The organism is Pseudoalteromonas sp. DL2-H2.2 (genome assembly GCF_021532535.1).
GTDB classification, from domain to species: Bacteria; Pseudomonadota; Gammaproteobacteria; order Enterobacterales; family Alteromonadaceae; genus Pseudoalteromonas; species Pseudoalteromonas rubra_A.
This window is the reverse complement of record NZ_JAKGBD010000007.1, coordinates 1-115,343: the sequence shown is the minus strand read 5'-3', so window position 1 is coordinate 115,343 and position 115,343 is coordinate 1. Positions and strand designations below refer to the sequence as shown.

96 protein-coding genes and 6 tRNA genes (1 of these 102 running past the window's edge) are annotated in these 115,343 nt (G+C 47.4%); 39 read left to right on the top strand and 63 right to left on the bottom strand.

Annotated features, from left to right (window positions below; all coding sequences use genetic code 11):
- The 8 genes from L1285_RS13590 to L1285_RS13555 form a co-directional block, all read right to left on the bottom strand.
- On the bottom strand, positions 1–1,437 hold the 5' portion of the coding sequence (locus L1285_RS13590; protein ID WP_235412764.1) for a M9 family metallopeptidase. Its footprint begins 1,200 nt before the window's first position; the window shows 1,437 of its 2,637 coding nt (coding positions 1–1,437); the start codon lies at positions 1,435–1,437; its stop codon lies beyond the left edge, outside the window.
- 117 nt (positions 1,438–1,554) lie between these two features.
- Positions 1,555–5,196: a PKD domain-containing protein gene (locus L1285_RS13585; protein WP_235412763.1), complete on the bottom strand. Its 3,642-nt coding sequence runs from the start codon at positions 5,194–5,196 to the stop codon at positions 1,555–1,557.
- A 181-nt stretch (positions 5,197–5,377) separates the two neighbouring features.
- On the bottom strand, positions 5,378–6,277 hold the full coding sequence (locus L1285_RS13580; protein ID WP_235412762.1) for a sugar phosphate isomerase/epimerase family protein: 900 nt from the start codon (positions 6,275–6,277) through the stop codon (positions 5,378–5,380).
- Between the two features lie 18 nt (positions 6,278–6,295).
- Complete coding sequence (locus L1285_RS13575) at positions 6,296–8,008, bottom strand: GMC oxidoreductase (RefSeq protein WP_235412761.1); 1,713 nt, start codon at positions 8,006–8,008, stop codon at positions 6,296–6,298.
- Between the two features lie 9 nt (positions 8,009–8,017).
- Positions 8,018–8,626 carry a gluconate 2-dehydrogenase subunit 3 family protein gene (locus L1285_RS13570; RefSeq protein ID WP_235412760.1) on the bottom strand — a complete coding sequence of 203 codons (609 nt, stop codon included), beginning with the start codon at positions 8,624–8,626 and terminating at the stop codon, positions 8,018–8,020.
- The gene (locus L1285_RS13565; protein WP_235412759.1) at positions 8,616–9,821 is read right to left on the bottom strand and encodes an MFS transporter; all 1,206 of its coding nucleotides are present in this window, start codon (positions 9,819–9,821) and stop codon (positions 8,616–8,618) included. The genes L1285_RS13570 and L1285_RS13565 overlap by 11 nt, the downstream gene beginning before the upstream one ends.
- On the bottom strand, positions 9,818–10,885 hold the full coding sequence (locus tag L1285_RS13560; RefSeq protein WP_235412758.1) for a sugar phosphate isomerase/epimerase family protein: 1,068 nt from the start codon (positions 10,883–10,885) through the stop codon (positions 9,818–9,820). Before L1285_RS13560 ends, L1285_RS13565 begins: the two co-directional genes overlap by 4 nt.
- On the bottom strand, positions 10,878–12,044 hold the full coding sequence (locus L1285_RS13555) for a Gfo/Idh/MocA family protein (protein WP_235412757.1): 1,167 nt from the start codon (positions 12,042–12,044) through the stop codon (positions 10,878–10,880). Before L1285_RS13555 ends, L1285_RS13560 begins: the two co-directional genes overlap by 8 nt.
- 215 nt (positions 12,045–12,259) lie before the next feature.
- On the opposite strand from L1285_RS13555, the gene L1285_RS13550 reads away from it, so the two are divergent.
- Entirely contained in the window at positions 12,260–13,003 is a 744-nt protein-coding gene (locus L1285_RS13550) for an AraC family transcriptional regulator (RefSeq protein WP_235412756.1), read from the top strand.
- A gap of 7 nt (positions 13,004–13,010) precedes the next feature.
- Here L1285_RS13550 and L1285_RS13545 read toward each other — a convergent pair whose 3' ends face one another.
- Complete coding sequence (locus L1285_RS13545; protein WP_235412755.1) at positions 13,011–13,550, bottom strand: GNAT family N-acetyltransferase; 540 nt, start codon at positions 13,548–13,550, stop codon at positions 13,011–13,013.
- Positions 13,551–13,813: 263 nt separating this feature from the next.
- On the opposite strand from L1285_RS13545, the gene L1285_RS13540 reads away from it, so the two are divergent.
- The gene (locus L1285_RS13540) at positions 13,814–14,017 is read left to right on the top strand and encodes a hypothetical protein (protein ID WP_046004397.1); all 204 of its coding nucleotides are present in this window, start codon (positions 13,814–13,816) and stop codon (positions 14,015–14,017) included.
- Positions 14,018–14,199: 182 nt separating this feature from the next.
- Here the strand turns inward: L1285_RS13540 and L1285_RS13535 are convergent, their stop codons facing one another.
- The 6 genes from L1285_RS13535 to bioB all read right to left on the bottom strand — a co-directional run bounded on the left by L1285_RS13535 (position 14,200) and on the right by bioB (position 20,364).
- A complete protein-coding gene (locus tag L1285_RS13535; protein WP_235412754.1) occupies positions 14,200–16,188 on the bottom strand; it encodes a methyl-accepting chemotaxis protein in 1,989 nt (662 codons plus the stop codon).
- A 209-nt stretch (positions 16,189–16,397) separates the two neighbouring features.
- Positions 16,398–16,643 carry a Rho-binding antiterminator gene (locus L1285_RS13530; RefSeq protein ID WP_235412753.1) on the bottom strand — a complete coding sequence of 82 codons (246 nt, stop codon included), beginning with the start codon at positions 16,641–16,643 and terminating at the stop codon, positions 16,398–16,400.
- A 99-nt stretch (positions 16,644–16,742) separates the two neighbouring features.
- The gene (gene bioD, locus L1285_RS13525) at positions 16,743–17,438 is read right to left on the bottom strand and encodes a dethiobiotin synthase (RefSeq protein ID WP_235412752.1); all 696 of its coding nucleotides are present in this window, start codon (positions 17,436–17,438) and stop codon (positions 16,743–16,745) included.
- Positions 17,435–18,190, bottom strand: coding sequence for a methyltransferase domain-containing protein (locus L1285_RS13520; protein ID WP_235412751.1), 756 nt, complete (start codon positions 18,188–18,190; stop codon positions 17,435–17,437). The genes bioD and L1285_RS13520 overlap by 4 nt, the downstream gene beginning before the upstream one ends.
- A complete protein-coding gene (locus tag L1285_RS13515) occupies positions 18,187–19,320 on the bottom strand; it encodes an aminotransferase class I/II-fold pyridoxal phosphate-dependent enzyme (RefSeq protein ID WP_235412750.1) in 1,134 nt (377 codons plus the stop codon). Before L1285_RS13515 ends, L1285_RS13520 begins: the two co-directional genes overlap by 4 nt.
- Positions 19,321–20,364, bottom strand: coding sequence for a biotin synthase BioB (gene bioB, locus L1285_RS13510; RefSeq protein ID WP_046004389.1), 1,044 nt, complete (start codon positions 20,362–20,364; stop codon positions 19,321–19,323).
- A 114-nt stretch (positions 20,365–20,478) separates the two neighbouring features.
- Here bioB and bioA point away from each other — a divergent pair, with 114 nt between their 5' ends.
- Together bioA and L1285_RS13500 are read left to right on the top strand one after the other, a co-directional pair.
- Positions 20,479–21,768 carry an adenosylmethionine--8-amino-7-oxononanoate transaminase gene (gene bioA, locus L1285_RS13505; RefSeq protein ID WP_235412749.1) on the top strand — a complete coding sequence of 430 codons (1,290 nt, stop codon included), beginning with the start codon at positions 20,479–20,481 and terminating at the stop codon, positions 21,766–21,768.
- Positions 21,769–21,942: 174 nt separating this feature from the next.
- The gene (locus L1285_RS13500; protein ID WP_125717577.1) at positions 21,943–23,280 is read left to right on the top strand and encodes a KamA family radical SAM protein; all 1,338 of its coding nucleotides are present in this window, start codon (positions 21,943–21,945) and stop codon (positions 23,278–23,280) included.
- Positions 23,281–23,347: 67 nt separating this feature from the next.
- Here the strand turns inward: L1285_RS13500 and L1285_RS13495 are convergent, their stop codons facing one another.
- A complete protein-coding gene (locus L1285_RS13495; RefSeq protein ID WP_046004386.1) occupies positions 23,348–23,782 on the bottom strand; it encodes an AAA family ATPase in 435 nt (144 codons plus the stop codon).
- Positions 23,783–24,143: 361 nt separating this feature from the next.
- On the opposite strand from L1285_RS13495, the gene asnS reads away from it, so the two are divergent.
- Entirely contained in the window at positions 24,144–25,541 is a 1,398-nt protein-coding gene (gene asnS / locus L1285_RS13490) for an asparagine--tRNA ligase (protein WP_054015032.1), read from the top strand.
- 58 nt (positions 25,542–25,599) lie between these two features.
- Here the strand turns inward: asnS and L1285_RS13485 are convergent, their stop codons facing one another.
- The 4 genes from L1285_RS13485 to L1285_RS13470 all read right to left on the bottom strand — a co-directional run bounded on the left by L1285_RS13485 (position 25,600) and on the right by L1285_RS13470 (position 29,168).
- Complete coding sequence (locus L1285_RS13485; RefSeq protein WP_235412748.1) at positions 25,600–26,817, bottom strand: glycoside hydrolase family 18 protein; 1,218 nt, start codon at positions 26,815–26,817, stop codon at positions 25,600–25,602.
- A 147-nt stretch (positions 26,818–26,964) separates the two neighbouring features.
- A complete protein-coding gene (locus L1285_RS13480; protein ID WP_235412747.1) occupies positions 26,965–27,546 on the bottom strand; it encodes a cytochrome P460 family protein in 582 nt (193 codons plus the stop codon).
- 10 nt (positions 27,547–27,556) lie between these two features.
- Positions 27,557–28,162, bottom strand: a complete 606-nt coding sequence (locus tag L1285_RS13475; protein ID WP_235412746.1) for a cupredoxin domain-containing protein — start codon at positions 28,160–28,162, stop codon at positions 27,557–27,559.
- Positions 28,163–28,175: 13 nt separating this feature from the next.
- Positions 28,176–29,168: a cytochrome-c peroxidase gene (locus L1285_RS13470; protein ID WP_235412745.1), complete on the bottom strand. Its 993-nt coding sequence runs from the start codon at positions 29,166–29,168 to the stop codon at positions 28,176–28,178.
- A 169-nt stretch (positions 29,169–29,337) separates the two neighbouring features.
- Between L1285_RS13470 and L1285_RS13465 the strand changes: the two genes are divergently transcribed.
- The gene (locus tag L1285_RS13465; protein WP_235412744.1) at positions 29,338–31,758 is read left to right on the top strand and encodes a methyl-accepting chemotaxis protein; all 2,421 of its coding nucleotides are present in this window, start codon (positions 29,338–29,340) and stop codon (positions 31,756–31,758) included.
- A 65-nt stretch (positions 31,759–31,823) separates the two neighbouring features.
- Here L1285_RS13465 and L1285_RS13460 read toward each other — a convergent pair whose 3' ends face one another.
- The 15 genes from L1285_RS13460 to gyrA all read right to left on the bottom strand — a co-directional run bounded on the left by L1285_RS13460 (position 31,824) and on the right by gyrA (position 45,541).
- Positions 31,824–32,441, bottom strand: coding sequence for an FKBP-type peptidyl-prolyl cis-trans isomerase (locus L1285_RS13460; protein WP_046004379.1), 618 nt, complete (start codon positions 32,439–32,441; stop codon positions 31,824–31,826).
- Positions 32,442–32,595: 154 nt separating this feature from the next.
- On the bottom strand, positions 32,596–32,964 hold the full coding sequence (locus tag L1285_RS13455; protein WP_235412743.1) for a hypothetical protein: 369 nt from the start codon (positions 32,962–32,964) through the stop codon (positions 32,596–32,598).
- A gap of 51 nt (positions 32,965–33,015) precedes the next feature.
- Positions 33,016–33,106: transfer RNA gene (locus L1285_RS13450), tRNA-Ser, on the bottom strand.
- A gap of 123 nt (positions 33,107–33,229) precedes the next feature.
- Complete coding sequence (locus tag L1285_RS13445; protein ID WP_235412742.1) at positions 33,230–33,601, bottom strand: hypothetical protein; 372 nt, start codon at positions 33,599–33,601, stop codon at positions 33,230–33,232.
- 201 nt (positions 33,602–33,802) lie between these two features.
- Positions 33,803–34,240, bottom strand: a complete 438-nt coding sequence (locus L1285_RS13440) for a nucleoside deaminase (protein WP_235412741.1) — start codon at positions 34,238–34,240, stop codon at positions 33,803–33,805.
- Positions 34,241–34,378: 138 nt separating this feature from the next.
- A complete protein-coding gene (locus tag L1285_RS13435; RefSeq protein ID WP_235412740.1) occupies positions 34,379–34,792 on the bottom strand; it encodes a hypothetical protein in 414 nt (137 codons plus the stop codon).
- A gap of 357 nt (positions 34,793–35,149) precedes the next feature.
- Positions 35,150–35,860 (bottom strand): orotidine-5'-phosphate decarboxylase, encoded by a 711-nt coding sequence (pyrF, locus tag L1285_RS13430; RefSeq protein ID WP_235412739.1) that lies wholly within the window; start codon positions 35,858–35,860, stop codon positions 35,150–35,152.
- 35 nt (positions 35,861–35,895) lie between these two features.
- Positions 35,896–37,059 (bottom strand): lipopolysaccharide assembly protein LapB, encoded by a 1,164-nt coding sequence (gene lapB / locus L1285_RS13425; protein WP_046004373.1) that lies wholly within the window; start codon positions 37,057–37,059, stop codon positions 35,896–35,898.
- A complete protein-coding gene (locus tag L1285_RS13420) occupies positions 37,052–37,318 on the bottom strand; it encodes a lipopolysaccharide assembly protein LapA domain-containing protein (protein WP_046004372.1) in 267 nt (88 codons plus the stop codon). Before L1285_RS13420 ends, lapB begins: the two co-directional genes overlap by 8 nt.
- A 15-nt stretch (positions 37,319–37,333) precedes the next feature.
- The gene (gene ihfB, locus L1285_RS13415) at positions 37,334–37,624 is read right to left on the bottom strand and encodes an integration host factor subunit beta (RefSeq protein ID WP_046004371.1); all 291 of its coding nucleotides are present in this window, start codon (positions 37,622–37,624) and stop codon (positions 37,334–37,336) included.
- Between the two features lie 58 nt (positions 37,625–37,682).
- Positions 37,683–39,350, bottom strand: coding sequence for a 30S ribosomal protein S1 (gene rpsA / locus L1285_RS13410; protein WP_125717586.1), 1,668 nt, complete (start codon positions 39,348–39,350; stop codon positions 37,683–37,685).
- 96 nt (positions 39,351–39,446) lie between these two features.
- Entirely contained in the window at positions 39,447–40,154 is a 708-nt protein-coding gene (gene cmk, locus L1285_RS13405) for a (d)CMP kinase (RefSeq protein WP_235412738.1), read from the bottom strand.
- A 217-nt stretch (positions 40,155–40,371) separates the two neighbouring features.
- Positions 40,372–41,649 carry a 3-phosphoshikimate 1-carboxyvinyltransferase gene (gene aroA / locus L1285_RS13400; protein ID WP_235412737.1) on the bottom strand — a complete coding sequence of 426 codons (1,278 nt, stop codon included), beginning with the start codon at positions 41,647–41,649 and terminating at the stop codon, positions 40,372–40,374.
- Entirely contained in the window at positions 41,649–42,731 is a 1,083-nt protein-coding gene (serC, locus tag L1285_RS13395) for a 3-phosphoserine/phosphohydroxythreonine transaminase (RefSeq protein WP_235412736.1), read from the bottom strand. The genes aroA and serC overlap by 1 nt, the downstream gene beginning before the upstream one ends.
- Before the next feature lie 146 nt (positions 42,732–42,877).
- The gene (gyrA, locus tag L1285_RS13390; RefSeq protein ID WP_235412735.1) at positions 42,878–45,541 is read right to left on the bottom strand and encodes a DNA topoisomerase (ATP-hydrolyzing) subunit A; all 2,664 of its coding nucleotides are present in this window, start codon (positions 45,539–45,541) and stop codon (positions 42,878–42,880) included.
- 182 nt (positions 45,542–45,723) lie between these two features.
- On the opposite strand from gyrA, the gene ubiG reads away from it, so the two are divergent.
- The 5 genes from ubiG to yfaE all read left to right on the top strand — a co-directional run bounded on the left by ubiG (position 45,724) and on the right by yfaE (position 51,184).
- Positions 45,724–46,434 (top strand): bifunctional 2-polyprenyl-6-hydroxyphenol methylase/3-demethylubiquinol 3-O-methyltransferase UbiG, encoded by a 711-nt coding sequence (ubiG, locus tag L1285_RS13385; RefSeq protein ID WP_235412734.1) that lies wholly within the window; start codon positions 45,724–45,726, stop codon positions 46,432–46,434.
- On the top strand, positions 46,431–47,078 hold the full coding sequence (locus L1285_RS13380) for an HAD family hydrolase (RefSeq protein WP_235412733.1): 648 nt from the start codon (positions 46,431–46,433) through the stop codon (positions 47,076–47,078). The genes ubiG and L1285_RS13380 overlap by 4 nt, the downstream gene beginning before the upstream one ends.
- 366 nt (positions 47,079–47,444) lie before the next feature.
- On the top strand, positions 47,445–49,730 hold the full coding sequence (nrdA, locus tag L1285_RS13375) for a class 1a ribonucleoside-diphosphate reductase subunit alpha (RefSeq protein ID WP_235412732.1): 2,286 nt from the start codon (positions 47,445–47,447) through the stop codon (positions 49,728–49,730).
- Between the two features lie 51 nt (positions 49,731–49,781).
- Positions 49,782–50,912 carry a class Ia ribonucleoside-diphosphate reductase subunit beta gene (nrdB, locus tag L1285_RS13370; RefSeq protein ID WP_046004363.1) on the top strand — a complete coding sequence of 377 codons (1,131 nt, stop codon included), beginning with the start codon at positions 49,782–49,784 and terminating at the stop codon, positions 50,910–50,912.
- On the top strand, positions 50,912–51,184 hold the full coding sequence (yfaE, locus tag L1285_RS13365) for a class I ribonucleotide reductase maintenance protein YfaE (RefSeq protein ID WP_046004362.1): 273 nt from the start codon (positions 50,912–50,914) through the stop codon (positions 51,182–51,184). Before nrdB ends, yfaE begins: the two co-directional genes overlap by 1 nt.
- Here yfaE and L1285_RS13360 read toward each other — a convergent pair.
- A complete protein-coding gene (locus L1285_RS13360; RefSeq protein ID WP_125779992.1) occupies positions 51,176–51,700 on the bottom strand; it encodes a YaeQ family protein in 525 nt (174 codons plus the stop codon). The two genes, yfaE and L1285_RS13360, sit on opposite strands and share 9 nt — an antisense overlap.
- Positions 51,701–51,841: 141 nt before the next feature.
- Here L1285_RS13360 and L1285_RS13355 point away from each other — a divergent pair, with 141 nt between their 5' ends.
- The gene (locus L1285_RS13355) at positions 51,842–54,409 is read left to right on the top strand and encodes a TonB-dependent receptor (protein ID WP_235412731.1); all 2,568 of its coding nucleotides are present in this window, start codon (positions 51,842–51,844) and stop codon (positions 54,407–54,409) included.
- 114 nt (positions 54,410–54,523) lie between these two features.
- On the opposite strand, the gene L1285_RS13350 is transcribed toward L1285_RS13355, so the two are convergent.
- The 3 genes from L1285_RS13350 to L1285_RS13340 form a co-directional block, all read right to left on the bottom strand.
- Positions 54,524–55,072, bottom strand: coding sequence for an NAD(P)H nitroreductase (locus L1285_RS13350; RefSeq protein ID WP_235412730.1), 549 nt, complete (start codon positions 55,070–55,072; stop codon positions 54,524–54,526).
- Between the two features lie 82 nt (positions 55,073–55,154).
- The gene (locus L1285_RS13345) at positions 55,155–55,856 is read right to left on the bottom strand and encodes an HvfX family Cu-binding RiPP maturation protein (protein WP_235412729.1); all 702 of its coding nucleotides are present in this window, start codon (positions 55,854–55,856) and stop codon (positions 55,155–55,157) included.
- Positions 55,857–55,998: 142 nt separating this feature from the next.
- Positions 55,999–57,960 (bottom strand): FAD-dependent oxidoreductase, encoded by a 1,962-nt coding sequence (locus tag L1285_RS13340; RefSeq protein WP_235412728.1) that lies wholly within the window; start codon positions 57,958–57,960, stop codon positions 55,999–56,001.
- 241 nt (positions 57,961–58,201) lie between these two features.
- Between L1285_RS13340 and sppA the strand changes: the two genes are divergently transcribed.
- Positions 58,202–60,073: a signal peptide peptidase SppA gene (sppA, locus tag L1285_RS13335; protein ID WP_235412891.1), complete on the top strand. Its 1,872-nt coding sequence runs from the start codon at positions 58,202–58,204 to the stop codon at positions 60,071–60,073.
- Positions 60,074–60,157: 84 nt separating this feature from the next.
- Complete coding sequence (gene ansA / locus L1285_RS13330) at positions 60,158–61,168, top strand: asparaginase (RefSeq protein ID WP_046004356.1); 1,011 nt, start codon at positions 60,158–60,160, stop codon at positions 61,166–61,168.
- A 63-nt stretch (positions 61,169–61,231) separates the two neighbouring features.
- On the opposite strand, the gene gndA is transcribed toward ansA, so the two are convergent.
- Complete coding sequence (gndA, locus tag L1285_RS13325) at positions 61,232–62,605, bottom strand: NADP-dependent phosphogluconate dehydrogenase (protein WP_235412727.1); 1,374 nt, start codon at positions 62,603–62,605, stop codon at positions 61,232–61,234.
- 317 nt (positions 62,606–62,922) lie between these two features.
- Between gndA and pyk the strand changes: the two genes are divergently transcribed.
- A complete protein-coding gene (gene pyk, locus L1285_RS13320) occupies positions 62,923–64,356 on the top strand; it encodes a pyruvate kinase (protein WP_235412726.1) in 1,434 nt (477 codons plus the stop codon).
- Positions 64,357–64,425: 69 nt separating this feature from the next.
- On the opposite strand, the gene L1285_RS13315 is transcribed toward pyk, so the two are convergent.
- The 4 genes from L1285_RS13315 to L1285_RS13300 form a co-directional block, all read right to left on the bottom strand.
- Positions 64,426–65,250: a LytR/AlgR family response regulator transcription factor gene (locus L1285_RS13315; RefSeq protein WP_046004352.1), complete on the bottom strand. Its 825-nt coding sequence runs from the start codon at positions 65,248–65,250 to the stop codon at positions 64,426–64,428.
- 4 nt (positions 65,251–65,254) lie between these two features.
- Positions 65,255–66,325, bottom strand: coding sequence for a sensor histidine kinase (locus L1285_RS13310; protein WP_235412725.1), 1,071 nt, complete (start codon positions 66,323–66,325; stop codon positions 65,255–65,257).
- A 163-nt stretch (positions 66,326–66,488) separates the two neighbouring features.
- Positions 66,489–67,733, bottom strand: a complete 1,245-nt coding sequence (locus L1285_RS13305; protein WP_235412724.1) for an amidohydrolase family protein — start codon at positions 67,731–67,733, stop codon at positions 66,489–66,491.
- A gap of 10 nt (positions 67,734–67,743) precedes the next feature.
- Positions 67,744–69,126 carry an amidohydrolase gene (locus L1285_RS13300; protein ID WP_046004349.1) on the bottom strand — a complete coding sequence of 461 codons (1,383 nt, stop codon included), beginning with the start codon at positions 69,124–69,126 and terminating at the stop codon, positions 67,744–67,746.
- A gap of 590 nt (positions 69,127–69,716) precedes the next feature.
- On the opposite strand from L1285_RS13300, the gene L1285_RS13295 reads away from it, so the two are divergent.
- Entirely contained in the window at positions 69,717–70,076 is a 360-nt protein-coding gene (locus L1285_RS13295) for a DUF3718 domain-containing protein (RefSeq protein WP_235412723.1), read from the top strand.
- 76 nt (positions 70,077–70,152) lie between these two features.
- Here the strand turns inward: L1285_RS13295 and L1285_RS13290 are convergent, their stop codons facing one another.
- On the bottom strand, positions 70,153–70,845 hold the full coding sequence (locus L1285_RS13290; RefSeq protein WP_235412722.1) for a DUF445 domain-containing protein: 693 nt from the start codon (positions 70,843–70,845) through the stop codon (positions 70,153–70,155).
- A gap of 134 nt (positions 70,846–70,979) precedes the next feature.
- On the opposite strand from L1285_RS13290, the gene L1285_RS13285 reads away from it, so the two are divergent.
- Both L1285_RS13285 and L1285_RS13280 read left to right on the top strand, forming a co-directional pair.
- Positions 70,980–71,834 (top strand): fructosamine kinase family protein, encoded by an 855-nt coding sequence (locus tag L1285_RS13285; protein WP_235412721.1) that lies wholly within the window; start codon positions 70,980–70,982, stop codon positions 71,832–71,834.
- Positions 71,835–71,912: 78 nt separating this feature from the next.
- A complete protein-coding gene (locus tag L1285_RS13280) occupies positions 71,913–72,116 on the top strand; it encodes a CPXCG motif-containing cysteine-rich protein (RefSeq protein ID WP_046004345.1) in 204 nt (67 codons plus the stop codon).
- A gap of 21 nt (positions 72,117–72,137) precedes the next feature.
- Here L1285_RS13280 and L1285_RS13275 read toward each other — a convergent pair whose 3' ends face one another.
- Entirely contained in the window at positions 72,138–72,779 is a 642-nt protein-coding gene (locus L1285_RS13275) for a riboflavin synthase subunit alpha (protein WP_235412720.1), read from the bottom strand.
- A gap of 138 nt (positions 72,780–72,917) precedes the next feature.
- Between L1285_RS13275 and L1285_RS13270 the strand changes: the two genes are divergently transcribed.
- The 10 genes from L1285_RS13270 (at position 72,918) to L1285_RS13225 (ending at position 80,767) form a co-directional block, all read left to right on the top strand.
- The gene (locus L1285_RS13270; RefSeq protein WP_235412719.1) at positions 72,918–74,273 is read left to right on the top strand and encodes an MATE family efflux transporter; all 1,356 of its coding nucleotides are present in this window, start codon (positions 72,918–72,920) and stop codon (positions 74,271–74,273) included.
- Positions 74,245–75,231 (top strand): DUF3080 family protein, encoded by a 987-nt coding sequence (locus tag L1285_RS13265; protein ID WP_235412718.1) that lies wholly within the window; start codon positions 74,245–74,247, stop codon positions 75,229–75,231. Before L1285_RS13270 ends, L1285_RS13265 begins: the two co-directional genes overlap by 29 nt.
- Positions 75,232–75,357: 126 nt before the next feature.
- Positions 75,358–75,434 (top strand) — tRNA-Val (locus L1285_RS13260).
- A gap of 33 nt (positions 75,435–75,467) precedes the next feature.
- Positions 75,468–75,544: transfer RNA gene (locus tag L1285_RS13255), tRNA-Val, on the top strand.
- A 33-nt stretch (positions 75,545–75,577) separates the two neighbouring features.
- Positions 75,578–75,654 (top strand) — tRNA-Val (locus L1285_RS13250).
- 390 nt (positions 75,655–76,044) lie between these two features.
- Positions 76,045–76,130: transfer RNA gene (locus L1285_RS13245), tRNA-OTHER, on the top strand.
- 33 nt (positions 76,131–76,163) lie between these two features.
- Positions 76,164–76,249: transfer RNA gene (locus L1285_RS13240), tRNA-OTHER, on the top strand.
- A gap of 429 nt (positions 76,250–76,678) precedes the next feature.
- The gene (locus tag L1285_RS13235; protein WP_235412717.1) at positions 76,679–77,881 is read left to right on the top strand and encodes a sugar ABC transporter substrate-binding protein; all 1,203 of its coding nucleotides are present in this window, start codon (positions 76,679–76,681) and stop codon (positions 77,879–77,881) included.
- On the top strand, positions 77,853–80,069 hold the full coding sequence (locus L1285_RS13230; RefSeq protein WP_235412716.1) for an ATP-binding protein: 2,217 nt from the start codon (positions 77,853–77,855) through the stop codon (positions 80,067–80,069). The genes L1285_RS13235 and L1285_RS13230 overlap by 29 nt, the downstream gene beginning before the upstream one ends.
- 122 nt (positions 80,070–80,191) lie before the next feature.
- Positions 80,192–80,767, top strand: a complete 576-nt coding sequence (locus tag L1285_RS13225) for a GNAT family N-acetyltransferase (RefSeq protein WP_235412715.1) — start codon at positions 80,192–80,194, stop codon at positions 80,765–80,767.
- Between the two features lie 134 nt (positions 80,768–80,901).
- Here the strand turns inward: L1285_RS13225 and L1285_RS13220 are convergent, their stop codons facing one another.
- The 4 genes from L1285_RS13220 to L1285_RS13205 form a co-directional block, all read right to left on the bottom strand.
- Positions 80,902–82,458 carry a SulP family inorganic anion transporter gene (locus L1285_RS13220; RefSeq protein WP_235412714.1) on the bottom strand — a complete coding sequence of 519 codons (1,557 nt, stop codon included), beginning with the start codon at positions 82,456–82,458 and terminating at the stop codon, positions 80,902–80,904.
- Positions 82,459–82,570: 112 nt separating this feature from the next.
- Positions 82,571–83,029 (bottom strand): Lrp/AsnC family transcriptional regulator, encoded by a 459-nt coding sequence (locus tag L1285_RS13215; RefSeq protein ID WP_046004338.1) that lies wholly within the window; start codon positions 83,027–83,029, stop codon positions 82,571–82,573.
- Between the two features lie 54 nt (positions 83,030–83,083).
- Positions 83,084–83,725, bottom strand: a complete 642-nt coding sequence (locus L1285_RS13210; RefSeq protein WP_235412713.1) for an MBL fold metallo-hydrolase — start codon at positions 83,723–83,725, stop codon at positions 83,084–83,086.
- Positions 83,726–85,516 (bottom strand): M14 family metallopeptidase, encoded by a 1,791-nt coding sequence (locus L1285_RS13205; protein WP_235412712.1) that lies wholly within the window; start codon positions 85,514–85,516, stop codon positions 83,726–83,728.
- Between the two features lie 141 nt (positions 85,517–85,657).
- Between L1285_RS13205 and L1285_RS13200 the strand changes: the two genes are divergently transcribed.
- Positions 85,658–86,488, top strand: coding sequence for an SDR family oxidoreductase (locus tag L1285_RS13200; protein WP_235412711.1), 831 nt, complete (start codon positions 85,658–85,660; stop codon positions 86,486–86,488).
- Between the two features lie 80 nt (positions 86,489–86,568).
- On the opposite strand, the gene rplT is transcribed toward L1285_RS13200, so the two are convergent.
- The 4 genes from rplT to thrS all read right to left on the bottom strand — a co-directional run bounded on the left by rplT (position 86,569) and on the right by thrS (position 89,893).
- Positions 86,569–86,928 (bottom strand): 50S ribosomal protein L20, encoded by a 360-nt coding sequence (gene rplT / locus L1285_RS13195; protein WP_010387194.1) that lies wholly within the window; start codon positions 86,926–86,928, stop codon positions 86,569–86,571.
- Between the two features lie 15 nt (positions 86,929–86,943).
- Entirely contained in the window at positions 86,944–87,144 is a 201-nt protein-coding gene (rpmI, locus tag L1285_RS13190) for a 50S ribosomal protein L35 (RefSeq protein WP_010387195.1), read from the bottom strand.
- Between the two features lie 204 nt (positions 87,145–87,348).
- Positions 87,349–87,912: a translation initiation factor IF-3 gene (gene infC, locus L1285_RS13185; RefSeq protein WP_082078869.1), complete on the bottom strand. Its 564-nt coding sequence runs from the start codon at positions 87,910–87,912 to the stop codon at positions 87,349–87,351.
- Positions 87,913–87,982: 70 nt separating this feature from the next.
- On the bottom strand, positions 87,983–89,893 hold the full coding sequence (gene thrS / locus L1285_RS13180; RefSeq protein WP_209051928.1) for a threonine--tRNA ligase: 1,911 nt from the start codon (positions 89,891–89,893) through the stop codon (positions 87,983–87,985).
- Between the two features lie 235 nt (positions 89,894–90,128).
- Here thrS and L1285_RS13175 point away from each other — a divergent pair, with 235 nt between their 5' ends.
- The 3 genes from L1285_RS13175 to L1285_RS13165 all read left to right on the top strand — a co-directional run bounded on the left by L1285_RS13175 (position 90,129) and on the right by L1285_RS13165 (position 93,727).
- Positions 90,129–91,133, top strand: a complete 1,005-nt coding sequence (locus L1285_RS13175; protein WP_235412710.1) for an endonuclease/exonuclease/phosphatase family protein — start codon at positions 90,129–90,131, stop codon at positions 91,131–91,133.
- 75 nt (positions 91,134–91,208) lie between these two features.
- Positions 91,209–91,670, top strand: coding sequence for a DUF3010 family protein (locus tag L1285_RS13170; protein WP_235412709.1), 462 nt, complete (start codon positions 91,209–91,211; stop codon positions 91,668–91,670).
- Between the two features lie 212 nt (positions 91,671–91,882).
- Positions 91,883–93,727 (top strand): ABC transporter ATP-binding protein, encoded by a 1,845-nt coding sequence (locus L1285_RS13165; protein ID WP_235412708.1) that lies wholly within the window; start codon positions 91,883–91,885, stop codon positions 93,725–93,727.
- Positions 93,728–94,186: 459 nt separating this feature from the next.
- On the opposite strand, the gene L1285_RS13160 is transcribed toward L1285_RS13165, so the two are convergent.
- Complete coding sequence (locus L1285_RS13160; protein ID WP_235412707.1) at positions 94,187–94,789, bottom strand: TetR/AcrR family transcriptional regulator; 603 nt, start codon at positions 94,787–94,789, stop codon at positions 94,187–94,189.
- 460 nt (positions 94,790–95,249) lie between these two features.
- Here L1285_RS13160 and L1285_RS13155 point away from each other — a divergent pair, with 460 nt between their 5' ends.
- The 4 genes from L1285_RS13155 (at position 95,250) to L1285_RS13140 (ending at position 106,181) form a co-directional block, all read left to right on the top strand.
- Positions 95,250–96,425 carry an efflux RND transporter periplasmic adaptor subunit gene (locus L1285_RS13155; RefSeq protein ID WP_235412706.1) on the top strand — a complete coding sequence of 392 codons (1,176 nt, stop codon included), beginning with the start codon at positions 95,250–95,252 and terminating at the stop codon, positions 96,423–96,425.
- A gap of 4 nt (positions 96,426–96,429) precedes the next feature.
- A complete protein-coding gene (locus L1285_RS13150; protein ID WP_235412705.1) occupies positions 96,430–99,603 on the top strand; it encodes an efflux RND transporter permease subunit in 3,174 nt (1,057 codons plus the stop codon).
- A gap of 496 nt (positions 99,604–100,099) precedes the next feature.
- Entirely contained in the window at positions 100,100–101,803 is a 1,704-nt protein-coding gene (locus L1285_RS13145) for an AMP-binding protein (RefSeq protein WP_235412704.1), read from the top strand.
- Between the two features lie 235 nt (positions 101,804–102,038).
- Positions 102,039–106,181: a hybrid sensor histidine kinase/response regulator gene (locus L1285_RS13140; protein ID WP_235412703.1), complete on the top strand. Its 4,143-nt coding sequence runs from the start codon at positions 102,039–102,041 to the stop codon at positions 106,179–106,181.
- Between the two features lie 42 nt (positions 106,182–106,223).
- Here L1285_RS13140 and L1285_RS13135 read toward each other — a convergent pair whose 3' ends face one another.
- The 5 genes from L1285_RS13135 to L1285_RS13115 all read right to left on the bottom strand — a co-directional run bounded on the left by L1285_RS13135 (position 106,224) and on the right by L1285_RS13115 (position 108,708).
- Positions 106,224–106,667, bottom strand: coding sequence for a GNAT family N-acetyltransferase (locus L1285_RS13135; RefSeq protein ID WP_235412702.1), 444 nt, complete (start codon positions 106,665–106,667; stop codon positions 106,224–106,226).
- An 84-nt stretch (positions 106,668–106,751) separates the two neighbouring features.
- Complete coding sequence (locus tag L1285_RS13130; RefSeq protein ID WP_235412701.1) at positions 106,752–107,072, bottom strand: hypothetical protein; 321 nt, start codon at positions 107,070–107,072, stop codon at positions 106,752–106,754.
- Positions 107,073–107,194: 122 nt separating this feature from the next.
- Positions 107,195–107,485, bottom strand: coding sequence for a TonB family protein (locus L1285_RS13125; RefSeq protein WP_235412890.1), 291 nt, complete (start codon positions 107,483–107,485; stop codon positions 107,195–107,197).
- 454 nt (positions 107,486–107,939) lie between these two features.
- Positions 107,940–108,347, bottom strand: coding sequence for a hypothetical protein (locus L1285_RS13120; RefSeq protein ID WP_235412700.1), 408 nt, complete (start codon positions 108,345–108,347; stop codon positions 107,940–107,942).
- Between the two features lie 91 nt (positions 108,348–108,438).
- On the bottom strand, positions 108,439–108,708 hold the full coding sequence (locus tag L1285_RS13115; RefSeq protein ID WP_268836067.1) for a GNAT family N-acetyltransferase: 270 nt from the start codon (positions 108,706–108,708) through the stop codon (positions 108,439–108,441).
- A 144-nt stretch (positions 108,709–108,852) separates the two neighbouring features.
- Between L1285_RS13115 and L1285_RS13110 the strand changes: the two genes are divergently transcribed.
- The 3 genes from L1285_RS13110 (at position 108,853) to L1285_RS13100 (ending at position 111,634) form a co-directional block, all read left to right on the top strand.
- Entirely contained in the window at positions 108,853–109,032 is a 180-nt protein-coding gene (locus L1285_RS13110) for a hypothetical protein (RefSeq protein WP_235412699.1), read from the top strand.
- A gap of 516 nt (positions 109,033–109,548) precedes the next feature.
- A complete protein-coding gene (locus L1285_RS13105) occupies positions 109,549–110,253 on the top strand; it encodes a response regulator transcription factor (protein WP_235412698.1) in 705 nt (234 codons plus the stop codon).
- On the top strand, positions 110,237–111,634 hold the full coding sequence (locus tag L1285_RS13100; RefSeq protein WP_235412697.1) for a sensor histidine kinase: 1,398 nt from the start codon (positions 110,237–110,239) through the stop codon (positions 111,632–111,634). Before L1285_RS13105 ends, L1285_RS13100 begins: the two co-directional genes overlap by 17 nt.
- A gap of 34 nt (positions 111,635–111,668) precedes the next feature.
- On the opposite strand, the gene L1285_RS13095 is transcribed toward L1285_RS13100, so the two are convergent.
- The 3 genes from L1285_RS13095 to L1285_RS13085 all read right to left on the bottom strand — a co-directional run.
- Positions 111,669–113,426 carry a hypothetical protein gene (locus tag L1285_RS13095; RefSeq protein WP_235412696.1) on the bottom strand — a complete coding sequence of 586 codons (1,758 nt, stop codon included), beginning with the start codon at positions 113,424–113,426 and terminating at the stop codon, positions 111,669–111,671.
- 193 nt (positions 113,427–113,619) lie between these two features.
- Positions 113,620–114,321 (bottom strand): DUF6058 family natural product biosynthesis protein, encoded by a 702-nt coding sequence (locus tag L1285_RS13090; RefSeq protein ID WP_235412695.1) that lies wholly within the window; start codon positions 114,319–114,321, stop codon positions 113,620–113,622.
- Between the two features lie 321 nt (positions 114,322–114,642).
- The coding region (locus L1285_RS13085) for an IS30 family transposase (protein ID WP_235412694.1) at positions 114,643–115,343 on the bottom strand (701 nt) is incomplete at its 5' end.

Genomic DNA, 115,343 nt, shown 5'->3' with positions numbered 1-115,343 from the left:
ATGTTCATAGGCGTAAAACGTGGCCTGATCGCCCAGCTTGGACGGGTCTCCCTCTCGATAGGTCCCTCCATTGCTGGTGCTGACATTGAACAGCACTCCACCGTATGTAACCCACTCTTTTTTATCATTGAATATCACCATTCTGAGCGAATCATTATCATCCGGTGTAACCGGGACCCGATCAGTGCGCAACAGTTGATGAAAGTGGTCTTCATGGACCTTGAGCGAATTACAGGTCCATGCCAGCTGCGCCGCAGTCATATCCTGGGCCCAGATGAACAGGTTACCTGAGGGGCACGTTAGGCGATTACCAAGTACCTGGGTAATGATTTCCTGTGGCTTGTCACACACTGAGTAAGTATCACACTGACGGTTATAATTGACCGATTCGAGTACAGCCAGATAAAGAGTCCGTTCACGGTCCGTTTTGAGCGGTCCGTAACTGTTCAGTATGCGTGTGATCTCAGTTCGTAATTTGGATTCTAACTGGGCAAAGTGAGGTTCTTGTTCCCCACGATAAAAATTAACCAGTTGATACCCTAGGTTGAACAAATGGTAATCATTGGCTGACTTACTCAGCCAATTCAGGTTGTCATTAATGAAACCCGTAATTGCATCTATCAAAGCATCTGTATGCTGCTGAGAGCGACAGCTTGTATCACGTGCGCAGTCATTCAGAACCTGCCAGAACAAAGGGGTTGCTGAGCGACCCCAGTCATTAATATGCTCGTAGGATTCATCATACCTGGCTAACAAACCAAGCGTCAGTGGCACTAAAAACTGACCTATTTGTGCATTTTTAATGATGCCCGTCGCACTGCGGATCAGCTGAGCATTGGTTTCAGTTTTTTCAAAGAAGTGCTCATTGGCGTAGAGAGTATTGATAGCGCTAACCATAGCTTGCTGTGTCGTCGGGTTCACAAAACGTCTGAAGTCATAATACGCATAGGCTTTTAGCCAGTAAAACAAATCGCTAAGGTAGGTAACATCAGTCTGACCATCGTAGTTAACCAAGCGGTTATTCAGTTCATTGATAACGGTAGCAAAGTTAGCATCTGTGTAGGCCCCCAGAATCAGGGTTTCAGGCCTGTCATTAAATAAGGTATCGATACAGACCTTGCCATGATTTCTTATCGCCTCCAGAAAAACTGAACCACTGAGATGGCTGAAGACCTCATCGGGGCAGCTGGTTGAAGTCGAAAGTACATTACTGAAAGACATAAAGGCACGGCTTGCAAAAGACAGTTCTGATTTCGGTGTGATTTGCCTGTTACTGTGCATTGCGTCCGCTTTATACTCAGTACCGGCATGGATATGCGCAACGTCGGCATCGTTAAAGTCATTTATGGATGTGGCGGTTTCTCTGTCACCATGCGCCCAGCCAGGGGCTGAGCTTAGCGCGATGACCAGAGGTGTCATCTTGATTACTTTATACATGTTGTTGTCTCATTTAGTTGTGTTGTTATATTGCGGGCACAGTTAACCCTCAAGACTGTGCCCGATAGGTGTAACAATAAATAAGCCACACAGGGTGTGGCTTATGGTCTTCAGGGATTAGTGTGGGCGACAGCCTGCAACGTCATAATCAACGACTATGGTGGCGCCGACCGGGTTACCTGACATCACCAGATAGCCCCAGTAACGAGATTGGTCTGTGATTTCATAAAACAGGCACTGCTGATCAGCGTCTGTCACTGACACCGCGTCATGATCGCTGCCATCTGCTTTGGGCCAGTGACCATCACCAAAGTAAATACGGGTATCGGCGGGCGCATTAATCAATGTAACAGCAACTGTTTTTGGACCGCGATCCATTTCTGCAAATGAATAGCCTCTGGTGCTGTTGATGCAGTGCGGTTGACTTGGAGTCAGACGTCTCACCGCTGAACCATCTGAGCTCTCGCAAGCGTTTGTCAGGGGCGGATGGTCAACGACTACTGTGACAACTGCGCTGGCTGTCATATTGTCATCGTCGGTGACCGTTAAAGTTGCCTGATATACGCCTGCTTGTGCGTAACTGTGATTTGGGTTAGCAAAGTCACTTTGTGTGCCATCGCCAAAGTCCCAGTGGAAAGCTGTGATCTGACCGTACTCATCATCGGAACCCGCACTGCTGAACGCCACGGACTGGCCGATTTGAATGTCGCTTGTTAACACACTGGCCTGTGCAAGCGGAGGCTGAGGAGGCGGTGGAATGTTCGAGCAATTTGCAAAGCTACATAGAGCAGTCATCTCGGTGACATCAGCATTGTCAATCACGCCATCGCCATTGATATCAAACGAGCTGTCCAGTGGCAGGTTTGCAGCAATGGCGGCGCGCATCGCACTGATATCATCACTGTCAACATTGCCATCTTCATCAAAATCGCCAATCGGGAGTACCCGAATGATCACCTGTGTGCTGCTGCTCGCGCCTTTATCATCGGTCACAGTAAGGCTAACGGGATAACTGCCAGCGCGTTCGAAGTGATGACTGATAGTTTCACCCACCTGAGTCATGCCATGTCCAAGATCCCACAGATAGGTAATAAGCTCGCCGTCCTGATCGCTCGACTGACGTCCATCCAGTAAGACCTGCTCCCCGGCTCTGACGGTTTGGTTACCGCCTGCGTTGGCTATCGGTAAACGGTTTGGTGCGGAACGGTCGGCATCACGATGAATATCATAGTACGCCTTGAAGCGCAGCGATTCATAATCCTTGAACGGGTCAATCATCACGTTAAACACACCACCTTGTTCAAACTGACACAATTCGGTCTGATTTGGCGCCTCCCAGGGGCGACAGTCATACTGAGATTTAGACACAGCCTGATTTCGACTAACGTGAATATCCGGGTCTCCATTGTAACGCTCCACCAGCTCAAAAGTTACCAAAGACGCCGCGTCCGGTACTGCAAACTCATAGTTATAAGTCTGCCCACCTGCACTGGCTGCCAGGTTTAGCTCGTCCGCCAGGTAAATACGTTCACACTCATTACACAAAGGTGCATCCTCTGGCGATAGCTCAGTGATCACAGCGCTGCCATGTGCTGTGCTTTGATTCCCAGCATTGTCGGTAACCGTAAGGCTAACCGGATAAGTACCGGTCATTGTATAAATATGGTCAACCTCTGCTTGTGTGCTTTGCGTACCATCACCAAAATCCCACAGGAATGAGACTATCTCACCATCTGGATCGTTAGACCCGGCGCTTGAAAACGCCAGTACGTGGCCTACCGCTTCTGCACGCGTCTGGCCGTTGATATTCGCGAACGGTAATTGGTCTTGTGTGTCTGCTATTTCGTAATACACCTGAATGCTCGCATTGGTGTAAGTTTCAAAGGGGTCGATGATCACCTCAAAATCTCCTCCGCCCTCAAACTCACAGTATTCCGTGATCCCTTTCCAGGTGAAAGGTCGGCAATCAAACTGTGTTTTTGATACTGCCCTGTCTTTGGCCACGTACATATCTAAGTCGCCATTTCTCTTGATCGACCCATCAGCCATCTTGGGCCCCTGATAACCACCAGGTACGACAATTACGGTACGGCTTGCGTCTTGCGGTACACTGAACTGGAAGTCAAAGGTTTTACCAGCACGGTCTGGCCAGGATGCATTTTTCTTATTCGCCCAAAGACCATCGAGTTTAAACAAGGTATAACGCTGCTCACCGTCATTAAGATAGGGATCCTCACCCTGGATGACGCTCAACGTGGTGTCACTGTATGCAGTAAACGCGTGAACAGAGGCAAAATAGGGATAGTTCGCATCCGGTGTATCCACCGTAACCGCTTCACTGTCTCCGGGACTGTTAAATGAGATAAGGTCGGCTATCCATTGCTCATCAGCATTGGCCGGTGGTGTCGGGATCTGACCTTTTGACACATACAAATCCGGGTCTTCACTGTGACCATTAAGATAAAACAGGATGTTGTGTGCAGTATCAGGCAGGTTTATCTCAAAGGTCTCCACCGACCCTTTAGCCGCAAAAGGGATCTGATAACTGGCCAATACCTCACCCTGTGGTTCCACATCTAACCCCGAATTACCATCCCAGGGATGACCCGCATCACTGACGTACTGCGACAGACCCGTTCTGATCAGGTTCTCGTTCGACCATAGTGTGTTGCGTGCTGGATTATGGAGCGCAGCGGTCATACGTGCAACCTGCACTTGTGTGAACATAGCGTAGTTGTCTGAGTAGTGCATAAAGTTTTCGGTGTTGGTCGGCTGTCCCAGGCAGTTAGGCGCGTTATTCTGCATTTCACTGGGCATAGACATCTGGGGTGTATCACAGCTACGGTCGCCGGTTGAATGACAAAACGCTTCGTTGGTAATCGAGCATTGCTTAGTTTCGAAGGTGTGGACCAGGTTAAGCCAATGACCAAACTCATGAGTCAGTACTGAGCGGAAATTCTCACTGGTGTTGTTACCCACATAATGGCCGTTATAGACGACTCGTGCTGTATTTTCCTCCGTCATCGCTAACTCAGGGTACCAGGCAACACCAGAATTAGTCTCTTTACCATCATCATACAAGTCGTGCATGAGGTACACATTCATATAGCTGAAGTTGTCCCACGCATCGGCCTGTATTTTCGCCAGCGTTTCATCATCATGATTGCCATATCCGGTCTGCTCATGATTGTAACGGACAATACCATTACTAGGGTTGCCCTGTGGGTCTTTCCCCGCCAGCACAAATTCGATATTCAAATTTTCACGAATAGCCTGAAACTGAGGTGAGACCTCAGGTGAGTCAACCGACAACCCTTGAAAGTCGTTGTTTAATTTGGTCAGTGCATCCTGTATTTTCTCGTCGGTCAGACACTTCTGACTGGCATCGCTGCAGTTGTAGGCGTCACCGTATACATGGAACACGACTGGAATATAGTAGCGCCCCGCTACAGCGGCACTGTTGCTTAATAGCTCGGCCGACAATGGTGCACTTTGTGTTGCTGCCATCATGGGCTGTGCAAATGGTGCCATCAACCCCACAGGTTGCCGAGCAGCAGACTTTTGCAGTTTTGCCCAGTCCTGACCGTTGTGATCTGCGCCACAGCTGGGTACGAGCGGATCCTGAGGCCACTCATTGTGCGCAAGTTTCGATTCAACTGCACTCGTCTCGGGGTTGGCATGTTTGGCGCTTGCGTGCACTGCTAATGGTGCAATACAGGCACTAAACGAGCAAAGCCCCGCAATAATGCGTTTCTTCATCTTGTTGTATCCTTGTTGTTGATATGTAGTGCTATTAACAGCCCGCCCTGAGATTAACGGTACGGGCTGCTGAACTTTATTATTCTGGTGAAACTTTGGGTGCAATCACGCACCCGACTGCTATGCCATCTTCGTGGCATTAACAATGAAAAAGGTTTAATTTATGTCGTTGTACGCTTACCTAATTGGTCAGTTGGGTAATGATGTTATCCAATCCTTTTTTTGACACCTGAACCGCCTCTAGCTGAGTTAATCCGTCCGGGTATTCTTCCTGCTCCAGCACCAGCCACTGCGTACCGCCTTTTTTCACATTGGCGTAAATCACAGCTGGCCAATCAGTGATGTCCTGACCGATCAAAGGCTTCTTGTTGTAAGTTCCCGCTGGATATTTGGCTTTAAAATGCGTAGTAATGGTTCTGTTCGGATAACGATTAATATAGGCTACGGGATCCTTTCCAGAGTACTCGGCCCAACCCACATCCAGTTGCAACACAAAGTCTTCAGCTGTATTTGCAGCAATGTAATCCCAGTATGTGCTGTTTTTGTAAGGCACTAGCTCCCGATCATGATTGTGAAAACCAAAGCGCATACCTTTAGCACGCATTTTTGCTGAAACTTTGTTTAATTCAGTTACAAATGCTTCTATGGTCTCGGCCTGCTCCGCCCGTTTATCACTGGGTACTATCAACATAGGGCTGCCCAGCTGTTGATAAAAAGTCACTGTCTGTTCAAACTTTTCATCTGTTAATTCACGCATTTTTACGTGTGCCCCACTAACTTGCAGATCCAGGCTCTTCAAGTAACGTTTCAACCCCTGAGGATCGTCATGGTATGGGCCAAAGTCTCCGGCAAACTCAACCGCATCAAACCCCATTGCGGAGATTGCCTCTAAAGTACCCTTAAAGTCTTTTTTCAGCGTATGGTTGACCGACCATAGCTGCACACTGATCGCTGGGATCTGTGATCGTTCAAGTCGCAAAGCCCGTTGATTGTCTTCGCCGCGAGTGTCTGGTTGCCCGTTACATGCTGTTAGCAACCCAGCGCACACCAGTGTTGAGAGAAAGCGTTTAAAAAACGTCATAGTAAGTACCTTATTGTTTTAAATACGTCTGGCGGCGATTTCTTTCACCGCGTAGTTCACAGCTCTGACTGTTAATGCCATAAATGTCAGGCTGGGGTTTTGCACAGCGGATGAGCAAAAGCTCGATCCATCAGTAACAAATAAATTTGGAATATCATGACTCTGGTTGAAGCCGTTGAGTACAGAGTCTTTAGGATCCTTGCCCATTCTGACAGTACCCAGTTCGTGGATCCCTGAACCAGGCGGCTTGTTATGCAGGCCAGAAGTGACATTTTCCAGGCCTATCTTTTCCAACATTATCTGGCCCTGCTCGGCGGCATCGAGCATCATCAATCGTTCGTTTTCTGAGAAGCGACAGTTGATCTCAAGTTGCGGTATGCCCCATTTGTCTTTTTTAGATGCGTGCAATTGCACACAGTTTTCAAACCTGGGCAACATCTCCCCCTGTGCCCCCAGCCAGAACTGCCATTTTCCGGGCTTTTGTAGCAGTTGCTTAAACGCTACGCCGACACCATCCGTATGCTGTAGTCCCTTCCAGTCCTCTCGATAAGCACCGGCCGACATACCATATCCGCGTAAAAATGGTCTTTTCGGGTCTGGCTTGAAGTAGAAATTGGGGATGTACAACCCACCCGGACGCCTGCCGGAATAAAATGTCCCTTCAAAGCCTGGAATATCTGCTTTGGCCCAGGCGTTATAGTTATGATCCATCAGATAGTGGCCCAGCACACCAGAACGGTTTGCCAGGCCATTGGGGAAATCTTTGCTTCGAGAGTTCAATAGGATCTGCGTTGACCCCAACGTAGAAGCGCACAAAAACACCACTTTGCCAAAATATTCACGCTCGCTGAGATCATCATTGTCGATCACCCGGACGCCTTTAACGCGATTGCTGATGGCATCGTAGATCAGGCTGTGCACCACGCTATTTGGTGCTACCTGTAGGTTTCCGGTTTTAGCTGCATCTGGCAATGTTGAGCTTTGCGTTGAGAAATATGCACCGAATGAGCAGCCTTTTTGGCATTCATTACGCGCCTGGCACTGCCCCCTACCCTGAGCAAGATGATGTGCGCTGGGTTTAGTCAGGTGGGCTTGTCTGCCGTGGATCAACTTTCTACCAGGAAAAGCTGATTCAAGCTGTTGTTTTATATGCAATTCAGGCGCCGTCATATCAAACGGAGGTAAAAACTCACTGTCGGGAAGTTGTGGCAATGACTCTTTCTGTCCGCAAATACCCACATGACGTTCTACATAGGAATACCAGTGAGCCAGATCTTGGTATCGAATTGGCCAGTCATTGCCAAATCCATCCAATTTATTCGCATTAAAGTCAAAATCACTCCAGCGATATGAAAAACGGTGCCACAACAATGATTTACCACCCAGCTGATTGGCACGGATCCACCAAAAATCAGTGCCCTTGGTCGTCTCAAAAGGTAAATCTCTGTCATTACCAAAAAAGTGTTTGGTGCTGTCGTTGAAGGCGTAGCAATTTTTCTGAACTCGATACTGCTGCTCAACCTCAGCCAGAGACACTTTGCTGCGAAGCGATTGTTCCCATGGCGGTATGCCTTCGCCGACATAATCTTTACGATGCTCAACAACCCGCCCTCGCTCAATAAGCAGCGTTTTAAATCCTTTTTCACAGAATTCCTTTGCAGCCCATCCACCCGTTATCCCTGAGCCAATCACAATGGCATCATACTCTTGTTTTGATTCTTTGATGTACATCACAACTCCTCAGTAGTATGCCAAAGAGCCGAAGCCAGCTTGCCCGCGATAGGCTATCTGACCTTTGAATCCACCAGGATAAGCCTGATAGACAAGCTCGTGACTGGCACCGGTTTCTGACGTGTAGTAACCAAAACAAACCAATGCCTTAAGCTGTTTAAAGTCAGTACGCTGCTGCTCTGAGAAAGGCTCGGCTGCAGTTTCTAACCGGGTTAAATGAACAACCTGCCTCTCACTATCAAGCTCTGTGAATGGGTATCCATATATACGCAGGCTACTTGTTTCAATTACGCTCAGTATCGCCCGCATACGGGAATGTACATTCAGGTCGTAGCAGTGATACAACTGATGATCAATAAAACCATGAACGCCTATATCACCGGCGCCTGGCGTTTCAGTCCTCGGGATAATGGTATTGCATACTTTTTTCAGCATCATCAGCTGTTCTTTACTCAACACCTTGGTCTGATAGGGCTCACCGTCAGGCACAACCCGATAGTTCAACGCAGCTGCTAAAGCATTATCACCAATAAGCCCGTTACTTAAACCGGCCCCTAAACTGATGAGTACGCCCTGTAAAAAGCGCCTTCTTGATTGATTAGTGTGTTCAGCTGTCATGGCACACCTCTTTAAGAGTTTGTCGTCGGGCTTTATAAAAGCTGACCAACAAAAGCAGCCCAAATGCCACAACCAGACTAAGTGGGAAGTAACTCAGAACGACTAAGGTACTGGACGCATTTTGAGTACCCTCCTCCGGCCCTCGCTCAACTAACTGGCCAATTATCGGGTTCCAGATACTGACAGCAAACATACCAGCAGCCCCCATGACTCCCAGCCCAAGTGCTCCTGTTTCAGGTAACTTTTCAGACACAAATCCAAGCATAGTGGGCCAAAAATAGGTGACCCCCAAAGCGAAGATAATTGCCGCGTAATACACCTCAGAGCCCTGTGCAACAGACATAAAGCGGATCCCCATATATGCCGCTACAGAAGACATAAGCAACACACCCAGTGGGTTTAATTGTTTAATGACAGGCCCTGCAAAATAACGCCCGATTGCCATCACCCCGGTGATCAGCGCCAGAGTGAACATGGCAGACGCACCGGATTCTCGGAGTATGCGTTCAATCCATTGTTGGGTTAGCAGCTCGGTACTCGCCGTAAGTGTCATACACAACAGCATGAACAAAAAAAGAGGTGAAAACAGAGCCTTTAATACGCCATGCTGCGGATCCTCAGGTGCCTGTTCTTCGACAAGGTCGTCAGGCAGACGAATAAGCAATGCACCATATAACAAAGTTGGAACAAGCAGACAGGCAAACTGATACTGCCAGCCAAGACCGAAAGAGGTCATTGATATTGACAGTAGTGAGCCCAATACGATCCCGCCCGGGAACCAAACATGAAACCTGTTTAACATGGTGGTTTGTTTGGTGGGAAATAACTGGGTAACCAGTGGGTTACAACCTGCTTCAACAGCACCATTCGCCAGACCTATTAAAAAGGTTGCGAACATCAGGCTGTAGAACCCCGAAGCAAATATAGTGCACAATAAACCCAATATATGGCCAACAAATGCAATAATGAGTAATCGCCTGGCTCCCAGCACTTTGTATAGTGCACCACCGACAATTGTCGCCACAGGAAACCCGAAAAATGCCATTGCGTTGACCCAACCAAGCTGACTGTCGGTTAACTGAAGTACCTGATTAAGCTGCGACAACATGCCTGCACGGATAGCAAAAGTCATCGCGGTGACGGTGAGTGCAATGCACGATGCAATGAAAGCCCATTGTTTGATTTGCTTATTCATATCCCGCCTTCCTCCAGACCCAGCAGGCGCTTATTGGTCATTTCACAGCTGGCAACACCGACAAAGTCGTCGAAGGCTTTCGACGTTGGTTTGATGATCAGGTTTTTAATGATCTGTGCGCCCTGCAATGCGCCAATATAGGGATCTTTGATACAACACTCCCATTCCAGCACCGCCCAACCATCGAAATCATATTGCGTGAGTTTGCTGAAAATTGCGCTAAAATCGATTTGACCGTCACCCAGCGAGCGAAAACGCCCAGCTCTGTCTTTCCAGTCGAGATAGCCGCCATATACACCGGTACGTCCATTGGTTCGAAACTCAGCATCTTTCACATGAAATGCCTTAATCCGCTCATAGTACAAGTCGATAAACGCCAGATAATCCAGTTGCTGCAAATGAAGATGACTTGGATCATAGAGAATATTGGCTCTAGGATGGTGGTTCACGTGCCTAAGAAATACCTCAAAACTCGCTCCATCGTGCAAGTCCTCCGCCGGGTGCAATTCAAAACAAACATCAACACCAGCGATATCAAAGGCGTCCAGTATAGGCAACCAGCGTCGTGCCAGCTCTGCAAACCCTTGTTCAACCAACCCCTGAGGCCGCTGTGGCCAAGGGTAAACCATAGGCCAAAGTAATGCGCCGGAAAAAGTGGCATGCGCTTTAAGCCCAAGGTTTTTACTCGCCTGAGCTGCCAGCACAAGTTGCTCTGCTGCCCACAGCGAGATAGAATGCGGATCAGTGCCGAGGGACTTGGGATAAAACCCGCTAAACATCTCAATGTAACAAGGGGCGACCGCCACCAGTTGTCCCTGAATATGCGTAGAGAGCTCAGAAATCTCTAGGTTATAACTCGCCAGTAACGCCCGAATTTGCGAACAGTACGCCTCACTGTTGGCAGCCTGCTGTAGATCAAACAACGACGCTATGTGGGTAGGTATCTGAATCGCTTTATAGCCTAAACTTGAAGCCCACTGTGCTAGCCCTGCCAGAGAGTCATAGGGTGGAGTGCTGTCTATAAATTGCGCTAAAAATATTCCAGGCCCTTTAATTTCAGTCATGCAATTGTGCTCCCTGTACGGCATGCCACTTTTGTGATGATTCACTTGAACGAACTACACTGTCGATAAACAGCATTCCTCGGATCCCTTCGGTGATCCCCGGCACGTCCATCGCAGCATCATCTGCCGATTTACCCGCTTGTTGGGCACGGATCTGTGCTGCAAAATTTCGGTACACATTTGCAAACGCTTCTATATATCCTTCTGGGTGACCCGCTGGAAGGCGTGTATTTCTAATAGCCAGAGAGGAGTGATTGGCTACGCCACTTCTAATTATTTGCGTTGAGCTATCCGCAAAGCGGATGATCAGGTTGTTCGGGACTTGTTGCTGCCAGGTAAGGCTGGCTTTCTCACCGTAAACGGAAATTGATAAGTTATTTTCTTCGCCGGTAGCCACCTGACTGGCCAAGAGTACCCCCTTTATTGTCTCGCCAAACCTTAGTAATACCGTACCCTCATCATCCAGGACGCGGTGCTCATGGGCCGTACTTAGATCAGCACAAAGGTGGGTGATGGGTTGATCGCAGATGTATTCCGCCAGATTTGCGGCGTGAACACCAATATCACCCATACAGCAACTCAGTCCGGCCTGAACTGGATCAAGACGCCAGGAGGCTTGTTTCGACCCTTCGGCTTGCATGTCTCCGAGCCAGCCCTGCTGGTAACTGACAACTACTTTTCGGATCTGACCAAGCTCTCCTGTCAGCACCCTGTGCCGCGCTTCTTTAACCATGGGATACCCAGTGTAGGTATAGGTCAGCGCATATAATACATCACAAGAGGCCAATTGCCGGGCCAAAGTCAGGGCTTGCGCTAGCGAGGTTGTAGCGGGTTTATCTGAGATCACATGAAACCCGTATTTAATGGCTTCGCTGGCCATAGAAAAATGCAGGTGATTAGGCGTGACAATAGCCAGCAACTCCATTTTCTGCTCCGCGGGCAGTTGCGACTCCTGTTCAAGCATGTCGCTGAAACGTCCATAGCATCGTGATGACGCCAAACCCAACTGTTTGCCAAAACTGATAGATTGCTCTGGTGTACTGCTGAATACACCGCACACCAACTCTATTTGTCCATCAAGCTGTGCAGCCATTCGATGTACTGCACCAATAAACGCATCCGGACCGCCCCCGACCATTCCCATTTTCACTTTTTTCATTTACTTAATTCTGCTGTCTTATTTTTCTGATAACGCAACAATGGTAAATAGAAAGTGAATTTATGAGTTAGGTCAAAATCGGATAATAATGCAAGAAAATCGGCGACATTGTATTCAATCAACCACATAAAATATTAAAAACAATTAAATTAATGACTTATTTTTAGATATATTGTATACACGTAAGAAAATAAAAAAGAATAGGCTGCAAAGCAATGGATAACGATAAAAATCAGAGCGATGCGTTTTTTGACTCTGTTCACTTTTCTCAATTATTAGCCATGCTCGACATGCTCTCTGGTACGCTATTTTGGGTTAAAAATGCGAAAGGTGAAATTGTACACGGCAATGATGCGTTCCTTGCGCACATTGGAGTGTCGTCTTTGCATCAGATACGTGGTCAGACCGACCTTGCTTTTGCACCAGCTCACCTAGCCCACCAATATATGGTTGATGATAAAAAAGTAATGTTAGGTCAAATGGTTACAGAGCGGCTCGAAGTAAATCAAGCAGATGGTTCAGACGGTATTGCCTGGTATGTTACCTCTAAGCGCCCTTTGTATTCTGCAAGCGGCGAGATCATCGGAACTTATGGTATGTCAAAAAAGCTCCACGCACATACCTGTACTCAACCCGGGATGAAAGCACTGAAGGCGCCAGTAGAGTACATCAGAGCCAACTTTGCTCAGCCTCTTAAACTCACGGAGATCGCCGAGGCCAGTCACTTATCGGTCAGCGCACTGGAGAGAAGATTTAAAAAACACCTGAATACCACACCCAAAAAATTTCTGACCCAGGTTAGACTAGAACAGGCCAGAAAGTTACTAATAGAGACCAACGACTCAATAAGTGACATTGCATTTTCTGTGGGGTTTACCGATCACAGCTATTTTAGCCGACAGTTTCAGCTGTATTTCAGTGAACAACCCCGCGAGGTTAAAAAGCATTATCATCGATAGATGATAGTCACGAACTGACAAAGGCGGCATACTCATCAAAGTAACCTGCCTTTTCACTCAACGGACAAAACGCGAATATGGCAACAGCACCACCTTTGACTTGTCGGAACCCGCAATGCTTCAATAAACGCTGACATGCCAAATTATTGTGCTGAACCTTGCCCAATACGAGTGACACCTCACGGCCGGGCACCAGTATATCCAATGCATGCAAAGCCGCGCTGAGTGCCTCAGAGGCCAGGCCTTGGCGCCAAAACCGGGGCGCAAGCTCAATGCCCAGGTGAATGTGCTTTGTATTTATGTCGTAATCGTACAACCCGAGCGTACCTATGAGTTCTCCGTCGTATTGTATCGCGAAACGCCCGCCTCGCCCTTCGTAGAACTCTTCAAGATCAGCCTGCAACATCGCCCTGACTTCTGGCTGAGTAAGCTTATCGCCATAATCATTGTACAGGCTTACTAAGGGGTCGTTTAGCAGCGCCACCAGCGCAGTTACATCGCGGTAATTCACGGGCCTTAACAGCAATCTGGGGGTTTTAATTTGCATCAGGTTCCATCATCTAAAAGCTTATACCAATTTGCTTAATTAAGTGTTCTATTTTGAGGCGAGAAAATATGGTCGATAATCAGGCAAAAATTTTGTTATTTAGTTGTTCTAAATGAGAAATTTTTAACACCGTTAGCGTCATATTTGCTCCGTCAAATTGAGCAGGTATTTAGTGAAATTGGTATTATAATAAAGCGCTCTCTTTTTCGCGAAATTAGTATAAACTATCGGGCCTTAAGTAACAGCCGTCAGGAGTCGTTAAGATGAGCGAAGAATACATTGTCATTCCCCCCACCACCAAAGTCTGGTGCCCGGAAAAAGGCGAAGGCTGGACACTGACCGGGATCACCGGTATTGAAGAAAACACCTCGGTGATGTTCAGCGGCGTGCGCTACACCATCCCGGCAAAGACCATTGTCGAAGAACTGCTGCCAAATTATCAGGCGCGTGAAAAAGAACAAGCCTGATCCTGCACTTCTCCCAGGTAATGAGCCCAAGTAACTATCAATACCGGGCTCATTCCCTACTCTTTCGTTGTACTCTTGTAGTCTGGCCCGAGTCTTGTCTTCCCGCTTACCAGCGCCATAGTTTGTTTAACATACCTGCACTCACTCAACGTCCTGCGCAGTTTGAGTGTTGATGCTACGCGTTAGTCGATTTTAAAATTGTCCATAGTGCGTTGCAGTGTATCACTGTTTAATTTCATGTCATCAAAGAGATTTTGCAGCGCCTGAGAGGTTTTAAGCTCTTCGTTCGCCGCATCTAAGACCGCGGTGGTATTACTGGAAATATCCTGTGCAACCACAGATTGCTCCTGTGCCGCGGTGGCCACCGAGGTAGTCAGTTGCTCTACATGATTACTGTGATCGCTCACCTGCATTGAGACCTGACGGGTTTGTTCAACCTCACTCATAATGCTGCTGGCAAGATCGGTGTTTTCCTTGATGGCACTGACAACGTTACGGCTGATGTCATTGAGACTGAGCAGTAAGGTGGAGATCTGCTCCGACGAGCCTTTGCTGTTATTGGCAAGTCCTCTCACTTCGTCGGCGACCACGGCAAACCCCCGGCCATGCTCACCTGCCCTGGCCGCTTCAATGGCAGCATTCAGCGCCAGTAAGTTGGTCTGATCGGCCACACTGCGGATGGAGTCCAATATGGTGTTAATTTCTTCTACCTGCTTCTCCATATTCAACGCCATTTCATTTACCTGCTCCATGTTTTGCGACAGCACGTTCATGGCATCCAGGTTACGTTGATTGTCTTCCAGCAACTTTTTCGATTCGTCATTAAGCTGATCGCTGGCCGTTAGCGTATCTGAGGCAGCTTTGGCGATGTCTTCACTGGTTGCGGCCATTTGCTCTATTGCCGCCGCAATGTTGGTTGCCAGGCTCTGGGTGCGCTGGGCATCTTCGGTAACATGACTGGCCGCTTTTTCCATCTGATTACCCAGCTTAGTGCCCACATTAATAGACTTAGCTAGCCCCACCAGCAGGTCCTTAAAAGCATACACTGTGTTATGAATAGACTCAGAGATCTTACCCAGCTCATCACTGCTTTTTAATCTCACATCCAGGGTCAGGTCGCCATTATTGGCCACTTTGGTCAAAATGCCGGTCAACTCGTTCAGCTCGTCCCGCAATGACGTAAACAAATGGGTATTAATGACAGTGATAAATAGCATAGAGATCAAAAACAACACGAACAGCCAGATCATTTGCTCGATAAGATCGGCCTGATACGCTTCACTGATAATACGCGTGTGATCCCATTGCTTATCGAGCAAAGCTTTTACATCCTGAATTTGCCCGGTTGCCTGTGCAAACCACTGGCTGCTGTCTGGCAGTTGCGAAAAATCAATATTATCGGCTGTCGAGATCGTCGTAATAACCCTGTCCAGAGTTTGTGCGCGACTGTCTGACATGATCTGCTTATAGGTGTTCAGTGTGTCATCAGTCAGGGCGGTTTCTAGCTGCTCTTTGAGTAACGTCAGTTGCTGCTGAAAATAGGCAAGGTCACGCTTAGTGGCTTCATCAACAGATTGTCTGGCCAGTACGCCATTTACTTTACCCCGCAACTGCCCTTTGCGCTCTTTGCTCTGCGCCATGAGAAACGCGATAGACAAATTCGATGCCAACTCCCGATTAGTCACATAGGCCTGCATCCGCATTGCCGTGCTCAGTGCAAGCTGATTAACATGGCTGTAATAATTGAAGGCATGCTGACCCTGTTGCTGATCCACCTCGCGACGCAGCGCATCTTTTTCTCGCAGTAAGGTGAACAAGTTTGGCAACCACTGTTGCACCTTTTTATCTTCTTTAAATGCACCGCGATACAAGTCTTCCAGAGCAGCAACCGAGGCATCGGCCTTTATCCGCTGTGCGGCAACAGCCTGGCGGGTTTGTCCATTCGGATTACCCAAAAAGCCCGCTGTTAAACCGCGCTCAACGGCATGATGGTGCGCTACTTTTTCCATCGCATCCAGCAAACCGATATAAGCAATGTCCTTTTTTGTGGCCTCAATACCCTGCCAGTACTGAAAAACCACTTTGCTAAGCAGAATAAGAATGAAAATAAGTAAAGCGGTAGAGCTGATAATGGATAGTTGAATAATAGAAAAGCGCTTTAGCAGATTCATGATTTCTCCGGTGATCACTTAATGACGCCAATCTGATACACCATGACTGGCCATCCTTATTGATACTAAAGATAGTCAAAAATCTGCAAAATCAACAATAACTGTACTGCGACCTTAGTTGGGTGACCTTAGCGTGGCGAGGGCAACTCCCAGTGGCTGCCCGGCACGCTTATCAACCCGTAACGCCATTGGGTAGATTTTGAAGACAGTCAGCTAAATTGTTTTTCGCTAAAATGTGGATTGCGCACATTAATGGTCAACTTAGCGATCTGTTTCAGCTGCTGATGCCGGAGGGTGCCATCAACATTTAATTGTATACACTCATTCTTTTGCTCATCGCGGCATAAGTCCACAGCAACGCCCGTTAGCTCCTCGCCATTTCGCAGGCTCAGTGTAATCGGGTAGTGAAACATGCAGACAATTTCAAAGTAATCGTAATCACTGCAACTGATCATAGTGCTGGTTTCCAAAGTTATAATAGGAAGTGTAGCTCGTGTTAAGCCCGCAAACAGCACTTAACCCGGGCCAAGTTGAGTGCAGTCTGCGTAAACCAATTAAGCTTTGGCGCTGTGCTGAAGACCCAGTAAATCAAGCAATGCACTGTGGATCTGTAGTTTGGGTGTGCCCTCACTGTATGGTGCGACAGCAAGCAATGGTGCTTTTAACCGCTGTTTTAAGGTCTCCAGGTTGGCGTCGTATTCCTGCATTTCGGGGTCTACCTGATTGGCCACCCAGCCAACACAGTTTAGCCCGGCGGCGGCTATTGCCTGCTCGGTCAAAAATGCATGGTTCAGACAGCCAAGCTTCAAGCCCACCACCAGGATCACGGGCAATTCTTCTTGCTTTATCCAGTCATACAAAAACTGAGTATCGTTGATCGGCAATGCCCAGCCACCGGCGCCTTCCACCAGCGTATATTCAGCACCTAAGCTGCTTAGTTCTTGGTACTTTTCACTTAAGGCTTCACAGCTAATAGCCACACCTGCACGCTGGGCAGCAATATGTGGTGCAATGGGCGGCTCAAAGCAAAACGGATTGATCTGCTCGTATTTACCATGCACAGACGCCGCTTCCATCAGGCTTAGTGCATCTTCATTAACCAGCTGACCAAAGGCTTCTTCGGCACCTGCCGCCAATGGTTTAAAGCCCACCGCTTTTTTTCCCCGCTGGGCCAATAGTTTTAGCAGCAAAGAAGACACATGGGTCTTGCCCACTTCGGTGTCTGTGCCGGTGATAAAAAATGCACTCATAATTTAGTTAGCTCCAAAAAGGCAACCTGATAACTTAACTGGGCACGGCCATTGGTAAGTGGGTATCCTGCCAGTAATTTACGATATTGTGTCTTGCCCAGCAAGCCACGACGCTGGCCTTCATGCTGCAACTGGTTAGCACCTATGGCTTTCACAGATTTGAAAGCAGCCTGCGCAGTTGCAAAGGTTTCTTTAAGGCACATCAGCTGGGCATCATCGAGCACAAACCCGGCTTCTTCGGCATAGGCAAGCAGACTGTCGAAGGACGTAAACCGGTTAACATGACAGTGTGCATCAACATTCTGCCAGGCCTGCTGTATTTCGCACAGTGAACCGTCGGCAACAACACTCAGATAGGCTTTACCGCCGGGTTTTAATATTCGATTCAGCGCCTTAAATAAAGCCGGATGATCCTGACTCCATTGCATAGCAAAGTTGCTGAAAATGGCATCTACACAGTTATCTGCCAGCGGTAAATTGTCCATATCCGCACAAACTTTAAAAGCATCCTGAGGCCCCTGCTCTAACATGCCAGCACTGAGGTCCAGCGCCACCAGCTGAGCGCAGCGTGTACTTAGCGCTTCATGATGCTGCATGGGGCCGGCGCCCAGATCTAACATGGTTGTACTGGGTTGGGTGATTTTCCTGAGCAGGATCTCCGCCGCTTGTTGCTGGACATTGGCATGCTGTACATAAACCTGAGACGCGCGAGAAAAACGTGAAGCAACCTGCGCTTTAACAGACGCACTCATATCGCCTCCTTAAGTGCATTGAGTAACGCATCTATATCTTGTGTCGTATGCGCCGCAGTCAGCGTCACTCGCAATCGGGCTGCATTTTGTGGCACCGTGGGTGGGCGAATGGCAGTGAGCCAAATGCCCCGCTCTTTGAGCTGCTGTTGCGCCGCCAGAGCATTGTCTGCTGAGCCCAGCACAATAGGCTGAATGGCTGTGTCTGAAGGCATCACTGCAATGCCTAATTGCGCAGCGGATTGCGTAAAATAGGCAATGTTATCTTTTAATGCCGCTCTTTGTGACACTGCACCACGTAACTGAGCAAACTGGCTGACAGCAATGTCGGTCAGCATGGGCGACATGGCGGTGGAGTAAATGTATTCGCGGCTAAACTGGAGCAGATACTGCTGAACCCGTTCACTGCATAACACCGCAGCCCCCTGACAGGCCATGGCTTTGCCAAAGGTGATCACCAAAAGTTCTGGTTTTACGCCACGTTCAATACTGCCCAGCCCGTTGTCGCCTACCACACCCAGTGCGTGGGCGTCATCGACCATCAGCCAGGCGTTATGGGTTTTTGCAAGCTGAGCAATATCAGCTAAAGGCGCACAGTCGCCGTCCATAGAGAACACGCCTTCCGTCACAATCAGTTTATGTTTTGCTTTAGATTTTTCTAGCCGGGCACGCAAATGGCCCACATCGTTGTGGTTGAATCGGGTCAGCTTGGCCTGACTATGCAGCGCACCATCGAGCAAGCTGGCGTGGTTGAGTTTATCCTGAAACAGCTCTGACTCGCGCCCAATAGCAGGGTCGTTAAATAACGCCTGAAGCACACTGGTATTGGCAGCAAAACCGCTTGCAAAAAGTAATGCGCTTTCGTAACCAAAAACTTCACACAACTGTGATTCAAACGCTGCATGCACTGACTGAAACCCGGTCACCAGTGCCGAACTGCGACTACCGGGTTGGCCTGTCAGGTTCAGTGGCTGGTCCGCCAGAGCCAGATAATCGTTACTGGCAAAGTTGAGGTAACGCTTACCACCAACTTCAATTTCACGGGCAGAGACCTTATCAATGCACTGACGATGGCGCAACAAAGAGGCAGCAGCTCTGCTATTCAGAGCCGCATCGATGAACTCGAAGGCCATTTAGTTGGCTTCGTAGAACAGTTCAGAAGTGGCTTTGTCTGCAATGGCAGAATTCAGAGACGCTTCATAGGCTTCGTCTGAGTAATCCTGACGCTTCTCCGGTTGCATACCGAGTTTTCTTAGCAAATTCATGTCTGCATCGGCTTCCGGGTTTTCTGTGGTTAACAGCTTGTCACCGTAGAAAATCGAGTTTGCACCGGCAAAGAAGCACATCGACTGCATCTGCTCGTTCATGGCGGTACGGCCCGCAGACAAACGTACATAGCTATACGGCATCATAATACGCGCAACAGCAATGGTGCGAATAAACTCAAAATGGTCGAGATCTTCTACGTCTTCAAGTGGTGTGCCCGCTACTTTCACCAGCATGTTAATTGGCACACTTTCCGGTTGTTTTGGCAAATTAGCCAGTTGCATCAGCAGACCATAACGGTCAGAAGCTTGCTCACCCATACCAACAATACCACCGGAACAGACTTTCATACCCGCGTCACGTACATGATCAAGTGTATCCAGACGATCCTGATAAGTCCGCGTGGTAATGATCTGCTCATAGTACTCAGGCGATGTATCAAGATTGTGGTTGTAGTAATCTAAGCCCGCTTCTCTGAGTGCATGGGCTTTGTCATTATCAAGCTTGCCCAGCGTCATACAGGTCTCCAGGCCCAGCTCTCTGACTTCGCGCACCATTTTCTCGATATAAGGCATATCGCGGTCTTTCGGATCAGACCAGGCTGCCCCCATACAAAAACGTGTTGCGCCTTTTTCTTTGGCCACCTTGGCCTGGGCTACCACTTTTTCTACCTCCATCAGACGTTCACGCTCCAGGTCGGTTTTATAATGACCCGACTGAGGGCAGTATTTACAGTCTTCCGGACACGCACCGGTTTTTATAGATAAGAGTGTAGAGATCTGTACTTCATTGGGATTAAAGTTTTTTCTGTGGATGCTCGCAGCATGAAACAACAGATCATTGAATGGCATTTCAAATAGTGCTTTAACTTCTTTATGCGTCCAATCGTGACGTACTGTGCCCAATTCCATAATTATTCTCTTCTTTTGACTGACATTTTTTAGTCAGTTGTTATGACGGTGATTGGCTTAGTCTACTTCTTGCTTTACCATTGTCAACACGGACCACTTAAGCAAGGTTTACAAGTGAGCAATAATAACACAATCGATTTAGCCTTTGATAAAGCGCATATCTGGCACCCCTATACCTCCATGCTGGATCCTCTGCCCGTTTACCCGGCAAGTCATACCCAGGGCAACCGTATCCACCTGGAAACAGGCGAAGAATTAATTGATGGTATGGCATCCTGGTGGAGCGCCATTCATGGCTATAACCACCCCGACATTGTAACTACAATTACTGAGCAAGCAGGCAAGATGAGCCACGTGATGTTTGGCGGACTGACCCATGCCCCGGCGGTTGAGTTGTGTAAAAAGTTGGTTGCCATGACCCCGGCTCCCCTCAATAAAGTGTTTCTGGCAGACAGCGGATCGGTTAGCGTTGAAGTGGCGATTAAAATGGCTCTGCAGTACTGGCTGAGCCAGGGCCATACACGCAAAACTAAACTGATGACAGCGCAAAAAGGCTATCATGGCGACACCTTTGCCGCCATGAGTGTGTGCGATCCGGTGAATTCTATGCACAGCATGTATCAGGGCTTTCTGCCGGAGCATATTTTTGTGCCTGCACCAACCGGGCGCTTCCATAAACAGGCATGTGAAGAAGAGCTTGGGCAACTTGAAGCGTCATTTGCAGCCCATCATCAGGAAGTTGCCGCGTTCATCATTGAGCCCATAGTGCAAAACGCCGGCGGGATGAACTTCTATCACCCGGATTACCTGAAAAAGCTCCGCGCACTGTGCGACCAATATGATGTTTTGCTGATCCTCGATGAGATAGCGACCGGCTTTGGCCGTACCGGAAAATTATTTGCCTGCGAGCACGCCGACATTAGCCCGGATATTCTGTGCCTGGGTAAAGCCCTGACCGGCGGCACCATGACACTGTCGGCAACGCTCACCACAGATGAGATAGCCATAGGGATCAGTCAGGGCGAAGCCAAAGTACTGATGCATGGCCCCACCTTTATGGGTAACCCGCTGGCTTGCGCTGCAGCAAATGCAAGCCTAACCCTGTTGCAAACTAATGCCTGGCAAGAGCAGGTCCAGCGCCTGGCAAACAGTTTAACGTTGCTCGAGCGCTGTAGATCACTGGACGCAGTGCAGGATGTCAGAGTGCTGGGCGCAATCGGGGTGGTTGAAGTAAACCGCACCATAGACGTGGCAAAGATACAACGCTTTTTTATTGAAAAAGGCTTGTGGATCCGCCCGTTTGGCAGGCTGATCTATCTGATGCCCCCCTATATCACACCGGATGAAGATATCGCGCAGCTGGCTGATGGGATTTATAACGCCATCGCACAGAACGCGTACTAGCTTTCCTCAGCACAGCTAAAAAGTGCGATAATAAAAGCAAAATTGGCACTTTTTTTGCCAATTTTGCAATTATTTAAGATATTTCATCGTTTGTACCTGAAATCATTTCATGGCTTTGTTAGACTAGGCGACTTTGATTGTAAATTTCGAAATAGAGTTGAGAATCGAGTAACTATGCAACAAACCGTCAAATTGCAGCCAGCTGAAGCTTATCAGCCACCGCGCTTTACTGTTTATCAACACCGTCAGATTGATAAAATTGAGCAACTTGAAAAACTGCCTGAGCACCTGCGCTTCCAGATGAAGGTGGTTGCAAACGTTTTCCCTTTCCGCGTGAACAACTATGTTATTGATGAACTGATTGACTGGGACAAGGTACCTAACGACCCCGTTTTTCAGCTTACTTTCCCTCAGCGTGGCATGCTGGACGACGAGTCGTACGAAGAAATGGCCGCACTGCTTAAACGTGAGCACACGCCAGAAGAAGTTTTTGAGCTATCAACCAAGTTAAGACAAAAGCTTAACCCGCATCCAGCCGGTCAGATGGATAAAAACGTCCCCACCTTTGACGGTGAGCGCGTTGAAGGCATTCAGCACAAATACAAAGAAACCGTGCTGTTCTTCCCGGCACAGGGCCAGTACTGCCACTCTTACTGTACTTTCTGTTTCCGCTGGGCCCAGTTCGTTGGTAAAGCAACCCGCTTTAACAACAACGACGAAGATCTACTACACAGCTACCTGGAAGAGCACACAGAAGTGACCGATCTGCTTATGACCGGCGGCGACCCTATGGTTATGCGTACTGTTAAGCTACGTAAATACCTGGAAGCACTGAAAGAGCCGCGCTTTGATCATATTCGCACGATCCGTATTGGTACTAAGTCTCTGACTTTCTGGCCATTCCGTTATGTGACCGATCCGGATGCACAGGACTTGTTAGCCCTGCTTAAAGAGCTGGTTGACGCTGGTAAGCACGTGTCTATTATGGCGCACGTTAATCACAAGCAAGAGCTACGCACTGACATTGCCAAAGAAGCGATTAAATTGCTACGCAAGACTGGTGTACAGATCCGTACTCAGGCGCCTTTGCTTAACCACCTCAACACTGACCCTAAAATGTGGTCTGAGATGTGGAAAGAGCAAACACAAATGGGCATGATCCCTTATTACATGTTTATTGAGCGTGATACCGGTGCAAAACGTTACTTTGAATTGCCGCTTTACAAGACCTGGGAAATCTTCCGTGACGCCTATAAAGAGGTATCGGGTGTGAGCCGCACAGTACGCGGACCTTCTATGAGTGCTGGCCCGGGTAAGGTTGAAGTCTCTGGTGTGACAGAAATCAACGGCGAAAAAGTGTTTGTATTACGCTTTATTCAGGCCCGTAACCCGGATTGGGTGCAAAGACCTTTCTTTGCCAAATATGATGAAGAAGCGACCTGGCTGGATGGCCTTAAGCCAGCATTTGGCGAGGAAAAATTCTTCTGGCAGGACGAATACGAAGCCATGTAAAGGTTCAAGTTACAAGAAAGCCGACAACATTGTCGGCTTTTTCTTTTCAGATAATCGCTTATTGCAACTACCACTCAAACATATAGGCCATTTTACTGATAGTTCTCAGTGCCACACCATGCGTGTTACGTTTGGCATATAAGTGCTGCATTGACTTATCTTTCACTTCGCCGACTATCACTTCTTTGACCTGATACCCCATCGCCTGTGCTGCACTGGTGTAAGCAACAAACTCCCAGCGTTTGATATTGGTGTTATCAGCGATCACCAGCGGGATCCCCTCAGCCAGCGCATTGATAAAGCGTGCCAGGTTCAGATTATGGTATTCCGGCAGTCTGAACTTTTCAAAATGATATTCGCCCTGCTCATTATGAAAGTAATCATCGGTAGAGCAAATGATGAATTGCGTTTCGTCGCCTGCGACCAGCTCGTCTGCCAGTGCGTAAGCGTAATGTGTTTTCCCAGAGCCAGGTAATCCCCGTAATATAAATGCCTGTTTCATCTATCGAACGACTTATATCCAGTTTTTCTTAGTAGTAGGCAGATATAATGCCATAAATTTTGCATTTAAGTAATTCATCAGGCAAATGGGCGCGCTTTTTTAGTGTCAGCCCCTCAACCTGGCCACACTTTTCCACAACAAAACGTCATATTGCGCAAATATCAGCCAATAGTTTTGCACTGACTGCGGCCAAGTGCAAAAAAGCCCAAAGAAATTACCCTGCACCCGCATTTGATGGTTTTTTTATGCGTCTATCGCAGGTAAGATACGACATAGCTGACTGCGCAAAAAGCGTGGTCATGGCAGTGAGTTAAACAACACACGCAACAGACTAATTATAAATAATCATTTTGGAGTAAAGATGAGCCACACAGCGATAACGGAGCTACTAGCAGGCACCGTTGCGGTAGACAGCCAGGTTACTGTAAAAGGCTGGATCCGTACACGACGCGATTCAAAAGCGGGTATTTCATTCCTAGCCGTCCATGACGGTTCTTGTTTCGATCCTATTCAAGCCGTAGTCCCTAATTCGCTTAATAATTATGAAGAAGTGACTCGTCTTACCGCTGGCTGCTCTGTGGCCGTGACCGGTGTTCTGGTGGCCTCTGAAGGTCAGGGTCAGGCTTTTGAAATTCAGGCTAACAAAGTAGAAGTACTGGGTTGGGTTGAGAATCCGGATACCTACCCGATGGCAGCAAAGCGTCACAGCATTGAATATCTGCGTGAGCATGCACACCTTCGCCCACGCACCAACGTTATTGGCGCGGTTACTCGCGTTCGTAACTGTTTGTCGCAAGCAATCCACCGCTTCTTCCACGAAAGAGGCTACATGTGGATCAGCACCCCTATCATCACAGCGAGTGACTGTGAAGGTGCGGGCGAAATGTTCCGTGTTTCTACACTGGATATGCAAAACCTGCCGCGCACAGACAAGGGCGACATTGATTACAGCGAAGACTTTTTTGGCAAAGAAGCTTTCCTGACCGTATCTGGTCAGCTGAACGGCGAAACGTATGCCAGCGCCATGTCAAAGATCTATACATTTGGCCCAACATTCCGCGCTGAAAACTCGAATACCTCGCGTCACCTGGCGGAATTCTGGATGGTTGAGCCAGAAGTAGCGTTTGCCGATCTGGACGACATTGCGGCCCTTGCCGAAGACATGCTGAAATATGCCTTTAAAGCCGTATTGGAAGAGCGCCGTGACGACATGGAGTTCTTCGCACAACGCATCGAAAAACAGGCAATCACGCGTCTTGAGTCCTTTATCGACAAAGACTTCGCACAGGTTGATTACACCGATGCGATCGAGATCCTGAAAAACTGTGGTAAGAAGTTTGAATTCCCGGTTGACTGGGGCGTAGATCTGCAATCAGAGCACGAGCGTTACCTGGCAGAAGAGCACTTTAATGCGCCGGTAGTTATCAAAAACTACCCGCGTGACATCAAAGCTTTCTACATGCGCCAGAACGAAGACGGCAAAACCGTTGCCGCAATGGACGTTGTTGCACCGGGCATTGGTGAAATCATCGGTGGCTCTCAGCGTGAAGAGCGTCTGGATGTGCTTGATAAGCGTCTGGAAGAAATGGGTCTGGATAAAGAAGACTACAGCTGGTACCGCGACTTGCGTAAATACGGCACCGTGCCGCACTCAGGCTTCGGTCTGGGCTTTGAGCGCCTGGTTGCATATGTAACCGGTATGGGCAACGTCCGTGACGTTATCGCCTTCCCGCGCACCAAAGGTAGTGCAACTTACTAATCTAATTTAGTTTTAAAAAGCCCCGTTTTGGGGCTTTTTTTATGCCTGTTGGACTTATTTATTGTGCTGCAACATAGTTCTGGCACGCGCCCAATTCGCTGTATCTGTGCGCATGTCCTTCAGTCATAGGTGCAACTCCATGCAAAGGCCCCCCATTAACGCGCCAGTTTTTTCCAGCAAAGCTCACGACGTCCCCTGTGTGATACACACTCGGGTAAGCTTGCCAGGACTCGGCGCAAGGCTGGCATTTAGGCAGAACTTCCCCAATGGCATCCAGCAACTTATTCTCACCGCGCGCATCCTGATGCAGCTCCCAGATAAAAATGCCCGGATAACCATTGTCGGCAACAAACTGTGACTTGGTACGCACCAGCTCCGGAGTCTCCCAAAAATGCAGGTAGTTATCCAGCTCATAAAAGCCTGCGTTGTAATCTACGCCAAGTCCGTCAACGAAGATTTCGACAATGTCTCGTGCCGTATAGGTCATGACAGGGCCACTCACCCCGTCTGGGAAGGACTTATTGTAAAAAGGAATACCTAAGCTGGTTTTGCTCACGTCATACTTAGTGATCATGCTCTGGCTCCATTGGGCAGGATTAACCAAGCCATCGTGGATATAAGACCAGGCAGCATGGTGGTTTTTCGGTGAGCCACCCCAGCCGCCGGTATAGTCATAGGCCATGAAGCGTATGTAATCGGCATACTCATCTAAGTCTGGATGGAAATTGATCCCCGACCAGCCACCGGCCTGGACATCAACACTCACCTCCAGGTGCGCAGGTAAAGCTGCTCTCAAGTCTTTAACCAGGCTCAGCAGATAACCACTTTCCACTGGGTTTGGCTGGTTGTATGTGCTCCAGTCTTCCCAGTCGACATCGATACCATCTAACTTGTGTAGCTCAGCATAAGCAACCAGGTTTTTTACCAGGTTGGCTCGTGCCTGCTCATCCATAGACAGAAAGTCGACGCCGGCACCACCTACTGAGATCATGACGCCTGTGTTGTTAGCATGAGCATGTGCCACAATGTCGTCGATATAGCGATCAGCTTCAAGTGTGTTCAGTGTGCCATCGGCATTGGGATAGGCAAATGCCACTATAATATGTGTGAGTTTATCAGTAGCCAGGTCCTGAACATCCAGTTGACCACCCGCCGGGTAATCCCAGGTAGAATAAAAGCCTTCAACTCGTGGACAGAAAGCCTCTTGTGCCCACGCCGACTGCATTGACAGGCCGGATATAGCCACCGCTAAAGTAAGACAGGTTTTCTTAAACATAACGCGCTCCGTGTTGTATAAATATTAAACACCACAAGTATCACGTTAACAAAAAATTTAAAATTGAAGATTTATAATAATGCCTTACACCCGGGCGCATACTTATACACATTTTAGTGCGCCCTTGTCAGTGTAATATTCAATAATTCACTTACTCTTTGAATAGAAGTTCGCAAAAATGTAATCCCGCTCTTTGATACTTTCGTGGCAGCTGGCGCACACTTTTTGTATCGCACTATCCGTGCCTTTACCCGCTAGCAGTACTTTCCCTTGCTTATCGAACTGCACATATTCCCAATCACCGTGTGTAGGCGAGTAGCCTGGCTGACGTTTAATCATCATAGTGATTGTCAGAGCTTCATGGGGCGACCCCGACTGAGAAGAGAAATTCTCTTTCAAAACAATCGTGCCCGGTGAGTAGGACTTAAAGTTAGGCACCGGCTCTTCTTCGTCTTCATCCTCATCGTAATCCTGATAGAGCCGCAAATACTCCAGATAATTGCTTTCATACACTCTGACATCTTTATTCAGAAACACGACGATAAATTGTTGCCAGTGTAAGCCTGAGTGCTCAAACCCCGTTACGCGTGTCCAGTCTGTACGGTAATCGCTCAACTCAGCCTGATACTGTAGCGGTATTTTAAAGGGGTAAACCCCAAATGGATCTGCGATGACCTGGCCTGATGCAGCAATAAGACCAGCCGCCAGCGATAGCAAAACGCGTTTCATACGCTGCGCCTTATTTTAGAGTTAGACTTAAATTGGCTCTGAGTTTTCCCTTGTACATCACTTCTACCGACTTTGCTTCTCCAGGAGAAAGCGTAACCTCGACCGGATCATATTTAGGAATTTGTAACACAAACGTACTGGCAGATCCGGCGTCTAAGTCGATTTTATAAGTTTTTTGTTTTTTCGTGAAAGGCAGTACCTGATAGGTATCAGAATTCACGTTGGCAATGTAACTGCGCATTTTGGGATGGATTTTGCACCCAATGCGAGTCAGTGTGTTTTCTGACCAATCAGCAGACACTTTGGTTGTCTGACCCTGATTCATCAAACCCACATCAAACTTCACACCTGAATTGGGATCATTGGCAAAAATATTATGCTGAAATTCATCTGAATTTTTAAAGGTGATCTCACCATTTTTACCAACCACCACCACTTTTTTGTCGAACACCTTATTCGCCTGGTCTAGTTCAGCAGCTTTCGGCCCTGCTCCGTTTTTCGCATACAAAATACCTGCAAAAGGCGGCTTTTTAACAAAAGTAAGTTCACCGGTTAGTGTGGCAGCCTGTGTGTTAAAAACCATGCACAGGCCCAGCGCTAGCATACGTTTAATCATGGTGTTTTTTCCTTTATTGAGGAATGATTGGTCGTTGGATCACAACGGGATCAGTCAACGCGGCCATAAAGGCAACCAAATCCGCCTTTTCCTGGGTTGATAGGTTGAGTGGCACAATGAGCGGGCTTACATTTTTTGTGCCCACAGCCCCCTTGTCATAGTGCTCCACGACCTCTTCGAGCGTGCCCAATGAACCATCGTGCATATAAGGCGCACTCATAATGATATTTCTTAAACCCGGGGTTTTAAACGCCCCTTTGAATTGCGCACTTTTGTCCAGTTCGAAACGTCCGTTATCTTTGTTATCTATCCCGATGTTATGAAAGCTATCGTCTGTAAAATTTTCACCGTCATGGCATTTGGTACACCGCCCTTTACCGACAAAGACACTTAGGCCCCTGATTGCTGACGGTGACATAGCAAATTTATTGCCCGCCAGATATTGGTCAAAGGGCGAGTTATCGCTGATGATGGTTCTTTCGAAGGCGGCGATGGCCCGGCCGACATTTTCAAAGGAAATCTCACCGTAAATTTGCGCAAACTCGTCCCGATAGAATTTAACGTCTTTTAAACGCTTGACCACATCTTTGGGGGTCATTTGCATTTCTATATCAGATACCAGAGGCCCCAAAGCCTGCTCTTCCAATGAAGCGGCTCTGCCATCCCAGAAGAAAGTGACAGACCACGCCAGATTATACAAATGTGGTGCGTTTCGACCCAGGATATCTCCCCCACTACCAATGCCTTTGGCCAGACCGTCACTAAAGCCCAATTCAGGGTTGTGGCACGTCGCGCAAGACTGGTTATGGTGCCTCGAAAGCCGGGTATCATAGAATAGCGTTTTGCCCAACAGGATCTCTCTGTCGCTTGGCTCCTCGTCATCAGGGTACTCAATGTCATCTTTATCTGGGGTGCCTAGCCCCCCTAAATTCACACCAGCGTTGGCCCCTACTTTCACGCTGGTTATACAAAATGCTGCAATCAAAACCACTCTCAACGCGCTCATTTTCCCCCCTTCGACAACAAAGTTAAGGTTAATTTTTGAACTACAGCAAGGATTGACTATATTTTTCGATAATGCAAAAAAATAAACCTTATCACGCAACACCTGTTATATGAGTATTGCCTTATCTGCCAAGGCAGTTTCTTCGTGCTAGTTTATTAAGTGAGAACAGATGGATATATCACGCATCGTGCCAAGTATCGCGATACAAATGTTAATTGCATTTGGTATCATCACGTCGCTCGGTATCTTCAGTAATTTTTTCGTCTACCTGAATACAGGCTCTATCGGTCAGAGCTTTACGCAATTTTCATCGGTGTCATTACCTCTGGTGAAAGCAAATTCAGATTTAAGAATGGCGATACTAGAAACCCAGATTTCTTTGAAAGAACAAATCATCACAGGAAACAGTCCTGAAGAAAGACGCAACTCCATCGCAGCCAGACAAGCGGCCTGGAACAATATCAACAAGCACTTTGCGCAATTACAAGCACTGGCGCAGCAAACAGGCTTTGAAAATCGTATTTTAAGTACCATTGAACAAAATCTGCGCCAACTGAATTCCGAGCAACAAGTTGTCTCCGATATTAGTAATACTGTGGACAACGAGCCCGCAGTAAAAATTCTGGTCACCCAGGCTATACCGCTGGCCGAGTCTATGGTGGGGCTCTTATCAGAGCTCATAGAGTCCGAGCTTGAGCAAGAACCCGACGAAGAGCGCATGGAACTGTTCAAGCTCCTGGTTGACTCAAAAATGAGTTTTGCAACCGCGATCTCCGAGTTACGGGCCTTCCTGTTGACAAGGGAGCAAAAAAATATAGACGGTTTCGATCAAGCCTGGTTTGCAAATAGCGATGCGTTTGTTGCCATTTTGGACGATTACGAAGAGTTATTCAGTGAAGCTCAACTGATGAAATGGAGCGCTTACAGTGAAGAACGTGAAAAAATTGCGCCACTGACGATTTTAGCCTTTGAGAAACAAGCAAGTCCGGACGCAAATTTCGCCACTAAACATTTACGCGAAGTGATTTCTCCGTTGACTAAGCAGATTTTTGCGCAACTCAATGAACTGAACTCACATGTTGCTCAGGTATCTGCAAATGGGATTACCACCGTTGAAACCGCACTCAGCGATATGTTTATCGTCATTACAATCGCTTCCTTGATAACAGTGATTATTGCCAGTTCAATCAGTCTGTTGTTCAGTAACAAACTCAAACAACGCGTTCAACTGTTGCTAGAGCGTGCGCAAAATATTTCCGTTGGGAACTTTCAAACCAAAGAAAGCTATTTCTCAATGCATCATAAAGATGAATTAAATCAACTTTCAGAGAGCTTTAATCATATGACACTGTCGTTGTCTTCGACTATTTCAACCGTCCGGCGACAATCAAGACAGGTTGGACACTCCGCACATCAGGTGGCAGCCATTGCGACTGAAATCAGTTCCGTCGCTAAAAGTGAAAATGACAGTTACAACGAAGTCATGCAGGTCATTGATTGCTTTATGGACCTGCTACACGAATCAAGTAACGCCATAGAACAAAGCAAGGGCGTCCTGGACCAGGCCAGGCAGGAAGCCGACTCCGGGATCGCTGCTGTAAGCAGTAATTTAGAAGAAATGAACAGAACCGTTGAAGTGGTTGAAGTTGCCTCCAAAGAAGTCGGAGAGTTACAGTCTGCCAGTGAGCAAATTGAAACGGTAACAGATGCAATTTCGACAGTCGCAGATCAGACGGCGCTAATTGCATTGAACGCCGCGATTGAAGCAGCCAGAGCTGGAGAACAAGGAAGAGGTTTTGCGGTTGTTGCCGATGAAGTCAGAAGCCTAGCAAAGCGCACAGCCGCCTCCACGGACGAAATCAGACAGGTCATTACACAACTGCTGACTAAAGTGTCGGATGTCATCAATCTAATGACTAACATCATAGAGCAGGTCAATATCAGTAAAACGCGCTCAGACGAAAGTGGCCAGGCACTGAAAGCGATGACCCTGACGATAGACAGGATAGTCTCCGCCAATGAGCAAGTCGCTGAACGGTCAAGCCGTCAAAGTGATCAGATGATTGAAATGCAGCTAAAACTGCAGCACTTGTTTGCGTCGCTCCAGCAGAATGCAGAAAAAGCCCAAATGGTCTCTATGATTGGAGGCGATCTTTATCAGACCTCTGAGCTTGTCAACAATCTGATGGACAGCTTTTTCTTCGATGAAGACAAAGACACGTACATTAGACAACAGCATGAGCAAAGGCGCTCGGACCGAGTAGAAGCAAAAATAAAAATGAACATAGATACAGGCGATCAGATCTACTCCACCATCACCCGGGAATTAAGCTGTGTCGGCTGTGGCGTTATTTTGAGTCAGCAATTGAATCAGGAGCTAGATATTAACAGCACAGTTACTTTGACATTATTCAGGCCGAAGAAAAACTACTCTGAGTACATGCAACAGTCCCCACTTGAGCTGGCTGCCAAAGTCATCCGTAAAGAAGATCGTTCGGACGAACACGCCTACTACGGGTTGGAATTTACCATCAGCAATACAGAGCAAGAGCGAGTACTGAACCAGTTATATGCGTTTTTTGATGAATAGTGTTGTAAGGCGTAGATAGCAAGAAACGATGAGGCCGCTTACGATAAACGGCCTCTGGTGTTAGATTATAGTACTTCTAACAGCTCAACATCGAAGATCAATGTTGAGAAAGGTGCGATTGATGCACCGGCACCACGCTCACCGTAGGCAAGGTCATGTGGTACATACAGACGCCATTTTGAGCCAGCAGGCATTAGCTGTAGTGCTTCAGTCCAGCCTTTGATAACGCCATTTACTGGGAACTCTGCAGGCTGACCACGCTCGTAAGAGCTGTCGAATACGTTACCGTTGATCAGAGTACCGTGGTAATGCACACGAACAGTTGAATCAGCTGCTGGCTTGTCGCCTTCACCTGTTTCGATTACTTCGTACTGCAGACCAGACTCGGTTACTGTGATTTCAGCGCGCTTGGCATTTTCTTCCAGGAATGCAGTGCCTTCAGCAGCCAATACTTTAGCTTCTTCTTCACGACGCTGTTGAATTTCTGCATTGATTTTTTCGAATGCAGCCTGGATCTCAGGGATCTCGACACGGAATGCTTCACCGGCGTAGGCATCTTTCATACCTTCAAATACCGAGTTCAGGTTCAAACCTTCAAACGGGTTAGACTTAAGCTGCTCACCCATTTGCAAACCAATACCATAACTTGCCTTTTCAGCATCTGTGTTGAATAAATCTGACATATTAGATCCACTTATTTATCAGTTTAAAAGAAGCGGCAGTGTATCACAGCACACAGATGACTAACAGGGAGGCGGATAACTTTATAGAAACAGCTGGATTGGAGGTAATGTGCAGGCAGCCTGACTGCCTGCGAATCTTGTGAGTGGCTTGCGCCTATTGCGTTTTGCTGTAACTTTTCTGTTTGAACTCTCTGACGATGAAAGTGGCAAACGGCAAACTGAGCGTCAAACCTATGATTAACTCGTTACTGTACCCTGCCAGGCGCTCAGTAAAATAACAGCCGAAGCCAACGACGCCAAACGCAGCAATGACCACACTGGCAATCATAGGAAACAGCTTTTCATACTTAGTGATGATGTGTCCGACAAGCAAGTTGAATATGAAAGTGTATAGCAAGGTGATACCGATACTGGGATACGCCTGCCCGTCAATTGCCAATACCAAAGCAGCCTGCAGGCCACTCAAATAAAAGAAACTAAAAATCACCCATAACGAACTATGAATAACAACTTGCTTAGTCATCACTGCCTCCGAACGAAAAAAACCGCCGTATAGGCGGTTTTGGGAATGAGGTGGCGGAGAGATAGGGATTTGAACCCTAGATACGCTATTAACGTATGCCGGTTTTCAAGACCGGTGCTTTCAACCACTCAGCCATCTCTCCGTTGTTGGCGCGCATTCTATGGTGACGAGGGAAGAAAGTAAAGCCCTAATTCAGTTTTTTGCAAAACTCTTTGCCTGAATGGGCAAACTTTAAACAAACCTGTGCTCACATACTAACGCAGCGCTAGTAATACTGTTTAGGTCTTCTTGCAACCCAGGCACCGATAATGCTCAACACAATACACATAACAACCACCAACGCCATATCAATGAGCCCCTGCTTGGGGTCCATCGCTGGGTACAGTTGTTCTAACAATACTGGGATAACGGACATGACGGCAACGCAACTGAGTACCTTAAACGCCCGGCTGAAATCAAACCGTCGACTGTAATTCATCCAGCTGGTTAACACGAGTAAGAAACACACTGGAGATACGAGTGCCAACCAAGCCTCACTGATATGCGGCAGTATAACGCCCGTTGAAATACACCCTAATACACCCCAGACAATCCAGGTCCACCAATTCTCCCGCTCTTTTAAAAATAGATTGCCCATGACTATTCTTCTTATAATTGTGCTCTGAGACTGCTAAGCTTTAGCCTAACAAACAATCAGGTCACAAAACAACCGTAGAACGAATAATTCCAGGACCAAGTTCCTATTTTAATTACTGAGCACCAAGTTATAGCCGTCGACAGCTCAGCTCAACAATAGTGGCTACCCCTTAAGGGCAAAACAATAGAGGTATGTACAAGCCTACTCGCCAATGTCCTCATTCCACAGATCGGGGCGAGATTTAATAAACTCATCCATCATGGAGATGCACTCGGCGTCCTGACGCACTTCCAGGTTGACGCCGTGCTCGCGAAGCAATGCCTCGCTGCCCATAAAGTTCTTGTTTTCACCGATTACCACATTGGGAATGCCGTATAACATAATGGTTCCGGAACACATAGGACAAGGAGACAGCGTGGTATATAAAGTACACTCTTTGTATACCGAAGCACTCAGGCGCCCGGCATTTTCCAGTGCATCCATTTCGCCATGTAAAACCGTACTGCCCTTTTGCACTCTCTGATTATGACCCCGGCCGATTATTTCTCCTTTGTGGACCAGTACAGATCCAATTGGGATCCCGCCTTCATCAAGCCCTTTTTTCGCTTCTTCAATCGCCGCGGCTAAAAACTTATCCATGGTTGCACTCCTGATATTGATTACTGCATATTGAAGACCCTGTATCCTCAATCACGTTCAAACTAGCACGCAATTGAGGACAAAATAAGAATAATCTAATTAGGACGCATATGCTTCTAACGCCAGTAAATTAATCGCTCAGCGCTGTGGCTGATATCTGTACTGCTGGTTAAGTTGCTGGGCCTGTATATCGTCGATGACCCCTTGCTTGTTTAAAACGGCAATAATTGAACCGGGCTTTCGAGCGAGCTCCCCCGCAATCCTGTCAATCTCTGTATTGCCTTTATACAGCGCTATAACCTGTTCTATATCTGTGTCTGACCAGGGTAAACCGTAATTTTTCGGCAACCCTTTCTCGAGGTTTTCCTGCTGCTTTTGAGCCTGGGTTTTCTTTACTTTTTTCGCTTTTGGCTGCCACTGTAACGACTGGAAAAGCGCCCTGATCACATCAGGGTGGTTATAGGGCGAATGTGCGGGCAGGATCTCTCCGGTGATGGGGTCAATACCATTAGCCAAGCCATGCACTATGCTGGCCACTTGTTGTTGGTCCATATCTGCTCCTTGATATTGATACTGATGCCATAATATAAACTTCCTGTAACAATATTAGTGTAGCAGGCTAATAGATATTGGGTCGTTTTTTCGAATCTTAATTGAGTAACCAACTTAAAGTGGGCATGGGGTGATAGCGAACTGCCTATTCAGCGTGCTCTTTACAGACGATGAAATAGGGTAAATTACACCGCTCTCGCGTCATACTACCGCAGAGGCCTCGACATATAAATTGAACAGGTATCAAGTGAAATTAGTGTAATAGGAAATGCGATAGTTGCCCTAGTCCATTGAGTTAGCACAACAAGACCAGCTACCTGAAGTTAACCGGTCTGAAAAGTGATATTAGGTTTGGGTTTAAAGACCCTTAATTGACTCGTTGATGGCGCCGAGGGCCTGAACCGGATCGGCCGCCTGGGTGATAGGTCTGCCCACGACAAGGTAATCGCTACCCGACTTTATTGCCAGCTCAGGCGTCATGATACGCTTCTGATCTCCGGCATCACTCCCGGCAGGACGGATCCCCGGAGTAACCAAACAAAAGTCGTCACCTAATGCTGCTTTAAGGGACTGCGCTTCCTGAGCTGAGCACACGACACCATCCAGCCCGGACTCTTTTGCCAGCTTTGCTAAGTAAAGCACCTGTTCTTGCGGTGTTTTGTCTACGCCCAGCTTGCTGAGCTGTGCCTGATCCATGCTGGTCAAAACTGTCACCGCAATCAGCAACGGGGCTTTATCGCCGTACGCTTCAAGTGCCTGCTTAGCTTTGCTCATCATCTCAGTGCCGCCACTGGCGTGCACGTTGACCATCCATACACCCAACTCAGCCGCTGCTGTGACAGCCTTTGCAACTGTGTTTGGAATGTCGTGAAACTTTAAATCTAGGAATACATCAAACCCTTTATCAATCAGTTTAGAGACAAACTGAGGGCCAAAGTAGGTGAACATTTCCTTTCCGACCTTGAGTCGACATTCATTCGGAGAAAGCTGGGATACAAACGCCAGCGCAGCAGCTTCATTGTCGTAATCCAGTGCGATCAGCACCTTTTTCATTTCAGTATTTGACATAGTTGACCTATTTCGCCTTGTAAAATGTCGATATTTTAATACCCGTCCACGCCCTGACTTGGCAAGATTGACTCCCAAGACTTACAGGAGGGACATAACCAATAGAGTTTGTGGCTGGTAAAGCCACAATTTCTACACTGGTAATCTGGCTTAGTTGCAACATAAGCAGATACCAGATTGTCTACTTCATTTAATACGGACTGAAACTTATCCTGCTTAGTGGCCAGTAGCTTGAGCAGAAAACTGAACCCCCGAATAGAAGGCTCGCGTTTCAGGCTGTCAGTAAGGTACTCAACTGCCTGTTGAGCATGCCCTGCTTCAACCAGCCCTTCGCAGTGTTTTATTTTTACCAGTACACCACTGGTTTTTAGCAAGTCATTGACCAGTGCATGAAACTCATGCTCAATACTAAGGCGCTGATAGCACACCTGCAGATCTTGCAGTACAAGCGGAATGGCGCAAGGAAACTGAGACACCAATTTACGCCAATAGTAAATGGCTTTCACGTTATCTTCTTTACCAAGCGCATCATGGCCTAATTCATAGAGGGGTCTGATCGTCGTTTTGGGTAGCTTAAGCGCACGCTCCAGGTAATCGGTGAAATGATCTGTACTTTGATTTTCTGAAGCCTGATACTCCAGTGCGGCTTCACAGTAAAAATTAGCAATGGCGGCGCAGTAGACTTGCTCGGTAAAGAGTTCTGCGTGGCTTTCGTACATGCTCACGCCTTTTTGCCAATCCCGGGTTTGCGAATACAGCTGAATAATAGGCATCAATGCCTCTTCATAGTCGGCCTTAACCAGCTCAACCAGGTGTTCCTCGGCGCTGTCTAGTAAACCAGCCATAATGTAATCTTCTGCAAGCGCCAGTTTACAAGATTGAATCACCTGAATGTCCAGACTTGGCTGCTTTAGAAGTAGTTCGTGGATGCGGATGGCCCGGTCGAGTTCACCTCTTTTGCGGAATAAGGTGGCGAGTATGAGGTAGTGCTCAACGGAGTCAGCACTGACCTCTAATAATTTTATCAGGTGCTCAAGGCCCTGATCTTCTTCTCTATCTAAAAGAAACTTTAATCCTTTACTGTACTCCGAGGTAATTTTTCGGTTTTGTTCATGGGCTTGATTCTTGGCGCTGTTTTTCCCCATAACGTAGCCATAAGCAGCTGCGACGGGAAGCAATAGGAAAAGTAGTTCAATCATTTACGGCTGTGCGCTGTGTCGATTGATTAACTCTCTGTTGCTGGCGAATTTGCCTTTTTAACTGCGTTATTTTGCCAATGCCCAACAACAACCCTAATACCAAACCGAATACCACACATAGGCTCATTAAGCTGGCCAACGGCACTTCTGAACTGGCAATGATGTAGTCAACTTTTACCAACGCTGGGTTTTGTGTTCCCAGCACAAAAGCGATTACCACCAGTATCAAAAATAGTCCTTTTCTAACTACCTGGATCAAGCGTTACCTCTATAATCAGCTTTCTAGACTGGCGTTGACGCGATCGCGAAGCTCTTTACCAGGCTTGAAGTGAGGTACGTACTTTCCATCCAACTCAACTGTTTCACCAGTTTTAGGGTTACGGCCTGTACGGGGTGAACGGTAGTGGAGTGAAAAGCTGCCAAAGCCGCGGATTTCGATGCGATCTGAGCTTGAAAGTGACCCTGCCATTTGCTCTAAAATCTCTTTTACCGCATTTTCAACGTCTTTGACTGGAACGTGAATATGTTGCTCAGCAAGTTTTTCGATTAGTTCTGACTTTGTCATAGCGTTTCCTTTAGATAAAAAAGAAGGGCAAAAGTGCCCTTCTATTCAAGACTGGATATTAGTCTTTTTGAGCGTTTTTGAAAGCTGCAGCCATTGCATTTTCAAATGCTGGCTCTTCTTTCTTCAGCTTCTCAAGCGCTTCTTTCTCTTCAGCTTCGAAGATAGCTTTAACAGATAGGCTGATAGTACGGTTCTTACGATCAACACCTACAAATTTAGCTTCAATTTCGTCGCCTGCAGAAACAACGCTAGTTGCGTCTTCGATGCGCTCTTGTGCGATGTCAGCAACACGGATGTAGCCTTCAACGCCTTCGATAAGCTCAACAGTTGCGCCTTTCGCGTCAACGTCTGTCACTTTACCTTTAACAATAGCACCTTTTTTGTTTGCGTCCAGGTAGTTATTGAAAGGATCAGCTTCGATTTGCTTAACGCCTAGTGAGATACGCTCACGCTCTGGGTCAACCTGAAGAACGATTGCAGAGATCTCGTCGCCTTTCTTGTATTCACGTACAGCTTCTTCGCCAGGCGTGTTCCAAGAAATGTCAGACAGGTGTACAAGACCGTCGATACCACCGTCAAGACCGATGAAGATACCGAAATCAGTGATAGACTTGATCTTACCAGTAACTTGGTCGCCTTTGTTCTGTAGACGAGCAAATTCCTGCCAAGGGTTAGCTTTACACTGCTTAAGACCAAGAGAAATACGACGACGCTCTTCGTCGATTTCAAGAACCATAACTTCAACAGTGTCACCTAGTGAAACAACTTTTGAAGGGTGGATGTTCTTGTTAGTCCAGTCCATTTCAGATACGTGTACCAGACCTTCTACGCCTTCTTCGATTTCAACGAAACAACCGTAGTCAGTTAGGTTAGTAACACGACCAGTTAGCTTAGCGCCTTCTGGGTAACGACCAGCGATAGCTGCCCAAGGATCTTCGCCAAGTTGCTTAAGACCTAGAGAAACACGTGTCTTCTCTTTGTCGAACTTAAGTACTTTAACTGCGATCTCGTCACCAACATTTACGATTTCACTTGGGTGCTTAACGCGCTTCCAAGCCATGTCAGTGATGTGAAGTAGGCCGTCAACACCGCCCAGATCTACGAACGCACCGTAGTCTGTTAGGTTCTTAACGATACCTTTAACTTCTTGACCTTCAACAAGGTTAGCCAGCAGCTCTTCACGCTCTTGTGAGTTTTCAGACTCGATAACAGCACGACGAGAAACAACTACGTTGTTACGCTTCTGGTCAAGCTTGATTACTTTGAACTCAAGCTCTTTACCTTCAAGGTGTGTTGTGTCACGTACTGGACGAACGTCAACAAGTGAACCAGGTAGGAATGCACGGATTGAATCAACTTCAACTGTGAAACCACCTTTAACTTTGCCGTTGATGACACCAACAACAGTTTCTTGTTCTTCACAAGCTTTCTCAAGGCGGATCCAAGCTTCGTGACGCTTCGCTTTCTCACGAGAAAGGATAGTTTCACCGAAACCATCTTCGATAGCGTCTAGTGCAACATCTACTTCGTCGCCAACAGCAACTTCTAGTTCACCAGCAGCATTTTTGAATTGCTCTGCAGGGATTGCACTTTCAGACTTAAGGCCAGCATCAACAAGAACGATGTTGTTCTCGATTGAGATAACTGTACCTTTAACGATAGAGCCTTGCTCTGCTTCAAAACCCTTTAGGCTTTCTTCAAATAACTGCGCAAAATTTTCTGACATACTAAATACGTCTCATAAATAAACATTCCAATTAGCAACCATGCTGCATGGGGTGGTTAATATAACGTCGGCTTCCTGCCAACGCGGTAAAAAAATCTAGCTTGATGCGGGCAACTTGCCTGCGGCAATTGCCTCTTGAACTAAAGTGATGACTTTTGCAAACACTTGTTCTGCATCTAATTCAGTCGTATCGACCACGACAGCATCGTCCGCAGGCACCAAAGGCGCGACTTTGCGGTTCATATCACGATCATCACGAGCTTCAATCTCGCTCAAAAGACCATCTAGTGTAACATCCAGGCCCTTATCCTTCAACTCCAGATAACGACGCTTTGCACGCTCTTGTGCGCTGGCTGTTAAATAAATTTTCAACTCAGCATTTGGGAAAACAACCGTGCCCATATCCCTGCCATCAGCAATCAGACCACTTTCACTTCGAAAGGCTCTTTGACGACGCAGTAATGCTTCACGAACCCGAGGTAATGCGGCGATTTTTGACGCTGCTGCGCCCACTTCCTCATTGCGGATCGTATGTGTTACGTCCTCACCTTCAAGGATCACTTTAATTTTTTTTGTAACGCTATCGATTGGAAACTGAACATCCAAATTAGCGGCAAGCGGCACTAAGGCCTCTTCGTTATCGAGTGCAATATGATGATGAATAGCGGCCAAAGACAATACGCGATAAATAGCGCCACTATCCAAAACGTCCCAATCGAGCTTCTCAGCTAACAAACGACAAACCGTTCCTTTACCCGAGCCGCTCGGGCCGTCCACGGTGATTACTGGCATGACAGCCTGCATTTAAACCTCCCGAAATGCACACCAAAAATTAACGCCGGTATTATACGCAAGTTTGCTGAATAGATCCTTATTGACATGTAACTTTTTGTTTGATTTTAAATTTACGACAGCGCGTTGGCGGGAATATGGGGCCAGGTAGGCAGTCAATAATTAAAACTGACTGCCCAAAACCGGGTAAACTGGTGTGTTCAGGACAACAGATATAACCGGGCAGGTATCACTGACTTACTGAAGATAACACCTCAAAATAAGTCGGGAAAGTTTTCGCCGTACAACCAGGGTCATTGATGATCACATCAAACCCACCAACGGCAACCATGGAAAAGCACATCGCAATACGGTGGTCATTGTAGGTGTCTATCTGTGCCAGATTAAACGTATCAGGCGGGGTGATTTCGATGAAATCGTGCCCTTCAGTTACTTCAGCACCGACTTTCCTGAGCTCAGTTGCCATGGCATACAGGCGATCGGTTTCTTTCACGCGCCAGTTATAGATATTACGAATAGCAGTTTTACCTGTGGCAAACAAAGCCACTGTTGCCAGCGTCATAGCCGCATCCGGTATGGCGTTTGCGTCAATATCGACCCCTTTCAGCTCGCCTTTGCGGACAACCAGCTTTTCATCATGCCAGTCAATCACAGCCCCCACCTGCTCCATCACCTTGGCAAAACCAATATCGCCCTGCACGCTCTTGCGTCCAACGCCATTAATTTCTATCTCACCACCGGCGATGGCAGCGGCGGCAATAAAGTAAGAAGCAGAGGATGCATCCCCTTCTACCATGATGGCGCCCGGAGACACATAACCTTGCTGACCTTTCACATGAAACACCTGATAATTATCATGGCTGACGGTGACACCAAACTGTGCCATCACGCCCAAAGTAATATCAATATAAGGCTTGGAAACCAGCTCCCCTTTGATCCTTATTGTGGTGTCTTTGACAAACAAAGGGGCAGCCATCAGCAATGCCGTCAGAAACTGGCTTGATATGCTGCCATCAATTTCAACTTCCCCCCCTTCAATTGCACAACCATTAACCTGTAGCGGCGGGTAGTCTTGGTTTTTCAAATACTGGATGTCCGCCCCCAGTGCATGTAAAGCATCCACCAGGTGACCAATCGGTCGCTCTTCCATACGCGGCTCGCCGATCAGCGTAAACTGGCCCTGACTCGCTGCCAACACAGCCGTCAGCGGCCTGAATGCCGTACCCGCATTGCCCAAAAATAAGGCTTCTGAAGGCGTTTTGAAGCGCCCGCCTTTCCCAAAGACTCGGGCTGAGGTTTTATCTTCATTGAGCTCTACTTCCACCCCCATCTGAGCAAGTGCCTGAAGCATGTGGTGAATATCATCACTGTCGAGTAAATTATTCACTTGCGTGACGCCGTCACACAACGCAGCCAGCAGTAACACTCGGTTTGATAAGCTCTTTGAACCTGGCAGCGTGACACTGCCATTAACCTTGTCTATGGCGTTTAACCTCAGTTGTTCCATCAGCTGTTCTCCTGCGCAAATTTTTCCATAAATGCGATCAGTGCTTTGATGCCTTCAATGGGCATCGCGTTGTAAATGCTCGCACGCATACCACCAACGAAACGGTGGCCTTCCAGTGCTATCAGACCATGTTCCTGCGCCTGTGCCAGGAATTGCTCATTCAAAGACTCATCATGCAACCAAAATGGGACATTCATCAGTGAACGACAATGCTTGGCTACCTTATTCAGGTAGAAAGAAGAGCTATCGATGTAATCGTACAGTAGTGCGGCTTTTTCTTTATTGTGTGCTTCCATCGCCTTAACGCCACCAATGGACTCAAGGTATTTGAATACCTCGGCGGCCAGGTACCAGGCAAACGTCGGTGGCGTGTTATACATGCTTTGTTGCTGCGCTTCGATTGCGTAATCCAAAATAGCCGGTCTCGGTAGGCCTTTGCGCTCAAGCAGCGTTTTGCGCACAATCGCGATGCTTAAACCCGATGGACCAATGTTTTTCTGTGCACCTGCGTAAATTAAGTCAAAGTCATCTACGTTCATCTCACGTGACAGAATGTTTGACGACATATCCGCGACGATTGGCGCCGTCGGATGCTTTGGCACCTCGAATAATTCAATTCCGTCGATGGTTTCATTCGGGCAGTAATGAATGTATGCGGCGTTGTCAGGTAGTGCCCACTGAGAAACAGGCAGCACGTCGAACACGCCATCCTGATCACGGCGAATATCGATAGACTCAACCTGAGTGAACTTTTGACCTTCTTTGGTCGCACCACAAGACCAGATCCCATTTTCGATGTATACCCCAGGTGCATCGTCCTGGTGCAGGTTAAGAGGGACCGCGGCAAAATGGCCACGACCACCACCGTGCATAAACAGCACCTCGAATTCATCCGAAATATTCATCAGACGACGTAGGCTTGCTTCGCATTCACGCGCCAGTTCTAAAAACGGTGCCGAACGGTGGCTGATCTCCATCACAGAGACCCCCAGGTTTTGCCAGTTAATAAATTCTTGTTGGGCTTTTTTCATAACAGCAGGTGGCAACATCGCCGGGCCCGCACAAAAGTTATAAACGCGCATAGTTTCCTCATTCCAGTTTTTATACTGCCACAGGCAGTGTGCTTACTTATTTTGTGAACGCACAGGATATGACGCCTGTACGCCCAAATGATGTGTGTCGAAATAATAAAAAAGCGGCCTAAGCCGCTTTTTTGTCTTGAACCAGATTACTCCGGTGCCTGCTCGTCAGTGTCAGGCGTTTCAACAAGCTCTGCTTCCCCTTCCAGGGTGTCGTCGATTTCGATCTCTTCGATACGTTGTAAACCAACTACCTGCTCGTCGTCAACCGTTCTGATCAGAATAACGCCCTGAGTGTTACGCCCAACAGTCGATACTTCGTTCACGCGGGTACGTACCAGCGTGCCTCGGTTCGAAATCAGCATGATCTCGTCGTTGTCCTGAACCTGAACAGCACCCACTACACGGCCGTTACGTTCAGTTACCTTGATGGAAACCACCCCTTGCGTTGCACGGCTCTTAGCCGGGTACTCATCAAGTGGCGTGCGCTTACCATAACCATTTTCGGTGACAGTCAGAATCGCACCATCGTTCTTAGGCACAATCAGTGAAACCACTTTGACGTCATCCGGCATCTTAATGCCGCGTACACCAGTCGCAGTACGACCCATTGGGCGCAATGCCAGCATTTCTTCACCGGTTTCCGAGTCAATCTTCACTTCGCCAGTTTCAGCGTCGCGCAGCTTCTCGTTAAAGCGTACAACTTTGCCGTGATCAGTGAACAGCATGATGTCGTTAGTGCCATCTGTAATATCCGCACCAATCAGGCTATCACCATCATTGAGGTTGATGGCAATAATACCGCTTGCACGCTGGCGGCTATATGCTGTTAATGGCGTCTTCTTGACCACACCATTGGCCGTGGCCATCAAGACAAACTTATCTTCTTCATATTGCTTAACCGGCAATATCGTGGTGATTCGCTCATCCGCTTCCAGCGGCAGTAAGTTAACAATCGGCTTACCACGCGCGGCACGCGATGCCAGTGGCAACTGGTACACTTTCAACCAGTAAAGGCGACCAGAAGTCGAGAAGCACAAAATTGTATCGTGGGTGTTGGCTACCAGCAGACGCTCAATGAAGTCTTCATCCTTCATCTTAGTAGCAGCTTTACCTTTACCACCACGACGCTGCGCTTCGTAATCAGACAGAGGCTGATATTTCACATAGCCTTCGTGAGACAAGGTCACAACCACATCTTCTTCGTTGATCAGATCTTCCAGGCTAATGTCGTGCGCTGCTGCAGAAATCTCAGTACGACGCTCATCGCCATAGTTTTCTTTAATTTCCGCCAGCTCGTCACGGATCACTTCCATCAGACGATCAGGTGAAGACAAAATCAACAACAGCTCTGCGATTAAATCCAGAAGCTCCTGATATTCGCCCAGGATCTTTTCATGCTCAAGGCCTGTTAGCTTGTGTAAGCGTAAATCAAGAATAGCCTGAGCCTGTTGCTCTGACAGATAGTACTGGCCATCACGGATCCCCAACTCAGCATCAAGCCAGTCTGGACGCGCCACATTCTCTTCGCCAGCACGCTCCAGCATAGAACGTACTGAACCCAGCTCCCACGGGCGCGCTGTCAGCGCCGCTTTGGCTTCTGCTGGTGTCGGTGACTTACGGATCAGTTCAATGATAGGATCGATGTTCGCCAGCGCAATCGCTAAACCTTCAAGCGTGTGCGCACGATCACGTGCTTTACGCAAGTCATAAACGGTACGACGCGTTACCACTTCACGGCGGTGAACAATAAAGGCTTCAAGCATTTCTTTAAGGTTGAAACACTTAGGCTGGTTGTTATCCAGCGCAACCATATTGATACCAAACACAGTTTGTAGCTGAGTTTGAGCATACAGGTTGTTCAGAACAACTTCGCCCACTTCACCACGTTTGATCTCAATAACAATACGCATACCGTCTTTGTCAGATTCGTCACGCAGTGCGCTGATCCCTTCTACCTTCTTGTCTTTAACCAGCTCGGCGATTTTCTCAATCAAACGCGCTTTGTTAACCTGATATGGGATCTCATTGACAATGATGGTTTCTTTGCCGGTTTTCTCATCGGTTTCGATTTCAGCACGGGCACGGATATAGACTTTACCACGGCCGGTTTTATAAGCCTGCTCGATACCTTTTTTGCCATTGATGATAGCTGCAGTCGGGAAATCCGGACCCGGAATATAATCAATCAACTCATCGATGGTGATATCCGGGTTTTGGATCACAGCCAAGCAGCCGTTGATCACTTCAGTCAGGTTGTGAGGCGGAATGTTTGTCGCCATACCAACCGCGATACCAGACGAACCATTCACCAACAGGTTAGGTACTTTTGTTGGTAACACATCAGGAATTTGTTCTGTGCCATCGTAGTTTGGCACGTAATCAACGGTTTCTTTTTCCAGGTCTGCCAACAGCTCGTGAGACATTTTCGCCATACGCACTTCGGTATAACGCATTGCCGCCGCGGAGTCACCATCGACTGAACCGAAGTTACCCTGGCCATCTACCAGCATGTAACGCAGTGAAAACGGTTGTGCCATACGAACAATGGTATCGTAAACCGCACTGTCACCATGCGGGTGGTATTTACCGATCACGTCGCCCACAACACGGGCCGATTTTTTATAAGGTTTGTTCCAGTCGTTACGCAACTCGTTCATTGCGAATAACACGCGACGGTGTACAGGCTTCAGGCCATCGCGGACATCCGGTAACGCACGTCCAACGATAACGCTCATCGCGTAATCAAGGTAGGAATTTTTCAATTCGTCTTCGATATTGACCGGGAGGATTTCATTGGCAAGATCAGTCATTTAATACCACTTTCCTTCAGAGTCTTTCCCTTTTGTGTCACACTATGGACATCAAAAGGCTCAATTATTATTAGTTCGACTGGGGATACTATCATAGTTTCTGGGTTAATGCAGTGGCTAAATGACTCGGAAATTTCATCCAATACCGATAGAATGCCCTCAGTTCAACGAGGAAGTTTTTTATGACCGAACATCAAAATGTAGATTTAAGTGAAATTGCCAAGTTTGAAGAGATAGCTGAGCGCTGGTGGGACCGCGACGGTGAATTTAAACCTTTGCATGACATCAACCCGCTACGCTTAGACTTTATCAATGACCGTTGTGGTGGCTTGTTTGAGAAAAAAGTACTGGATGTGGGCTGCGGCGGCGGCATTCTGACGGAAAGCATGGCCAAAATGGGTGCCAAAGCACATGGTATAGACCTCGGTCAGGAGCCGCTCAATGTAGCCAAATTGCACGCGCTTGAAGCCGGAGTCTTCATTGACTATCGCAAAGTATCAGCCGAAGAGTTCGCAGCGCACCATAGTGAACAGTTTGATGTCGTTACTTGCATGGAAATGCTTGAGCATGTGCCCGACCCGGCCTCTATTGTTGCCGCAGTGGCAAAAGCAGCCAAACCCGGCGCCGATGTGTTTTTCTCCACACTGAATAAGACCCACAAAGCCTTTTTGCTGGCCGTTGTTGCCGCTGAGCGTGTACTGAAGATGGTGCCACCGGGTACCCATGACCACAATAAATTCATTCGCCCTTCTACTTTAATTGGCTGGGCAGAAGCCGAAGGGCTGAAAGTACGACGCGCTGCCGGGATTAACTACAACCCCTTTGGTAAAACCTTTACGCTGAGCGATGACGTCAGTGTGAATTACCTCCTCCACTTCGAGAAGCTCGCATGACACAGGCTGTAATTTTTGACCTCGATGGTACCTTGCTCGATACCCGTGATGACCTGGGTGCCGCACTTAACGATGTATTGCAAAGACATGGCATGCCACAAGTAGAGCCTGCAGCTTATAGTCCTGCTATCTCAAATGGTGTGAAAGCGCTATTGGAAGTTGGCTTTGGCGATAAGCTGAGCGAGTTCGACTTCGAGATGCTCAAACAACAGGTGCTCGACTACTACGCGCAAAATCTGGCGGTGCACTCACGCTGTTTTTCAGGCGTTGAATCACTCTTAGAGACACTTGCACATAAGGGGATAAAAACGGGCATTATGACCAATAAGCCGACTTTTCTGACTCTGCCTTTGCTGGAGCAGATAGAGGCACTAAACGACATTGAGGTCGTTGTCTGCGGCGATACCTTAAGCGTTGCCAAACCACACCCAGAACCTCTGCTGCTCGTCGCCGAGAGATTGGGCGTGGACCCAGAGCAATGTATTTATGTGGGGGACGCAGCACGCGATATTGCCGCGGCGAAAGCAGCGGGTATGCGTTCAGCCGCAGCCTTATGGGGATTCATTCCATCCCTTAAAGAGGCACAAAGCTGGTCTGCGGATCTGGATCTTACTAACCCAGAATCACTATTTTCTCATATTTAGTGCCTTTAATAATAAAACACCACTATATGTTGTGTTTTATACTATATTGAGAACAAACTTGCGCAGAAAAAAAACAGTCGTGCAATTTGCGAAAATTTCTTAAAAAAAGCGAAAAATCGGCTGACGCGAGTTGATTTTTTTTTGCTTACTGGGATGTTGGATAGCAGAAGGTTAGTATTCACTAACATAGAAATATTATCCCTATGTTATCCACAATCCATGGAAAGTTGTTCTATTGCAAAATGGTGATAACCCCACTATCTTGTGATCCTCTTTCTAGCAGACACCATATATAGTGGTGAAATGCTAAGCAATTATGAATATGCGATGACAATTACCGCATTCCGGGGGAATACAGGCGTAGCTATGAACCAACAATTATCTGTCAGTAAACGTAACGGCCGTAAAGAGCCGCTTGATTTAGATAAAATTCATCGAGTGATAAACTGGGCTGCCGAAGGCCTGAATAATGTGTCGGTTTCTCAGGTAGAGCTTAAGTCTCACATTCAGTTTTATGATGGTATTCGCACAGAAGACATCCATGAGACTATCATCAAAGCAGCTGCCGATCTGATCTCAAAAGATACACCAGACTACCAATATCTTGCGGCGCGTCTTGCTGTATTCCATTTGCGTAAGAAGGCCTATGGCCAGTTTGAGCCGCCTCATCTTTACGACCACGTGACTAAATTGGTTGAAGACAAGCGCTACGATGCAGGTCTGTTGACCGATTATACCCGCGAAGAATATGAGCAACTAAACGACTTCCTTGATCATGACCGTGATATGTCGTTCAGCTATGCTGCGGTAAAACAGCTGGAAGGTAAATACCTGGTTCAGAACCGCGTTACTGGCGAAATCTACGAAAGTGCGCAGTTTTTGTATATTCTGGTTGCAGCCAGCCTGTTTTCTGATTATCCAAAAGAAACGCGCCTTGACTACATCAAGCGTTTTTACGACGCGGTGTCTCAGTTCAAGATCTCGTTACCGACGCCTATTATGTCGGGCGTACGTACACCAACGCGTCAGTTTAGCTCATGTGTATTAATCGAAACGGCAGATAGCCTAGATTCGATTAACGCCACCTCGTCTGCCATCGTAAAATATGTCAGTCAGCGTGCCGGGATCGGTGTCAATGCAGGTCGAATTCGTGCGCTGGGTAGCCCTATTCGCAATGGCGAAGCATTCCACACAGGTTGTATTCCTTTTTATAAACACTTCCAGACAGCTGTAAAGAGCTGCTCTCAGGGTGGCGTACGTGGCGGAGCAGCAACGCTGTTTTACCCGCTTTGGCACCTGGAAGTTGAGAACCTGCTGGTACTGAAAAATAACCGTGGTGTTGAAGAGAACCGGGTAAGACACCTTGACTACGGTGTACAGTTCAACAAAACCATGTACACGCGTCTGATCAAAGATGATTACATCACACTATTCAGTCCGTCAGATGTACCGGGCCTGTATGATGCCTTCTTTGAAGATCAGGACAAATTTGAGCGCCTGTACGCACAGTACGAGCAGGACGAGTCAATCCGTAAGAAACGCATTAAAGCACTTGAGCTGTTCTCTATGTTTGCGCAGGAGCGTGCCAGTACAGGCCGTATCTATCTGCAAAACGTAGACCACTGCAACACGCACAGTCCGTTTGATGCCAAAGTTGCGCCTATCCGCCAGTCTAACCTGTGTCTGGAAATTGCGTTGCCGACTAAGCCATTGAGTCACGTTAATGACGAAGAAGGTGAAATTGCACTGTGTACCCTGTCTGCATTTAACCTGGGTGCCATCAGCAGCCTGGATGAACTCGAAGAGTTAGCTGAGCTGGCCGTTCGTGCACTCGACAACCTGCTAGACTTCCAGGACTACCCTGTCCCAGCGGCAAAGAATGCCACTATGGGACGTCGTACACTGGGTATTGGTGTCATAAACTTTGCCTACTACCTGGCTAAGAATGGCGTGAAATATTCAGATGGCAGTGCCAACGGCCTGACGCACAGAACATTTGAAGCCATTCAGTATTACCTGATGAAAGCGTCTAACAAGCTGGCTCAGGAACGTGGTGCATGTCCTAAATTTAATGAGACGACTTACGCAAAAGGCATTATGCCAATCGATACCTACAAAAAAGATGTCGACACTATTTGTAGTGAGCCACTGCACCTGGACTGGGATGCACTGCGTCAGGACATCATGCAATACGGTATGCGTAACTCAACCTTGTCTGCACTGATGCCGTCTGAGACCTCTTCTCAGATCTCAAATGCAACCAATGGTATTGAACCACCGCGTGGTCACATTAGCGTTAAGGCCAGTAAAGATGGTATCCTTAAACAAGTCGTGCCTGAGTACGAGCGATTGAAGAATAACTACGAGCTATTATGGGATATCCCGTCAAACGATGGTTATTTAGGTCTGGTAGGTATTATGCAAAAATTCGTCGACCAAACAATTTCGGCAAATACCAACTACGATCCGACTAAGTTTGAAGGCGGTAAAGTACCAATGAAGCTGTTGCTCAAAGATCTGCTTACTGCATATAAACTGGGCGTAAAAACCCTGTATTACCACAACACCCGTGACGGTGCATCGGACGCTCAGGACGAAATGAAGCCTGAGGCTGAAGACGATGATTGTGCAGGCGGCGCTTGTAAAATCTAATCTTGGTTAGCGGGTATTTTACCCGCTCTTTTTTGGTGTCGAGAATTATCTATGTCGTATTCTACGTTTAACAGAACCCACAACAATCAATTACAGGAGCCGATGTTTTTCGGTCAGTCTGTTAATGTGTCCCGTTATGATCAGCAAAAATACCCTATTTTTGAAAAACTGATCGAAAAGCAACTGTCTTTTTTCTGGCGTCCCGAAGAAGTCGATGTCAGCAAAGACAGATTGGATTTCCAGGCACTACCAGAGCACGAAAAGCACATTTTCCTGAGTAACCTGAAGTACCAAACTCTGTTAGACAGTGTTCAGGGCCGTTCTCCAAACGTGGCTTTGTTGCCAATCGTATCGATCCCTGAGCTGGAAACCTGGATTGAGACCTGGGCATTCAGTGAAACTATTCACAGCCGCTCATACACTCACATTATTCGTAATGTGACAAAATCCCCTGAGCTTATCTTCGATGATATCGTCGAGAACGACAAGATCAGTGAGCGTGCAGAGGCCGTGACTAAGCACTATGACGAGTTAATCGAGAAGGTTTCTCTGTACAATCTGTACGGTGAAGGTAAGCACGAAATCAACGGCGAGACAGTGCACATTAACCTGTTTGAGCTGAAAAAAATGCTTTATCTGTGCATTATGTCGGTGAACATTCTGGAAGCCATTCGCTTTTATGTGAGCTTTGCCTGTTCATTTGCGTTCGCTGAGCGTGAGCTGATGGAAGGTAATGCTAAAATCATCAAGCTGATCGCCCGCGATGAAGCACTGCACTTGTCTGGTACTCAGCACATTCTGAACATTATGCAGGACGGCAAAGACGATCCAGAAATGGCCATCGTTGCTGCGCAATGTCAGGAGCAGGCAATTCAGATGTTTGTCGAAGCCGCAGAGCAGGAAAAGGAATGGGCGGAATACCTGTTCAAAGACGGTTCTATGATTGGCCTGAACAAAGACATCCTGTGCCAGTATGTTGAATACATTACCAATGTCCGTATGACCGCGGTGGGTTTGCCGGCGCAATTTGAAAGTAACAGCAACCCTATCCCCTGGATCAATGCCTGGCTGGTGTCTGACAATGTTCAGGTTGCCCCACAAGAAGCCGAGATTAGTTCATATCTGGTTGGTCAGATTGACTCAGAAGTCGATGCCTCAGACTTTGGTGATTTTGACCTGTAATGACGGACAGGCCAGTCAAAAAAATCTTTCTTGACCCAGAAAAGGAGCCGCTGTTACATGCGGCTCACTCCCCTTCACTGCTTGCTACACTAGAAGCGAATCAAGTTGAAGTTGCCTATCAATGCCGCGAGGGGTTTTGTGGTGCTTGTCGTGCCAAGCTTTGCCGGGGAAAGATAGCCTACAACCAGGAACCACTCGCGTTTGTGCGTGACGGAGAAATTTTACTTTGTTGCAGTAAGCCCGTGACCGATGTGATCATTAAGCTAGTGTAGTTTAATGATCTCACTTTGATAGTAGTCTGCTTTATCACTGACGCTTATCACGCCATTATCAATCATCACATCCCAGTGCAGACTGCGTGACAGTGCCCCAGCCAGCTGACTCACAAAGTCCGCGGATAAAGAAAAAATACGGATGTCCTGCATCGCTATCAGGTGGGGGGAAAGGTCTTTATACCAGGCGTCTGCGTCGGCCACCAGACAGACCACTTTATTTGCATGCTTACGATACTTTTGCAGCTCACTCAGGCTAGGCTCACCAACATACAGCGCAACGTCAATTTGCCCATGCGCATTTTCAAGCCAGACATCGGGCTGATTTTTCTCTCTCACCCCCAGCCAGTGCACGTTATCCAGGTACGATAAGCCACAGAAACCGATTAGCTTCAACACAAAGTGCTCCAGCGTTTCGGCTTTTTGCAACGCGGCGGTGAACACTTCCTGATGATGTGCATGATGAAACAAGTCTGCAATGTTCATCCGCACTTTAAAAACAAAGAGATCAGCCATGATTTATCCGTCCGAACCTAGCACTTTAACTATATGAAGCCGTCAAAATAATGCAAACTTGCAGATATAGTATAACATCATTGATACCGTAATAGTGCGGTGTTATATTATTGCAAGTATAATCAATCCAGAAAGAGTACTATGTTTAAACAATCTTTGATCACTTTTGCCATTACCAGCGCAATTTTTTCTTCTCAGGCCTCTGCCGCACAACTGAAAGGTAAAGTGCTGGATACCAATAATCAACCAGTTCCTAATGCCACCGTACACTTACATGGTAAGTCGCAGTCCGTTAAAACCGATATTAACGGTCAGTTTAGCATTAATGTCGATCAGGATTCACAGCTTCATGTAAGCAAAAATAACTTCGTTAACGAGCGTATCGATGTTTCTCCAGACTCTCCTTATGTCACAGTCAAACTGACACCGAGCTCTGTAGAAAGTGTTGTTGTCTATGCGTCTGCACTACACAAAAATAACATCGAAATGGCCTCTCCGGTAACTGTGCTTGGTGGTGACGAACTGAAAAACAGCGCGCAACCGACACTGGGTGAAACACTTAAGAAGCTTCCAGGTATTAATGCCAGCTATTTTGGCCCAGTTTCTTCTAGCCCTATTATTCGAGGCTTAGACGGTCCGCGCGTTAAAATCACCCAAAATGGCCTAGACAGCAGTGATGCATCTCGCGTCGGCCCTGATCACGCCAATACCAACGATTCTTTGTCAGCACAGCAAATTGAAGTGCTACGCGGCCCAGCTACATTGCTGTATGGCTCAGGTGCTATCGGTGGTGTAGTTAATGTCGTAGATAACCGTATCCCCACTGATGTGATTGAAGGGGTTCAGGGCGCAGCTGAGTTCAGCCACGACACTAACTCAAACACCAACACAGTTGCTGCTTTATTTGAAGCCGGTAACAACGGTTTCAACTTCCACTTTGACGGCGTAACGCGTAAAGGTGGCGACTATGAAACACCGCGCTTTGCCCTACCAGGTGAAGAGCATGAAGATCATGACCACGATGAAGCGCATCATGATGAGCATGAAGAACATGGTCACGACGAGCATGCAGAAGAAGAACATGGTGAAGAGTCACATGGCGAGACTGAATACGCAGAGCGTGTAGCTAATACCTTCATCGACTCTGAGCAGTTTAATATTGGTACCAGCTTCGTTGGCGATCACCTGACGGTTGGCTTATCTTACGGTCGCATTGAAACAGACTATGGGATCCCTGCCCACTCTCATGAACATCACGACCATGGCGACGAGCATGACCATGATGATCATGACCACGACGAACATGCTCATGACGACCATGATGAGCATAGCGAAGACGAGCACGATCATGCACATGGCGCAGAAGAAGAATCAGTCTTCGCGCGTGTTAAACAAGACAGATGGCAGGCGCTATTTAACTATGCATTGCATAACAACTGGATAGAATCTATTCAGGTGCGCGCAGGTTTTACCGATTATGAACACTCTGAGATTGAACATGGTGCAGTTGGAACAACGTTCACTAACGAAACAACTGAGCTTAGAACCAATATCGAGCATAGATTGGGCGAGTGGCACGGTATTATCGGCTATCACTTCTCTGACAGTGACTACGCCGCTGAGGGCGCAGAAGCGTTCACCCCAGCGACTAACACAAAAACACATGCATTCTACGTACTTGAAGAGCGACGCTTTGGTGATGTGACGTTAGAGCTGGGTGCCCGTGTTGAAGACTTCGCGCTGTCGAGCAACTTTACGTCAGGCCACGATGACCATGACGAGCATGATCATGATGACCACGGTCACGATGAGCATGACCACGAGCATGAAGGTCATGAAGATGAGCACATGGCCGAGGTGATCGACTATACACTGGATACGACTAACTTCAGTGCCTCAATTGGTGCTGTGTATGACTACGCAGAGGGACAAAATGTTGCCATTAACCTGTCTCGCTCAGAGCGTGCACCTCTGACTGCCGAGCTGCTGTCAAATGGCCTGCACATAGCCACCTCTACTTATGAGCTGGGCCTTGGCTACCACATCGAAGGTAATGAAGCACATTTCGAGCCTGAAAGCATAGAGCAGGAAAGATCAACCAATCTGGATATCAGCTTTAGACGCTTTATTGGCGACTTTGGTTATAATGTTAACTTTTTCTACAATGATGTCTCAAACTACTATTACCAGCGCAATACTGGCTACATGTATACAAGCGCACATGGTCTGGAAGTAGCCGATCATCACCATGATGGTGCCTTACCTGTGTATCAGTTTGAAAGCGCCGATGCTGAACTATATGGTTTTGAATTTGATGCCCACTATCAGATTGATGCCCGTAATCGCATTAAGGTCTTTGGTGACCATCTGAGAGCTGAGCTGGACTCAGGCGAATACCTGCCACGTATTCCATCGAACAAGCTGGGCACAAGCTACCGCTTCGAGCTACAAGACTTCATGGCTGAACTAAGTGCGACTCACTATATGACGCAGGACAACCTTGCGCAGTCAGAAACTAAAACAGACAGCTACACCTTGCTTGATGCAAGCTTTAGCTACAACTTCAGTTTATCTGGTGTAGATCTGGTTGGTTATGTGAATGTCGACAACATCACAGATGAGCTTGGCTTTGTACACAGCTCGTTTATCAAAGAGCAGGCACCACTGCCAGGTCGTAACTTCAAACTGGGTATTCGTGGTTACTTCTAAGTTTGTAGGCCCTGTTTATCTTACACGCTAATAGCAAAAGACAAACAGTTCCTATCTGAGCCCAATGCCGCCATCTGGCGGCATTTTCTTTTCTACCTCAAATACACCTTCGTATTATAACTTCGTAAAGAAGTCTTCAGGCTGATGCCTGACAGGTTTAGTGCACTGCACCGTTGGTGTGCCCAGATACAGGTAACCGACGATTTCATCCTGCTCATTCAGCCCAAGCTGGCGTTTAACTGAGCTGCTTTGTGCGAAGTAGCCTGTTCTCCAAACACCCGAAAGGCCCTGCGCAAAGGCAGCCTGCTGCATCGCCAAAACGCTACAAGCCGCACTTTCTATTTGCTCAATTCGGGGCACTTTAGGGTGCTCCATGTAGGGAGAAACGGCAATGATCAGCATAGGCGCGCGCTCAGGTAATGATTTGGCACGGTCGATGATACGCTGCTCTTGTTGCTCCTCAACGGCAGCCTGATGGAAGATCTCGCCCAGCCTCTCTCTGCCCTGCTCCTCTACCACAAAAAAGCGCCATGGCTTAAGCCCGCCATGATCCGGCACCTTAAGGGCGGCTTTTTGTATCACTTCCAGCTGTCTGGCATCGGGTCCCGGGAAAGACAAGTTGCTGTCGGATTGTCGCGTCAATAATAGTTCTATGGCATCCATTTGTAATTCCTAAAAATTCTGTTCGCTCACTATTCTAACGCGACACAGTCCTAAAAGTTTAGTACCTGTCTCTAAAAATCGCTTAGGGCAGATAATGCGGATCGGGTTCAAGTATTTTTCGAATCCAATGATCCACACTAAAAAAGCGCCCGCCACCGGTAAAAAACAGGCTTATCAGCATCGCGAAGTAAATGGCGGCGAACTCAATGCCATTGTTCAGAATCACGGGGTTACCGTATTCATAAAGGTACTCCGGCAGGCCATTGGCTTCTACTATTTCTTTGATACGGGACAGCCGCTCTGCCACCTCTGTACTGGCTTGCAGACTCTGCTCGGCAGCATCACTGCCCAGCCAGGCAAATACCTGCGCCGCGCTGGTATCCGGATTGCTTGGTGCGACCGAAAACCAGCCGTTATGCCAGTGCACCTGAGTGGCTGCGACAAACATAGTCACAGCAAGTGGCACAGACACCAGGCGCGTAGCCAGGCCAATTAACAACAACCAGCCCCCTAAGAACTCGGTCCAGCCGGCCAGGAACGCCAGCAGATCTGGAGCCGGTAAGCCCAGTCCCCACTGTGCGTTACCAAACCAAGCAACCACGTTTTCATCGGCCAGCAGACGCTGCCACCAATCGAGTTCGCTGTTGGCCAAGTTTAGTTTGCTGTATCCGGCGATGATCATCACAGGTGCCAGGATCAGCCTCAACATCAAAGGGGCCAGCCCATCAAGCAAGGAGGATTTGTCCAGTATGGAGCGATAAAGGGAATAGAGTGATTTAAGCATAAATAAAGTCTGTTATAACGATTGTTATAGAGTGTAGACCTTAAATCACCGTTTTTTATTGCAAAGGTTGTTGATTAAGCTGATACAAAACACGAGTATTGTGCCGATATGACATACCCGTGTCTTGTTTGAAGTGGATTAACTAGATTTTTCTGGCAACCTGTAGCGCTTCATAGATAGCACGCTTAGCGTCAATGGCTGCCGCTAGTTTAGCGCCGCCGATGACGTGTTGATTGGCAGGCATAGCGTCTTTATTGAACAAGGCATCGTTAGAGGTTTGTCCAATGCAGGCAACCACAGTGTCGACATCCAGAACACGTTCTTTCTCCCCTTGCTTAATCAGCAAGCCTTTGCTGTCGAATGAAATATATTCACACTCGGCTATCTGCTCAACGTTATGATGCTTTGCAACTGCACGGTGGATCCAGCCTGTTGTCTTACCCAGGTTACTGCCAAAGCGCCCTTCACTGCGTTTAAGCATGTAAAGTTTTTTCCCCGTTGCAGTGTCTGATGGCTGACACTCAATTCCCCACTGTGCTTTGAACTCATCAATACTCTGATCAGCCTGCTCGGCGAGAAAAGCAACCATGTCGAAGCCAATACCACCGGCACCCAGAATAGCGATTTTGTCTCCCAGTTCAACTTCTTTGCGGATCACTTCATCGTAAGCAAAAACACGTTTGCCATCGCTGCAAGTAATTCTGGACTGTCTGGGGCTCACACCCGTCGCGAAGACAATATCATCATAAGACTGAGCCATAGACGGCTCATACTCGCAACCAAGCTTCATGGTCACGCCCAAACGTGCCACTTCCTTCAGAAAGTAATTTAGGGTGTATTTAAAGTCTTCTTTACCAGGTATGCGCATTGCCAAGTTGAACTGACCACCAGCATGTTCGTTCTTATCAATCAGTGTAACTTTGTGCCCTTTCTTTGCCAGATAGCAGCTGGCAGACAGACCTGCGGGACCGGCGCCCACAACCAGCACCTGCTTAGGACTGTTGGTGCGCGTCAGTGGATAATCCAGCTCGAAACCTGCCTGAGGGTTTACCAGACAAGTTGCTCGCTTGCCTTTAAACACATGGTCCAGACAGCCCTGGTTACACCCGATACAAATATTAATTTGCTCGCTCTGGTTTTGTGCATACTTGTTGAAAAACTCAGGATCGGCGAGTAAAGGACGCGCCATGGAAATAAGGTCAGCCTCACCCTGATTGAGAATATCATTGGCAAGATCAGGCGTATTGATGCGGTTAACTGCAACAACCGGGATATCTACGACGTCCTTCAGGCGTTTTGATGCCTCACGAAACGCGCCGGCAGGTACCATGCTGGCAATCGTTGGCACACGTGCCTCATGCCAGCCTATGCCAGTGTTAAGAATGTCGACGCCGGCTTCTTCCAGTGCTTTGGCCTGCGCTGTGACTTCTTCGGCAGTTGACCCATTGGGGATCAAATCCATTACAGACAAACGAAATACGATGATGAATTTAGCCGAAACTTTTTCCCGCACCGCGCGGACTATCTCGACAGCTAAACGCATTCGATTTTCCAGCGTGCCACCGTATAAGTCCTGACGTTTATTCGTATGCTCAGCCATAAACTCGTTGATCAAATAGCCCTCTGAGCCCATGATTTCAACCCCATCGTACCCTGCTTTTTCTGCCATTCGGGCAGACTTGGCAAAGTCTTTGACGGTATTACGGATCATGCTCAACGACATAGATTTTGGCGTGTATGGGTTGATCGGAGCCTTAATCTCGCTGGGTGCGACATTAAATGGATGATAGGCATAACGCCCGGCATGAAGTAACTGAAGACAGATTTTACCACCGTGTGCGTGAACCGCATCCGTGTAGGCGCGGTGCTTGATGATGTCATAGCGGCTGTTGAATGAGGAGGAAATAGGCGTCAGCTTACCCCGCAAATTCGGGCTGTAACCCCCGGTGATGATCAACCCTACACCACCCTTTGCGCGCTCTTCATAAAAGGCCTTAAGCCGCTTCCTGTTATGCCATCCCTCTTCCAGGCCTGTGTGCATCGAGCCCATGACCAAGCGATTTCGCAAATCTGTATTCTTCAATTGTAATTTTTGTTCTAACATTGCGTGCCCCAATGTAACTGGTCTTACCTGTGAACATTAACGATTTTATATTTTTTCGCAAGCAAAAACCGCGACTAATTTCTGTAAAAGCCCCACCAATGATAGAAAAGTGATTGATTTTTACCCCATCGTCGCCATAAAAATACTTAGTTACGTTTTTGTTCTAACAGCGCAGAGGCAACTAAGTTATGATTAAGAATGAGTACATTCCACTAAGACATTCAGAGGTACGGCTTTGAAATTGATCGGTAAATTTTTTCTCGGTATCTGGCACGCGTTAAACTTTTCTCGTCGCCTGGTGCTGAACATTTTGTTCTTCTTTTTGATTATCGCAGCAGCGATCGGTATTTTTTCAGCGGAAGAGCAGCCCCAGGTCGCACAGGACAGCATATTGCGATTGAACCTGTCAGGCAAATTGGTTGAGCAACTTACCTATGTTGACCCGATTGATGCAGCAATGGGTGATGTGTTTGGCAAGCAAGACTTACCCAAAGAAATGCTGGTTGACGATGTCGTCAATACCATCAATACCGCAGCACGGGATCCCCGCATTAAGGCCCTGTATTTAGATTTACGGCATATGCACTATGCCCACCTGGATAAGCTGCGGGACGTAGCAGGTGCGATTGAGTCTTTTAAAGAGGCAGATAAAAAGGTCTTCGCCCACAGCCCTTACTTCAGCCAGTCTCAGTACTACCTGGCAGCCCACGCCGATGAAATCTCAATGCATCCTTATGGCGGTATCAATATCAGTGGCTACGGCTCTTACCCTATGTACTTTAAGGATGCACTGGAAAAGCTCAAGGTCACTCAGCACATTTTCCGTGTTGGCACCTACAAATCAGCAGTCGAGCCGTTTATCCGCAATGACATGTCCCCTGCCGCTAAAGAAGCAAACCAACTATGGCTAGACGCGCTATGGACGCAGTACAAACAAGATGTCGCGAGTAAGCGCGGTTTTGAGCTAACAAACTTTGACGAAACGCTAACGCAATATGTGGAAAAAATGGCCTCAGTCACGGGCGATTCCGGGCAGTTTGCTATTAAATATGGCTGGGTCGATACGCTTGCAACCGATCAAGAGTTCAACCAAAAAATGATTGATCTTGTTGGCACTCAGGATGAAGGAAAGCGCTATAAGCAAATCGCCTTTGAAGATTATTATGCCACAATTAACGCGCTCGATTTTGGCCCTAACCCCTTTGTCGAAAAAGTAGCCGTTGTGGTTGCCAAAGGCACCATAGTAGATGGCAAGCGCAAGGCGGGCATGATAGGTGGTGACTCTACCGCGGCGCTGTTACGTAAAGCCCGACTTGACGACAAGGTTAAGGCCGTAGTGTTACGAATTGATTCCGGCGGTGGCAGTATGTTTGCTTCTGAGGTCATTCGTAACGAAGTGTTGGCCATTAAAGCCGTAGGTAAACCTGTGATTGCGTCTATGGGCTCTGTGGCGGCTTCCGGTGGTTATTGGATTGCTGCATCAGCCAATGAGATTTGGGCATCGCCCAGCACGATTACCGGCTCAATCGGTGTATTTGGTACCATTTTGACATTTGAAAACTCACTCAAAGAACTGGGGGTATATTCAGATGGTGTCGCAACCACTGAGCTGAAGTCCTCCTCTTTGTCCCGCGGTCTGGACCCTAAATTTGCTCATGTATTGCAAATGGGTGTTGAAGATGCCTATCAGAAATTTATATCTGTGATTGCGGACTCCCGTAACCTGGCACCATCCGACGTCGATAATGTTGCACAAGGGCGTGTATGGCTTGCCACTCAGGCACATGAATTCGGCCTCATCGATGAGCTAGGTACCAAGCAGCAGGCTATTGAGGCCGCCGCTAAAATGGCAAACCTTGAGCATTACGAAGTCTACACTGTTGAACAAACGCTGTCGGAAAAAGAGCAACTGATCCAGGATATCTTCGGCTCAGCGACCATGCAATCATTGCTGGCAGTTGCTGATGAACCAAAAGAGCCACTGAACTCGGTTGCTCATGCGGGACTCAACCAGCTTTTCCAGCAGGTGCAACAGAGCGCTGCGATGATCACCCAGTTTAACGACCCCAACAACATCTATACGCTGTGTACCACCTGCGTTGTGGGTGAATAATGTCTCACTGATTTGACTGCATTGTGATGCTGCAGTTGATATAATTAGCCCGGACCAGGATCCGGGCTTTTTTTAGGTAGCAGAATGAAAAGAAAAAAAATCTATATCGCCTACACAGGCGGCACAATTGGTATGAAACAATCCAGCCGGGGGTATGTGCCCGTCGCGGGTTATTTGACAGAAACGGTCAAAAGTAACGCTGAATTTACCCGCGAAGAAATGCCGCTGTTCGACATTCATGAATACTGCCCGCTGATTGATTCGTCTGATATGTCGCCACAGCACTGGCAGCTGATAGCCGATGATATAAAAAGCAAATACGAAGAATACGACGGATTTGTTGTACTTCATGGCACGGATACCATGGCCTACACGGCATCGGCACTTTCTTTTATGTTCGAGAACCTGACCAAACCCGTGATCATTACCGGCTCACAAATTCCTTTGTCTCAGCTGCGCTCAGATGGCCAGGTTAATTTGCTTAATGCGATGTATCTTGCTGCAAATTACCCCATTGCTGAGGTCAGCCTGTTTTTCAATAACAAGTTATTCCGAGGTAACAGGGCCATCAAAGCACACGCCGACGGGTTTGACGCCTTTGCCTCGCCCAACATGGCCCCTTTGGCCCAGGCAGGCATTAATATTCAATTGCTTGAGGGCCAGCTAAGCCCATACGTTGATCAGGCGCTGCGCGTTACACCAATCGCCTCACAGCCTATCGCTGTGCTGCACCTGTATCCGGGGATCAGCAGCGCTATGGTAGCGAATGTATTACAAAGCGATATCAAAGCGCTTATTCTGCTCAGCTTTGGTGTCGGTAATGCCCCGCAACAGGAGGATATACTAAGCGCGCTTAAGGCTGCCTCAGATAGAGGCGTGGTCATTGTCAACTTAACCCAATGCATTCAGGGCCAGGTGAATATGGGTGGCTATGCAACCGGAAACGCCTTACTGAACTGCGGCGTGATCAGCGGCTACGATATGACGCTGGAAGCCTGTTTAACTAAGTTACACTACCTATTCAGTCAGGGCCTGGAATTAGAAACTGTGCGCCATCTGATGCAGGATAATCTACGTGGTGAGCTAACACGTTAGTCTTTCTCTTTACCAAAAAAAGCCCGGGCTTATGCACCGGGCTTTTTTGTTGTAACTCAGAGATTATCTGACTTTCGCATCAATGTGCGTAAGGTCAGTCAGGTGGCACGACTCGCCACTGTGTGTCTTGATACCATGTTCGCCAAAATAGTCACGTTGCGCCTGCACTAAATGGCCATTGCTCGGCGTACTCAGCGTTGCGATGTAGGTTTGTGTTGACGTGAGTACAGGGAATGCCAGTCCGCTTTGGATGGCCTGGCCTGCAATTTTACGCAATGCGTTCGCCGGGCCTTCCAGGGTATCTAAAAACTCAACGCCCTTGGCAATATCATCCAGGTAATCGGCTCTGATGATACATCCTGCGCGCCATGTCTGAAGCGTTTTATCAAGGTCAACTTTCCACTGATGCGACCTGGATGCCCCTTTTATCAATGCCAGGCCCTGGCGATAGCAAAGCAGGCTGGCAAAATAGAACGCATCTTTCAGCTCTTCCAGGTCTAAGTCGACACTGTTGGTGGCACGCTGCGCATAGGTCATCTCTTTCGCAGCAGGCGTGTCTATGGTGTTGGTCAGATGTCTGGCTTGCACGGCAGCCACCAAAGACGGTACGGCAATACCGAGCTCAAGGGCGTTTTGCGCCGTCCACAGACCGGTTCCTTTAGCGCCGACCTTATTATCAATAAGATCAACCACAGCTTCGCTGTTGTCAGTTTCCAGGCTGAGGATATGGCTGGATATCGCCAACAGATAGCTGTTAAGCGGCCCCTCTGACCAGCTTTTGAATACCTCAGCAACCTGTGCAGGTGTGCGCCCTGTGCCAATACGCAACAACTGGTACATTTCTGCGATAAGTTGCATCAGCGCATATTCAATCCCGTTATGCACCATCTTAACAAAATGTCCGCTGGCAGACTGGCCAACGCGCGCGAAGCAAGATTCGCCATTATGCGTTGCGGCAACTTTTTCAAACCAAGGGATTAAGCGCTCCCAGCCACCTTCTGAGCCACTGGCCATCATGGCAGGCCCATGTCTGGCGCCTTCTGCTCCGCCTGATATGCCCATTGTGGCGAATTCGAATTTGTTCTGGTACTTCAGTTTGCGTGCAATTCCGTCTTTGTAGTTACTGTTACCACAATCAACAATGATATCGCCCTTTTCTACGCCGGCTTCGATTAAGTCGTGACACACTTTATCTACCAGCTCACCAGCCGGAACTAAAAGTAACACAGATCTTGGCGTATCTAATCTTTTCACCATGTCAGCAAGATCGGAAACTATGTGAAGGCGCTCGGCAATGCCCAATGACTGCGCACAACTCAACAGCTCTGCGCCCGCATCCGGGTTTTTATCATAGGCAACTAATGTCATGCCCTGTTCTATCAAATTTAGCGCGAGGTTTTTCCCCATCACACCCAAACCAACTAATGCAACTTGCATTAAGTTTCCTCCTCGGTAACAAATTCTATAATCTATCGGTAACGCCCGTCATTATACCCCAGCTGTGTGGGATATAAAGCGCTCAGCTTACCTGGCTGATCCCGCTTATCTGGTTGTAAATCAAACAATTTTAGATAAGTGTGGCATCTCACTGACAAAAAGTCGTGATTGACGACACCTGACACCGGTGTCATAATCAGTTCATATAGATGATATAATTTAATTTGCATGTTAAAAAGGGCTATAAGATATTTCTTTCTTAAAACCCAGCAAGTTATCTGGATCAAGTCACCGAGACAAGTCAACAGGAGAACCTGATGCTTAGACGCACAAAAATCGTAGCAACGTTAGGGCCAGCTACAGATAGAGATAATAACTTAGAAAAAATCATTCGCGCAGGTGCAAACGTTGTCCGTTTGAACTTTTCCCATGGTGTAGCGCAGGATCACAAAGATCGCGCAGAGGCTGTGAGAGAGATCGCTAAAAAATTAAATAAACATGTCGCGATTCTGGCTGATTTACAGGGCCCTAAAATTCGCGTTTCAACTTTCAAAGATGGCAAAGTAGACCTGGCTGTCGGCGCCAAATTTACACTGGATGCCGATCTCGATAAGGGTCAGGGCACCATTGAATCTGTTGGTATTGATTATAAAGAATTACCAAACGACGTTAAGCCAGGCGATTTATTACTACTGAACGACGGTTTGATCCAGCTGACAGTAGATAACGTTGCAGGTAATAAAGTGCACTGTACTGTGACTGTAGGTGGTATTCTGTCGAACAATAAAGGGATCAACCGGCTAGGTGGCGGTCTGACTGCCCCGGCATTTACCGACAAAGACAAAGAAGATTTACTGACAGCAACAGAAATTGGCGTTGATTACATTGCAGTCTCTTTCCCGCGCAGTGGAGAAGATATGCGCTACGTGCGAGGGCTTGCCGTACAGGCGGGCTCAGACGCACAGTTACTGGCTAAAATTGAACGTGCAGAAGCCGTAGAGTCAATCGAAGCGATTGACGACATCGTACTGGCCTCTGATGCGGTTATGGTAGCCCGTGGCGACCTGGGTGTTGAAATTGGCGATGCCGCATTAGTCGGTAAGCAAAAACAAATCATCAGCCGCGCGCGCTCACTGAACCGAACTGTGATCACAGCGACGCAAATGATGGAATCAATGATAGATAACCCAATGCCAACCCGCGCTGAAGTGATGGACGTAGCCAACGCCGTACTGGATGGCACAGATGCGGTTATGCTATCAGCAGAGACGGCTGCAGGGGATTATCCGGAAGAAACGGTCGCCACCATGGCGCGTGTTTGTCTTGGCGCTGAGTCTCAGCCACAAACCCATATCTCAAAACATCGCCTGGACAGCATGTTTACCGACACCTCAGAGACGCTGGCGTTGTCGGCTATGTATGCGGCCAACCACCTTACTTCAGTCAAAGCCATCGTGGCACTGACGGAGTCGGGGAACACAGCTAAGCTGATGTCGAGAATTAGCTCTGGCTTGCCTATCTACTCTCTTTCACGACATGCCAGAACATTGGGCCAGACGGCGCTTTATCGGGGCGTTTATCCGGTTTATTTTGACTCGACTGAATGTAGTGCAGAATCCACCGTTCGCGATGCGCTAAATACTCTGGTCGAAACAGGTGCGCTGGAACAAGGCGATACGGTGATCCTGACTCACGGTGACGCAATGGAAACCATTGGTGCAACCAATACAATGAAAATTGTCACCGTTTAATAGCACAAGTCCGGGTGGCGTCGCTGCCCGGAAAATCCTTCCTCATTAACGTATCGTCAATGAATTGGCTTAACTTGCCAATGCCGCTTTCACTTTGTCGCGATAACTTCGGCTTACTTTCAGCTCCTGGCCATTTTCAAGCACCAGCAAATACTCACCACTGCTTTGCGTCACCAGCTTGCTGATCTGCTTGGTATTCACTATGGCCGAGCGATGGACACGGACAAACAGTTTAGGGTCCAATTCCTGCTCTAGTTCTTTCATTGTCTTGCGCAGAATATGCGTTTGCCCATCAGAACAGTGCAAACACATATAGTCTCCGGCAGCGTCGATCCACTGGATTGAGGCAGCTGAAACGCGAATGATTTCGCCCTGCTCTTTTACCGCGATTGATTCAGGATACTTTTTATCTTCAATGGTATCGCCGGTGGCCAGTTTACGCAGAATTTCTTCGCAGTTATTGCCTGTGATACCGGCAACGAAGCTGGCGAGCTTTTTCTTATGAGCATTGTCTTGTTGTGTTTTCAAATAGCTATGCACTTTTTCAACCGCCTGTTTTAGTCTGTTGTCATCTACGGGCTTTAGGATGTAATCTAAAGCATGAATTTCAAAGGCTTTTACTGCATAATGATCAAAAGCAGTGACAAACACGATGGCTGGCAGCGGCTTAACACTTTCACTGAGTGCTCTGGCCACTTCAAAGCCATTCATGGTTGGCATTTGAATATCTAAAAATACCAAATCTATTTGCTGATTGGTGCACAGCTCAAGTGCCTGCTCTCCAGAGCTACACAACTCGATAACGTCTATGTCTTCTATTTGCTTTAAGCGCACCGCCAGGCCTTTTCTGGCAAGGGACTCATCATCTACTATTAGCGTTCTGATTTTGCTCATTACTTTACTTCTCAGCCTTTTCAAAAGGAACTCGTATATTCACCTTCAATCCAGAAGGTGTATTGTGCGCAAGCACAAATGAATAGTTGTTTTCGTATAGCGTTTTCAATCTGTCCTGAGTGTTGGCAATCCCAACGCCCTGCACGTCACTTAACTGGCCATTTTCTATCGTTGCGCCCGGCCCGTTATCGCCCACTTCTAACAATAGCTCATTGGCAAAAACCTGGGCTCTTATCTCAATTTTGCCACCGCTGGCCATGTGTGCAATAGCATACTTGATTGAGTTTTCGATTAAAGGTTGCAAAATCAAACTGGGCACCAATGCCTGTTGCGCTTCGTCTGTGATATCGAACACCACTTCCAGGCGTTCATCAAACCGGACCTTTTCGATATTCAGATACAGCTTGAGTGCATGTAACTCCTGCTCCAGCGGTACTTTTTTGATTGGATCTGTGTTTAGTGTGTAACGTAAGAAGTCACTCAACCTGGAGACCATCTGATTGGCGTCTTTGTTTTCTTCAACCAGGATTAAGGTCGAGATCGCATTGAGCGTATTGAAAAGAAAATGGGGGTTAAGTTGATAACGCAGCATCTTTAATTGCGCTTCGTGGGCCATGGTATTGGCTTTCAGGGCCTTTTGCCGCTCACTTTGCAGCAACTGATAGTACTTAATGCCGAAATACAGACCACTCCAGCACAAAATGATGTACACAGAGTCCAGACCTTGCTGTAGGTAATAATACCACTCCTCTGGCCGGTAGCCATGGCGGTAGATCTCCCACATATTGAACTTTTGCACAACCGACCATAGCGTGCCGGTCAGGTAAGAGGCACTAAAGACCACAAAAATAAGTAATAAGGGCTTGGCATTCCAAACTTTTCGATAAAGGTAACGCAGAGGGACTGTCATCAGACAACCGGCATAGGCGTTGAGCACGATCACGAAAACGTAAATATCGCGCATTTCGAATACTTTTGACCCTATGTAGTTTACTAATGCATAGCCAATCCAGCCTGCAATTTGTAAAACCCAAAAAAATCGCTGTCGATTATCGACCAGAGCTTGCCACTTCAAACGTTTATAACCTCTTAAGACTTAGCCAAATTATATCCTATGGCAAGGCTATTCAACAGCACCAGCGGTCTTACTTTTCTAACGGTTAAACGCAAATGGGCGAGGTCAAAACGCGTTTCTTTGTTAACAAAAAAGGCCCTTGCGGGCCTTTTGAATACCATGATTATTTGGTGTATGCACGCGGCATATCAGAATCAGTGGTATAGCGTTCTCTGAGTTTATCGTGACGCGACTCTGTACTCACCTCTTCACCGTTGATCCAGAGCTTATCTAAGGTGGTGTTAAACTCGAACGGATCAGCGCTCCACAGTACCAGATCGGCACGTTGGCCAGCGGCGATTTTACCGCCATCTAAACCAAACACGTCCGCAATATTGCTGCTGACGGCCTTTAGTGCGCCGTCATAACTCATGCCATGGGCAACAGCAATACCAGCATCAAAGCGCAATTGATACAGGTTGTGCGCACCTTCAAAAGCAAATCCAGACAACAGGACTTTGACGCCTGCGCGTTCTAGCTCACCGGCGTTGGTCAGATCAGCGTGTAATGAGCTGAAGCTGGTTGGCAGATTAGAAACGGCACTGATCACAACCGGGACATTGGCTTTGGCAATTTGCTCTTTAACCAGCACGGCATCGTTCACGCCCCACAGGACCAGGTTAAGGCCAAACTGCTCTTTTACTTTCAGAACCTCAAGAATGTCTGATGCGCGCTCCACTTCAACAACCACTGGCATTTCGCCTTTTAAGACTGCCGTCAGCACTTGCTCTTCCTGGCTTGGCTTTTTGGCCGCCTCTTTAGCGTCTTTTTTGGCTTTTTCAGACAGCTTTTGCTGCTGACCTTCCAGCTTTTCAGTCAGGGTTTTATACTTCATTGCCCGCGAGCCACTGCCGCTTGCATCCATATCTACCACTAAAGCGGTGTGCGTTTTCAGAACACTGTTAAATTCACCCGATAAGTCGACAACAAATGCCAGACCTTCAAAAATGCTTTTGCCACCATGAGGCACGACCACATTCTGCGTAATACCCCCTTTGCGGCCATAAGGAATAAGCGAAGAGCGTGGATTGAATGCCGGGCTGGCATCAAAGTCAACGTCTGCCTTATCATCACCAGCATCTCTGGAGCCAGCGACAGCGCTCACTTCAACCAGTCCCAGCTGGTTCATTGAGCCAATAAAGCCTGGTGTCAACACTCTGCCCTGTGCATCAATCGTAATATCTGCGCTCACATTCGCTGGGTTGATTGCACTGATGGTGCCATCTTCAATAACCACAGTTGCCCCTTCCAGGGTACCCGCGTCAGTCAATGTGTGAACCTTGGCATTGGTGATTGCTGTTATCTGAGCAAAAGCGGCAGAAGAAGCCAACAATGCGCTGGTCAATAAAGAAACCTTAAACTTATTCATCATTTACTCCTTAGCGCTGACCCAGCATAAAATCACTCACCGCTTGATACTTCTCATCAAAGCGGTCATATACCTTGGCTCCGTCTATATACACGGTTTCAGCTTTGGAATAAACGCTAAATGGGTTGCGATCCCAGATAACAATATCCGCTTGCTTGCCTTGTTTTACCGAACCGGTTTTGTCTTCAATACCAAGAGATTTAGCGGCATTGTATGTGATCCACTTAATAGCATCTTGCTCTTTCAGTGAGAACCCAGCCTGGTTCGCGGTATTCATGATTTTGGCCGCTTCATGGTTCAGACGCTGAATCGTGGTGTCTGAATCGGAGTGAACAACAGCACAGGAATTCTTAACTGCATCTACGATTGCCACATTTTCTGGCACCATGTCGTACGCTTCCATTTTGAAGCCCCACCAGTCCGGCCACAATGCTGCACAGTTGCCATTTTCAGCAAGTAAATCAGCGACTTTGTACGCTTCAATACCATGGTGGAAGGTACCCGCGTGATAATTAAACTCTTTAGAAAGGTCAATCATCATCGCCATTTCTTCGGCTTTATAGCAGTGGTTGTGGATTAAAATTTCACCGTCAAGTACACCGCGAAGCGTATCCATACGAATATCACGCTTTGGCGCATCCGGATTCAACCCCGCAGCATAGGCCGCCTCGTATTGTTCCCAGGCCTGCTTATATTCAGTTGCTTCTGCCCAGGCAGCACGATATCCAGCCATGTTACCCATGCGGGTATATGGCGCTACCCCTTTACCACCATAGACACGTTTCGGGTTTTCACCACAAGCCATTTTCAGACCATAAGGCGCATCCGGAAACTTCATGCCCTGCATAGTTGGCGACGGCACGTTTTTCAGCGTGACGCTGCGGCCGCCAAACAAATTAGCAGAGCCTGGCAAAATCTGTAATGTAGTGATCCCGCCTTCACGCGCTCGGTTAAAGCCCGGATCTTGCGGCCATACTGAGTGCTCTACCCAAACTTGTGCCGTATTGGGCTTGGTAATTTCGTTACCATCGGCATGAGACTCGACTGACGGACTTGGGTAGGCGCCAAGATGTGAGTGTACGTCAATGATCCCGGGGGTTACCCACTTGCCTTGTGCATCAATGGTGACATCAGCTTGTACAGACAGATCTTTACCAACCTGGCTGATTTTACCTTCTTTTAGCAGTACATCTGTGTCTTCAAGTAATTCACCTGTACCTGTCAGTACAGTCGCATTAGTGATTAGAGTAGAGCCTTTGCTGTGAGGCTGATAGGTACTTGGATATGGATTTTTTTCAATGGTGACTTTTTCTTTCTGAGGGCCTTTGTCCTGGCACCCTAAAAGAACTGTACTTAATGCAAGTACAATCGCCGTTGGCTTGAATTTTTGCATCATTTTTCTCTTATTGTTCTGCGTGAGTGATCATCCCGCAGTCTATTGGCTAACAATTGACGTAAAATTGCAACTGAGTTTCGACAGTTCACAATATAGCTCGGTCACCTGCACATTTCGAGTTTTCTTCAGGCGAGAGAAACACTTCTGATTTTTCTGCTCACTGGCCCAACCAGCCCCATACGTATTGAGCTTAAGCACATCTCATAGCTAAGCTTTTTTCTCAATGACATACAACCAGGTGTCGCATCAGTTACCACCAGAGTTTGGCTGGCAACTGTGGTGCATGCCACGACCAGACACACTTACAGAAGCATAGACATACTTTTGACACAGGTATTAATCTGAGCTCAATCAAACGAAAACATCGCTATAATAAAACAAAGAAAAATAGTTAATCGAAAAATAATTGCCCAGGAAAAGCCCAGCTTGAGCTTACGTCAGACACAACTATATCATTAAAATCAGCTTGTTACTTGAGGTTTTTGCAGCAGACATAGTTACTTACATTCGGTTATTTCATGGTTACAGCATTTTGCACCGTTCGCATTAATACTTGTTGTGAGCTTTGTATAAATCTGGAGAAAATCATGAAACTTGCCGCGACTTTATTGCTTTCCCCACTACTTCTGGCCACCAGCTTGTCTGCCACTGCCGGAAATGTTGAATTTGTAGCAGCAGATAACAGTGTTGCGACTCAACTGTGTGTCGCAGTTGGGACCAACCACCGCCTCACACTAATTAAAGAGCTACAAGACCATCGCATCAGCAGAGCCATTGTTGCCGACAAACTCGTCTGTAACGATATGACAGTGCCTCAGTTTGCCAAAAAGTTTGCGCTGCATAAAACGGCGCGCTTGCTGAAAATCGACTTTACCACAGACACTTCTATCCGAGATATTGCAATGACTGACAGTAAACAGGCGGTCGTTGTTTCGGGTTCAAGATAAGTGTGCGAAATACATACAGCGCATTGTGACTGACTTCTAACGCCCGTCACGATGCGCCAATTGTCGCGCAACTAGGTTATATCAAAGCCGCGATCAGGCCAAACAAACCACCAAAGACACCACCCCAAACGACCAGCCAACCAAGATGAGTATGGATCATGTCCTGAATGATGCTCTTGACCATCGCCGGCGTTAACTCTTCCAGGCGCTCTTCTACGGCGTGTTCAATGGCCACTTTCACCGCATCAACCGACTGACCACTGCTCAGTAATCCCGATAGTTGTTGCTGAAACTCCGGACCTTCACTGATCTCAAACAGCGCTTCCTTCATCTTATCGGTAAAGCTGTCTTTCATCGGTTCAATCGCTTCTTTTCCGCCTACCATGGCCAAGATGGCGCCGAACTGAGAAGCCTCAATCACCTGCACCAGCTTATTGAACGCAGGTGACAAGTCCGTCTGTGTGATCACAGGTTTGAGGTCCAGCTGGATTTCATTTTTTTTGGCAAAGCTGCGTAGCTTGTCGTCATTAAAAAATTCTTCGAGTATCAACTTACGAATGGCCGACTTGAACTCTTTGAATTTGATGGTGATCACACCCGAACCATACAGGCCCGGTACTTTTTCGAACAACATATGAATTGCGAGCCAATTGGTCACGGCCCCGGACAAGGCAAATAAGCCCATAGTCAACAACACGTCAAGATCTAACAACCAGCCGAGCAGCACAACTGCAGCGGCCAGGATATTCGTCGCTAAACTTTTACTCATCAGTGCCTCTTTTGATCTGAGTATTTTGTTCGGCCGCATATTGTAGTGAATTTAAATCTCTCTACAAGTATTTGTGTTATAGCAAAAATCGATCATAGTTTAGGATATGTGTGGTACTTAACCATGGCGCTACTATGTGGAATCTTGTAAACCAGTATATCAGTGATGCAATCCATGAACACTTCGAGTACACCCGAAAAACGCAATTGCCCTGCAACGCGCATGCGCGTTTATTTAAAATCGAGAATGATCATCACAGCTATCTGGTTAAAGTCGATCATGTCCAGGCACTCGAGCGCTTTGAATGCGAAGCCCGTAACCACGACACCCTGATCCGCGACAGTGACTTTCTGGTCGCTGACACCATCACAATTGGCTCCAGTATCGAGTTTTGCTTTTTAGTACTAGAGTGGCTGGAAACATCAGGAGAGCTAGAAGACTGGTTTAGCTGCGGCACCACCCTGGCCAAGTTACACGCACGCCATGAACAACAAATGTATGGCCTGGAAGAAGACAACTACTTTTTTGATTTGGCACAACCCAACCAGTGGCACAAAAAGTGGGAAGTATTCTTTGCAGAGGAGCGCATCGCCTGGCAACTCCAGCTGTTAGCCGAAAAAGGCATTAAGCTGGTCGATATTGACCAATTTGTTGAGCATATCAAACCCATGTTGCCACATCAGGTGGCCCCTTCTTTACTGCATGGTCACTTCTGGCGCGGCAATATCGCCTTTGCACAGGGCAAGCCCTGTTTGTTTTGCCCTTCTTGCTACTATGGTGACAGAGAGGTCGACCTGGCATCCAGTGAGCTCTTTGCCCCCTTGCCCCACGCGTTTTATGAAGGCTACGACAGCATTTATCCGCGCCTGGATGGGTACGCAGAACGCCGTCGTATTTATCAATTATACCCGCTGCTGTGCCATGCCAATATGTTTGCAGGAGATTACCTGAAACAAGCCGCCAGCCACATTGAAACTCTGTACAAATAAGTGCAACTTTACTGTAATAATCCGCAATGCTGCTATAGTTATTAATGCGAAAAATGGAAAACTCGTTGGAGTAAACTCATGAAGCAGCTGTATGACCAACGTATCAGTTGTCCGCATTGCGGTCACCATATCTTTGTTAGTCTGGACGCCAGCGAGGGCGATCAGGATTACTACGAAGATTGCGCAGCCTGTTGCAATCCAATCCACTTGAATATGCACATTGACTACGCAATTAATAAACTTGAATTGAGGGTAGATTCAGACGACGAGCAAGTGTTTTAACAGGCACTGAGTGTGCCTGTCTTACAACGAGAAATTGCCTCGGTTTTTACGCAGATAGTGCTCTACGGTGTTCACTGTCGTGTAGGTTTGCTGGTCAACCTCAATGTTAAATACCTCTCCAACATGGGCTAAACCAATATTGGTCAGGGCCAGCGTTTCCGGGATGAGATGCAACCAGAAGCCATCTTCTTCAAGTTTGCCTACCGTTAGACTCGCACCGTTGACACTGATAAAGCCTTTGTACAGGATGTACTTTTTCCACTGTTCTGGTATTGCAAGCTTAATTCGGCAATTGTCGGCTTCGCGAATAAAGGCCAAGATCGTAGCCAGGCAATGTATATGCCCGGATACGATGTGCCCGCCCAGCTCTGTGCCAAAGGTAACTGAGCGTTCAAAGTTGACCCGATCACCTTGCTGTAACGCACTCAAATTGGTCAACTTAAGTGTTTCGTCAATCACGTCAAAAGACACCTGACCTACGACATCTGCCCCTCTGACCTCAAAGTCAGTCACGGTCAGACAACAACCATTGATTGCGATACTGGCACCATGAGTTAACTTTTCCAAATGATGGCTGTCGACCGACAGTACCAGTTTCATGATCCCTTCACGTAAAACGGCACTGACCACCGTTGCTTGAGTCTGTACAATTCCGGTAAACATAACGCTCAGATTTTCGAAAATAGTGGCGCGCAGTGTATCGCAAACAGTCATCAGATTAAACAGCCCTTTCATCGGATAAAAGTGGTAAGTTTTTAGGAAGTTATTTAAGATTAACGTTTTAGGAGAACCAGACTCAGTATGAAATTCGCTTTATGGGAAGCTAAGCGCCTGGTACGCCTTGCTACCCCCGTTTTTTTTGCCCAAATCACCTTAGTGCTTATGTCGGTTGTCGACACTATGATGGCAGGACAAGTGAGTGCCGAAGACCTCGCTGCGCTGTCAATTGCAACCGGTACCTGGAACCCGATGATTTTCTCATTGCAGGGGATTTTACTTGCGATCACCAGTATGGTTGCTTACTGCGACGGCGCCAAACAACGTGACGGTATCAAGACCTATTTCCAGCAAGGTATTTACCTGGCTCTGCTGCTCTCTTCTTTGGGCTTTATCGCCAGTGCATTCACGCCTTTGGTATTTGCACAGATCGGTGCCGCCAGTGGCATTACAACACTGGCACAGCAATATATTGATTTTGTAAAATGGGGCCTGCCTGCCTTTTTGTTGTTTTCAGTCTATCGTAATGTGACTGAGGGCGTTGGCAATACCAAAGCCGCTTTGTACATTAGTTTGCTCGGCCTAGCAGTCAATGTCTTTGCCAACTATGTCTTTATTTATGGCAAATTTGGCATGCCGGCCCTGGGTAGTGCGGGATGTGGCCTGGCAACGACGCTGGTGTTTTGGGTCATGGCCATCGCCCAGCTCATCTATAGCTTTTACAACAAATATCTGGACGGTCGTTGGTTAATTAAGGGGTTTGCACGCCCTCATGCTGCTACTCAGTTCCAGATAGTTAAACTGGGTCTGCCCATTTGCCTTGCGACTTTCTTTGAAGTGACCTTGTTCGCCTGTATTCCTCTGTTTATTGCAGACCTGGGGGCAATCGCGGTGTCCGGACACCAGATAGCCGCCAGTGTCACGACTATCCTGTTTATGTTGCCGCTGAGCCTGTCCATGGCAATCGCGATACGCATTGGCACCTTATCCGGTGAAGGGCACTACTCGCGACTGGTGAATTCGGTCTATACCAGCTTTGTGTGTGCTGTCGTGGTCTCAGTTATAGTCGCCACCTTTACTTTTGTGATCCGCAACGAAATTGCCTGGGTATATACTCAAAACGCCGAGGTTGCAGTACTCGCTTCGGGGATAATCGTGCTGGCTTGTATCTATCAATTGCCAGACGCTTTGCAGGTTGCCGCCAATGGCGTATTGCGGGGGTTAAAGTACACCAGCCCTATCACCATAGTGACGTTTGTCTCTTACTGGTTGATTGGCTTCAGTCTTGGCTTTGTGCTGGCAAAAACGGATTTACTCGTACCGGCCATGGGCGCTAGAGGATTTTGGGTTGGTATTATCGTCGGCTTAACCTGCGCTGCGATATTGCTACTGTATTTTGTGAGGAAACGCCTTGATACGTTACGTCCTGATCCTGTTTAGTGCGGTATTGACGGCCTGCACACCGGTGGCCACTGATACCAATCAGGAATACGCGAACAGACTGGCCCATGTCCTGGACTTGTCTCCATTAAAAGTTGAAAAGCCAGATCCCCTGGCGCCATTCAAAGCATCCAGGCCTCAAGCGTCTTTTAAACTCTCTGTTTTACAGCTTGCTAATCTTGGGCACTGCGCACTTGCACAGGACGTTGCCATGCATAATAACCAGCTTGGCAAGTTGGCCGTGCCCAGCGAGGTCTTTAAATATCAGCTGCGCTTTATTCAGCTGGCAGACCAATGTGTAGAGGACAGCAGAACCAGCGACCCAGAAGTCAAACAGGTCCTGGCGCAAGCAGCGTCACACAAACGCTCGGCTTTGAGTCAGTATTTCGCTTTTATGCTGTCGTCAGAGGCTGAGCTGACTCAATTTACCAGACTGACATTTGACGAAATCGATAAGCGCGGCACCGATAATGAAATTCAAGCCAACGAAGGCCTGGCCACCTTGGCATCCATCGCTAGCAACCTGTCAACGCCAGAAAAAATTGACCCGGAGCGCGTCACGCCCGCCCTCAAGAAACTGAATAACAACCACTATGTTCAGACTTTGCTGACCAGTGCACGCAAGCAAATTGACTGGAACCAAGCGTTAACCGCATGGCTATCGCAAGTCGAGCTACAAACAGCCGTGTGTCCTGAGGGGAAAAACAAGCGCAAAGCCGAGATATTGCACAATATATTCAATAAGTTTTCGATATCAACATTGCAACCTTACCAGGCACAACTCAGTAATCAGCTGCAGGATTTAAGTGACTCTATGGCAAAAATTTCGGCGGCTGTACCCTATCTTCCCTACCCAAATCATGCTGAAGCGCTGATGGATGAACTGAAAACATCGAGCCGACAGCATGCACAGTGGTGGCAGCGCTTTTACAAAGTGTGTAAAGTTGCACCGGTATGAACGAAAAAAGTGCAAACAAACATTAATTTAGCAAATTTACTTGATCCCACAGAACGCTCGCTATATATTAGCGGCCGTTGGCAAGTGACTTAATGCAACAAAACAGTCATATCAGCTCAACATTGTACGACCGTAGCTCAGTTGGTTAGAGCACCACCTTGACATGGTGGGGGTCGGTGGTTCGAATCCACTCGGTCGTACCAACTTATTTAATAAGTTAAAACTCAAATCTCAGTACGACCGTAGCTCAGTTGGTTAGAGCACCACCTTGACATGGTGGGGGTCGGTGGTTCGAATCCACTCGGTCGTACCAACTTATTGAATAAGTTAAAACTCATATCCCAGTACGACCGTAGCTCAGTTGGTTAGAGCACCACCTTGACATGGTGGGGGTCGGTGGTTCGAATCCACTCGGTCGTACCAAATCATTTTATAAGTTAAATCCCATATCCCAATAAGACCCTAGCTCAGTTGGTTAGAGCACCACCGCTCTCTATGACCCGGTCCAATGGTCGGTGGTTCGAATCCACTCGGTCGTACCAACTTATTGAATAAGTTAAAACTCATATCCCAAAAAGACCCCAGCTCAGTTGATTAGAGCACCACCACTCTCAATGACCCGGTCCAATGGTCGGTGGTTCGAATCCACTCGGTCGTACCAAATCACTTTATAAGTTAAATTTCATATTCCAAAAAGACCGTAGATCAGTTGGTTAGAGCACCACCGCTCTCTATGACCCGGTCCAATGGTCGGTTGCTCGAATCCACTCGGTCGTACCAACTTATTTGATAAGTTAAAACTCATATTTCAATACGACCGTAGCTCAGTTGGTTAGAGCACCACCGCTCTCTATGACCCGGTCCAATGGTCGGTGGTTCGAATCCACTCGGTCGTACCAACTTATTTGATAAGTTAAAACTCATATCTCAATACGACCGTAGCTCAGTTGTTTAGAGCACCACCGCTCTCTATGACCCGGTCCAATGGACGGTGGTTCGAATCCACTCGGTCGTACCAAATCACTTTATAAGTTAAATCTCATATTCCAAAAAGACCCCAGCTCAGTTGATTAGAGCACCACAGCTCTCTAATCATTATTAAACTTAGCTCGTTGTTCTCAATTCATCAGCCTATAAACTTGCTCATTTCACCTTGCGTAAAAGTCGCGCTAAAGCACGATTTCACACCACTAATCCACTCGGTCGTACCAACTTATTCCGCAAGTTCAATCTCATGTTTCTGTAAGACCCTAGCTCAGCTGGTCAGAGCACCACCACTCTCTAACCATCATTAAACTTAGCTCGTTGTTCTCAATTCATCAGCCTATAAACTTGCTTATTTCACCTTGCGCAAAAGTCGCGCTAAAGCACGATTTCATATCACCCGTTTGCTCTGACCTGATATTTTGCTATAAATTAGGTAGCTAATCACATTCTAAGGAAGGTCATGCCCGGCAGGTTATGCACCACTTTATTGTTTTTGTTGATAACAGGCTTATTCTTTTGTAGCAGCCTGGGGTATGCCAGGCTGCCAGATCAAAAATCGCTGACCATTGCCATTGGCCTTGAAAACTATGATTTCAAACCTCTGTTTGCACAGTTCACCAGAAAAACGGGCATCAACGTCAAAGTCGTTGAATTCGAAAACAACTCGCTCAAATCCGAACTCCTGTTAAGGGCCAGCAATAACGCCCTGCCCGATGGCATCATTGTGCCAGCTGATTATATGGGGCTGACGGCACTTGATTTATCAGAAGTACCCGACGACTGGCTCTCAACGCATTTGATAGATCAAGTTCGCCAGAATATCAAAGCCAATGGCACAACACTGGGAGTGCCTATCGTATTTGGTAACCACTTGATGCTCTATTATAACCGGGCACTCGTCAGTGAGCCTGCTCACAGCTGGCAGCAGCTTCGTACGCAGCAACAAAAGCTGGGTGTTAACATTAGCTGGAACTATTACGAGATGTACTGGTACAGAGCATTTTTGGGTACTTTCGGCACCTCATTGATTATAGATGGTAACGCTAACTTAGATACACCAGCGATGGTAAACGGCCTGCGCTGGTATAAGTCGCTTAAAGACGAGAGCTGGCTGGATGTGGAGTGCGACTACGACTGCACCGTAAATCAATTTTTATCCGGTGAAGTTGCCTATACCATAAATGGCTCCTGGATGTTTCAGCGCTTCTCTGAACATTTTGGCGATAAACTGGGTGTCGCGCAGCTACCCAGTTTGCGAGGTGAGCCTATGCGCTCTTACTTTTCGTCTCACGTTATGGCGTTTCCCGACAACGCCTTATCTGGTAGCAAAAGTGCCGAACTCAGAACACTGTCTGAGTTTTTGCAATCGCTGCCAGTGCAAAGCAATTTATGGTCATCCATCAATGCGCTTCCAGTCGATAAACGTGCGCTAGATATGCTAAAAATACAAGGGATTAGGCAAGTAGAGGCCCTCATTTCTACCCTTGAATACGCTCAGCCTATGCCCAACGAAGCACAAATGGCCTTTGTCTGGGAGGCCATGTTAAAGGGCCTTACACGTCATCTTGCAGGTGTTCTGGACGAACATCAGGCCGCCCATTTTATGCAACACATTGTTGAAAAGTCGATAAGTTATGAGCAAGAAAAAAAGCCTGGTCAGTGAATTACAGCTTAAAGTCGGTGCAATGGTTCTGGCCCTGCTGACCATTGCCCTCGCTCACTTTGCTTACAGTGCCTGGACACAAGCCAATAAAATTGCCGCAGACACGGTTGCACAACGCGCTACCAGTTTGTCGTTAGATATCAAAAACAGGCTCGCCGAGTTTACTTTTCAGGTCGCTCATTACAGTGACCACCGGATCCTGGCGGAACTCCCCCTCAACCTTTTGTATACGCAATATGCGCTCAAAGAAATGCGCGACCTGGTCTACACATCCCCTTTGGTAAAAAGTGTGATGATCAGCGACGGCTCCCCTTATATTGTCGAAGGCTACCCGCTTTATACCCTGCACTGGGCCACGCCCTCCATCATCGAGCATGCAAATGCTGTGACCAATGCCAATGCTCGTGAGCTAATGGTCCGCAAGCTACTGATCAGCAACCAGGAGCTGGGAGTTACCGACACAAATGGCGGGACATTATTCATTGCCGTGCCACTGCGCCAAACGCTGCCTTCTCTTATCGATCCTTTTCGCTACACCAGCGTGCTATTTTTCGAGCTGGATACCAGCCAGCTCGCCATTGAGCTAGCTGATTATGAATCTTTGCGCATCTTTTCAGATCAACAACTGTGGTTTGATGAGGGCAACGCATTTGAGGAAGGTCTCAATGCAACCTACCCGATTTACGAACGCGGGGATGAAGGCTTGAGCTTGTCTCTCTCCCTGTCGCACCAGCACAGCGCTTATACGCGAGAGATCTTGTATGCCATTATCAGAAGCGCCCTGCTGGCACTGGGCGTATTGATTATTCTCTTTTGGTATCTGGCCTATGTGAGCCGCAAGGTAACAAGCCCCATGAAGCAGCTTGAACAATACTGTATGTCGCTGACGTCGGGTAATTATCAACAAAATAATGCCAACCTGGAGTATGAAGAGCTAAAAACCTTACAAAAAACGCTGAATGAGCTAGTAAGTACCGTTAATACCCAGGTAACACAACTGAAGCAAGAAAAGGTACGTGCCGAGCAGTCTGAACTGGCTAAAGCGCAGTTTCTTGCCACCATGAGCCACGAGATCCGCACGCCCATGAATGCCATTCTGGGAGTGTTCCAGCTGCTCAGACAACATAACCAAGACCAGGAAGACAGCTCGCTGGTAGAGCAAGGCTATACCTCCTCTCAAACCCTGCTTGCTTTGGTGAATGATATACTCGACTTTTCGAAAATGGAGGCTGGTAAGCTCACGCTCGAAGTGCTCGCGGTTGACATCTTACAGTTATGCCAAGAAGTAATTCAGGAATACCAGCACCTGGCCCGCGACAAACAAGTCGAATTAAAATTGGTCACTGACTTAAAGCCACAGTTATCCGTCAGACTTGCCGACCCCTTGCGGCTTAAACAAATACTGCGCAACCTGCTGTCTAATGCCATTAAATTTACTGAGCAGGGCCAGGTTACATTGAGCGTGCAGGGAGACAAAACCCAGCTTGTTATCGCTGTCAGTGATAGCGGGATTGGCATGACTGCGACTCAGGTCGCCAGCCTGTTTAAGCATTTTCAGCAGGCTGATAGCTCAACCACGCGCAAATATGGTGGCTCGGGGCTTGGACTGGCGATTGTTAAACAGCTGGTGGAGCTGATGCAGGGTGAGGTTACTGTTAGTAGTGTTGCGGGTGAAGGTAGCCAGTTTACAGTTAGTTTGCCGCTGGTAAGCACCAAGCCGACAGCACAACACTTATCCAATCAAGCTCAGCCGAAAGTACCCGACTTGCGCGGTGTCAATGTCCTGCTGGCTGAGGATAACCTGATCAATCAGCAAATATTTGCCGCCATGATGAAAAAGACTCACGCCAACCTGACCCTGGCCAATAACGGCAAGCTGGCCATGGATTGCTTTTTTGAGGCACAGCCCGATCTTTTCTTTGTCGATATTCAAATGCCGGTGATGGATGGCATAGAAGTTTGCCAGCAAGTGAAGAATACCGACTACCGTAAACCGCTCATCGCCATCACAGCCAATGTGCTCCCTGAGGATGTCAGCCGCTATTTGTCACTTGGATTCGATGATTTAGTTGCAAAACCAATTGATATGCAGGCGCTGTTCGATACCATTACTCGAGTAATGAGCAAGCAAATACAGGCACAGTCAAGCACGACAAAGTCAGATACCTCAACACTAGACAACAAATGACTCTGTAGTGCAATAACACCCTTCGGTGCTGAGCCTTCGCCGTGTTTTCAGAGCCACCGCATTATTGGTGATGCCACAAAATAGGTTATAAGTTTCAAAATAAAAGCAACCAGGGGACGTATATGGATATGCTATGCGCTAGTGATACACTACTACTTCGACCTTTTGAAGAATCAGATCTCAAAGAGTTTGCCCGGTACAGAGCTAACCCTGAGGTGGCACGATTTCAGAGCTGGGATGAGAACTATATGCTGAAAGATGCCACAGCGCTTTTCAAGGCGATGGACTACAGTCGTTTCGCAGAGCCCGAACTGTGGTTTCAGATTGCAATCGTCAAGCGCGTCTCTGGTGAGCTACTTGGTGACTTGGCACTGCACTTTTTACCACAACAGCAGGTTGAAATTGGTTTTACACTGGCACCTGAATCGCAGCACAAAGGCGTAGCCAGGCATGCACTTCGAATCCTGCTGCCGCATTTGTTTTCGAAATACGACATTCACCGCGTGAGTGCACTCACTGATACCCGCAACTTACCTGCTCAAAAGTTGCTGGAGGCTCTGCATTTTCGACGTGAAGCCCATTATGTAAAAAGTCTCTACTTCAAAGGCAGCTGGGTAGATGAGTACAGATATTCACTGTTACGAGAGGAGTTTTACAAACTCACTCCTGCAAAATGGCCAATAGCATCTCAGTCATAAAGGTTTTTGATACCGGAGTCTATCCGAAAACATGTAGGCCATCAGTAGCAATATGTAATAAGCTAGTTTTTTACCGGAGCAAAGCTCAACTGAGAAAAGAAAAAGCCCCTCGTAAGGGGCTTGTTTAAATCAGATTACGCCAATTTGTCTGACGCAACTTTATATTTTGGATCTTCTATTACATTCACTTCTACCAGATCTGCCGCTTTTGCCAGTAACTGCTGACAATCCTGGCTTAAGTGACGTAAGTGTAGCTTCTTGCCAGCCTTAGTGTACTTTTCGGCCAATGCATCAATGGCTTCAATCGCACTGTGGTCAGCAACACGACTGTGCTTAAATTCAATGATCACATCAGCCGGATCGTTAGCAACATCAAATAGCTCAGCAAAGTTCTTTACAGAGCCAAAGAACAGCGGACCATGTAGCTCATACACTTTTGAGCCCTGCTCATCAATGTAATTGCTGGTGTAAATATGCTTGGCATGCTCCCAGGCAAAGACAAGTGCAGACACAATCACACCCACACACACAGCGATAGCTAAATCGGTCACCACAGTCACGCCAGACACTAACACAATGACAAAGGCATCACTTTTAGGGATACGCTTCATCAGACGGAAACTTGACCACTCAAACGTGCCCAGTACCACCATAAACATTACGCCGACCAAAGCCGCAAGCGGGATCATTTCAATCAGGCTGGCAGCAAAGAGGATAAATGCAAGTAACAGGACTGCTGCTGTGATACCAGACAGGCGACTACGACCACCAGAATTAATGTTGATCATCGATTGACCTATCATCGCACAACCACCCATCGCGCCGAAAACGCCACAAGTCATATTCGCGGCACCCTGGCCAATACACTCTCTGTTCGAGTGACCTCGAGTTTCTGTGATCTCGTCAATCAGGGTCAATGTCAGTAGTGATTCAATCAAACCAATGGCGGCCAGAATAAGGGCATACGGGAAAATAATGGTAAAGGTCTCCCAGGTCCAGGGAACCTGAGGAATGTGGAATTCAGGGAAACCACCGGCAATGGTCGCATCCAAATTACCACTCATATCTTTGAGGTAATCCAGTACGTTGCGTGTGTCCAGGTCAAGTCCAATTACCAAGCCTGTAACGACCAAAATGGCCGCCAGACTGGAAGGTACAGCCGTTGTCAGCTTTGGCAGAAAATGGATGATTGCCATAGTCAGGGCGACCAGACCGGCCATGATATAAAGCTGCTGTCCCTGCATCCATTGTAATGTGCCAGACTCATCCATTACTTTAAACTGACCAAGCTGAGCTAAAAAGATGACTATCGCCAGACCATTCACAAAACCCAGCATCACCGGATGCGGTACCATGCGAATAAACTTACCCAGTTTAAACACGCCAGCGAGGATCTGCAGTACCCCCATTAGCAGCACAGTCGCAAACAGATATTCCACACCATGTTCAATCACCAGGCTGACCATCACAACCGCCAGCGCGCCGGTTGCACCAGAGATCATACCCGGACGACCACCAAAAATTGAGGTGATTAAGCCCACGATGAACGCGGCATATAAGCCGACTAATGGATCGACATGCGCGACAAACGCAAATGCGACAGCTTCAGGTACCAACGCCAGAGCGACGGTCAATCCTGACAGTATGTCGTTCTTAGCAGAGCTGGGCGCTTTGCCTATTAGATTAAACATTTAAATCCCCAAGATTATTACTACGACAGAAAAGCGCTGGATCCTAGCAAAATCCAGCGCTTTTAACAAATGTGATACATTATAGTTGAGTTTCGGGTCTGATGTATGACAATCAGATTGGCAGGGCTGTGGTCCGCTTAACACACGTCATGGTGACGTTTGAGTGTACTTCCTGAACATATTCCAGGTTTAGCAGGTTATCTCTTACAAATTGCTCATAACCTTCTATGCCACGCGAAATAATGCGCAGCATAAAGTCCATGGTGCCTGCCATGGTATAGCACTCAGTGACTTCATCATAGCTCATGATCAACTTTTCAAATTCAGAAAGGTTATTACGGCCATGGTTTGATAATTTTACGTGGGCATAAACCAGCATATCAAAACCAAGCTGCTTTTCATCCAACAATGCAACTTTGCCCTTGATATACCCATCTTGCTCGAGTTTCGCAATGCGGCGCCAGCACGGTGACTGTGACAGCCCCACTTTATCGGCTATTTCAGCCGTAGACAGACTTGCATCTTGCTGTAACAGCGCGAGTATTTGACGATCAACCTGATTTAATGACATATTTTTCTTAATTTTTAATTAGTTAAATGAATAAAGTGCCGATAGACTCAGTTATCAGCCAAACCGCCCGCTCATAAAAGGATTATGGCGCTGTTCATAACCAATCGAGGTATCTTCCCCGTGGCCACTCATTACCCGCGTTGTCTCTGGCAACGTGAATAACTGAGTTTCAATAGAGCGCTTTAACAGTGCCGCATCCCCTTTCGGAAAATCCGTTCTGCCTACCGACCCTTTGAACAACACATCCCCCACCAGCACAGTGGCGCTTTGTGGTTCATAAAAAACCACATGGCCCGGCGTGTGACCAGGGCAATGACGCACCTCTAATTTTAATTCACCCAGCTCAACACGCTCACCGTCTTCTAACCAGCGGTTCGGAAAAAACGCTGCATGTGGTGCAAAGCCAAACATCTGAGCTTGCATTGGCAGTGCATCAAACCAGAACTTATCTTCGCGCTGCGGGCCGACAATATCAACCCCTAATGCGTTAGATAAGGTTTCACTGGCACCTACATGATCCAAATGACCATGAGTGAGCAAAATCATTTCTACATCGAGTGCGCGTTCCTTTATGACAGACAATAGTTTATCAACATCGCCTCCCGGGTCAACCACTGCACACCGACCCGTGACTGGGCAGCAAATTATCCTGCAATTTTGCATAAATGGCGTAACGGGTATGGTAATTACCTGCATTTATTTTTCCTTAAAGGACATGAGGATCGGATACTTCAAATAAGCCTGATCATAATAAGGCGTGCGCTGATAGAGCCACTCCATCCGCGCTTTAGGATCGTTTGCAAAGGCTTTATCCTCGCTGATCTTCTTGTCAAACGCCAGAGCCATTGCCGGGTTGTCTTTTAACATTTTCCGGGCAAAAGGTTCAAGCGCATAATTTTCAACGTACTCTGTGCGCTGGAATACACCCGGGAAGTCGCCCCAGGCAAACAGCGAATCTGGTGCACTGGGGTGAAGCAAATGCGTGGCAAGCTCTCCGCCTGCCTGCTGCGTAGACACCCGATACCAGCCTGACAAATTCAGAGTCGGTGGTACGGCTTGCTGCTCAAACTCAGCGCTGACACGAAAACGGCCTTCAAAAGGTGTATCAGCGAATTTATAGGATTTAATAGCAAGCTGAACAAGGTCATCAGCCAGCACGTCAGTATTGAGCTGCTCTACAGTGATGCCATGTAGCTTTAACTTATCGACTGTATTTGTGTACGCTGGCGGAATATAAAACGCATTGGGTACTTTTACTTTGCGCTTTTCTACTTTTTGCCAGTATACGGGCAGCTGCTCGTACAGTTTAGGCTCTCCCAGATACTTAGCCTCCATTTGCCCTGACAGCGCACTCTCAAAGCGCTTGTAGGCAATACCCTTGAATGCGATTGGGTCTGGCTTTTCTGCGTAGCTACGCTCAACAACCAGCTCATCAGGGACAAAGTGTTGCTCTGTTTCAACCGCTTTGGCCAACGCTTGCTGGTGTTCAGCCAGTGCGTCTATGACACCATCGACAAAAACATAGGTGCCCAGGACACGCTGCTTATAGGGTTTAAGTGAATGATTTTCCAACAAGATGCTGGGCAATGCCTTGATGTCGGCCCAGCCATTTGAAAAACGAGGACTGGCAACCCAGCCAGCAAGGCCTTTCTTGAAGTCCCGCTTATCCATCACAAATACCAATGGACCAGGCTCATGGCCCTGCTCACGCAACTTCTCGTCTATCATTGGGGTAAAGTGCTGCTCAAGCACTTTTGCAACCGCAGGTGATTCACTGGCGAAACTAGGGTTAAAACCATAAGTGATATCATATTGATAATCAGCGCCATCGGTTACATGCAAATCAAGATACATAGCGGGTTGATACTGATTAACCACTTGCATGATGGCCCGAACGCCAGGGGTATCGAGTTTGGTGTAGTCACGATTCAGGTTCAGGTTCAGCCCATTAGTACGATAACCCATCAGCGCAGGGCCGCGCTGATTAATGCGGTTGTAGGCACTGCGCCTTTCATGGCCATCGACATTCAATATGGGGATAAACAAAAGGTTTACTTTGTTCAGAATATCACGCCGTTTACCAGTTGCAATGTCGCGCAAAAGCATAAACATGGCATCTTTGCCATCAATTTCACCCGCATGGATCCCAGCCTGGATCAGTAGCGTCGGTTTATTATTATTTTTTATCATCGCCGGACTGAACTGATTGGCTTCTGAGGCGACCAGCATTTTAATATCGCGCCCTGCGTCACTGCGTCCTATAGTAAGGGCCTTAAACTGAGTAGGGTTTGCGGCAACCAAACGGTCGATAAATGCCATCGTTTTTGCATAGTCAGGACTTTCCAGGCCCTTGCTCAGTTCAAAATCTGTGGTGAGTGGTCCCTGCTCCTGCATCAGGCCAACACTTTTTCCTTGCCAGTCTAGTAACGGTGGTAAATGACTATTCAGATTTACTGTTGCACTTAGCAAAACAATGCCTAAATTCATAAACAATCTTTATTTTTATCTATCGATATGATGATTATATCAATATTTAAATTAACAACTTACAATGTGCGGTGATTCTACAAAAATTCACAGTTAATCGCGAGCTGACTTTTTACAGTGCGAAAAAACATGGATAAACACATGACAAAATCGATTTTAATCACCGGATGCTCCACCGGCATTGGCTATTACTGTGCAAAAGCACTCCATGATGGTGGCTTTCGCGTTGTGGCTTCAGTGCGCAATCCTCAACACTTGGCACGCTTTGAAGCACTGGGGATCCCTTGCATCACTTTGGACCTGGCCGATGATGCCTCAATTAAACAGGGCTTTGATGAGGCCGTTGCACTGTGCGACGGTAAACTGGACGTCCTATTTAACAACGGTGCCTATGGTCAGCCTGGCGCAGTCGAAGACTTGCCCACGGACGTGTTGCGCGCGCAATTTGAAACAAACTTATTTGGCTGGCATACCCTGACGTGTCTTGCGGTTGCCCATATGAGGGCCCACGGCGGTGACAGCCGCATTATTCAAAATTCATCTGTGCTGGGGCTCGTCGCTTTACCCTATCGCGGCGCCTACAATGCCAGTAAATTTGCTCTTGAAGGACTGACAGATACGCTGCGGATGGAACTAAGTGGCTCCAATGTTCAGGTAAGCCTGATAGAGCCAGGTCCTATTGTGTCTGAATTTCGCCGCAATGCACGCCTCGCCTTTGAGCAGCACATCGAGATAACAAACAGCGCGCACAAAACCGAATACGAAGCGCAACTAGCTCGCCTGAACGCTCAGTCTGCACCGCAAAAATTTACGCTGGGGCCAGAGGCTGTCTATGACAAATTGCTGCATGCGCTCACAGCAAAACGTGCTAAACCGAGATATTATGTGACCTTCCCAACTTATCTGATGGGTTACCTTAAACGCCTGCTCAGCTCAGCCTGGCTGGATAAAATTTTACTGAAAAATAGATAATGTTGCTGCATATAGTAGTGGCAGGATCAAAAAAAGGAGCCATAGGCTCCTTTTCTTTTCAATCGCTTAGCTTAAGAGAATTAAGCTGCAAGACCTTCTTTTGCTTTAGCAACTAGTGCTGCGAAAGCTACTTGGTCGTATACTGCGATATCAGCTAGGATCTTACGATCGATTTCAACAGATGACTTTTTAAGGCCATTGATGAAACGGCTGTAAGAAAGGCCGTTTTGACGTGCTGCAGCGTTGATACGTGCGATCCATAGTTGACGGAAAGTACGTTTCTTAGCGCGACGGTCACGGTAAGCGTATTGACCTGCTTTAGTTACTGCCTGGAAAGCTACGCGATAAACACGTGAACGTGCTCCGTAGTAACCTTTAGCTTGCTTTAATACTTTTTTGTGACGTGCACGTGCGATAACACCGCGTTTAACTCTTGCCATTTCTGATATCCTCTATTAAGCGAATGGTAACATACGATTGATAAGACCCAGGTCATTCTTATGAACCATAGTCTTATTACGTAGGTGAAGCTTACGCTTAGAAGATTTCTTAGTCAGAATGTGACGAAGATGCGACTGTTTACGCTTGAAACCGCCAGAAGCAGTCTTTTTGAAGCGCTTAGCAGCACCTCTGTGTGTCTTTAGTTTGTAAGACATTGCAATAACTCCAAATGATATTGCGTTAACATTATGCAAGCAGGCGGATGATAAACATCACTTTATTGGCCTGGTATGCACCCTAACTCCGGTGAAAAGCCACACGTGACCTTTACTTAGGTACCGGTTAACTCAGGTGGCTTGCGCACTTGAAACCTGAGTTAAATTCTGTCGATCGTTAAATCGGCGCGTATTATGCCTTGATTAAGACTTTTTCGCAATAGGTGCCATCATCATAATCATTTGACGGCCTTCAACCCGGTTCGGGAATGACTCAACCTGAGCCACCTCTTCCAGATCAGCTTTCAAACGATTTAACATTTCGATGGCAATTTCCTGGTGGGCCATTTCACGGCCGCGGAAACGAATGGTGATTTTCGCTTTGTCGCCCGCTTCAAGGAATTTGCGAAGGTTACGCAGCTTGACCTGATAATCGCCTTCGTCCGTGCCAGGACGGAATTTGATTTCTTTAACCTGGATCTGTTTTTGCTTTTTCTTTTGTTCTTTTTGTATTTTTGCTTTTTCAAAAAGGAACTTACCATAGTCCATAACTTTACAGACTGGTGGCTCTGCATTCGGACTGATCTCAACCAGGTCCAGGCCGGCTTCTTCTGCAAGCGTTCTTGCTTCTCTAATTGAAACTACGCCTGCCTGTTCGCCTTCAGCGTCAATTAAGCGAACTTCTTTCGCTGTGATTTCTTCATTGATACGATTTTTCTGAGCAGTAGTTTGCCCTTTTTTGCCGCCTCTAATGGTACGATCCTCCAAAAAGTCAAAAATATATTGTGCGAAAAGCGTTTTATGTTAGTTGATAAGCCTTTCGCACAGGTTTGTTAATTTAACGTCTGTCTTTGATTTCTTCGCTGATCTTAGCGATGAACTCATCAACAGAGAACTTGCCCAGGTCTTCACCTTTGCGTGTTCTTACCGCTACTTCTTGTTGTTCAACTTCTTTGTCTCCAACAACAAGGAGATACGGGATACGTTTTAAAGTATGCTCGCGGATTTTAAAGCCAATCTTTTCATTTCTCAAGTCAGCACCAGCTCTAATTCCAAGTTTATTCAGTTTTTGTACAACTTCTTGCACATAGTCGGCCTGTTTGTCGGTGATATTCATGATCACCACTTGCTTAGGTGCAAGCCAGGTCGGGAATAAACCTGCATACTCTTCAGTCAGAATACCAATGAAGCGCTCCAGTGACCCCAGTACAGCACGGTGGATCATCACTGGCGTTTTACGTTCATTGTTTTCTGCTACATATGTCGCGCCTAAACGGCCCGGTAAAGCAAAGTCTAGCTGTACTGTGCCACATTGCCAAGCACGCTCAAGACAGTCGTACAAAGTAAACTCGATCTTAGGACCATAAAACGCGCCCTCTCCCGGCAGGTAGTCGAACTCGATGTCGTTTGCTTTAAGTGCATCCGCCAGCGCTTCTTCTGCTTTGTCCCACATTTCGTCGTCGCCGATACGCTTTTCAGGGCGTGTAGACAGTTTTACAACAATCTTTTCAAAGCCGAACGTCGAATATGTATCGTAGATCATATTAATACAAGCTGATACTTCATCCATGATCTGCTCTTCTGTACAGAAGATATGTGCATCATCCTGGGTAAAGCCACGAACACGCATCAGACCGTGTAGTGCGCCCGAAGGCTCGTTACGGTGACAACAACCAAATTCAGCCATTCGCAGTGGTAAGTCGCGGTACGACTTCAGGCCCTGGTTGAAGATTTGCACGTGACCCGGACAGTTCATCGGCTTAATGGCATATTCACGCTTTTCAGACTCAGTGGTGAACATCGCATCAGCGTACTTGTCCCAGTGGCCTGATTTTTCCCACAGACCACGGTCCATCATCAGCGGACCTTTAACTTCTTCGTAAGCATACTCACGCAGCTTCTCACGCACGAAGTCTTCAAGCTCACGGTAGATGCTCCAGCCGTCGTTATGCCAGAAAACCATGCCCGGCGCTTCTTCCTGCCAGTGCCACAGATCAAGCGCTTTACCAATTTTACGGTGATCGCGTTTCTCAGCTTCTTCCAGACGCTTCAGATAAGCCTTAAGCTGCTTCTTATCTGCCCACGCAGTACCATAGATACGCTGCAGCATTTTATTTTCTGCATTACCACGCCAGTATGCGCCAGCCACTTTCATAATTTTGAAGTGTTGGCAGAATTTCATGTTTGGCACGTGCGGACCACGACACATGTCCACATATTCTTCATGATGGTATAGGCCTGGACGGTCATCTTTGTCGATGTTTTCATCCAGGATTTCCATTTTGTAAGTTTCGCCACGCGCTTCAAATGCGTCGCGTGCCTCTTGCCAGCTTACTTTCTTCTTAACAACGTCATAGTTAGTTTTAGCAAGTTCAAGCATGCGCTTTTCGATGGCATCGAGGTCTTCCTGAGTCAGCGAGTGCTCCATGTCGATGTCGTAGTAGAAACCATTGTCAATGGTCGGACCGATTGCCATTTTGGCTTCAGGGAAAAGCTGCTTAACCGCGTGGCCAATCAGGTGCGCACACGAGTGACGGATGATCTCTAAACCATCTTCATCTTTCGCGGTGATGATCTCAAGCTGCGCGTCCTGTTCAATCAGGTCGCATGCATCCACACGCACACCGTTCACACGACCGGCAATGGTCGCCTTCGCAAGGCCAGGGCCGATGTCCTGAGCAACTTCTAAAGTGGTAACCGGGTTTTCAAAAATACGCTGACTGCCGTCAGGGAGAGTAATTACTGGCATGATAATTCCTATTTACAGTGGTGACACCTACAACGCATCACATGTATTAGTTAAGTTAATTCTTTTAAATTTGACGCCCATCAACGCTTTTACGAATAAGCATTGATTGAACAGTGATATACTGACAGAGTCTGGGGACTTTCAAACGCAGCGCCCATTGTGAACGCTCACGTGGCGAGTTGCAAGGAAAAGACTAAGATTAAGCAGGGATTTGGGTAAAATGACGAGGAAAACCATGGCACAGAAACACACATACAAGTTTGCATCCTTCAATTTGCTGAACTTTGCTGCGCCCCCTTATTCTTTTTATCAGCTCGATGAATCCTACAATGACACCCAATGGCTGACCAAAACTCAGTTTATCACAGGTCTTATCCAGCATATGGACCCAAGTGTCATTGTGTTTCAGGAAGTCTTTAGCCCGGAAACACTGGCCACCTTGTGCGAAGATCTGGGACTGCCCTATTTTGCCACCGTCGATACACCCAAACCCGACCTGGTATATCCCAATGTGCTGTTTAACCCCATTGTTGCCATTGCCAGTAAGTTCCCGTTTAAGAGCTTTACCCCGCTGGAGCCATGCCCCGAGCTCCTGGAATACCTTAATAACCAGCACCAGTTTAAGTTTAACCGCACGCCCATAAAATGCAGCTTTGAACTACCCGGTTTTGGCCTGACAACCGTCTATGCGGTGCATTTTAAATCTCAACGTGTCCATTCTATGGCCCATATGCTGGGCAATGCTTCCGTTGAAGATCCCCTGCTCACGTTATTACATCAAACCGTGGGCACCATGCAATCACAAATCTCCCGCTCCTTGGAAGCCTCTATTGTTTACTACGATGCCCTCAAAACACAGCGCGAGAAAGGCGCCGCAACACTCGTCATGGGCGATTTCAACGACCATATTGCCAGTCCGGCACTGTCTTTTATGACTCAGCAGTTCCCAACCAGTGCCCTGCATCAGGATGTTAACAGCGTCGGGCTGTTCGACAGCTTTTGCCTGGCCGACAACCAACTTAGTTTTGGCCAGAAGCCGCCAACACATTATTATCAGGGCACGGGTAATACGCTCGATTACATTCTGGCTTCTAAAGAGTTCAACCCCAACCTTGAACAGAGTAAAGTAAGGCGCCTGACCTATCATAATTATGCGTCGCACTTAGACCCCAAACGCGATGAGGAAGATATTCGCTATTCAGATCACGCCGCCATTGCCATCGAAATGATACTGCAATGAGTTCTCGCTCATCGCGAGCTGTGATATGATCTTTACCTGTAACGATTTATTTGACCAGTTAATGGGAAACCAACAATGAGAACACTCGGTGTAGAGATTACCGGCAGCGAGGCCCTGCTGTGCCTGCTGAGCAAAGAAGAAGACGTTTTTGATATTCGCGATATTCGCCAGACACGCTTTACCCTTGGCAATATTGGCCAGGACACAGAAGCGATGCGCAAATTCCACTTCGACTTTGCCAAGCTGGTAGAAGATTACAAAATTGACTCTATTGCCATCCGTCAACGTGCTCACAGAGGCAAGTTCGCGGGCAGCGCAGCCGGTTTTAAAATGGAAACAGCGATGCAGCTTATCGAAGGCACAGACGTCAAGTTATTGTCTTCTACTGAAGTTAAAGAGCAACTTAAGCGTAATCCGGTGCCTGTCGATTTCGCCGATACAGGGTTAAAAAAGTACCAGGAACAAGCGTTTCATAACGCCTACGTATACATTATGCGTAAAACCTATGGTCATGAAGAAGCCGAACAGGCGGAATAACCCTCTCGCCCGGCACATAGGCCGGGCTTTTTTAACCCCACTACACATCGCTAACACTTTCTCTTATTTCACTTTTCCCAACTTGTCACTTGGTTTTCAGTCGTATTCTGCGTTATAAGTACGCAAGGCGTGTGCGCTTTTTCTGAGCAAACCTACGAACACCACATTAACGCGCAGGGTCAGCCCGGCACTGTCATCATGCAGGAGGCAATATGCTTAAATTTTTCGAACGATTCACCGACCCATTCCCAGCGCGACCAGCGACACAACCCCCACAAGGCTTGCTGGCGTTTTGCCGGTTTTATACCAAAGGCATGGAATGGCCACTGTTGTTGATGTCGCTGTCGGCTGCCATCCTGGCTACGCTCGAGGTGATGTTGTTTGGCTTTATGGGCACGCTGGTTGACTGGATGCAGGCATACACGCCCGCGGAGTTGTTCGAAGTCAAGCGCCAGGAGCTCACCGTTATGGCCGTGATCACTTTGGTCGGTTTGCCCGCCCTGGTATTTTTCCACAGTGCGATACTGCACCAAAGCCTGTTGGGTAACTACCCTATGGCCATACGCTGGCTGGCCCATCGCTATTTGCTAAAACAAAGCATCTCCTTCTATCAGGATGAATTTGCCGGGCGCATTGCAACCAAAGTCATGCAAACGGCCTTGGCCATCCGAGAAGCGGTGATGAAGCTGCTGGATGTGCTGGTTTACGTTATTGTGTACTTTGGCGCTATGCTTGCGCTGGTGAGCGACAATGACATGAGACTCATGATCCCACTGCTGATTTGGCTGGCCTTGTACATAGGCATGCAGTTTTATTTTGTCCCCCGGCTCAAACAGGTTGCCAGTAAACAAGCCGATGCCCGCTCTCAGATGACAGGCCGCGTGGTCGACAGCTACACGAATATCACCACAGTGAAGTTGTTCTCATATAATAAGCGTGAAGAAGTCTACGCCCGGGAAAGCATGGACCTGTTCATTCAACCTGTCTATGCCCAGATGCGACTGTCAACCCAGTTAAACGTCAGTATCCAGACGCTCAACTTCCTTTTAGTGTTCAGTGTCGCCGCCGGTTCTCTCTATTTGTGGTCACTCAGCGCCATCACCAGCGGTGCAATTGCAATCACAATTGCCCTTGCGTTGCGCCTTAACGGCATGTCACAGTGGATCATGTGGGAAGTATCCAGCCTGTTTGAAAACATCGGCACGGCCATTGACGGTAAAAATACCTTAGCCAGACCATTAGACGTGCAGGATCTGCCCAATGCGCCCGCACTACAAGTCACTCAGGGTGAGATAAAGTTTACCGATCTGCATTTTGCCTACAAACGGCAAAAACATGCCGAGCAGCATGCGGTTATTCAGGGACTCAACCTGACCATCTCACCAGGAGAAAAAATCGGTATCGTTGGCCGCTCGGGCGCAGGTAAATCAACCCTGGTTAATCTGCTGCTACGTTTTTACGATGTTCAGCAAGGCAGCATTGAAATAGACGGGCAAAATATTGCAAAGGTCAACCAGGAAAGCTTGCGCGCGCACATTGCCATGGTCACCCAGGATACCGCGCTGCTGCACCGCAGTGTCCGTGATAACGTGCTGTATGGTCGACCCGATGCCAGCGAAGCCGAGCTGTTGGATGCAATTGATCAAGCGCAGGCTAGTCAGTTTATTGAAGGGCTTGAAGACAGCCTGGGTAATACCGGACTGGATGCCCAGGTGGGTGAGCGTGGTGTTAAGCTGTCAGGGGGACAACGCCAGCGTATTGCCATAGCACGGGTGTTGCTAAAAAATGCCCCTATTCTGATTTTGGATGAGGCAACCGCGGCACTGGACTCTGAAGTGGAAGCTGCTATTCAGGATAGTTTAGACAGTCTGATGACGGGTAAAACCGTGATTGCGATTGCCCACCGCTTATCGACCATTGCACAAATGGACCGCCTGATCGTGATGGATCAGGGCCAGATTGTTGAGCAAGGCACACATGATGCCCTGTTGTCACAAAATGGCATCTACGCAAAATTATGGGCGCATCAGACCGGCGGGTTTATTGGTGTTGAATAATACAGCTGAAGCAGGCGCGTTATTTAGTGCGCTCTGCTTCTTGAATGCCTTTTCGTACCGCAAACTTGACGATGCGATATATGATATAAAATGGGAGTGATATTAAAAGCACTGTGATTAGTAAAGTGACTAAAGTACCAAAAATTCCCAGTCCACCTATTGCCATATTAATAGTCCTTTTTTTAAGTTCGCCTAAACAGATAAAGCTCGTGGCAACTACTCTACGCAATCGCGTATCGTTCAAATATCATTGAGCCCGCTGTTTTTGAGAGTGAGGGCTGAACACAAAACACACAACCATTTCGTAACTGCTTGAGCATAAGGTGAAACAACTGTGGTGACAGCATAAAAGAAGCCAACAAAGACATGATTAGATTTGCATTTTCTACACGGCTTCCTTACGCAATGCAAAAGTATAGTAACCAATAAAGCATAAAAATAAAACATTAAAGGTACATACTAACCCCCAGTAGCAACACCGTGGCAAAATAGCTTACAGGCTTGATCGACAAATTCGTCAAGCACGTCCGTCTGAAGTGGTGCCTGCCAGCGAATAGCCTGATCCCAAAATGTCAGCCGCTTTAGCGCGCCCCAGAAAAAAGCCGCTGCAAATGGCGCTGAAAAAGTGCCCAGACATCCGGCACGAGATGCCTCTTCAAACCACAGGCTCATTGATGCCTCGCATTGGCTGAATTTACAATTAAGCCTGTTAGCCTGCGCCTGGCAGCGCATAGATTCAATCATCACAATGCGCGACAACTTGATGTAGTCTTCATCCGCCAGCAGAGAAACGGCACTTTCGGCCAAATGGCGCAGCTGAATTTCAAAGTCGTAGTTGGGAATAAACTGAATGGTCGTAATGGGCTGTATTCTTTCGATTAGAGAAACAACCACAGCATCAAACAGGGCTTCTTTGGTCGCGTAATGCTTATATAAAGTGCGTTTGGATACCCCTGCTGCACTACAAATTGCCTCCATAGTGGTGGCCTGCAGCCCCCGCTGAGCAAACTCCTCTACCGCTGCGCTTAGTATTGCTTGTTGTTTTTCAGTAAGCTCGGTCATCGACTCGGACATCTGTGTAAAATTAACAGTAGTTTAACTTAAAAAGGGCTAATGTGAAAGTAAACGCTTCCGTATATCGCCTTATCAAAAAAGTACACGATACCGTTTACCTAATAAAAAATTAGGTATACACTTGCGTATACTTGCAATATTGTCGATTCATCTCAGCACTATATCGCTGACATAAACCACATTTGATAAGCAGCTGTTAGTGCTTTAACAGTGATGCGGTTTGGCCTGTTATGGTGTAGACAGCCCACCGCACGACAACCTATTCACTGATTTCAGGATTAGATCGAGAGTTACTAAATCGGCACACGTAATTATAAAAGCAGTGCTACACTTATTCGATTGGTTTGTGAACACGTCAGCGAATAAATGCAAAAGTAAACCCAATAAATCAGAGGCCAATCCGTCTCTTTTCAGGAATAAAAAATTTTAATCAGGATTTGGAGTATACATGTATCCAGCCCATAAAAGCAGTCGTGTAGTACACCTGGCAACAGCGGTATTGTCTGCACTCGTAATTTCCGCCTGCTCCGAGGCACCGCAAGGCCAAGGTGGCCCGTCTATGCCACCCGCGCAGGTAAGTATCAACAAGGTCACAACCCAGAGTGTGCCATTTAATATCGAGCTGCCAGCAACCCTGGCAGGCGATAAAGAAGTGGAGATCAGGGCGCGCGTGTCGGGACTGATTGAGTCCCGAAACTTTGAAGAAGGTCAGTATGTTAAGGCCGGGCGATCTCTGTTTACCATTGAGCTTCGCCCACTTCAGCTTGAACTTGAAAAAGCCGAAGCAGAACTCAATGCCGCCAAGGCCAATGTGGCACAGGCTAAGCGCGAAAAAGACCGCCTTGAACGCCTTAAAGACGAACGTTCAGTGTCAAAGCGCGATTTCGATAATGCCGTATCTGCGTACGAAGTGGCCATCGCAAACCTGGACTCCGCCAAAGTAGCACTCAGTGAAGCACAGCTTGATCTGGAATATGCTCAGGTTAAAGCGCCTGTTTCAGGTATCATGGGTCGGGAGTTTGTCTCGCAAGGGAGCTATGTCTCTGGCCCCACCGTACTACTGAGTGAGTTGACTGACACCAGTATGATGCGCGCCCGCTTTGGCTTTTCCGAGCGAGAGCAGCTGGCTATGCGCCAGGATGTCGAAAATGGTACGCTCAGCTTGCCCAAAAATAACGAGTTCAACGCCACCATAGTGCTGCAGGACGGCTCTGTCTACACGCACTCCGGCAAAGTCGATTTCTCGGATGTGCGAGTCAATCGCTTTACCGGTACCAGTGAGCTCCAAGCCCGCATCAATAACCCTGACGGCGAACTGCGTCCAGGTCAGTTTGTTCGTGTTCGCCTTTCGGGCGCGGTGCGCAATAATGCTATCGTGTTGCCACAGCGTGCGGTGTTGGATAACGGCACAGGCAAGTTTGTCTATATTGCAACCGAGAACGAGCAAGGTATGACGGTTGCTTTACCCGCTCCTGTTGAGGTGGGTGAATGGGTGAATTTAGATGGTAAAAATATGTGGGTGATACGACAAGGCCTGACGCCCGGCCAACCCGTGATCATTGAAGGTATGGCAAGGATCTTCTTCCCTGGCATGCCTGTTGCCGTGAGCGGTGAAGGAGAATAATTGTATGTTCTCTAAGTATTTTATCGATCGCCCGATATTTGCCTTTGTGATCTCCATTGTCATTGTACTGGCAGGTCTGGCAGCAATGCGCACCCTGCCCATTGCACAATATCCGGAGATTGCGCCGCCTCAGGTTCAGGTAACCGCCTTTTACCCTGGTGCATCTGCTGATGTGTTGGAACAAACGGTTGCAGCCCCGATAGAAAATGCCATCACCGGGGTTGAAGGCATGATGTATATGGAGTCGACCAGTACCAGCTCCGGCACAACCACTATTACCGTCACCTTTGAAATTGGCACCGACATTGACCAGGCCGCGGTCGACGTCAACAACCGGGTCAAACAGGTTGAAGCGCGTTTGCCGGAAGAAACCCGCCGTCAGGGCGTTGTCGTGGCGAAAGGCTCCTCCAGCTTCTTGCAGGTTCATGCGTTTTATTCGCCTGACGGTACGCGTTCCAGCCTGTGGACGTCGAACTATGTCACCATGAATATTCTTGACCGCATCAAGCGTATACCTGGCACCACCAGTGTACAAATCTTTGGTGCCAAAGATTACGCCATGCGTGTGTGGATCCGCCCCGATTTGATGAGTCAGTTAGGGGTAACCGTCGAGGAGATCACCGCAGCCATCCGTGAGCAAAACTCACAGTATGCAGCGGGTACTATCGGTGCCACACCTACCAGCAGCCAGCCACAGGAGCTGGTGTACAGTGTGACAGCCAAGGGCCGTTTGTCTACGCCTGAAGAGTTTGAGGCGATTATTATTCGCGCCAACCCGGACGGCTCAACCCTGCGCCTTAAAGACGTAGCAAGTGTTGAGCTGGGTTCCAAGGATTACAACTTTGCCGGTACTTTCAATGGTAAAGAAGCAGTATTGCTGGGCGTTTTCCTGCAACCGGGCGCCAATGCACTGGATGTAGCAAATGAAGTAGAATCAGTGATTGCTGAGTTACGTCAGCAATTTCCGGTCGGGCTCGACCACGGTATTCCATACGATACAACCCGTTTTGTTGAGGTGTCGATCCGTGAAGTACTGATCACGCTGGTTGAAGCCATGGTGTTGGTATTTTTGGTGGTATACCTGTTCTTGCAAAACTGGCGCGCAACGTTAATTCCGACTCTGGCAGTCCCGGTTTCTCTGCTTGGTACTTTTGCCGGCCTGTATATGTTGGGTTACTCCATCAATACCCTGACACTCTTTGGCATGGTGTTGTCTATTGGTATTGTGGTCGACGATGCCATCGTTGTTCTGGAAAACGTTGAACGGATCATGCACGAACAACACCTGAATGCCCGCGAAGCCGCCATCAAAGCGATGCAGGAAGTCAGCGGACCGGTGGTCGCAATTGTACTGGTGTTGTGTTCAGTGTTCGTCCCCATCGCATTTTTGGGTGGATTAACCGGTGAGTTATTCCGACAATTCGCCATTACCATCTCGATTTCGGTGAGCCTGTCGGGTGTAGTCGCACTGACCATGACTCCGGCGCTGTGCGTAATGATCCTCAAGCATGAGCACAAGCAGACTGCAGGGTTTTTCCTGTGGTTCAATAACTGGTTCCAGCGCGTCACCGGCCGTTATGTCGGCTCCGTGAGCTTTATGATCCGCCGCGGCCTGCTTGGCCTGGTGCTTATGGCTTCGATGGTTGGCGCAACCGTGTTTATCTGGCAAAAAACACCGGGATCTTTGGTTCCGGATGAAGATCAGGGCTTTTACATTGCTGCCGTTTTCCTGCCTGATGGTTCATCACTGGAGCGCACCGCTGCAGTCGTGGAAGAAGTGGTTGCAGCTGCGCAGTCTAACCCGGCCAATGAAAACGTGGTGGCCTTTACCGGTTTTGACTTTATCGGTGGCGGTTACAAAAACAGTGCAGCGACCCTGTTCATCACACAGAAACACTGGGATGAGCGCGAAATCGATACTAAATCTCTGGTTGGTGAGCTGTTTATGAAGACCGCCGGGATCAACGAAGCGCTGGTGCTGGCCTTCAACCCCCCTGCCATTTTTGGCCTGGGTACCACCGGCGGCTTTGAGGTATACCTGCAAAACAAAGCAGGAACCGATCCTGAGCGCCTCAAACAAGGCATGCAGATGCTGATGGGCGAAGCGCAAAAGAGCCCCATCCTGGCCGGTATTCAGACGCTTTGGCGACCAGATGCACCACAGCTGAAAGTCCATATGGACAGAGAGCAGGCGCGTGCGATGGGCGTAAACATCAACTCGGCGTTCAACGCTCTGGCTGCCAACCTGGGTAATTACTACGTCAACGACTTTAATAAGTTTGGTCGTGCCTGGCAGGTGTTGTTGTCAGCCGAGGCTGAGTTCCGTATGTCACCTGAAGATGTTGGTCGCATTTATGTGAAAAACAACCGGGGTGAAATGGTCCCTATTTCGGCGTTCACTGACATTGAATACAGCCGGGGTCCGGAAACCCTGCAAAGGTACAATAACTTGTCGGCCGTTAAGCTGATGGGTAATGCCGCACCCGGTTACAGCTCTGGCCAGGCCATTGCTGAATTTGAGCGTATCGCTAAACAGGTTCTGCCACCGGATATGACCTTTGAGTGGACGGCATCCGCCTACCAGGAAAAGCGCAGTTCAGGCACAACTGGTCTGGCACTGGGGCTGGCCGTTGTGATGGTATTTTTGATCCTGGCGGCGCTGTATGAACGCTGGTCATTGCCTATTTCGGTGTTGCTGGCACTGCCCTTTGGTACCTTTGGTGCGCTTATCTCAATCTGGGTTGCAGGTTTGACCAACGACGTTTACTTCCAGATTGGTCTGGTTACTTTGCTTGGCCTGGCCAGTAAGAATGCCATTCTGATCGTTGAGTATGCGCTGATGAAGACACAGCAAGGCTGGAGCCCGGCTGCGGCTGCACTGGAAGCGGCAAGACTGAGATTCCGCCCCATTATTATGACTTCACTGGCCTTTATTCTGGGCGTGGTGCCGCTGGTACTGAGCTCAGGTGCTGGTGCGGGTGCACGTCATAGTGTTGGCACCGGGGTGATGGGCGGTATGCTCGCAGCCACATTCCTGGCCGTGTTCTTCCTGCCGCTATTTTTCTATTGGTTGACGGCAAGGCGTGTGGCAGAGAAACGCACCAAGCACGAGCTTTGCGAAGAAATTGCCCAGCAGCACAAAGCTGAGCACGTAGATACTAAAGAAGATTTGGCATAAGCAGCCAGAACGTATAAAAGCGCCGGTGACTCAAAGAGCACCGGCGCTTATGTTTATGAAGACAAAAAGATTAGTCTGACGTTTGCTTTGAAGCGTTTTGCTGAGGAGTATCAGCAATCAACAGTTGCTCAGGATCACTTAACGATTGCAGCGCCGCAAAGTCGCTTTGGGACAATTTGAACCAGTAACCCTCAATACCCGCTTTACGAACCCACTACTGGTCATCCTGGCCCGCCAGGCCATAACGAGACAACATGTCGTCGTTACCGACTTCAAAGCGGGCGGCAACCTCTAGTTAAGATGCAACAGCGCTTTTTTAGCAACACACTACATGCGATTAGCCTTTAGTCTAATTTCATGTCATTTCATCGGCTCTGGCTTGCATTAGGCACCACTTTATTATTTCTTAACGTTATAGCTTATTACTTTTTCAGGCACACTGGTGGATTTAGCGGGTATGCCTGGTAGCGAGCACACTGACAACAAGGAATAGATAATGACAACATCAGTAAATAACCCGGCGCTTAGCTATCATCGTGGCGTGTCTAACCCGCCCTTGCTTGACTACACCATTGGTGATTACCTGCAGCATATTGTTGAGCAATATGGCGAACGCGACGCCATTGTGGTTCGCCATCAGCAACAAAGATTAAACTACCGCGACTATCTGGCGCGCATCGATGAACTAGCCGCCGCCCTGCTGCATTGTGGGATCCAGCCAGGCGATAGAGTTGGACTCTGGTCACCCAATAACCTTGAATGGTCGCTGGTGCAATTTGCCACCGCGCGGATCGGTGCCATTATGGTGTGCCTCAATCCGGCTTACCGTCCTGCCGAGCTGGAATTTGCGCTCAATAATGCAGGCTGCAAGATGATCATTATGGCCACCCAGTTTAAGCACAGCCACTATGTTGATATGCTCAAAGAGCTGGCTCCCGCACTGCAAAGCTGTGCATTTGGGGAGCTGGAGGCACCGCGCTTGCCAAATCTTACGCATGTTGTTGTTATTCCTAATCCCGATGAGCCAACTCCCGCAGGCCTGTGTGAGTTCAGTCAATTACTGGCACTGGCGAGCATGAAAGACTATGACACGCTAAAAACCATTGCCACCCAATTAAGCCCAGAAGACGCCATTAATATCCAGTTTACCTCGGGGACTACTGGCAACCCAAAAGGTGCAACGTTAACCCATCGCAATATTCTCAACAATGCTTACCTGGTTGCTCAAGCCATGCAACTGACCGAGCAGGATAAACTCTGTATTCCGGTGCCTCTGTATCACTGTTTTGGCATGGTGCTGGGCAACCTGGTGTGCCTCAGTCAGGGGGCCTGTGCGGTGTTCCCCAACGACGCATTTGATCCACTGTTAACATTACAAACCGTCGAGGCCGAGCAATGCACCGCGCTACATGGCGTGCCCACCATGTTTATCGCGCAATTGGAGCATAAGCAGTTTAATCAGTTTGACCTAAGTTCACTCAGGACCGGGGTTATGGCCGGTGCCACCTGCCCGGAAAAGGTCATGCGAGATGTTCAGACCAAAATGCATATGACGGACATCTTAATTGGCTATGGCCAGACTGAATGCAGCCCCATTAACCATATTACCGAGGTTTCTGCCCCACTGATTAAACGGGTGACGACGGTTGGCCGGGCCATCGCCCATACCGAGGTCAAGATCATGGACGAAAGTGGTGAACTGGCCCCGAGGGGCATACCCGGTGAAGTGTGCGCCCGAGGCTATGGTGTGATGCAAGGTTACTGGCAGGACGATGCCAAAACCCTGGCAACCATAGATACCGAAGGCTGGCTTCACTCTGGCGATCTCGGTGTAATGGACGACGAGGGTTATGTAACCATTGTAGGTCGCATCAAAGACATGATCATCCGCGGCGGCGAGAACATCTACCCCAGAGAGATTGAGGAAGTTTTATATCATCACCCGGATATACAGGACGCCGCAGTATTCGGCATAGCCGATGAAAAATATGGCGAAGAGGTCTGTGCCTGGCTACAACTAAAACCCGGGCATTACATAGCTGAAGAAGCAGTGCGGGATTATCTTAAAGATAAACTCTCTTACTTTAAGGTCCCCAAACACATACGTATCGTTGAGTCTTACCCGATGACAGTCACCGGTAAACTGCAAAAATTTAAAATGCGTGAGGTGATGGAACAATCCCTCAGCGAAATGGCTTAAATATGGGCGACGTGTCGCCCTCTGTCCAAATCTGCAGGCAGTAAAAAGCAAAGCTATTTTAAAACAAGACAGGGCCTGATCAGGGCCCAAATCGCGATCGCTGCGGATAACGTAGGCGAGATGGCGCAATAATCTTTTTACCGTACAAACAATCAAATGCATAGAAATTAAGCGCAAATTCAACTAGCCTAAGAAAACGAGTTGCATTTTTAAGCATTTTCCATGGTTGCCAATCATGCATGTGGGTAAACGGTTTTTTTTCATCCGTCTGGTTGTCGCCATGATGGCTTTGCTGCCTGCGCTGTGTTTTGGCGATATTCCCACACTCGCCAATCAGTACTCAGTAAAGAAACTGACCGCAGAGGACGGCTTTGTCTCCTCCGAGATTTACTCTATCATCCAGGACAAACAAGGCCTGCTGTGGTTTGGCACCGCCGAAAATGGCGTAATGCGCTACGATGGCCGTCAGGTGACCCTGTTTGAATTCGATGGCCAGAGTAACACGGGGTTGTCGCATAATGATGCCGGCAACCTGATGTTAGACCGAAATGGCGACATTTGGATCGGCACCTGGGGCGGCGGTGCGAATCGCTATAACCCCAAAACGGGGCAATTCGAGAACTTTCTTCACGACCCTAAACGCATCGACTCTATCTCTGCCAACCGGATCCAATCTTTATATCATGATCTGGACGGTTCAATCTGGTTAGGCTCTTATGATAGCGGCCTCAACCGCTATCTTGGAGAAAACCGCTTTGAGCACATCAAAAAAACTTCAGAGCCGGCCATAGGTCTATCTCACAATCGAATATGGGATATCGGGAACGATGGCATGGACCACCTTTGGGTTGCAACCAGTTATGGTCTGAACCGCTATGATAAGAAATCAAAAAATGTCGAATACTTTTTCCCCGATCCAACCAATACCACCCCAACCGGCACCAATGAGATCAGACACATTTTAAAGACGTCGCACAACAAACTCTATGTTGGGACTCAACAAGGCCCCTTTCTCTTTGACCCGGACACTGGTGTGTTTAGCAAAATTGCCCCAAGCAGCGGTGCCCATTTGGGGCAAGTTAACTCCATGATTGAAGACAAAGACGGCTATATCTGGTTTGTTACCAGTAAAGGAGTATTCAGAAAACACCCGTCAAATGCGGAATTAGTTCAGCTGGACCTTGAACACAACAGCGGCATGCGGATTATTTTTGAGGACAATGCCAGAACCTTATGGATCACCAACGAAGTGCACGGCATATTTAAGTTGGTGCCGCATCGTAAGTTTAAATCCATCAACAGCTCAATGCTCAGAGCGCCCAACGGTATTACCGCAGATAGAAACGGCGACATACTCATAGTGAATTCGACCTCGCACTTGCTGAGGTGGGATGTGGCATCACAAACTCTGCACCCGCTATCGGCGCCACTGTTTAACGCCTCCAATGGGTTTAGCGAGAACCGATTGCTGGAGCGGCCGGTGCTCCACCTAGACGGAGAGACAACTTTATGGATAGCGCAGGATGAAGGCCTGGCAAAGTTTAACCTGGATACGCGTGCTGTTGAGCTGATCCGCTACCCACAAGACGACCCAAACCATCGGCAGTTCAGAGAGATCAGAGCGCTGGCCGTTGATAAGCAAGGCGACCTGTGGGTAGGCACCTATAAAAACGGGGTCTATATTTACAGCCCCGATTCAAACACATTCCGGCACCTCGACGCCTCTTACGGCTTGTCTCACCCTGAAGTTTTAACGATATACAAAGACAACACCCATAACATGTGGGTTGGTACTGGCAATGGTGTCAATTTGTGGCTGGAGAAAGAGCAAATTTTTCAGCCCTTTGTGAATAACCCCTATCGCGAAGATAGCCTGCTTGGCAGCATAGTGCAGGACATCTATCAGTCGCAGGACGGCAAGCTCTGGATTGCGACCCAGCAGGGTCTTAATCTCTATCAGGCTAAAACCAACAACTTCGTACACTTTAGCACCCAAAACGGCCTGCCCAGCGATCTGATCCGTGCCATCTCGGACGATCAACGTGGCAATTTGTGGTTAACCACAAACCGGGGGGTCACTCAGTTTTCGCCATCAAGTGGCAAAGTCAGTAACTTTGACAGCCACAATGGCTTACTTGGGCTAAATTACTACCCCGACAGCCTGGTTAAAGCAAAGCGAGACTTGCTGTTTACCAGCAGCCAGCGCGGCATCGAGTATTTTAGTACACGGCCTTTGCAGTCCACCCTTAAAGACCCGATACTCATTTTGACTGGCTTTAATAAAATGGGCCAGCCCGTCAATCTTGATAAGCCCTACTCCTACGTTACAGATATTGACCTGTCCTACGAAGATTACATCTTCTCCCTGGAATTTGCCGTGCTCGATTTTGTATCCCCCAATAAAAACCAGTATGCCTATAAACTCGAAGGTTACGACGACAACTGGATTGAAATCGGCAACCGCAATACGGCCACATTTACCAACCTGGATGGCGGTTCTTATACATTCCAGGTCAAGGCAACCAACAGTCGCGGCGAATGGAGCGAGCAAATTTTATCGGTTAACCTGCATGTTGCCCCGCTCCCCTGGAAAACCTGGTGGGCCTATACCTTATATGGCCTGGCGTGTGCCCTGGTTATTTTTACCGTGATTTACCTGCGTACTCGCATGCAAAAAGCAGAATTAGAGCGGCAAAAACAGTTTGTATTGCAGCTGGAAGAGCAAGTTTCGGAGAAAACCGCTTCCTTACAATCACAGGCCAAAGAGCTTGAATCCGCACTAAAAAAAGCAGAACAGGCAACCCGGCTAAAATCTGAGTTTCTGGCCAATATGAGCCATGAAATAAGAACACCGATGAACGGTGTGCTGGGTATGCTGGAGCTGCTTAAACACAGCGAACTGACACCGGAGCAAGAACATTCGGTGGGCATTGCCAGTAACAGCGCTCACTCTCTGCTCAGTCTGATCAACGACATCCTGGACTTTTCAAAAATAGAAGCCGACAAACTGGAGCTGGATTTCATCGATTTCGATATCCGGCAGCTGTTTGAGCAACTTGCCGAATCCATGGCCCTTGCGGCACAATCAAAGGGAGTCGATTTGGTGCTCGATTTAACGGGTATTGAAACAGCCATGGTTAATTCAGACCCAGGCAGGATCCGCCAAATCGCGGCTAATATTTTAAGTAATGCAATTAAATTTACCGAGCAAGGTGAGATTATTCTCAGTGCATCACTGGCCTGCCCCAAAGATAACCATCAGGCAGTGCTGACCTGCCGAATTCAGGATACCGGGATAGGTATTCCCGAGGAGATGCTCTCAAGCCTGTTTGACTCCTTCACTCAGGTTGACGCATCAACCACCAGAAAATATGGTGGGACGGGCTTGGGGCTGAGCATCACTAAACGGCTCTGTCAGCTGCTGGGAGGCGATGTGTATGTAACAAGTAAGGTAGGTGAAGGAAGTTGCTTCGAGTTTACCTGCATGGTTACTAAAGGTGCACTTCCGGAGCAAGATCCCCCCTCATTTGAGCCCGACAATTTACACGCGCTGATAGTTGACCCGCAAACCTCGAGCAACGCAGTCATCAAAAAACAACTTGAGCTGTGGCAAATTAAAGTCAGTGAAGCCTCCAACGCAGAACAGGCACTGCAAGTGCTGAGCGACCAATCTGTTGATATTGTATTCTTCAACAGAGCACTACCCACATTGAACTACGAGGCCATGACTCAGCAAATCAAACAAAACCCTAAGGTTAGTCATATTAAGTTAATCATGATGACCTTACTGGATGAGCAGTTCGACGCAATAGAATCTAGCTCTGTCCCCCTCGATGGCTATTTCACAAAACCAGCCACACAACAGGATTTGCTAAAAGCACTGTCTACGGTCAGAGCACAAACCGACTACAACGCAGAAGAACAAAGCACTGACAGCCTCGGTGACAAAGATGACCATACTGCCTATGCGTGGGCAAAACACACCCGTGTACTGCTGGTTGAGGACAACAAAGTGAATCAGCTGGTTGCTGTGAGGATTTTAGAGCACCTGGGTGTTACAACTGACATTGCGGAAAATGGCCTGGAAGCGCTGGAGAAACTGCGCGATGCTGACGAAGCACAGCCATACACCCTTGTGCTGATGGATTGCCAAATGCCCAAAATGGATGGCTATGAAGCCACCCGACGTATTCGCACCTCACAAGCCGGCAGCCTTCAGGCCGATATCCCCATCATTGCCATGACCGCAAACGCCATGCAGGGCGACAAGCAAAAGTGCCTGGATGCCGGAATGGATGACTACATCACAAAACCCATAGAGCCCGCCAAAGTCACAGAAAAGCTTGCTTACTGGGCGACCAAAGTCACGATAACATGAGTGCCCTGTTCATTGATTGTATAGATGCGTGATAGTCCTTTGTTAGGTGCCAGTTCTTTGCATTTTATTTGCCGTTACAGCCATAGAATTGTAGGTGGTTTCGAATGTTTCAGTGATCACAAAGCCAAACTTGCTATACATTTCGATTGCAGAAGAGTTTGAAGCGGCAACATACAAACTCACTTTTCGCGAAGACAGAGCAACTAAATGCTCAAGTAAGTCTTTGCCAATGCCTTGCCCTCGATGATCAGGGTGCACAAATAACGCTCTGATTTCTGACCCGAAGATAGCGCAAAAGGCAACTACAGACTCAAGTTCATAAACAAATATTTGAGATTCAAACAACAGTTCATTGCGGACTTTATCTTCTGACAAAGGCAATAAAGTAAACGTTGCGCTTTCCCGTGCTAGCTCATCTAATTTAGACAGATTGTATATTTCTTCAATGGACTGAAAATCGCCCTCTGCGTATTTCCTTATGTGCATTTTTACCTCTGACGAATAACGCCCAGTTCGATGGACGAATGCATGCTTGGCTAGCCAAGCTTTTTGGGCATTTTGAGAGACTTATTAACTGTTTGCTATGGCTGCAAACAGAGCTTCTTTGTTTGGTTTTGATATTTCGCAAAATGTAATGCCAAAAGGCAAAACCCAGAAGTAGATAGGTTTGATGCGAAGTTTATATATTGCATGTTCTTGTTCTATGAACTCAAGTTTGAGTTTGTAGAACCCTGAGTCATAGAAGATGTTGTTGTCTTCTATTCTAAGCTTATTTACAGGTGCATCAAGGTAAAAGTTAATTTGCATGCCAAAGATGGGGCTGATTTTGTAGTGAGTAAGCCCGTTCTTTTCGTACAACTTTGAATTAGCAGTGCCTAACGGTATATTCATATGACAGTTAACGCTTTACTTGGGGCAATCAATAGTTGGCTAAACTCACGCGAAGCGCCAAGGCAACGATTAATTGTCCCAGTAAGTATACAAACGAACCTGAGCAACTTGTTACAACCCACCTACTCAAATTTGTCAGAGTCGAATTTAAAAGTTATGTCGAAGCAGCGCTCTTCATACTTTGACGAATTAAACTTCCACTTTTTTAACGCGCGAAGTGATTGCCTATCAAAAATTCTCCTTGGCTGAGAATGAGTAATTTGGTGTTCAACAACCTTACCTTCGCTATTCACTGTTACTCTAAAGTCAACATTACCAAAACCTAAGAATCTTTCGGAATGTATCGGCCATTTAGGGTTTACAACTTCAATTAACGCGAATTTTTCACCAATGCACGAATCTACCTCATACATTTCGGTATTAACAAATGATACTAAGGTTGAAGCTAAAACTAACTCGATCATCACTAGCGCTCAGGAGGTACCCATTTCCAAACTCAGACCCCAATTATAGGACAACCGTTGATTGGGTGTCTGCATTTACTTATGCATTTACTTACCGATAGGTCCCTAACGAGTACAGATAACGCTGGATGTCCATGTAGTAGCCCTCCACATAACAGCCCCATTCAAATAGACCAGCAAATTAGGTAATTTTCAGTAATGACTAATTAGAACAGATAACACTGGGTGTCGACGTATTTCTCCTTTTACAAGACGTAAAAAACAAAACGAAGATTGGCAGTATCAGCAATTTTGATAGTTTCATTGTGTACCTTACGACATATAAATGGGCGTATAAATGCTTGGCTCAAACTAATGAAAAAAGAGCACAAGCCAAGCGTTTTGCGCCTTTTTGAGTGACTTTCTAGCTGCCGATTCCTGGCAAACCTTTTGATACATGTAATACATCAGCCACCCACGAGCCTTGTTCCTGACTAGATAAGTAAACAGATGAAGTTTGGCCTTTTAGCTCTAAAATTTGGTGCGACACATCAGTAAACACAAAGCTCAATTCTTGGCCAATTAAATCACGCCAAACATTCCAGTCAGTCGCTTCAACAATATGATCAGGTTCGTGAGCGTTAAACCTGATAGATTGAAAACCAATACAATATTGAACAGGCTCGTAGCACCAAGAGAAATAAACCTTTTCACCAGATTCAAATTCCAAATATATTTCACGATCTATTTCGTGTGAATCTGACTCCGATTCCCCTTTAAGCGAACCGAAGTCAACTTCATACAATTCGTAAATTACACGTTTAAGTTTCATAGGCAAATAACGCCGCCGTGTGGGGCCCTCAGATATTCATATTTAAAGTCAATGTGATGGACACTTTATGTGTTTTCTCTGCCTTTACTTTTTAAGCCAGACTTTGCCACTCACTTCGTAGCAAAGAATATATATTCATATCAACATGCTGACCATTTACGTAGTTAGCACTACGAGAAACACCTTCTTTTTCAAAGCCGCACTTGATAGCAACTCGCTCTGATGCTGTGTTACGTGTGTCCATTCGGATTTCAAGTCTGTTAATGCAATGCCCTTTGAACAAGTAACTGGACAAAAGTGAAACAGCTTGGCTAATAATACTGTTACCACAGCACTTACACCGAGTGCTACCGATTGCCAAAAAATACAGCTTTAAATTATCGCACAAATTGAGTAGGGTAAACCAAGCGCTGATCTTTTGTTGAGCACATGTTAATCGTGTGCGCTACGATCAAGGCTCTATTTGTAGATTACCAATAATGTATCCGGAATAAGGAAATATAAAATGAAAGTACAACTAAAAAAGAAAAACCTAAAAACACTGAACAAAAGCAATCAACTTGCAAACCAAGCAACGCCGCTAGTTGCAGGTGGTGCAGAAATCTCTATCTATCCACAATGCAGACCAACAAACCCAGTTATTTGCTGGACAGATGGCACCTGGCACGGTTGTGTTACTAAATAATCATCACTGATTATCATTAACGCTTAGGTTTTAAGCCCAATCACCTGCGCCTTTGAAGGTAAGCTTTAATTGCTCTTAAAGGTGCAGTTTTGTATGTGCGTTGCTAATCGAGTTGAACCTGTCTCCCTTACCAAAACAGGTAAGGCTGGGTGTCTGTGTTTTTGCCCCACTTTACGCAACAGAACACTCGCATTCACTTACTAAAACCCCATAGAAGGAGCGCATAACACTGGGTGTCTACGTATTCTCTGCTGGGTGTCTACGTATTCCTTGTGTAAAAGTACGACGCTTTCTGGTCATAGACACCTCTCATTGAGTGGTAATAATACCACCTAAAATAGTGCCCGGTTTTATTGAATCACAACAATAATCACTTTATTGCGCCACTACCTTCCCCCCTTGAAACAACAAAAATTCATATGGTATTCTTTTTGGCTGGTTTAGAATGGATGTTGAAAATTCAGGTGTTCGTCACTATGGGTGGCAGGCCTCTTACAGAGGGAAGTTTCCGGGTCAATGAAATCCAATACTCGTATTATTTATGTTGAAGATGAGCAAGAGACCGCTGATATAGTCAGCGCCTATCTAGTGCACGCAGGTTATTGTGTATCTCACTTAACCACTCATAAAAGTGCGCAAAAAGCTTTATACGAAGAGAATTTTGACTTGGCCATTCTGGATATTGTGCTGCCTGATGGCAGTGGTCTGGTGCTACTACAAAATGCAGTTGCGCAAGGTGTGCCAAGTATTTTGTTGTCGGCCAAAAAATCCGAATCAGAGCGCATAGAAGGGTTCAGATTAGGGGCAGATGACTACGTCTGCAAGCCATTTAGCCCGAGAGAACTGACCTACAGAGTAAAGGCTCTGTTGAACAGGCTAGGTCCAGCCAAAGACAATCACACGCTTTATTTTGACGGGTTACAAATAGATCCTGACCACCATACTGTAACACTCAACGACGCCCCTATCCGTTTCACAAGCCTTGAGTTTGCGCTGTTATACACAATGGCAAGCAACGCCAATACAGTTTTCTCGCGTGACAGGCTGATCACTCAGACATGGCCAAATGCATCCGACATTACTGACAGGGCAATAGACACACATATTGCGAACCTGCGCAAAAAGCTCAATGACGATCGACAAAACCCCACCTGGATCCGGACTATTTATGGTCAGGGCTATCAGTTTATTGCGACCCGGCTCGATGAAACTACAAACTAAACTACCCCTGGTCGTGGCGGTGTGCACTGTCGCCCTGCTAGGCAGCTACTACCTGCTTTCCAGCTTCAGTGCTAACAAGGCAATTATTAAGTTTGATAGCAGCGCACTCATTACGCTTTCGCGTGCATTCACCCAGGAGCTTGAGATGTTTCAGTCTATCAATGCCATGGAGCCCCTCGACTCACAAACTGAACTGATTACATTGTTAGAACAAACTTACCCAAATCATTACTTTATCTTGCTCATCAACAGTAAAATCGCACAAAATACATTTCGGCATCATGGCTTTGAACTAGAGGTACTCATTTCATCTCCCAGTCATCAGTTTACTGTGACAGATGAGAATAAGACGCTCGTCATGCAGGCATTTATGGAACCTGCCCTGGTACAAGTCGGCCACCAGCGCGCGCAAGTACTGTGGTTTTCCAAAGACATTCTGACACAGCATAGTCAGGATATCGATATGCGTGCTTTGTTGCACAAGGACTTTGCCTATTGGCTCGCAATACTTTCTTTACTGGCTGTGATCGTGTCATGGCTCAGCGCGTGGTACTTTTTAAAACCCATAAAATCTTTAGGTCGTGCCTTCAAGCAAGTTGAATCGGGCGATTATCACGCAGAGCTAGACCATGCAGGCAATGATGAATTCGCCACCCTTATCACGCGCTTTAACCAAATGGCGGCTGAGCTTGCAAAAACCACCGCACAACGCGATCAACTCACGGCTGATCTGGCCCACGAGCTCAGGGCACCTCTGACCAATTTAAGAGCGAGAATCGAGGCCATCCAGGACGGTATGCTGCCCGCCGAACCCGTTCAATTTAATAGGCTGATAGGCCAGACCGTCTCAATAGATAATCTGATTGAAGACTTACATGCGCTCAGCAGTGGTACTGCCTTTGTGACCACTTTGGATATGCAACCCCAACAACCGGCAAACCTTGTCAAGGACTTGTGTGAAGCATATCGGCCATTGGTTGAGCGAAACGGAATGACCCTCTTTTGCGAATGCACCGACAATAGAAAGGTAATGCTGGATGCCCAGAGACTGAACCAGGTGCTGTTAAACCTGATTGAAAATGCGATAAAATACGCAGCTCAGGGCGGCGAAATCCGGCTTATTGTCGCACCAAAAGAGAGCCAGCTTTGTATCCATGTTATCGACAAAGGGTCTGGGGTTGACCCCAATAGGATAGAAGATATTTTTAATCGTTATTATCGTGATTCTGGCCAGCAAGACACAAAAGGTCAGGGCCTGGGACTGGATATTTGTGCCCGTCTCATCCGTCAAATGGATGGCAATATAAACATAAAAAGCAAGCCCAACGAGGGTGCCTGCTTTACGTTAACATTTACTGTTTTGGAAGGTAATCATAGTTAGTTTGCCTGATAAACAGATTTATCAGGCATAATGCTTATTGGCTGTCGATTGATATTGCCATCATCTCACCCCCTGCGCCTTGCACAACAACATGGAGCTCCGACACCGCATCGATATAATATTCATTGCCAAGGTAGCCATGCCAAAGCACGCCTGAAAACACTTTGTGTGCATCGTGGGCCGATAGAAGCCATAACTCTCCTGTTGCATTCGTGCCACTGGTGTCACCAACATAACCCAGTAAATAGCCACCGTGCGCTGCAGCCTGGGTTGAGACCTTACTGTGATTTTGTGGGAAGTAAAAATCCTGATTCCGCCAGTTTGGCAGCACCACATAAATGTCCTTATCGGTTGCCAGCCTCGCTTTTAATCCTGCGTGGTTTACTGCCACATCACCACTTTTGATATAACGTAAGCGACCAAATTCATCTCCCTCATTTGCCGAGCCGACCAATAACGTGGTCAGGTCGCCTCCCAGCCAGTTAACAGGTTCAGTGTTTAGTTCGTCTAAATCAAAAGCCACCGTTCCCTCAACGTCGTTGATTTTAACATTGAACTGCTTTACCTGATTGTTCTGCAAGTAGAACAAGTACTGATTTTGCTGGCTATCTTCCCAAAGTGTTACATCACCCACATTTTCGTACTCAAATACCGCTTCATGACGGTAAGGCAGCACAGTGTCCAGATAATTCACCAACAAGTTACCCTGCTGGCTATAGCCTGCAAAAAAGTTGCGCCCATCGTAGTTAAAAGCGGGCAATAAGCTGGGTACATCTATTTGCTCAGAAATCACTTTAGGATAAACATACTCGCTGCCTTTGATTTGACCCAATGCATGACCCCCTTCGTCCTTATTGAGGTTAAAATACAGGTTATCATTATTCTGTGAGAAACCACCTGAGATCTTCATATCATCATACATGCCAACCGTTTCCCACTGACCGTTCACGAACTGCGCAATCTGGTTATCATCACCGCCGACAGGAGAAGACAACGCATAGAGTTTGCCTGTGTGCGCTTTTACCGTGTATGCATCAAAGCCAAAGTCAACAACCTCGGTGGGCTGACCATTTTCAAAGGCTAATTTGTGAACCGTGTGCACGTTGTCGTCCCAGCTGGTAAACCATACCCCCTCATCGAACCATTCATAGCCCTGCCTTATCAAGCGCTTATTTGTATTCTCCCAGACAATTTGCGACTCTTGATTATCTCGTGATATCGCCAGTTTTTTACCAAGTAAACCGACAGTCAAACCTTCGCACACCAGCTGATACTCTAACCCCGGCTTTTTCTCAGCCAGTGTACACGTCTGTGGTCCCTGTAAATGTTCAATGCTTGGCGCGACACCTGGCTGATAATCAAATACAATCGCTTCTGAATTAAATGGCAGCACCATGTCACCATAACGAATATCTAGTCCATATGCAGGGCCAATATCAGCATGCACCTTCACCTGACTGGTTACACAGTTTACCGTTAACTCATAAGTATGTTTTTCACTTTCCTTTATTTCGGAATCACACTGTATCGCAATAGACGATACCTTGATATCTGGCGCTTTAAACTGTTTTCCTGCCTGCGTAAACTGATAATCTTGTTCAGCACTCAACGTTTCATTGTGTCCCATCCATTGCAAACCCACTGTGTCAAAGTCTCCTGACGTGGTTACGTTCAGCAAATATTGATGATGGTCATCACTTTTGCTCTCAGGAGGAAGTATTGACTTGGGCGAATCGCCACACCCCGCCAATATACACAGGCTAAAAAGGCTGAAACCTAAGGAATAATGCATAGTAAATCCTCGATAGTTATGATTGATAAGTCACTTTCGATGCTGCGTCAGTATTAGCCTGACAAAACAGTGACTTTAAAGCACTGCGTGTTTTCACACGCAGCAGTACTGGTAAGTCGTCACTGAAAGCGCTTGTAATTAAATAAAAAAGCAATTTGACGCTTTATTCAGCCCTCAGTGTAATGGCCAATTGTCAGGGAATTATCAGGGTGGTGCCGTTTTGTGAGTTCACTTCAGGCAAGATGTTAAATGAGACAGTATGATCGGCCAGCCCGTGCATGGCCCTGAGCTCATCAACTAATCGCTGTCTTGAGCTGTGCGCTCGCTCGTGAGGGGCAAACGGAGCACTCACACCATCTAACAAGTTAACGGCAAAGGTAAGCACTTCACGATCTGCCTGGTTTAGCGTTTTTAGTTCGCACAGTTCGTTGATTTTAATAATGGCAAACTCCTTGGCGGCAATGTCCTCAGGTAAACCTGTTTTAGTACATAAACCATAGGTGCCATTTAAAAAGTGCTGCCATTCATCTGCAATATGGCTCGACAAAGAAGTCGTTAATTTGGGGTGAGTGAAGACATAACCAAGGCAATTGAGCCGCTTAAGCGTTTCGCGGTAACGAGCAGAGAACTGCGCATATATCTTCGTCTGATCCTGCTCATTCAAAACGATATTCAGCCACGATGCATAGCCCTTTGCGTAGTAACTCAGGGTTTGATTTTCTTCAAAATGGCCAAAGAAGGAGTCGCACGCTAAGTTTACCTTGAGCGTATAGGAAGCCCGAGGCATCAATTGACTTTCCTGAAACGCTTTCAGCTTTTGCTCAGAAGTGCCGACCACATCAAGTAGTTCCTGCATCGTATAGAATGTTGTATTAAGGTAGTGGTATAGCTCCACAGTTATTGCTCCTTTATGTCCGGGCCCATTGCTTGTAGTGATCAACTGAAATAAAAAATTGAACAGGCTGCTTTCTTTGCCGGGGAGCATACCTAACCAACCTAAACGATGCTTCGATGGTGGTCGTACTATGACTTTAGATACTATCGCTATGGAGGTGAGAATCAGCCAATCACCAATACAGTCATCAGCGTGGCTATATGACGGAAATCTGTGACTATATGATATATGACATGATATATGACAGACATCCATCCCAAGGGGGATATATGGTATATGGCAGACACCCATTCCAAAACTTGTCGCTCTTACTTGGCAGGTTCAACTTGGAAGTGCACCAACTTTTTCATTATAGATTTCAAATGGAGTTTTGTAATCAAGGCACCTCCTGGGCCTTGAGTTTAAATTATGCTCTATTTCTTGAATCTGTTTGTTGGTTACAGTTGAGAAATCAGTACCTTTTGGCAGATACCTTCGAATTAGGCTATTTATCTGCTCAACAGCTCCTTTTTCCCAACTATGGTAGGGCTGGCAAAAGTAAGAATCACACTGCAATGTCCCGTTTATCTTTATGTGCTGGGCATTTTCAGACCCATTGTCATAAGTAATCGATTGAACAAATCCGGTGGGGTGTGAACTTAGCCGTTTTATTATTGCATTGCTTGTTACTAATGCACTCTTTGAGCTTAGCTTGGTTATATGCACTAGCCGTGTTGCTCTTTCTATGATGACATTCAGTGCCGATTTCTTGTGCTTAGATACTACGGATTCGCTCTCCCAGTGGCCTAATTGAGAGCGCTCATTTATAAATGTGGGCCGTTCCAGGATGCTTGTTTTCATTGAGCATTTTTTGCTATATCGACGTGATGGATACTTTTTTCTGCGCTTTTTGTGCTTTCTAGCCAAGCACGCTATGAGTGCAGGAGGCGAACTGTAAACGAACTGATAGATTGATTCATGGCACACATAGGGAACTTCATTAGTAAGCTTGAGACGTCCTGATATAATCTGAGGGGACCAGC

Coding starts and splice junctions, on each gene's coding strand:
- L1285_RS13585 (WP_235412763.1), bottom strand. CDS start 5,196: ATGAAGAAACGCATTATTGCGGGGCTTTGCTCGTTTAGTGCCTGTATT.
- L1285_RS13580 (WP_235412762.1), bottom strand. CDS start 6,277: ATGACGTTTTTTAAACGCTTTCTCTCAACACTGGTGTGCGCTGGGTTG.
- L1285_RS13575 (WP_235412761.1), bottom strand. CDS start 8,008: ATGTACATCAAAGAATCAAAACAAGAGTATGATGCCATTGTGATTGGC.
- L1285_RS13570 (WP_235412760.1), bottom strand. CDS start 8,626: ATGACAGCTGAACACACTAATCAATCAAGAAGGCGCTTTTTACAGGGC.
- L1285_RS13565 (WP_235412759.1), bottom strand. CDS start 9,821: ATGAATAAGCAAATCAAACAATGGGCTTTCATTGCATCGTGCATTGCA.
- L1285_RS13560 (WP_235412758.1), bottom strand. CDS start 10,885: ATGACTGAAATTAAAGGGCCTGGAATATTTTTAGCGCAATTTATAGAC.
- L1285_RS13555 (WP_235412757.1), bottom strand. CDS start 12,044: ATGAAAAAAGTGAAAATGGGAATGGTCGGGGGCGGTCCGGATGCGTTT.
- L1285_RS13550 (WP_235412756.1), top strand. CDS start 12,260: ATGGATAACGATAAAAATCAGAGCGATGCGTTTTTTGACTCTGTTCAC.
- L1285_RS13545 (WP_235412755.1), bottom strand. CDS start 13,550: ATGCAAATTAAAACCCCCAGATTGCTGTTAAGGCCCGTGAATTACCGC.
- L1285_RS13540 (WP_046004397.1), top strand. CDS start 13,814: ATGAGCGAAGAATACATTGTCATTCCCCCCACCACCAAAGTCTGGTGC.
- L1285_RS13535 (WP_235412754.1), bottom strand. CDS start 16,188: ATGAATCTGCTAAAGCGCTTTTCTATTATTCAACTATCCATTATCAGC.
- L1285_RS13530 (WP_235412753.1), bottom strand. CDS start 16,643: ATGATCAGTTGCAGTGATTACGATTACTTTGAAATTGTCTGCATGTTT.
- bioD (WP_235412752.1), bottom strand. CDS start 17,438: ATGAGTGCATTTTTTATCACCGGCACAGACACCGAAGTGGGCAAGACC.
- L1285_RS13520 (WP_235412751.1), bottom strand. CDS start 18,190: ATGAGTGCGTCTGTTAAAGCGCAGGTTGCTTCACGTTTTTCTCGCGCG.
- L1285_RS13515 (WP_235412750.1), bottom strand. CDS start 19,320: ATGGCCTTCGAGTTCATCGATGCGGCTCTGAATAGCAGAGCTGCTGCC.
- bioB (WP_046004389.1), bottom strand. CDS start 20,364: ATGGAATTGGGCACAGTACGTCACGATTGGACGCATAAAGAAGTTAAA.
- L1285_RS13500 (WP_125717577.1), top strand. CDS start 21,943: ATGCAACAAACCGTCAAATTGCAGCCAGCTGAAGCTTATCAGCCACCG.
- L1285_RS13495 (WP_046004386.1), bottom strand. CDS start 23,782: ATGAAACAGGCATTTATATTACGGGGATTACCTGGCTCTGGGAAAACA.
- asnS (WP_054015032.1), top strand. CDS start 24,144: ATGAGCCACACAGCGATAACGGAGCTACTAGCAGGCACCGTTGCGGTA.
- L1285_RS13485 (WP_235412748.1), bottom strand. CDS start 26,817: ATGTTTAAGAAAACCTGTCTTACTTTAGCGGTGGCTATATCCGGCCTG.
- L1285_RS13480 (WP_235412747.1), bottom strand. CDS start 27,546: ATGAAACGCGTTTTGCTATCGCTGGCGGCTGGTCTTATTGCTGCATCA.
- L1285_RS13475 (WP_235412746.1), bottom strand. CDS start 28,162: ATGATTAAACGTATGCTAGCGCTGGGCCTGTGCATGGTTTTTAACACA.
- L1285_RS13470 (WP_235412745.1), bottom strand. CDS start 29,168: ATGAGCGCGTTGAGAGTGGTTTTGATTGCAGCATTTTGTATAACCAGC.
- L1285_RS13465 (WP_235412744.1), top strand. CDS start 29,338: ATGGATATATCACGCATCGTGCCAAGTATCGCGATACAAATGTTAATT.
- L1285_RS13460 (WP_046004379.1), bottom strand. CDS start 32,441: ATGTCAGATTTATTCAACACAGATGCTGAAAAGGCAAGTTATGGTATT.
- L1285_RS13455 (WP_235412743.1), bottom strand. CDS start 32,964: ATGACTAAGCAAGTTGTTATTCATAGTTCGTTATGGGTGATTTTTAGT.
- L1285_RS13445 (WP_235412742.1), bottom strand. CDS start 33,601: ATGGGCAATCTATTTTTAAAAGAGCGGGAGAATTGGTGGACCTGGATT.
- L1285_RS13440 (WP_235412741.1), bottom strand. CDS start 34,240: ATGGATAAGTTTTTAGCCGCGGCGATTGAAGAAGCGAAAAAAGGGCTT.
- L1285_RS13435 (WP_235412740.1), bottom strand. CDS start 34,792: ATGGACCAACAACAAGTGGCCAGCATAGTGCATGGCTTGGCTAATGGT.
- pyrF (WP_235412739.1), bottom strand. CDS start 35,860: ATGTCAAATACTGAAATGAAAAAGGTGCTGATCGCACTGGATTACGAC.
- lapB (WP_046004373.1), bottom strand. CDS start 37,059: ATGATTGAACTACTTTTCCTATTGCTTCCCGTCGCAGCTGCTTATGGC.
- ihfB (WP_046004371.1), bottom strand. CDS start 37,624: ATGACAAAGTCAGAACTAATCGAAAAACTTGCTGAGCAACATATTCAC.
- rpsA (WP_125717586.1), bottom strand. CDS start 39,350: ATGTCAGAAAATTTTGCGCAGTTATTTGAAGAAAGCCTAAAGGGTTTT.
- cmk (WP_235412738.1), bottom strand. CDS start 40,154: ATGCAGGCTGTCATGCCAGTAATCACCGTGGACGGCCCGAGCGGCTCG.
- aroA (WP_235412737.1), bottom strand. CDS start 41,649: ATGGAACAACTGAGGTTAAACGCCATAGACAAGGTTAATGGCAGTGTC.
- serC (WP_235412736.1), bottom strand. CDS start 42,731: ATGCGCGTTTATAACTTTTGTGCGGGCCCGGCGATGTTGCCACCTGCT.
- gyrA (WP_235412735.1), bottom strand. CDS start 45,541: ATGACTGATCTTGCCAATGAAATCCTCCCGGTCAATATCGAAGACGAA.
- ubiG (WP_235412734.1), top strand. CDS start 45,724: ATGACCGAACATCAAAATGTAGATTTAAGTGAAATTGCCAAGTTTGAA.
- L1285_RS13380 (WP_235412733.1), top strand. CDS start 46,431: ATGACACAGGCTGTAATTTTTGACCTCGATGGTACCTTGCTCGATACC.
- nrdA (WP_235412732.1), top strand. CDS start 47,445: ATGAACCAACAATTATCTGTCAGTAAACGTAACGGCCGTAAAGAGCCG.
- nrdB (WP_046004363.1), top strand. CDS start 49,782: ATGTCGTATTCTACGTTTAACAGAACCCACAACAATCAATTACAGGAG.
- yfaE (WP_046004362.1), top strand. CDS start 50,912: ATGACGGACAGGCCAGTCAAAAAAATCTTTCTTGACCCAGAAAAGGAG.
- L1285_RS13360 (WP_125779992.1), bottom strand. CDS start 51,700: ATGGCTGATCTCTTTGTTTTTAAAGTGCGGATGAACATTGCAGACTTG.
- L1285_RS13355 (WP_235412731.1), top strand. CDS start 51,842: ATGTTTAAACAATCTTTGATCACTTTTGCCATTACCAGCGCAATTTTT.
- L1285_RS13350 (WP_235412730.1), bottom strand. CDS start 55,072: ATGGATGCCATAGAACTATTATTGACGCGACAATCCGACAGCAACTTG.
- L1285_RS13345 (WP_235412729.1), bottom strand. CDS start 55,856: ATGCTTAAATCACTCTATTCCCTTTATCGCTCCATACTGGACAAATCC.
- L1285_RS13340 (WP_235412728.1), bottom strand. CDS start 57,960: ATGTTAGAACAAAAATTACAATTGAAGAATACAGATTTGCGAAATCGC.
- ansA (WP_046004356.1), top strand. CDS start 60,158: ATGAAAAGAAAAAAAATCTATATCGCCTACACAGGCGGCACAATTGGT.
- gndA (WP_235412727.1), bottom strand. CDS start 62,605: ATGCAAGTTGCATTAGTTGGTTTGGGTGTGATGGGGAAAAACCTCGCG.
- pyk (WP_235412726.1), top strand. CDS start 62,923: ATGCTTAGACGCACAAAAATCGTAGCAACGTTAGGGCCAGCTACAGAT.
- L1285_RS13315 (WP_046004352.1), bottom strand. CDS start 65,250: ATGAGCAAAATCAGAACGCTAATAGTAGATGATGAGTCCCTTGCCAGA.
- L1285_RS13305 (WP_235412724.1), bottom strand. CDS start 67,733: ATGAATAAGTTTAAGGTTTCTTTATTGACCAGCGCATTGTTGGCTTCT.
- L1285_RS13300 (WP_046004349.1), bottom strand. CDS start 69,126: ATGCAAAAATTCAAGCCAACGGCGATTGTACTTGCATTAAGTACAGTT.
- L1285_RS13295 (WP_235412723.1), top strand. CDS start 69,717: ATGAAACTTGCCGCGACTTTATTGCTTTCCCCACTACTTCTGGCCACC.
- L1285_RS13290 (WP_235412722.1), bottom strand. CDS start 70,845: ATGAGTAAAAGTTTAGCGACGAATATCCTGGCCGCTGCAGTTGTGCTG.
- L1285_RS13285 (WP_235412721.1), top strand. CDS start 70,980: ATGTGGAATCTTGTAAACCAGTATATCAGTGATGCAATCCATGAACAC.
- L1285_RS13280 (WP_046004345.1), top strand. CDS start 71,913: ATGAAGCAGCTGTATGACCAACGTATCAGTTGTCCGCATTGCGGTCAC.
- L1285_RS13275 (WP_235412720.1), bottom strand. CDS start 72,779: ATGTTTACCGGAATTGTACAGACTCAAGCAACGGTGGTCAGTGCCGTT.
- L1285_RS13270 (WP_235412719.1), top strand. CDS start 72,918: ATGAAATTCGCTTTATGGGAAGCTAAGCGCCTGGTACGCCTTGCTACC.
- L1285_RS13235 (WP_235412717.1), top strand. CDS start 76,679: ATGCCCGGCAGGTTATGCACCACTTTATTGTTTTTGTTGATAACAGGC.
- L1285_RS13230 (WP_235412716.1), top strand. CDS start 77,853: ATGAGCAAGAAAAAAAGCCTGGTCAGTGAATTACAGCTTAAAGTCGGT.
- L1285_RS13225 (WP_235412715.1), top strand. CDS start 80,192: ATGGATATGCTATGCGCTAGTGATACACTACTACTTCGACCTTTTGAA.
- L1285_RS13220 (WP_235412714.1), bottom strand. CDS start 82,458: ATGTTTAATCTAATAGGCAAAGCGCCCAGCTCTGCTAAGAACGACATA.
- L1285_RS13215 (WP_046004338.1), bottom strand. CDS start 83,029: ATGTCATTAAATCAGGTTGATCGTCAAATACTCGCGCTGTTACAGCAA.
- L1285_RS13210 (WP_235412713.1), bottom strand. CDS start 83,725: ATGCAGGTAATTACCATACCCGTTACGCCATTTATGCAAAATTGCAGG.
- L1285_RS13205 (WP_235412712.1), bottom strand. CDS start 85,516: ATGAATTTAGGCATTGTTTTGCTAAGTGCAACAGTAAATCTGAATAGT.
- L1285_RS13200 (WP_235412711.1), top strand. CDS start 85,658: ATGACAAAATCGATTTTAATCACCGGATGCTCCACCGGCATTGGCTAT.
- rplT (WP_010387194.1), bottom strand. CDS start 86,928: ATGGCAAGAGTTAAACGCGGTGTTATCGCACGTGCACGTCACAAAAAA.
- rpmI (WP_010387195.1), bottom strand. CDS start 87,144: ATGTCTTACAAACTAAAGACACACAGAGGTGCTGCTAAGCGCTTCAAA.
- thrS (WP_209051928.1), bottom strand. CDS start 89,893: ATGCCAGTAATTACTCTCCCTGACGGCAGTCAGCGTATTTTTGAAAAC.
- L1285_RS13175 (WP_235412710.1), top strand. CDS start 90,129: ATGGCACAGAAACACACATACAAGTTTGCATCCTTCAATTTGCTGAAC.
- L1285_RS13170 (WP_235412709.1), top strand. CDS start 91,209: ATGAGAACACTCGGTGTAGAGATTACCGGCAGCGAGGCCCTGCTGTGC.
- L1285_RS13165 (WP_235412708.1), top strand. CDS start 91,883: ATGCTTAAATTTTTCGAACGATTCACCGACCCATTCCCAGCGCGACCA.
- L1285_RS13160 (WP_235412707.1), bottom strand. CDS start 94,789: ATGACCGAGCTTACTGAAAAACAACAAGCAATACTAAGCGCAGCGGTA.
- L1285_RS13155 (WP_235412706.1), top strand. CDS start 95,250: ATGTATCCAGCCCATAAAAGCAGTCGTGTAGTACACCTGGCAACAGCG.
- L1285_RS13150 (WP_235412705.1), top strand. CDS start 96,430: ATGTTCTCTAAGTATTTTATCGATCGCCCGATATTTGCCTTTGTGATC.
- L1285_RS13145 (WP_235412704.1), top strand. CDS start 100,100: ATGACAACATCAGTAAATAACCCGGCGCTTAGCTATCATCGTGGCGTG.
- L1285_RS13140 (WP_235412703.1), top strand. CDS start 102,039: ATGCATGTGGGTAAACGGTTTTTTTTCATCCGTCTGGTTGTCGCCATG.
- L1285_RS13135 (WP_235412702.1), bottom strand. CDS start 106,667: ATGCACATAAGGAAATACGCAGAGGGCGATTTTCAGTCCATTGAAGAA.
- L1285_RS13130 (WP_235412701.1), bottom strand. CDS start 107,072: ATGAATATACCGTTAGGCACTGCTAATTCAAAGTTGTACGAAAAGAAC.
- L1285_RS13125 (WP_235412890.1), bottom strand. CDS start 107,485: ATGTATGAGGTAGATTCGTGCATTGGTGAAAAATTCGCGTTAATTGAA.
- L1285_RS13120 (WP_235412700.1), bottom strand. CDS start 108,347: ATGAAACTTAAACGTGTAATTTACGAATTGTATGAAGTTGACTTCGGT.
- L1285_RS13110 (WP_235412699.1), top strand. CDS start 108,853: ATGAAAGTACAACTAAAAAAGAAAAACCTAAAAACACTGAACAAAAGC.
- L1285_RS13105 (WP_235412698.1), top strand. CDS start 109,549: ATGAAATCCAATACTCGTATTATTTATGTTGAAGATGAGCAAGAGACC.
- L1285_RS13100 (WP_235412697.1), top strand. CDS start 110,237: ATGAAACTACAAACTAAACTACCCCTGGTCGTGGCGGTGTGCACTGTC.
- L1285_RS13095 (WP_235412696.1), bottom strand. CDS start 113,426: ATGCATTATTCCTTAGGTTTCAGCCTTTTTAGCCTGTGTATATTGGCG.